The organism is Micromonospora sp. NPDC002717 (assembly GCF_040295705.1).
In the GTDB taxonomy this organism is placed as follows: domain Bacteria; phylum Actinomycetota; class Actinomycetes; order Mycobacteriales; family Micromonosporaceae; genus Micromonospora.
The window spans coordinates 109988-225330 of record NZ_JBEOVW010000008.1 but is presented as its reverse complement, the minus strand read 5'-3'; the positions used below and the strand labels follow the sequence as shown (position 1 = coordinate 225330).

Genomic DNA, 115343 nt, shown 5'->3' with positions numbered 1-115343 from the left:
CGGCGACGCCGCCGAGCACCACGGTCAGGCCCGCCACGTCCAGCGTGGACGTCCACGGGTGGGCGTACCCGCCGGTGAGCAGCTCGGCGGCGAAGCGCCACAGGCTCCGGGCGAGCACCACGTCGACGGCGAGTGGCTCGGCGGCCCGCCAGCTCGGGTCGAGCACCGCGTAGGCGTCCCCGGCCACGACGACGTTGTCCACGCTGGCCAGCCCGAACGGGCCGGCGAGCCGGCCGTCGGCGTCGACCTGCCCGGCGAGCCAGCGCGCGTACCCGCGCAGGAGCCGGCGCAGCGCGTCCGTGTCCCGCCGCAGGCAGCCGTCGAGCAGCAGGGTGCGCAGCAGGCGCCCGTCCGGCACCGGCCCGGTGAGCGCCCCCGGGTCGCGGTACGCGGCCAGCCGGCTGGCGAACGGCGCCGCCGCCGGCCCGCCCCGGGTCTCCGCCTTGGCGGCCCGCCACCGCCAGCCGTCCGGGCCGTCGACCACCTCGACCATGCCGGCCCCGGGCGGCCCGGTCTGCACCAGCGCCACGGGCAGGTCGGCGCGCCCCCGGGCGGCCGGGTCGGCAACAGCCGGGTCCGCGCCGGCCGGGCCTGTGGCGGCCGGGTCCGCGCCGGCCGGGTCCGCGCCGGCCGGGTCGTCGGACTTGTGGGCGAGCACCAGCCAGGCCGGCGCCAGCTCGCCCGCCCGGCCGGCGTGCAGCGCGTCGACCGCGAGCCGGGCCGGGTCCTGGAGCACCGTGTCCCGGGCGACGGCGCGGGAGCACGCGCCGTGCAGCGCCGCGTCGAGGAACCCGGACGTGGTCCGCCGGGCCAGCGCGCCCGTGTCGACCAGCACGGTCGGTGTCGCCGGGTGCGGGTACGCGGCGAAGCAGGCGGCCGCGCGCAGCCCCCGGGCACCCAGCCGCCCGCGCAACTGCTCCAGGTTGGCCGGGCGGTCCGCGTCGAGCACCCCGCCGATCACCCAGGCGGAGTCGTCCCGCCCGGCGTACCAGGGAGAGGTGGCGACGAGCCGGTGCAGGCCGAGCGGGTTGTCCAGGCGCAGCAGCAGCACGCCGCCGGGGCGCAGCGCCGCCGTCAGCCGGTCGAGCACGCCGGCCCAGCCGAGCCGCGTCCCCTCCACCGACTCGACCGCGTCCAAGCCGGCGCCGGCGATCACCACGTCGAACCGCTCGCCCGCCGGCAGCCCGGCCGGGCCGGCCACCACGACCTGCGCGGCGCGCTCGGCGAGGGCGACCCCGTCGGGGTGGCTGCGCAGCAGGCAGGTCACCTCGGCGTGTGCCAGCCGGTCGAGCAGCGCGGGGTCGTGCGGCCCGGCCAGCAGCACCCGCGCGCCGGCGGGCACCACGCGGGCGGCCAGCGCCGCCAGCGGCCCGCCCTCGGCCAGGCGCTCCGCCGGCAGGTCGGACCAGGCCAGCATCTCCCCGCCCGGCAGCGCGATCCGCGGCGCCGTCTCAGTCGTCACTCTTCTCCTCCTGGAGGTTCGCCCACCCGAGCAGCTCGCGCAGCTCGGCCGGCGTGCAGCGGTGGTCGGTGCCCAGCTCGGCGCGGGCGATCGAGACGGCGGTGGGCAGGTCCACCTGTTCGCCGTGCAGCTCCGGCCACTGGCGGCGGATCCGGGCGGTCCCGCCGAAGGTGGGGTCCTCGTCCGCGAGCACCATCGGGTCGCCGTACACGGCCGGCTCGCAGCCGGCGGCGATGCCGTAGAAGATGGCGCTGGTCAGCCGGTTCGACGCCACCCGCCGGTGCCGGCGCAGCTCGGTGAGCTGCTTGTCGAGGAAGAGCGGGTCGGTGTCCTTCCACCAGTGGCCGCGGTAGCCGTGGCAGATCACCCGGAAGCCGGCGTTCTCGTAGAGCCGGCGCACCCGGCGCATGCCGTACTCGTGCCAGTAGAGGCAGACGGTGACCGGGCCGGGCTCGGTGTCCCGGATGCGGGCGATCAGCTCCCGGTGGTCGCCCCGCACGTGCTGACCCTCCCAGCCGTGGAACGGGTACCAGATGGTGCCCTCCCGCTCCGACTCCGGCGGGTCCTCCGGCCGCATGGCCAGCAGGTACGCGAAGGGCGCCCCGATGACGGTCACGTTGCGCCGCCCCACCGACCAGGCCCGCCGCCGGGTCTGCTCCGACCACAGCAGGCTCGGGGTCCGCTCGGCGTACGGGTGGCCGGGGGCGAGGCCGTCGCCGATGTTCCAGCCGTGCTGGACGTACCCGTTGATCCGGGGCGGATGGCCGTCGCCCAGCCCGGCGTAGCGGGCCAGCACGTGGGCGTGGCCGTAGAAGTGGTTCGCGTGGTGCATCGGGTCCCCTCAGGCGGCGGAACGCGCCGTGGCGGCGCGCAGCGCCGTGCCGAGGGCGTCGATGACGCGGTCCTGGTCGGCCTCGGTGAGGTCCGGGAACAGCGGCAGGGACAGCTGCTGCTCGTAGAACGACTCGGCCACCGGGCAGGATCCGCGCCGGTAGCCCAGGTCGGCGAAGGCCGGGTGCCAGTGCACGGGGATGTAGTTGACCTGCACCCCGATGCCGGCGGCGCGCATCCGGTCGTACACCTCGCGGCGGCGCCCGTCGAGCACCCGGATCGGGTAGAGGTGCCACGCCGGGGCGGCCCAGGACCGCCGGCCCGGGGTCAGCACGCCGGGCAGGTCGGCCAGCGCCTCGTCGTAGCGGGCGACCAGGCGGGCCCGGCGGGCCAGGAAGTCCCCCAGCCGGCGCAACTGGCTGCGGCCCAGCGCGCAGAGCACGTCGGGCAGCCGGTAGTTCAGCCCGAACTCGTGCACCTCCTGGTGCCAGCCGCCCTCGTCCGGCCAGCGCTGCTCGTCGCGTTCCCGGACCAGGCCGATGTTGCGGAACCGGCGCGCCCGCTTGAGCAGGTGCGGGTCGGTGGCGGCGACCGCGCCGCCCTCTGCGGTGGTGAGGTTCTTCGTCGGGAAGAACGAGAACGTGGTCAGGTCGGCCAGCGAGCCGACCGGCCGCCCCCGGTAGGTGGCGCCGATGGAGTGGGCGGCGTCGGCGAGCAGCAGCGCGTCCGTGCCGGCCGTCGCGGCGCGCAGCGCGTCGTAGTCGGCCGGGTGGCCGGCGTAGTCGACCGCGGACACCACCCGGGTCCGGCTGGTCGTCGCCGCGGCGACCGCCGCCGGGTCGAGGGTGAACGTCTCGTCCTCGACGTCGGCGAAGACGATCTTCGCGCCGAGGGCGACCGCGCTGCTGGCGGTCGCCACGAACGTCATGGGCGGCACGACCACCTCGTCGCCGGGGCCGACCCCGGCCGCCGCGTACGCCACGTGCAGCGCCGCGGTGCCGTTGGAGACCGCCGCGCAGCCGGCGCCGCCGGTCCACCCCGCCAGGTCGGCCTCGAACCCGTCGACCTGCGGGCCGGTGGTGAGCCAGTCGCTGCGCAGGGCGGCGACCACGGCGGCGACGTCGTCCTCGGTCACCGACTGCCGGCCGTACGGGAGCAGCCCCGTCATGCGGCGATGCCGAGCATGTCGCGCAGGTGCTCCACGCTGAGCCACTCGTCGTTGCTGTCCGACTGGTACGCGAACCCGTCCGGCACCGGCTCGCAGCCGACCGGCGGCTGGTAGCCCCAGGTGGCGATGGTCGGCTGCACGATGTAGCGGTCCTTCGCACGCAGGGTCCGGCGGCTGTCGTCCGGCGCGATCATCTCCTCGTGCAGCTTCTCGCCGGGGCGGATGCCGACCTCGTGCGTGGTGGCCTCCGGGGCGACCGCCTCGACCAGGTCGAGGATGCGCATGCTGGGAATCCGCGGGACGAACAGCTCGCCGCCCTGCATCTGGTCGAACGAGTCCATGACGAACTGGACCGCCTGGTCGAGGGTGATCCAGAACCGGGTCATCCGCTTGTCGGTGACCGGCAGGCTCTTGCCCTCGGCGGCCAGCCGGCGGAACAGCGGGACGACCGAACCCCGGCTGCCGACCACGTTGCCGTAGCGGACGACCGCGAACCGGGTCGGGTGCTGCGCGGCGTAGTGGTTCGCCGAGACGAACAGCTTGTCGCCGACCAGCTTCGTCGCGCCGTACAGGTTGATCGGGCTGGACGCCTTGTCGGTGGAGAGGGCGATGACCTTCTTCACGCCGGCCTCGATCGCCGCGTCCACGACGTGCTGGGAGCCGGTGATGTTGGTGGCGATGAACTCCGACGGGTTGTACTCGGCGGTGTCCACCTGCTTGAGCGCGGCGGCGTGCACCACGTGGTCCACCCCGTGCATCGCGCGGGTCAGCCGGTGCCGGTCCCGGACGTCACCGATGAACCAGCGCAGCCGCGGGTCGTCGCCGAGCTGCTGGCGCAGCTCGTACTGCTTGAGTTCGTCGCGGGAGAACACCACCACCCGGGCCGGGTCGGCCTCGGTGAGGACGTGCCGGAGGAACGTCTTCCCGAAGGAGCCGGTTCCGCCGGTGATCAGAATGGAAGACCCATTCAACTCGCTCAATTGGTGCTCCCGTGGTCGTGGTTGTTTCCGCGGCGACCTTGCCCGGTCGACCGGATCGAGACGCTAGACCCGGCGGGTTAACACCCCGACGCCCCTCGGTGAACGGTCGCCGCGTCTGGAGTGAATGCGGAACACCTTGCAGGCAAACACTTTTCGCCAGTTCAGGGCCAGGTTGAGGGGCCTTCGGCCTCGGCTACACTCGGCCCGCACGTCGAGGCGTGCGGACCAGTTACGGAGGAAATCGCGGTGGAACTTCAGCGACTGAGGGTCGTCTTCCGCGCGGCGTTGGAGCTTTCCGACGACGCCGTTGTGGACAATCTCGAATATCGCGGAATCGAGAAGTGGGATTCGCTCGCGCACATGTCGTTGGTGGCCGCCATCGAGGACGAGTTCGGCGTCATGCTGGACACCGACGAAGTGATCGACCTCAGTTCCTTCGACCGCGCGCGGCAGATCCTGGAGAAGCACGGTGTCGTCCTCACCGACTGACACCGGCACGGCCGCCGCGTCCGGACCGGGCACCGGCCGGGACGCGCCCGCCCGCCGGGTCCTGGTCACCGGGTCGACCCGGGGGATCGGCCGCGCCGTCGCCCGGCGGCTAGCCGCGCAGGGCTGCGCGGTCGCGGTGCACGGCCGGCTGCCCGGCTCCGCCGACGAGGTGGCCGCCGAACTGCCCGGCGGACCGCACCTCGCGGTGCACGGCGACGTGGCGGAGCCCGACCAGATCCGGGCGGCGATGCGCACCGTATTCGCCCGGTGGCGGGGGCTGGACGCGCTGGTCGTCAACGCCGGGGTGCACGAGGCGGGGCTGCTGGGCTCGGTGCCGGACGAGACGGTGACCCGGCTGTTCGCGGTCAACGCGGCCGGTGCCGCGCACACGCTGCAACAGGGGTCGCGCCTGTTGCGCCGGGGCGACCGGCCGGCGGTGGTGCTCACCGCCTCGCTGGTCGGCTCGGCCGGAGCGGCCGGCCAGGCCGTCTACGCGGCCAGCAAGGCCGCCGTCGAGGGGCTCACCCGGGCCGCCGCGAAGGAACTCGGTCCGGCCGGGATCCGGGTGAACGCGGTCGCGCCGGGCTTCATCCGTACCGACCTGCTGGCCGACCTCGACGAGCCGGGCCGTCGGGCCCGCGTGGACGCCACGCCGTTGCGCCGGCTCGGCGAGCCGGAGGAGGTGGCCGAGGTGGTCGCGTTCCTGCTCTCCCCGGCCGCCGCCTTCGTCACCGGCCAGGTGCTCGGCGTGGACGGCGGGCTGACCCTGTGACCGGCCTGCCGCACCCCGACGCGGCCGGTCTGCCGCACCCCGACGCCCGGCTGGTGGACGCGGCGACCGGCCGGCAGGTCGGGGGCGCCGAACTCGCCGCCCGGGTCGCCGACCTCGCCGCGCTGCTCGACCGGGAACCACCGGGCGTGGTGTTCGCCGCCGCCCCCGCCGAGATCGACGCGGTGCTGCGGATCCTCGCGGCCTGGCAGGCCGGCCGCGCGGTCGCGCTGCTCGACCCGCAGATCGCGCCGGGCGCGCTGCGCGAGCTGGTCGACCGGTTCCGCCCCGCCGTGCTGCTCACCGGCCCGGAGCCGGTCGACGGCTACGAGGCGGGCCCGGTCGGCCTCGGCCCGGCCTGGCGGCGCACCGGGCCCGCCGGACCCGCGCCCCACCCCGACCTGGCACTGCTGCTGACCACCTCCGGCTCGACCGGCAACCCGAAGCTCGTGCGGCTCTCCGGCGCGGCGGTGCGGGCCAACGCGGCGGCCATCGCCACCGCGCTCGGCATCGACGGCGACGAGGTGGCCCCCACCACCCTGCCGCTGCACTACACGTACGGGCTGTCGGTGCTCACCAGCCACCTGCACGCCGGCGCCACCGTGCTGCTGGAGCGCTCCGGCCTCACCTCCCGCGAGTTCTGGACCGCCGTCGACCGGCACCGGGTCACCTCCCTGGCCGCCGTGCCCTACCAGTACGAGATGCTGCGCCGGCTGCGCTTCGCGCCCGCCCGGCACGAACGGCTGCGGACGCTCACCCAGGCCGGCGGCCGGCTGCACCCCGAGCTGGTGGCGGACTTCCACGGCCGGGTGGCCGAGGTGGCCGGCCGCCTCTTCGTCATGTACGGGCAGACCGAGGCGACCGCCCGGATGACGGTGCTGCCGCCCGACCGGCTACCGGAGAAGCTCGGCTCGGTGGGGCTGCCGGTGCCCGGCGGGGCGCTGTCGGTCCGCGCCGACGACGGCACGGAGACGACCGCACCCGACCGGACCGGCGAGATCGTCTACCGGGGACCCAACGTGATGATGGGCTACGCCGAGACGGCGGCCGACCTGGCCCGCCCCGACGAGCTGGGCGGCGTGCTCGCCACCGGCGACCTGGGCCGGCTCGACGCCGACGGGTTCCTGCACGTCACCGGCCGGATCAAGCGGATCGCCAAGGTGTTCGGGGTCCGGGTCAACCTCGACGACGTGGAACGGTCCCTCGGCCACCACGGTCCGGTCGCCGCGATCGCGGGCGCGGACCGGCTGGTGGTGGTGGCCGAGGGCGCCGACGCCGACCGGCTCGCCCGGATCCGCGCCGAGGTGGCGGAGGCGCTGGGCACCCACTCGTCCGGCGTCCAGGTGCGTGGCGTGGACGCCCTCCCACTGACCCCGACGGGCAAGCCCGACTACCGCGCGCTGGAGGCACAGTGCTGACCGACGTGTTCACGCTCACCCAGCCCGAGAAGGAACACCGGCTCCGCGACGAACTGGTCGGGCTCCTGGCCCACCACCGGCGCCACTGCCCGCCGTACGCGCGGATCCTGGACGCCCTGGGCGGCGCGGACGGCGACGTCGAGACGCTGGCCGACCTGCCCTGGCTGCCGGTGCGGCTGTTCAAGACCCGCAAGCTGGCCAGCGTGCCGGACGACGAGGTGATCCGGGTGCTCACCTCCAGCGGCACCACCGGCGAGGTCAGCCGGATCCACCTGGACCGGGAGGCGGCGGCCACCCAGTCCCGGATGCTGGCCCGCACGCTGGGCGCCGTGCTCGGCCCGCGCCGGCTGCCGATGGTGGTGGTGGACCGGGCCGGCGTGGTCGGCGACCGGCGCTCCTACTCGGCGCGCGGCGCCGGGGCGCTCGGCATGGTCAACTTCGGCCGCGACCACCTGTGGCTGCTCGACGCCGACGACCGGCCGGACGCCGCGGCGCTCAAGGACTTCCTGGCCCGGCACGGGGACGCGCCGTTCCTGGTCTTCGGCTTCACCTTCATGGTCTGGCGCTACCTCTACGAGGTGGCCCGCGACCACGGACTCGACCTGTCGAACGGGATCCTGGTGCACTCCGGCGGCTGGAAGAAGCTCGCCGACCAGGCGGTGGACAACGCCGAGTTCCGCCGCCGGCTCGGCGCGGACACCGGCCTGGAGCGGATCCACAACTTCTACGGGATGGTCGAGCAGATCGGCACGGTCTTCCTGGAGGGGCCCGACGGCGGCTCCCTCTACTGCCCGGACTTCGCCGACGTCATCGTCCGCGACCCGGTCACCTGGCGGGAGGCGCCGATCGGCACGCCCGGCGTGATCGAGGTGCTCAGCACCCTGCCCACCTCCTACCCGGGCAACGTGCTGCTCACCGAGGACCTCGGGGTGGTGCACGGCGTCGACGACGGGCACTGGCCGGGCAAGCGGTTCAGCGTGCTGGGCCGGCTGCCGCGCGCCGAGGCCCGGGGTTGCAGCGACACCTACGTCGGAGGTCAGGCATGACGGTACGGATGAGGTTCCCCGCCGGGCCGGAGGTGCCGGTGGACGACCTCCTGCCCCCGGCCGCCGACCCGCCGCTGACCGTCGGCGACGAGCGGATCGTGGGCTTCCTGACCTCGGTCTCCCGGCGGCTGCTGGCCCCGGCGCTGGCCCGCCGCCATCCGGAGCTGGGCTCGCTCGGGTTCTTCCTGCGCCGCCGGGAGTTGCTGCGCGGCGTGGAGCGGCTGCACGCCGGGCTCGACGACGGCGTGCTCGCCTTCCCCCGCGGCGTGGTGTTCCACATCCCGCCCGCCAACGTGGACACCATCTTCGTCTACTCCTGGGCGCTGTCCGCGCTGGCCGGCAACACCAACGTCGTCCGGGTGTCGCCCCGCTCGGCGGCGGCGGCCGACGCGATCCTGGACGTGCTCAACGACAGCCTCGACGCCGCCGACCCGGTCGTGGGCCGCACGCAGCGCATGGTCACGTACGGCCACGACGACGCGGTGACCGGCCGGCTCAGCGCCGGCTGCGACGTCCGGGTCATCTGGGGCGGCGACCGGGCGGTGACCGCCGTGCGCCGGCACCCGCTGGCCCCCGCGGCGCGGGACCTCACCTTCCCCGACCGCTCGTCGTTCGCGGTGCTGTCGGTGGCCGGCTGGGAGGCCACCCCGCTCGCCGCCCGGCGGGACGCCGTGGCGCGGTTCGCCAACGACGCCTACTGGTTCGACCAGGCGGCCTGCGCGTCGCCCCGGGCGGTCTTCCTGGTCGGCGACGCCCGCCGCGCCGACGCCGTCCGGGCCGAGTTCGTGGCGCTGCTCGGCGTGGCCGTACGGGAGCGGGGCTGGGACGTGGACGCGGCGATGGCCGTCGAGAAGCGGGTCGGCGCGTACGGGCTGGCCGCCGACGGGGGAGTGGCCCGGATGGTGTTCCACGACAACCTCGTCGCCACCCTGGAGCTGGACGGGCCGGCGGCGGCGCCCCGGGAGTGGCTCGGCGCGGGGACGTTCGGCTTCGTCACCCTGGGAGAACTGGCGGAGCTGGCGCCGTTCGTGCGCCGGCGGGACCAGACGCTGACCCACTTCGGGTTCACCCGGTCCGAGCTGGTCGACTTCGCCCGGCGGCTCGGCGGCCGGGGCATCGACCGGATCGTGCCGTTCGGCGCGGCGCTGACCTTCGCGCCGGTCTGGGACGGCCACGACCTGCTCCGCGAGTTCGTCCGGCTGGTCACGGTCGCCGACTGATCCCGTACCCCCGGCGCCCCGCCCGGGCGGTCGCACGAGGAAGCCGGCGCCCGTCCGGGCGGTCGCACGAGGAGGGGGCCCGGTCCGTGCGGACCGGGCCCCCTTCGCGGTGCGGGTGGCCTCAGACGAGGTCCCAGCTCAGCGGCGTCCCCTTCGGCACGTCGCGGGTGAAGGCGCGGCCGAGGACCCGGTCGAGGTCGGCCGGGGGGAGCCCGCCGGCCGGCCGGATGGAGCGCACGACCGCCGCGGTGACCGGGTCGCCGGCCCGGACGTCCTCGACCACCCAGAGGGACCGGCGGAACCGCAGCCCCTCCCGCTCGGTCGGGGTGGGCCCGATCGCGGTGCCGCCCAGCGCCGCCCACGCCCGTTCCGACTCGACGGTGAGGGCGGTCAGCTCCGCCGGCTCCAGCGAGAAGTCCGAGTCGACGCCCCCGTCGGCGCGGCGCAGCGTCACGTGCTTCTCGATCAGGCAGGCACCGAACGCCACCGAGGCGACCGGGACGCCGATGCCCGGCGTGTGGTCGGACAGGCCCACCGGCAGGCCGAACGTGTCGGCCAGCACGGGCAGCCGGCGCAGGTTGCTGTCCTGCGGCGGCGCCGGGTAGGACGCCGTGCAGGCGAGCAGCACGATGCCGCCGGCGCCGCCCTCCCGGGCTGCGCGGACGGCCGCGTCGATCTCGCCGACGGTGGCCATCCCGGTGGAGATGACCAGCGGTTTGCCGGTGGCCGCGACGAGCCGGATCAGCGGCACGTCCACCAGCTCCGACGACGCGATCTTGTACGCGGGCGCGTCCAGCTCCTCCAGCAGCTCCACCGCCGTCGCGTCGAAGGGCGAGGAGAACACCGTCAGACCGTGCCGGCGGGCCCGCTCGAAGATCGGCGCGTGCCACTCGTACGGGGTGTGGGCGCGCTCGAAGAGCTGCCAGAGGCGCTCGCCGCCCCACAGGTCGTGCCCGTCGGAGAGGCGGAACGCGGGGGCGTCCACGTCGATGGTGATGGTGTCCGGCCGGTACGTCTGGAGCTTGAGCGCGTGCGCCCCGCTGGCCGCCACCGCGTCGACGATGGCGAGCGCCCGGTCCAGGCTGCCGTTGTGGTTGCCGGACATCTCCGCGACCACGAGGGGCCGCTCGCCGGGGCCGGCCTCGTGCGGGCCGATCTTGACTGTCGCCGTCATCTTCCTCTGCTCTTCTCCGTCCACACCACCTGGTGCGGCGTGCCGTCGATGTCCCGCTCGTAGCGCCGGACCTCGCGAAATCCGAAGCGCCGGTGCAGGGCCAGCACCGGCTTGTTGGCGGCCAGCGTCTCGCCGCCCAGCGTCTCCGCCCCGAGGGTGTCGAAGGCGTACGCGATGGCGGCCCGCTCCAGCGACAGCCACGCCGGCAGCAACTGCCCCCGGGCGTCCAGGCCGTCGATGTCGAGGTAGAAGCCCCAGGTGAGGGCCCGCTCCGGTGAGGTCACCCCGGAGAACGTGACGATGCCGGACGGCACCTCGTCGTGCAGGTGCACCAGCACCCGCCGGTCCGGGTCGACCCGGACCCTCGCCCACCAGGCGGTGTGCTCGACCAGGCCGATCTCGTGGCTGGTCAGGCTCACCGCCCGCACCTGCGGGTGGTTGCGCCAGAGAAGCATCCGGTGCAGGTCGCCGTTGTCTGCCGGCCGCAGCGGCCCGGCCACCGGAGGCTCGGTCGTCGGAAGCCCGGTCGTCGGAAGCCCGGTCATCGGCGGCTCGCCATCGCGGTGGTCTGGTCCGCCGCCGTCCCGGTCGCGGGTCGCCCGGTCTCCGTGGCCTGCCCGGCCTCCGTGGCCTGCCCCGCCTGGCCGGCCTCGGGCGAGGGGAGGGCCGGCGGGACGGGCCGGCCCCGCACCCGGCCCGCCGCCCGGTGGGCCCGGCGCAGCGCCGCGTACGCGAGGTAGCTGTTCCGCCCGACCAGGCGGTGCTTGAGCCCCGCGACGCCGGCGGGGCGGGAGTAGCCCGCGTCGGGCAGGTAGCGGCGGTAGTGCTCGGCGACCCGGCGGAAGAACGCGCGGCGCAGCCGCGGGTGCAGCCGGCCGTCGTTGCCCGCCACCACCAGGTAGTGGCTGATCATCAGGGTGAACAGCTCGGCCCGCAGCCGGTCGTCCGGGGCGTGCCGGTCCAGCCAGTCGAAGAGCCGCTCGTACTGGTCGAAGGCGTCGAAGTGCCGGCGGCTGCGGGTGGAGGTGATCGCGCCGAGCCGGCCCTGCCGGTAGAGGTAGCAGACCCGGTCCAGCACGGAGATCCGCTCCGCGCCGATCAGCAGCGGGTGGCTGAACGGGATGTCCTCGTACCAGCCGGGGAAGAAGCGCAGCTCCAGCTCGGCCATGAACCCGCGGCGGACCACCTTGTTCCAGGCGGTGTGCTGCACCCTCAGCAGTTGCGGCCGGTCGGCGAGGCGGACCACGCCCGGCACCCCGCGCAGCAGGTGGCTGCTCGCGTCGACCTCCCGCCGGCCGCCCTCGTGCACCCGCAGGTGGTCCAGCATCAGCACGTCGGGCCGGTCCCGGCGCAACCGGTCCAGCACCACCGGGATCGTGCCCGGCGGCAGCCAGTCGTCGCTGTCGACGAACCAGACGTACGCGCCGGTGGCCACGTCGAGACCGGCGTTGCGGGCCAGCCCGAGGCCGACGTTGTCGGTCAGGTGGACGGTACGGATGTCGACCCGCCCGGCCGCGTACGACCGCAGCATCTCCCCGCAGCGGTCCGGGGAGGCGTCGTCCACCGCGATCAGCTCCACCGCGCCCGCCTCGCCGGCCGGGATGTCGGCGCGGATCGACTCGAGGCACTGGTACAGGTACGGCTCGACGCCGTACACGGGCACGACGATGCTCAGCAGCGGTGCTTGCGTCGGCTCAATGACCACGCCGACACCATCGACCGCGCGGATGGACGGCCCCGGAACCTCACGTTGCCGGCGAAGGTGGAGTCCCTGAACAGCCGCCCAGCACGGGGTTAACGGTTCAGGATGCGCCTCACCGGGCCGCCCACCACCCGCTTGACCCGGGTGCGCAGGCGCTGCTCCCGCAGCGTCTCCGCGTCCTGGTGCAGCTCCGCGTTGCGGTCCCGCAGCCACTGGATCCGCTCCAGCAGCACGTCCGGCGCGGTCGCGCTGGCCGGCCGCACGGCCGGCGGGAACGTGGTGGCCCGCACCCGCGCGTCGAACCGGGCGGCGCTGTCGCCGTCGGCGAAGGCATTGCCCAGGTCGTGCTTGGCGAGGAAGGCGAGCATGGTCTCGTAGCGTGCCTTGTGGCCGTCGTTGAGCGCCGTGTAGTCCGCCTCGTCGTAGAGCTGGGCGGCGTCGACGTCGGCCGGCACCTCCTTCATCACCCGGTGCGGGATGTCGAAGTACCGGGCCAGCTCCAGGGTGCGCGAGTCGTGCGCGAAGAGGTAGCCGGGCGTGCCGGCGACCAGCGCGGTGATGGTGCCGTGGATCCGGGTGCCGAAGGCGAACTCGAACCCGGAGAGGTAGTCCATCCAGGTCCAGGGGTCGACGAACATCCGCACCTTGTCCTCGGTGAACAGCGGGTGCGAGGTGTGGATCGGGATCGCGCTGGACTTGCCCCGGTCGTCGGGGGCGTCGCCGTAGAGCAGGGTGCCGAGCGTCTTGAGGTCCTGCGGCAGGTAGCGCAGGTTCGGGTACCGCTCGTGGTGCCGGGCGATGATCTTCGCCATCGACTTCACGTACGGCGAGACGGTGAGCGCGAGCCGGTCGTCGGGCGCCAGCGCCGCCTTCCGCTTCTCCACCCGCAGGCTGTCGCCGTGCAGGAACATCGACGGGCAGCCGATCACGTCGACGGCGGAGAAGCCCAGCGTGCGCAGGTAGCCCTCGGTGATCTCACCCCGTACGCCGATGCTGTGCGAGCGGTCGAGCACGGCCCGGACGAAGCGGGTGACGGCGTCGTCGATCGGGCGCAGGTACTCCCGGTCGCCCTTGACGTCGGTCTGCACGCCCACCCCGAGCACCACCACGGGGATCTTCAGCCGCTCGACGAGCTTCGTCATGAGTTCGATGCGGTGGGCGTAGCTGCGCCGGAAGGCGTTGGCGAGCGGGATGACGTAGACGTCGTACCGCTCGTTGATCATGTCGGCGTCGCGCGGGTTGACCTTGAACTCGGTCGGGGTGATCTCGGTGGTGCTGGTCTGCAGCAGCTTGTGCGCGGCGTGGCTGAAGACGAGGTTGCCGTTGTTCTCGCCGATCCAGTTCCCCTCGAAGGCCTCCTCGGGGGAGTAGACGTCGAACGGGCCCTTCTTCGCCCGCATCAGGATCCGCTGGTGCATCCGTCCCCGCCTCTCGTCACCTCCGGGTCACGGAATATTAGGCCACCGGCCGGCCCCGGCACAGACGCGCGTCACTCCGCCACGCGGAGGGACGGAACCGTCACGCGGTGGACGGGGACGCCGGGGGACATCCGGGGCGGCGGGTAGGGTGCCCGGCGGCGGCGCCGACCGGAGGCCGCCGCGGGCCGTCCTGCGCCGCCCGCCGACGGCCGAGGAGGAGACGTACGTGCTGGTGACCCTGCGGACCGCCGGGCCACCGGCATGACGGGGGCCGCGACCGTCGCGCCGGAGGCCCGGCCCGCGCCCCCGGCCGGTCGGCTGCCCTCGCTGACCGGGCTGCGCTGGGTGGCGGCCCTGCTCGTCTTCGGCTTCCACGCCGGCACGATGGGAATCATCGCCGAGCCTGACCACCGGGCAGTGGTGAACTGGGTCTTCACCCTGGGCCTCTCCGGCGTGCAGTTCTTCTTCATCCTCAGCGGTTTCGTGCTGGTCTGGTCGGCCCGGCCGACGGACTCCCGCCGGGCGTTCTGGCGTCGCCGGATCGCCAAGATCTGGCCCAGCCACGTGGCGCTGTGGGCGCTCGCCCTGCTGGTCGCGGCCTGGTTCGCCGACCCGGTGGACCGCGTCGTCGCGGTGGAGAACCTCTTCCTGCTCCAGGCGTGGGACCCCCGGCCGGGCGCGTTCTACAGCATCAACACGGTCAGTTGGTCGCTGTCCTGCGAGTTCTTCTTCTACCTCTGCCTGCCGCTGGCGCTGCCGCTGCTCCGCCGGGCCCGGCCGTGGGCACTGTGGACCGTGGTCGTCGCGGTGCCGCTGCTGATCCTGGCGCTCTGGCCGGCCCAGGCCCTGGTGCCCGAGGAGAGCCGTTGGTGGTTCACCCAGATCTTCCCGCCCGTCCGGTCCCTGGAGTTCTGGATGGGCGTGGCCGCCGCCGAGCTGATGCGGCGCGGCCGGTGGCGGGGGCCGGGCCTGCCGGTGGCGAGCCTGGTCTTCGTGGCCACCTGGGTGGTCGCCGCGCAGTGGGTACGCGCCGAGCTGTGGGCGGCGTTGCTCTCGGTGGCGTACATCCTGGTCATCACCGCGGCGGCGGACGCGGACGTGCGCGGGCGGCGGTCGCCGTGGCGGTCCCGGCCGATGGTATGGCTCGGCGAGGTCTCCTTCGCCTTCTACCTGGTGCACGTGCTGGTGATGGTGACCGTGCTCCGGCTCACCGGCGACTGGGGCGTCGGGTACCGCGGCTGGTGGGGGCTGGCCGCGGTGCTCGGTTTCCTGCTGGTCAACCTGGCCCTCGCCGGAGCGTTGCACCGCTTCGTCGAGACGCCGATGATGCGGCTGCTCGGCCCGCGCCGCCCGGCCCGGCCGACGCCGCCGGTCGAGGGTGTGGCCGACGCGCGGCAGCGACCGCCGGCCGTGCCGGGGGCGCGGGGGCGCGTCGTGCCGCGCCCCCGGCACGCCGAGCCGGAGGCGGACCACCGACCGGCGTACGTCGAGTCCCCTGCGACCGCCGGCCGGCCGCGCCCCCGGGCGTAGGACGCCCGCGTCCATCGGCCCAGGTCGACCACCTGGGCGGCCGGACCACCCGTCCACCCTGGTCCGGGGTGGACGGCCGGACGCGCCGAGCACCGGGCCGGAGGGCCGCCGAGACCGCCGCACCCGGGACACGCCCGGCGGCGATGCGGACCGGCGGCATCGGCGGTAGCGTGGTCGCGTGCTTGCCGTCGCGCTCACCTGTCCCCTGTGGTGGGTGGCGCGGTGGGCCGCGCGGCTGCTGACCGGCCTCGCCGTCGCGGTCGCGTTCGCCGTCGGCGCCGGGGCCCTTCCCGCCGTCTCGGCCCAGGCCGGAGTGCCGTCGACCGACACCTGGGCGCCCCCGGCTCACACCTGGGCGCCCCCGGCCCCGGCGCTCCCCGTCACGCTGGCACCCGCCGACCCGCCCGTGGTCGTCGCCGACCACCGCGTCGTCGCCGCCGACCGGGCCGCCACCGGCCCCGGCCACCCCGCCGCTCCGGCCGACCCGGGCGCAGCCGCCGGGGCCGTCACCGTCGGCCCGGTCCCCGCGCCGGCCGGGCACACCCCGGGGACGGTCGGCCCCCGGGGCCCGCCGCACGTGTGATCCGCACCGCCCCGCGGGGCACGCGCCCCGCGACCGCACCCGCCGCAACGGCGTAGGAAGGGCACCTTCCGCTGTCGCAGGCGTTGGCAAAGGCGCCCGTCATCCGCCCTCCACCACCCGCACCCGTCCCGGCGGCGGGACGTGGCACCGCCGCGCCCCGCCATCCGGGCGCCGGGTGCGCCCCGCTGCCGCACTCGCTCCCCGTGAGGTGCCGACCATGGAGACCGTCGTCTACCAGTTCCTGATCGAGGTGCCGCGGGCCGTCGCCATCTGGTCCGCCCTGCTCCTGCTGGCCCTGACCGTGCTCGCCGTGCTGGTCGCCCGCCCCGAGCGGGTCCGTCCCGACGGCGAGCCGGTCGCCCCGCCCGCGGTCGACCCCGAGGCGGAGGCGGCCGACCTGCGCCGCTACGCCGAGGAGGTGGCCGTCGCGGCGGGCCGGGCCGCCCGCACCGCCCGGCGGCGGCGGGCCGACTGGCTCGCCGCGCAGGAGGAGGCCGGCCGGGCCTGGCGGGCGTACGACGAGGCGGAGACCGCCGCCCGCCGCTTCACCGGGGCCGCCGCCCTGCCCGCCCCGCGCACCCCGCGCACCCCCGCCGAGTACGCCGCCCGCGAGCGCTGGCTGCACCAGGCGGCGGTGGCGGCCCACTGGCGCGGCGACCTCTCCACCCGCCAACTCCGCGAGGTGTTCGGCCGCCGGGCCGGCTGGGATCCCCGCCGACACCCGGTCGAGCAGGAGATCGCGCTGGCCCGGGCGGTACGCGCCGCGAGGCGGGCCGACCACCGGGCCGCCGCCGAGCGGGAACGGTTGGCGTGGCGGGACGCCGACCTGGCCGCCGAGGCGGCGCGGGCGCTGGCCGGGGAGGCGTACGCGGCGGCGGTCCGGCTCCGGCCGGGCCGGCTCCCGGCGGCCCGGCCGGTGTCCGCCGGGCGTCGGCCCGCGCTCGCCGCGCGCTGGCGGCCCGCGCGGGTGGGCTGAACCGCCGGGGCAATTTCGTGACGCCGGTCATAGCGGTGCCGAACCGGTCATCCGGCGCGGCCCGGCCGATTCCCGCCGACGATTCCGCGCCGATGTCCGTCGCTCGTCCGGTTGTCGACGCAAGGTGCGTCGGGAAACGGTCGTCCCATTGAGTCACGTCAGTGCCGAACTGACCGCAAAAAAAGTCCCTCGATCAAGGTTTAAGCAGGTGGGAGCGGGTTGGCAGGGTGCGGGCCGACCAGTAGTGTCGGCCCGTCCGGTGCGGTACCCGATCGCAAGAGGCGACGCCGCGCCGACCCGCCTAATCGTGAACAGGCGAGCCGGGGACCCAGTGCAACATCGGGGTGAATCCGCGGGCCACGGCCCACGGTAGGGCGTTCTTCCCGCCCGAATCCGTCAGCTAACCCGGTCGGCGGCGTCGGAAGGAGTTCCATCCCCGTGCAGCACCCACCCGCCCCTCGGTCGTTCCGGCGCCTCCACGGCGCCGCGGTGCCCGCGCTCGCCCGACCGCACGCCGCGAGCTGACCCACCGGTCACCGCCCGTCGCCCGGCATCCCGGGCGCATCCCCTGAGTGGTCCACCACCGCCGGACGCCGTCCGCGCGGTCGGTCCCCCCTGCGCGGACCGGCGGCCGCTCACCCCCCGAGCCCGTGGAGGAAACCGTGAAGCACCACCTCAAGCGACAGCTCCGTCGCCTCACGTCCGAGCGTCCGTACCAGGTGGCCGCCGCGTCGGCCGCGGCGCTCGTGCTCGCGTCGGGCACCGGCGCGCTGCTGGCCGGCACCGACGAGGCACCCGCCGCCGCACAGGCCCCGGTGGCCGTGAGCGAGCTGCGGGACGGCACCGTCGCCTCGCGCGGCGACGCCCGCGTCGCGGCGGCCCCGTCGACCGGCGCCCCGGCCGCGTCCAGCGCCGCTCCGTCGGCCAGCGCCACCAGCGCCGCCCCGAACCCGGACCTGACCCGCAAGCCGGAGCCGCCGAAGCCGCCGAAGGCGAAGTCCCTGGACTACGACTACCAGGCCCAGACCACCTTCTACAACTGCGGTCCGGCCGCCGTCCGGCACGCCCTCAGCGCCGCCGGCATCGCGCGCAGCCAGGACGCCCTCGGTGCCCAGCTGGGCACCGACGAGATGGGCACCGACTCGGCCGAGGACACCACCCGGGTGCTGAACGCGACGGTGAAGGGTGACCCGTACCGGACCCGGATGATCCCGGGCGGTGCCGCGACCCCGGCGCAGATGGACCAGCTCCAGGCCGACGTCGTCGCCGCCATCACGGACGGGCGGGGCGTCGTGGTGAACGTCGCCGGCAGCGCCACGGACACCGACGGCGGCTGGCACTCGTTCCCCGGCGGCCACTACATCGCCGTCGTGGGCTACCAGGACGAGGGCCGGCTGGTGAAGATCGCCGACTCGGCGAACCCGGCGACCGCGTCGTACTGGATGTCCACCATCGCCCTGGCGAACTGGGCCGCCACCCGCGGCTACTCCGCCTGAGAAAGACACCCGTCGGGCGTCGGCTCCCCACCCCGGGAGCCGGCGCCCGATGTCGTCTCCGGGTCACGGCCCTCGCCGGGGCGTACGGCGGGTGGCACACTGCGGCCTATGGTCGATGAATCGGGTGACCGGGACGGCCGGCGCGTCCTGCTGCTGCTGCACGGCATGGGCGCGACCGGGGACGTGTGGCTGCCCTGGGCGCCGCTGCTGGAGCGCCGGTGGGCGGGGCGGTGGCTGGCGCCGGACCTCGCCGGCCACGGCTGGTCGCCGCCGCTGCCGGCGTACTCGTTCGCCGGGCTGGCCGACCGGATCGCCGCGGGGCTCGCGGCGGGGGACCGGCTCGTCGTGCTGGGGCACTCCCTCGGCGGCGTGGTCGGGCTGGCGCTGGCCGCCCGCCGCGCCGGGCTGCCGGTCGACGCCGTGGTCGGGCTCGGCATCAAGGCCGTCTGGTCCCCGGCCGAGCTGGCGAAGGCCGGGGAGTTGGCCGCCCGACCGGTGACCTGGTTCGCCAGCCGGGACGAGGCGGCCCGCCGGTACCTGCGGGTGGCCGGCCTGACCGGGCTCCTCGCGCCGGACCACCCCGTGGTCGAGGCCGGGCTGCGGCAGGTCGACGGCCGCTGGCGGCTGGCGATGGACCCCGCCGCGTTCGGGGTGGGGGAGCCGGACCTGCCGACCCTGCTGGCGGCGACGGACGTGCCGGTGCTGCTGGCCCGCGGCGAGCACGACCCGATGGTCACCGACGCCCAGCTCAAGGAGCTGGGCGTGCCGGTCGCCACCCTGCCCGGCCTGGGCCACAACGCCCACGTCGAGGCCCCCGAGGCCGTCCTGGAGCTGGTCGACCCGTACCGCTGACCCGCGAGGCGGCGGCCGGTCAGGCGGTGGCGGACAGGGTCGCCCCGTCCGGCTCGACCGGCAGGCCGGGCCCGCCGACGGCGCGCGGCGTCGGCGGGTTCCAGTCCGCGTCGAGCTGCCGCCGCGCGGCGTCCAGGAACGCCTCGGCGTACGACTCGGCCGGGAAGTCGCCCAGGTAGCGGCTCCGGGTGGCCCAGCGGGCGGTGGCGAGCGGGTCGGTGTCGAGCAGCGCGGCCAGCACCTCGTCCACGTTGGACATGTCGCGGCGCAGCACGTAGCCCGAGCCGGCCAGCGGGAACCGCTCGGCGAACCGGTCGCCCTCGTCGCCCATGTCCGTGACCGCGTACGGCTTGCCGGAGTAGAGGTAGTCGGAGATCACCCCGGACACGTCGGAGACGAGCGCGTCCGAACGGTTCACGCACTCCGTCAGGGTCAGCTCGCGGGTGGCGGCGGCGCCGAAGACGTGCTGCCGGCCGGTACGGGCCCGGTCGGCGGCCAGCAGCTCGGTGAGCCGGCCCAGCTGCCGCGCCGAGGCCGGGTTCTGCGAGGTGTACGGGTGGGCCCGCAGGATCACCGTCGCGCCCCGGTCGAGCAGCCGGCGCAGCAGCGTCTCGGCCACCGGCAGCGAGCAGTAGTTGGCGTCCGCGTGGTGGCCCGTCCAGGTCGGCGTGTAGAGCACCGTGGGGTTCGGCAGGCCGCGCACCGGCTCCGGGCGGACCTCGATCGACTCGACCTGCGGCCGGCCGACCACCACGAACTTCTCCGCCGGGATGTCCACGCCCGCGCGGGCGTACCGGTCGACGGCGGCCTGACCGGCGACGAAGATCCGGTCGAAGATGGCCGAGACCGGGTTGGCGCTGGGGGCCTTGTCGCTGTCGCCGTGGTGCAGCTGGACGTGGGTGAGCTGGGTGAAGCGGATGCAGTGGCTGTTCTTCGCGCCGTGGTTGACGTAGAACGCCACCCGCAGGCTCGGCACCAGCGCCTCGTCCATCGCCTTCGTCGTCGGGCAGTAGACCACCGGCGCGGTGGTGGCCGCCGCGACGGTGGACAGGAACTCCGGCTCCCGCACCATGACCAGGAACGGCCGGCCGATCCGCTCCAGGTACGGCAGCCACATGGTGACCTGGTATTCCGAGCCGGGCGGGGCGGAGAAGTGGAGCAGGAACTCGGGCTGGTGCCGGCGCAGCGCGCGGGAGACCGCCGACCCGCCGGCCCCCGGCCGGAACCGCCGCCGGGCCAGGTCCAGCCCGACGGCCCCGGCGCCGGCGGCGACCAGCGCGACGGCGGCCAGCGCCACACCGGCCGGCAGGGTCGCCGCGGCGGCCGCCGCCACCACGGCGAGCAGCCCCAGCAGGGCGTCGCCGAGGCGCGCGGCGACCAGGGGCGTCCAGGTGCGCACCGGCAGGTTCGCGGCGCGCACCTCCAGGCCGCCGGCGTCCCGCAGCGGCCCGACGAGCAGCACCAGCCCCAGCAGGACCAGCGCCGTCGCGGCCAGCGCGGGGTCGAAACCGGCGTCGAGGCGCCGGGCGTACCCGACCAGGACCGCCGCCGCGACCAGCGCGGTCTCGGCGACGCTGTCGGCGCCCGGGCGGACCCGCCGTTCCCAGGCGGCCGCCGCGAGGGCGGCCACCGCCAGCCCCAGCCCCCAGCCGGTCGCGCCGGTCAGCGCGACGACGAGGAACGCCAGCACCGCCAGGCCGGTGGCCAGGGCGCGGGCGATCAGCTTCCGGACCAGGTCACCACGCATGTCGGCTCCGTTCCCCGCCGTGGCCCGAGACCCGCGTCAGCCGGCGCTGGCCGGGCTTGCGGCCCGCTCGGCCTGCCCCGGCACCGGCTGGGCCGGCACCTCGCCCGGCGTGCGGCGCACGTCGATGACCTGGCCGGTCAGCTCCGAGATCAGCACGTCCAGCGAGGCCTGGGCGACGGTCTCGGCGGCGAGCAGGGTGTGCTCCGGCTCCTCGCCGAACGCCTTCGTGCGCATGGGGGTCGCGGTGCGTTCGGGGTTGATGCAGTTGACCCGTACGCCGAACTCGGCCCACTCGTCGGAGAGCGCCTGGGTGAGGTTGACCAGGGCCGCCTTGGTGGAGGAGTAGAGGGCGTACTGGGCGCGGCCCCGGGTGTAGGAGCTGGACGTGTAGAGCAGCAGCTGGCCCTTGGTCTGCTGGAGGTAGGGCAGCGACTGGCGGGCGGCGATGACCGGCCCGACGAAGTTGACCTGGAGCACCCGGTCCATGGTCTCCTCGTCCATCTCGACGAGGGCGCCCTTCTCCAGGATGCCGGCGGTGACCACCACGTGGTCGATCCGGCCCGTGGCCTCGAAGGCGGTCTTCAGCGCCGCCTCGACGTCCGCGGCGCGCTCCACGTGGGTGCCGGTGCTGGAGCGGCTGAACGGGAAGACCTGCGCGCCGTAGCGGCGGGCCAGCTCGGCCAGGTCGTGGCCGATGCCGTAGCTGCCGCCGAAGATGACGATGGTCCGGCCGGTCAGCTCCTCGGTGTAGCTGCGGTGGTCGGTGACCCGGGGGGCCTGCGCGGCGGCGAGCTGGAACAGCTTGTCCGCGAGGTGCACGTCGACCGGGTGGGTGACCTTGATGTTCTCGTCGGAGCCGTCGATGACCTTGATCGGCGTGCCCGGCAGGTAGCGCAGCACCACGCCGCAGTCGTCGGTGGCGGCGAAGTGGGCGTCGCCCTCGGCGATCCGGTACGCCTCGCGGATCGTGCCCGAGCGGAACGCCTGCGGGGTCTGGCCGCGGCGCAGCGACGAGCGCACCGGGATGTCGGTGATGCAGTCGTCCTCGTCGACCTGGATGATCGTGTCGGCCGACGGGATGGCCACGTCGACCGCGGCGTACGTCCAGAGCGCGTTCACGCACTCCCGGACGATCCGGCCGCTGACCAGGGGCCGCACCGCGTCGTGGAAGAGGATGTTGCAGTCGCCCTCGCCGACCGCGTCCAGCGCGATCCGGGTGGTGGCGTTACGGGTGTCGCCGCCCTCGATGACCTTGGTGACCTTGCGGAAGCCGGCCTTGTCGACGATCTGCTGGGCCTCGGCGACGTGGCCGGTGGCCATCAGCACGATGATCTCGTCGATCTCGGGGGCGGCCTCGAAGACCGCCAGGGTGTGCTCGATGATCGGCTTGCCGGCGATCTTCAGCAGCTGCTTCGGGATGCCGAGACCCAGCCGCGTCCCGGTGCCGCCGGCCAGCACCACCGCCACTGTCCGCGAGGGCCGCCAAGGCGCCGGGGTCTCCGGTGCGGCGTCCGGGCCAGTGGTGTGGTCCTGCGTCATTGCCGAATCCTCACTCTCAGGGGTGCGTGAACAGACGGTTCCGCCCGCGCGGCGACCGGATGAACCTTAACGCGCCGACCGCGCCGCCCCAACGGGACGACGCGGTCCGGCGGCATCTCCGTCGATGCCGTCCGGCGCGCTACTTGCCGTTGGCGAACGCCTCGTACGCCCGCAGGACCTCGTCGGTCGGGCCGTCCATGCGCAGGACGCCCGATTCCAGCCAGATCGTCCGCTCGCAGGTGTCCCTGATCGAGGAGAGCTGGTGGCTGACGAGGAACACCGTGCCGGCGCTCTCCCGCAGCTCCCGCACCCGCTGCTCGCTGCGCTTGCGGAAGCCCTTGTCGCCGGTGGCGAGCGCCTCGTCGATGAGCAGCACGTCGTGCTTCTTGGCCGCGGCGATGGAGAAGCGCAGCCGGGCCGCCATGCCGGAGGAGTAGGTGCGCATCGGCAGCGAGGCGAAGTCGCCCCGCTGGTTGATCCCGGAGAACTCGATGATCTCCGGGGTCTGCCGCTGCACCTCCGCCGGCGGCATCCCCATGGCCAGGCAGCCCAGCACCACGTTGCGCTCGCCGGAGAGGTCGTTGAGCAGGGCCGCGTTCACGCCGAGCAGCGAGGGCTGCCCCTGGGTGTAGACCGCGCCGCGGTTGACCGGCAGCAGGCCGGCGATCGCCCGCAGCATGGTCGACTTGCCCGAGCCGTTGCTGCCGATCAGCCCGATCGCCTCGCCCCGGTACGCGGTGAAGCTGACCCCCTTGACCGCGTGCACCTCCCGGATGTTCGGCGCCGAGGTGCGGCTGACCATCCGCTTGAGCGCGCCGACCGGCCCGCCGCCCCCGCCGCCGCCCTTGTGCACCCGGTAGATCACGTGCGCGTCGTCGACCACCACGGTCGGCACCCGGTCCTGGACCCGGGGCAGCGTCACCGTTACGTCGTTGGACGACTCGAACTGCTCAACCACGGCCGTACTCCTGTTCGCCCCGCCAGAAGTAGATGAAACCCCCGACGCCCATCACGATCGCCCAGCCCGCCGCGGCCAGCCAGAGCTGGAGCACGGAGGAGCTGAGCAGCGGCGCCTGCTCCAGCAGCGCGACGCGGGCCAGCTCGATGTAGACCAACGCCGGGTTGAACTCGACCAGCTTGCTGGCCCAGGCGGGCAACTGCTCGTCGAAGAGCGTCACGCTGTAGAGCACGCCGGAGCCGTACATCCAGGTGCGCAGGACGAAGGGCATGACCTGCTTGAGGTCGGCCAGCTTCGCGCCCATCCGGGCCACGGTCATGGTGAGACCGGCGTTGAAGACCGCCTGGAGGATGATCGCCGGGACCAGCAGCAGCCAGGCGAAGGTGATCGGCTCGCCGGTCACCAGCACGATGGCGACGAGCACCACCATCGAACCGAGGAGCTGCTGGAACTGGGTGACCGTGACGGCCAGCGGCAGGCAGGCCCGGGGGAAGTGCAGCGCCCGGATCAGGCCCAGGTTGCCGGTGATCGACTGGGTGCCGTTCTGCACGGCGGTCTGGGTGAAGTTGAAGATGAACAGACCGGTGCAGAGGTAGGCGATGAAGTTCGGGATGCTGTCCTGCTTCAGCACCACGCCGAAGATCAGGTAGTAGACCGCCGCGTTGGTCAGCGGGGTGAGCACCTGCCACAGCTGCCCGAGCCGGGCGTTGCTGAACGACGCGACGAGCTTCGCGTTGGCGTACGCGGCGATGAAGTGCCGGTAGCGCCAGAGCCGCCGGGCGTACTCGCCCAGGGGCGGCCGCTCGCCGGCGACCCGGAGCCCGTGGCGGGCGGCCAGCTGCGCCTGGGTGAGGCCGGAGTCGGGGTCGGCCAGCGCGGTGTTGGCCATGGGATGGGCGCTCCGATCTTTCGTGACGACGGATGAGGCGCGACGATGGAACCAAGCGGGGAGCGCCGCCTCGCCGCTGCGTGGACAGTAGTCCGAAACACGTCGGGACGCAACCGTACCGTCGTTGCGCTACATTGTTCCTCGTGACAGCCGAGACGAGCTCCAGGTGACGACCGGGAAGAGGCGGGCGCCGGCCGGCGCGGCGGTGCTGCGGGACGACATCACCACGGCGATCCGCCGCGCGCTGATGCAGGAGCTCGCCGCGGTCGGCTACGGCCGGCTCTCCATCGAGGCGGTGGCCCGTCGGGCCGGGGTGAGCAAGACCGCGATCTACCGGCGCTGGAGCTCCAAGCTCGAACTGGTGCTGGAGATCGTCGCCGCGGCGGCCACCGGCAAGCTGCCGGCGCTGGACACCGGCACCCTGCGCGGCGACCTCCAACTGCTCTTCCAGGTCGTGGCGCACGCGCTGCGGCACCCGCTGGCCTCGCAGATCATCCCCGACCTGCTCGCCGAGGCGGCCCGCAACCCGACCATCGACCAGACCCTCCAGCAGCTGCTGCGGGCGCGGCAGCAGGAGATCGGCGGCCGGCTGATCGGCCGCGCCGTGCAGCGCGGCGAGCTGCCGCCCGACACCGACCCCGAGGCGGCCGTCGACCTGATCGTCGGCCCGCTCTACTGGCGGCTGGCGATCGCGCGGACCCCGCTCACCGACGCGTACCTGGACACGCTGGTCGAGGCGGTGGCCACCGGGCTCGGCGCCGGCGCCGGCGTGCCCCGGCCCCGCGCGGCGGCCACCGACGCCACGCCCGCCTGACCGGCCACCCCGCGCCCGCCCCGGCGCGCGTCCTGGACCGGTGCCGCCCGTTCTGTGCGGGCCCGGGGCTCGCCGCCCCGAACCCTCCGGGCCGGAGGTCGCCGTCCGACCCGGCGCGCATCCAGGACCGGTGCCGCCCGCCCTGGTGCCGTCGGGTCAGCGCGGCGCGTCGACCGGCAGCCGGGAGACGATGTGCCGGGCGATCTCCAGCGAGCTGGTCGCGGCGGGGGAGGGCGCGTTCAGCACGTGCACCTGCCGGTCCGCCTCGACGATGAGGAAGTCGTCCACCAGCCCGCCGTCGGGCAGGATCGCCTGGGCGCGGACGCCGGCGCCGGCCCGGACGATGTCCGCCGGGGTCAGCTCCGGCACCAGCCGGGCCAGGCTCGCCGCGAACCGCTTCTTCGACAGCGACCGGGCCACCTCGGTCAGCCCGTAGCGGTAGTGCCGGCGGCCCAGTGCCCACAGGCCCCGGTAGGTCAGCTCGTCCCAGATGTCGCGCGGGCTGATCCGGCCCCAGGAGTAGCCCTCGCGGGCGGTCGCCAGCACGGCGTTCGGGCCGGCGTGCACGCTGCCGTCGATCATCTTGGTCAGGTGCACCCCGAGGAACGGGAACTGCGGGTCCGGCACCGGGTAGATCAGCCCCCGCACCAGGCCCTGGCGCTGCGGCACCAACTCGTAGTACTCGCCCCGGAACGGCACGATCCGCACCGGCGTGGGCACCCCGGCCAGCCGGGAGATGCGGTCGGCGTGCAGACCGGCGCAGTTGACCAGGACGTCCGCGACGACCTCGCCCCTGGTGGTGCTGACCACCACGCCCTCGGGTCGGGTGGCCACGCCGGTGACCTCGGTCTCGGTGCGCAGCTCCGCCCCGCCCGCCGCGAGTAGCTCGGCGAGCTTGCGGCAGACCGCCCCGAAGTCGACGATGCCGGTCGAGGCGACGTGCAGCGCGGCGACGGCCGCGACGTGCGGCTCGTACTCGGCCGCCTCGGCGGCCTCGATCAGCCGCACCGGCAGGCCGTTGGCCGTGGCCCGCTCGTGCAGGGCGTGCAGCCGGGGCAGCTCCTCCGGGTCGGTGGCGACGATCAGCTTGCCGCAGATGTCGTACGCGAGCCCGTGCCGCTCACAGAACTCGACCATCGACGCGCTGCCGGCCTTGCACATGGTGGCCTTCAGGCTGCCCGGCTTGTAGTAGACGCCGGCGTGGATGACGCCCGAGTTGTGCCCCGTCTGGTGGGCCGCCCAGCCGGCCTCCTTCTCCAGCACGGTGACTTGGTCCCCGGGCCGGTCGGTCATCAGCCGGTGTGCCACGGCGAGCCCGACGATGCCGCCACCCACCACCACGAACCTGGTCATCTCATCTCCCCTGCCGACGCCGCGACCGATGGTAACCAAGCCGTCCCGCGTGCCCGACTCGCGGACGACCCGCCCGGTTGGCCTAGACTGCTCCGGGTCCATCACTCTGGGGGTCACATGTCTGAGGTCATCGCGCTCGGCCAGCCCACGGTCGGCGAGGCGGAGCTCGCGGCCATCGCCGAGGTCTTCGCCTCCGGCTGGCTCGCCGGCTCCGGGCCCACCTGCCGCCGCTTCGAGGAGCGCTTCGCCGCCACCGTCGGCACCCGGCACGCCCTCGCCACCAGCAACTGCGGCTCGGCGCTGCACCTGGCGCTGCTCACGCTCGGTGTCAAGCCGGGCGACGAGGTGATCGTCGGCGACTACACCTTCCCGGCCACCGGGCACTCGGTGATGTGGACCGGCGCCACGCCGGTCTTCGCCGACGTGCGGCCCGACACCTGGACGGTCGACCCGGCCGCCGTCGAGGCCGCGATCACCCCGCGCACCGTCGGCATCATCGCCGTCGACGCGTTCGGGCAGCCGGCCGACTACGACGAGCTGCGCGCCATCGCCGACAAGCACGGCCTGTTCCTGGTCGAGGACGCCGCCTGCTCCGCCGGCGCCACCTACAAGGGCCGGCCGGCCGGCAGCCTGGCCGACGTCGCCACCTTCAGCTTCCACGGCCGCAAGGGCATCACCGCCGGCGAGGGCGGGGCCTACGTCACCGACCGGGAAGACCTCGCCGCCCACGCCCGCAAGCTGCACACGTACGGGGTGGAGGGGGCCCTCACCCGCGCCGAGCTGTCGCACCTGCCGATCCCGACCTTCACCGAGCTGGGCTACAACTACCGGCTCTCCGACATCTCCGCGGCGATCATGCTCGCCCAGCTCGACCGGCTGCCGGACCTGCTGGCCGCGAAGCGCCGCACCGCGGCCCGCTACGGCGAGCTGCTCAAGGACCACGAGCTGATCACCACCCCGTACGAGGCGCCCGACCGCGAGCACCCCTGGCAGTCGTACGTCGTCACGCTGGCGCCCTCGGTCGACCGGGGCGCGGTGGCGCTGGCGCTGCGGCAGCGCGGCGTGCAGTGCACCTTCGGCACGTACGCCTCGCACGTCCAGCCGCTCTACGGCCAGACCACGCCCTGCCCGGTCTCGGCGGACCTGTTCGCCCGGCACCTGGCCATCCCGATGCACGCCAACCTCACCGACGCCCAGGTCGAGACCGTCGCGGCCACGCTGGTGGACGTCGTCAACACCGCGGCCACCAGCCGCTGACTCCCCAAGGAAGGACACGCTCCGCCATGTCGAAGCAGACCGTCTTCATCACCGGAGGCGCGGGTTTCATCGGCCTGCACGTGGTGCCGATGCTGTTGGAGAAGGGCTACAAGGTCCGCATCTTCGACAACATGTTCCGCGGTGACCGGGACCGCGTCGCGGAGCTGGTGGCCACCGGCGACGTCGAGCTGATCGACCAGGACGTCCGCTACGGCGGCGCCGTGCACGCGGCCATGAAGGGCTGCGACTACGTGATCCACCTGGCCGCGGTCTCGATCAACAAGAGCCAGGCCGACCCGTACGAGTCGATCGACATCAACATGGTCGGCAACCACAACGTGTTCGCCGCCGCCGCCGACCACGGCGTCAAGCGGCTGGTCTTCGCGTCGTCGGCCTCGGTCTACGGCGACCCGAAGAAGCTGCCGATGCACGAGGACGACCGGCTCGACCCGCTCACCCCGTACTGCATCTCCAAGCGGGCCGGCGAGGACCTGCTCGGCTTCTACCAGCGCAGCAAGGGCCTGAACTGGATCGCCCTGCGGTTCTTCAACGTCTACGGCCCGGGCCAGAAGCCGACCGCCTACTACACCTCGGTGATCAACCACTTCGTGAAGCGGCTCAAGAACGGCGAGCCGCCGGTCATCGACGGCAAGGGTGAGCAGTCGATGGACTTCATCCACGTCCACGACATCGCCCGCTCGGTGGTCGCCGCGATGGAGGCCGAGCAGGGCAACGTGCCGGTCAACATCGGCACCGGCATCGACACCTCGATCGCGACCCTCGCCGAGATCCTGATCAAGGCTGTCGGCGTCGACGTGCAGCCGCAGTTCAACCCGCGCGAGGTGCTGGTCAGCCGGCGCGCCGCCGACATCACCCGGGCCCGCGAGGTGCTCGGCTGGGAGCCCACCATCGCCGTCGAGGACGGGATGACCGACCTCATCAAGACCGAGGTCGCGTGACCCAGTCGCCGTCCGCCGGGGGCCCGTCGTCGCACGGGCTCCCGGCGAACCCGTACAACCCGCACGCGTGGGTGATCGGCGAGCCGGTGATCGGCGCGGGCACGTGGATCGGCGCGTTCACCGTCATCGACGGCTCCGGCGGGCTGACCATCGGCGCCGGCTGCGACATCAGCTGCGGCGCGCAGATCTACACCCACTCCACCGCCCGGCGTTGCGTGTCGGGGCGTGCCCATGCTTCCGTTGACCGGGCGCCGGTGGTGATCGGCGACCGGGTGTTCATCGGGGCGAACGCGACCGTGATGATGGGCGTCACCATCGGTGACGGCGCGGTCGTCGGCGCGGGGGCCGTGGTCACCAGAGACGTGCCACCGGGGGCGGTCGTGACGGGGGTCCCCGCCCGGGTGGTCTCCACAGTCGAGTTGGACGGCGGCGATGTCCGGTTCGTCCCTGTAGCGGAGAGCTAGGAGCACCCCTCCCGTGCGTATCGCAGTGGTCAACAACTTCTTCCCGCCGCGCGCGGGCGGAAGCTCGCACCTGTCCGAGTCGCTCGCCAAGGGCTACGCCGCCGAGGGGCACGACGTGCTGGTGCTCACGGCCGCCTACCAGGACGCCCCGGCGGTCGAGGAGCGCGACGGGCTGCGGATCGTCCGGCTGCCGGCGTGGATGCTGCCGCAGACCCGGCTGGCCGTGAGCTTCGACATCTCGTTCACCACCCGGCCCAGCCTGCTGCGCCGGGTCCGCAAGCTGCTCGACGAGTTCCGGCCGGACGTCATCCACCAGCACGGCCAGTTCTTCGACCTGACCTGGGCGACCGCGCTCTACGCGCGCAAGCGCGGGGTGCCGGCGCTGCTGTCCATCCACACCCGGCTGGAGAACCCGCAGGCCCGCTACGCGAAGGTGTTCCGCGGGCTGGACGCGACCATGGTCAAGCCGTTCATGTGGCGGTCCAAGCCGCGGCTCGTGGTGATGGACGTGCTCATGCAGGAGTACATCGAGGCCCGCTACCGGGGCGCGCACTCCGGCCTGGTGCCGATCCCGGTCGGGGTGGACCCGGACTGGGTGGTCGGCGGCAACGCCCAGCGGGTCCGTGAGCGGCACGACCTGGGCACCTCGCCGGTGATCCTGTCGGTGGGGCACGTGATCCCGCTGCGGGACCGCATCGCGCTGGTCGAGGCGCTGCCCGAGGTGCTGGCCAAGGTGCCGGACGCGAAGCTGCTCATCTGCGGCCAGGTCTACTACGGGGTGTTCGCGGAGCGGGCCCGGGCGCTCGGCGTCGAGCACGCCGTCATCGCGGCCGGCAAGGTGGCCAAGAGCGAGATCCCGGACTACCTGGCCGCCGCGACGGTGGAGTCGCACGAGCAGGGGCTCGGCCTCGGCACGGCGACCCTGGAGGCGATGGCGGCGGGCGTGCCCGTGGTGGCGCCCGCACGGGCGGACAACTTCCCCGGCATCTCGCTGCGCGACGGCGAGAACGTCCTGCTCTGCCGGCCCGGCGACGTGTCGGGCCTGGCCGAGCGACTGATCGCCGCGCTGACCGACCCGGCCCTGGCCAAGCAGATCGGCGTCAACGGCCAGTCCCTCATCCGGGAGCGCTTCAGCCTCGACCGGGTGCTGCACCGGCACCTGGAGGTGCTCGGCGAGATGGCGGCGGCCCGCCGCCGCTGACCGTACGACGAGAAGGTGCCCCCGACCACGAGCGTGGTCGGGGGCACCGGCGTTTCGCGGGACGGTGTCCGCCGGGCACGGGCCGGCGGACAGGCGTCAGGGGGTGGTGACCGGCGCGGCGGCCTGGTCGGCGGCGGAGCGGGGCGCCGGAACCTGCTCGACGGGGACCGCCTCGTCGGGGGCGGCCTCGTCGGGCGTCCCCCGGCGGAGCTGCCGCACCCCGGACAGGGCGGCGATGCCGGCGGCGAGGAGGTCGGCCACCGTGAAGATCAGCCGGGAGGCGAGGGCGATACCCGTCGCCGCCCCGATGCCCCCGGCACCGGCGAGGAAGGGCGCCATGGTGGCGACCAGCACGGCCTCCCGGACGCCGAGCCCGGAGGGGGAGAGGAAGGCGAACATCCCGACGGTCATCGCGATGGCGAACGAGCCGATGCTGCGCAGCAGGCCGCCGACGCCGGGAGCGGCCTGGGCGTTGGCCAGCAGCCACAGGTGCACGCCGAACAGCGTGTAGCCCAGGGCGCTCCAGCCGACCACCCGCAGCACGCCGGGCAGCGTCAGCCGGTGCTGCAGCGGCGGTCGGCGCAGCACCTTGAGGACGATCTGGATCAGCCGGGTGAGCACCGCCGGGATCGCGCAGATCAGGGCGATCGGGAACAGCACGGCGACGATGTAGAGCGCCACCCGGACCGGCTCGGCGTACTCGGCCCCGGTCTCGGCGGTCGCGTCCAGCAGCGAGGGCAGGCTCAGCAGGCCGACGCCGAGCGCGGCGACCACGCCGAGCCCCAGCGCGACCAGCGTGGCCAGGAAGGCCCGCGCGCGTGGCAGCCCGGCCCGCCGGCCCAACTCCATCTGCAGGACGTACGCCCACACGCTGCCCGGGATGTACTTGCCGAGCTGCCCGACCATGCAGATCCGCAGGGCGGCGGGAACGGACACCCGGTGCTCCAGGTCCTCCGCCGCGGCCCGCCACGCCATCGAGTTGGCGAACATCCCGGCGAGCACCGCCAGCACGGCGAGCACCACCGAGGGCCACGCCAGGTCGAGCCAGGTCTGCCGGACGTCCGGCCACTGGCTGACGACGCTCCAGGTCATGCCCGCCGCGATCGCCGCGATCACCACGACCCGTACGCCCAGCGAGAGCCAGCGGGACGCACCCTTCGCCGTGCCGGCCTCCTCGGCCGGTGCGGTCACCGTTTCGACCTGCGTCGCGGTCTCTGCCACGGCCGTCCTGCCTCCGCGTCGCCCTGACCCGTTGGGGTCGCCTGCACAATTCGCCGAGACTAGCGCAGCGCGGGGCGTACCACGAACCCAGCCCGGTCGGCGAGTCGGGCCCTCGCCGGGCGTGCGCGGATTCTCGCAGGGGCGGTCCAGATGTGCCGGGGTCCTCCCGCGCTGCTACGGTCTGCACGCTGCCCCACACCCCAAGGAGAGCTCCTGTGATCCCGATTTCCGTCGTCAAGCTGGACGAGGCGGCCGAGCGGTTGGCGGTCGAGGTGATCCGTTCGGGCGTCATCGCGCAGGGACCGATGGTGGCCCGCCTGGAGCGCGAGTTCGCCGACCTGGTCGGCGTCGAGCACGCGGTGGCCGTCAACAACGGCACCACCGCGCTCGTGGCCGCGCTCCAGGTGCTCGACCTCCAGCCTGGCGACGAGGTCGTCACCAGCCCCTTCACCTTCGTCGCGACCCTCAACGCGATCCTCGAGGCGGGCGCCACCGCCCGGTTCGCCGACATCCGCGAGGACGACTTCTGCGTCGACCCGGAGGCCCTCGCCGCCGCCGTCGGCCCGCGCACCAAGGTGCTCATGCCGGTCCACCTGTACGGCCAGCCCGCCGACATGGACGCGATCGCCCCGCTGGCGCGGCAGCACGGCCTCGGCCTCGTCGAGGACACCGCCCAGTCGCTCGGTGCCACGATCTCCGGGCGCGGCGCCGGCAGCTTCGGGCTCGGCACCTTCTCGCTGTACGCCACCAAGAACCTCACCACGGGTGAGGGCGGCATGATCACCACCGACGACGCCGGCCTCGCCGACCGGCTGCGGGTGCTGCGCAACCAGGGCATGCGGCAGCGCTACCAGTACGAGGTGGCCGGGCACAACTACCGTCTCACCGACCTGCAGGCCGCGCTGGGCATCCCGCAGATCGCCGCGTACGGCGAGAACGTCAAGCGCCGCAAGGACAACGCCGCCCGGCTCTCCGCCGGCCTGGCCGACGTCCCCGGGCTGCGCCTGCCGACGGAGCTGCCCGGCCGCTCGCACGTCTGGCACCAGTACACGGTGCTGGTCACCGACGAGGCCCCGGTGAGCCGCGACGAGGTGATCACCCGGCTGAGCGAGCGCGGCGTGGGCTGCGGCATCTACTACCCGAAGACCGTCTACGACTACGACTGCTACCGGGACCACCCCCGCGTGGTCGCCGACCCGGCGCCGGTGACCGACCGGGTCGTGCGCCAGTGCGTCTCGCTGCCGGTGCACCACCACCTCTCCGACAGCGACGTCGACCAGGTCGTCGAGGCCGTCCGCGCGGCGGTGGGCGCATGACCGCCAAGCTGCGTTTCGCCCTGGTCGGCACCGGGATGATGGGCTCGCTGCACGCCCGGGTGATCGCCCAGTCCGACCGGGCCGAGCTGGCCCGGGTGATCGAGCCCCGGCGCTCCGTCGGCCAGCAGATCGCCGAGCGGTACGGGGCCGGCTGGACCCCGAACGCCGACGACCTCTCCGACGTCGACGCCGTGGTGATCGCAGCGCCGACCGAGTTCCACCACGGCCTCGCCGATCAGGTGCTCGCCGCCGACAAGCCGCTGCTGATCGAGAAGCCGGTCTGCGGCAGCCTCGCCGAGACCGAGGAGATCGTGGCCACCGCCGGCAAGCGCGGCGTGCCGCTGCTGTGCGGCCTGCTGGAGCGGTTCAACCCGGCGGTGCTGACCGCCCTCGCCCTGGTCGACCGCCCGGTGCACCTGACCGCCACCCGGCACTCGCCGTACGCGCCGCGGATCCGCACCGGGGTCGCCTGGGACCTGCTCATCCACGACGTCGACCTGGCGATCCAGGCGTTCGGCGGCGAGGAGCCGGTGGGGGTCCGGGGCACCTTCGGCCACTTCCACCCGGACTCGCTCGCCGAGGCGGAGGACGTGGCGGAGACGGTGTTGAACTTCGGCAGCGGCGCCCTGGCCAACGTCTCGGCCAGCCGGATCGGGCAGCGCAAGGTCCGGACGCTGGTGATCAGCGAGGTCGACCGGCTGATCGAGGCGGACCTGATCCGCAAGGACGTGACCATCTACCGGCACGTCTCGTCGGACGCGGCCACGCCGGACGGGCGCGGCTACCGGCAGCAGAGCATCATAGAGGTGCCGGAGCTGCTCACCAACCGGGAGCCGCTCGCCGCCCAGCTCGACCACTTCCTGGACATCGTCGCCGGTACGGCCGACGCCGACGTGGAGCGGCAGCGCATCCTGCCCGCGCACCGGGTGGTCGGCCGGCTCTTCGCCGACAACGGGCGCTGACGGGCTGACACGCGAGGGGCGGGGCGACCACGGTCGCCCCGCCCCTTCGTCGTCGTCCGGCCCGGCGGCGGGCACGCACGGCCGTGCCGCCGACGTGAACCCGCCCCGCCGGCCTGCCGGGCGTCTCCCGCCAGGCCGTCTGCCCGGAGGGGCCGGGGCACCGGCGTGCCCCGGCCCGTCGCGCTCAGCTCCCGGTGGCGCAGCTCCGGCCGGCCTCGGTGACCCGGTAGATGCTGATCCGCCCGATCGTGTGGGCCAGCTCCAGCCGGTCGCTGGCCTCCAGCCGCTCGCGCTCGTAGTGCTTGTCCCAGGCGCCGGGCATGTTCCGCTTTCCGACCACCACGTACGAGATGTTGAACTGGCGCACCTCGCACCCGGCGGGCCGGGCGTCGGCGTTGTCCACCAGCCAGTTCCACGCGTCCCACCGCCGCTCGTAGTTCTCCGTCGGCAGGCCGGGCAGCGGCGGGATGCCGAACAGCAGCGGCACCTCGTAGTCGGCGTAGGCCCAGGTGATGAACTCGTGGTGCCGGTCGTAGGCGACGGTGGCGCCGGGCGGGTTGTTCTCCGCCAGCCACTCGAACGTCTTCTCGTAGGAGGAGCCCACCGGCGCCCGGCCCTTGAACGCGCCGCGCAGCGGCTGCCAGCTCGCCGGTACCGCGGCGAGGCCGAGCAGCACGGCCACCAGCACCCCCGCGGCGATCGCCGTCGGCGCCTCCGACCCGCGCAGCGCCCCGGCCTTCGCGGCGACGCGGGTCAGCAGCCACTGCACGGCCAGCCCCAGCACCACCGCGCCGGCGACCGCCAGCAGCCCGTACACCGGGAAGATCATCGAGCGGACCCGCTCCCGGACGCCGTACCACAGGCTGGAGAGCGTCATCGCGGCCGTCGAGTCGGACGCGGCGGTCCACACCCCGATCGCCGTCCAGACCACGCCGGCGGCGAACCACGGCCGGGCCCACCGCAGCCGCGGCAGCACCAGGCAGAGCGGGGAGAGCAGCAGGCACGGGATGACCAGCCAGAGGCCGACCTGGATCGTCGGCTCGCTGAGCTGGAAGTCCTTCCCGCCGACGCCCGGGTAGGCGAACAGCACGTAGCGCTGCGGGTCGGTGACCCAGTACTCGAACGAGTCGCCGTACCTGCCGAGCAGGGCGGGCGGGTTGGACAGCCGCTCGCCGTTGGCGCCGGCCAGCACCCCGAGCAGCGGGAGCAGCGGCACCAGCGCGGCCAGCACCATCGCGCCGGCCGACGCGGCGACCCGGCGCAGCACCCACCGGCCGCGTACGGCCAGCAGCATGCCGACCGCCAGGACGGCGATGAACAGCACGTCGTACGTGTGCGTCATGACGATCCCGGCGCCGCACAGGCCGGCGAGCAGGCCCAGCCGGACCGGGTGGGCGCCACGCGCGGCGAGCGCGATTAGCAGCGCGATCGCCCCGGCCATGCAGGGGGCGGTCTGCTCGGTGATCCGACCCGTGATCACCGACATCCACATCGGGCCGAGCACGGCCGGCGCGGCGGCGGCGCTGGCGGCCACCACCGGCCTGCCGCCGAGGGCCCGGACGCAGGCGTAGACGGCCGCCACCAGCGCGAGCGGCCCGACGAGGATCGACCAGGCGCTCAGCACCGTGCTGATCCGCCCGCCGGAGATCTCCGCCGCCTGGGCCCAGGCCACGTTGGCCGCGAGCGGGTAGAAGGAGCAGGACAACGCCGGATCGGTGGAACCGGTGGTGCAGGCCGAGGAGATCAGCACGCTGTCGGTGTCCATGATCCGCCGGGTGAGGAAGCCGTGGTTCATGGCGTCCCACCCGGGCGGGGCGACGAGCCGGCCCAGCATCAGCCAGCCGAAGGCGACGCTGACCACGGCGGGCACGGCGATCCCGAGGACGTCGGCGCGGCCGGGGCGTACCGCCGGGAGCCGCAGCCGGGTGATCCGCGCCCGCCACCCGGCGTCGGTCGGCCGCCCGGCGGCGTCGCCGTCGACGGTGGCGGTGCGGTCGGCGGCGTCCGGGTCGACCAGGCCGCGGGTCACCAGCCGGGACGCGAGCACCGCGAGGCCGGCGAGCAGCACCTCGGCGGCGAGCACCGCCAGCGGGCCGTCCGGCAGCCCGAGTTTCGGCAGCCATGTCATGGCGAGGGTGACCAGGCCCAGGGTCAACGCCGGGGCGGCGGCCCAGGTGGCCCACCGGTAGCGGCCCGGGGGCAGCGCGAATCCGAGCAGCGCGCCGGGCACGATGGCGACGGCGAGCGCGATGAGGCTGGTCAAACCGTGGATCCTTTCCAACGGAACTCGCGGTTGCCCCGCGGCGGCTGGTGCGCGGAGCCGAGGTGCGGCCGCCCGTGCGGCCACCCGGTCGGCGAGCGGCCGGACCAGTATAGGAACGGGAGCCGGCCGCGCTGACCCGGCGAACCCGGCGTCGGCGACGCGTCGTCACCGGCGTCGTTTTTGCGGTGGATCATCCCGGCCCGGTGGCGACTGTGGCCCGGAGGGACCAAATCGTCCCGGTGTGGCGGTACCCGAGCGATACCGGCGCGTTCCTTCGCGTTAAGGTCACACCGGCGTGGTGGCGGGTGGCCGCGGGCGCCGGTGCCGTCGCTGGTCAGCGACGATGGACGGACAGGCAGGTCGCCGCGACCGCTGTCCCGTCCCGTCGCGTTCCGTCGGGGCGCGCCGGTGGCGTCCGGGCGCCGACGGTCGCCGAAGCGGGGAACGCTGCCGTCACGGCGCCAGTGACGGTCGGTGAGCCAGTCGTCGATCTCGTAGGGAGCTAGTCCTTGTTCGGCAAGTTGATGGGACCGGCGGGAGTCGCCGCCCGCGGCGCGCTGCTGCTGCTGGCCTACCTGGTGATGCTCGCCGCCGGCGCGCTCGGTTGGATCGGCGCCTTCGCCGTCGCCGGGCTGGCCGCGCTCGCCGGCGAGTACGCGCTCGCCCGCTGGTCGCCCGCCACACACACGCTGCTCGATAAGGTCGGCCTGCGGGGCGACTACCGGCAGCTCGCCCGCGACCTCGCGGTCGTCCTGCTGGTGGTCGCCGAGGTCCGGCCGAGCGCGTGGGAACTCAGCCTGGTCCTGGTGCTGCCGTCGACAGTCTGGCTGATCTCGGTCTTCGCCGGCGCGCTCGCCACGATGATCGACCGGCGCAACCCCCTGTCGGCGCTGGTGCGCAACATCGAGCTCGGCCCGATGCGGGCCGCGCCCCGCCCGCCGGACTGGGCGGCCTGGCTCGCCGGCGACCGGCTGGCCCTGGTCAACGTGGTGCTGGCGCCGGCCGCCGTGTTCGCGGCGGTGCTCGACAACGCCGCCCCGGTGATTGGCGCGGGAGTGGTGGCGGTGTTCGCCGCCGCGCTGGTGGGCGGGATCGTCGCGCTGACCTGGCTGCGCGGGCGCGGGATGGGCCAGAGCCCGCTGCTGCCCGCCGTCCAGCGCTGGCTGGACAGCTACCGGCCGGAGGTGGCCCTCTACTTCGCGGGGCCGGCGAAGGACGTCTACCAGGCCAACATGTGGCTCGCCCCGACCGAGGCGCTCGACCAGCGCGGCGTGGTGCTGCTGCGCAACAAGGAGGCGTTCCTCGAGCTGGCCGACACCCGGCTGCCGGTGATCTGCGTGCCGGCCGGCGTGGACTTCATGAACCTCGAACTGGGCAGTGTGCGCGCCGCGCTCTACGCCGCGAACGTCGGCGCGAACATCCACATGCTCCGCGAGCCCGGCATGAAGCACGTCTTCGTCGGGCACGGCGACAGCGACAAGCAGGCCAGCGTCAACCCGTACAGCAAGGTGTACGACGAGGTGTGGGTCGCCGGCCTCGCCGGGCGCGAGCGGTACGCCCGCGCCGGGGTGGGCGTGCTCGACTCCGACATCGTCGAGATCGGACGGCCGCAGCTCGCCGGGGTGCACACGTTCGGCGCGGAGTCGGTCGACCGGCCGTTCACGGTGCTCTACGCCCCGACCTGGGAGGGGTGGCTGGACGACGACCCGTACCACACCTCGCTGGTGCTGATGGGGGAGCGGATCGTCAAGGGGCTGCTGGCCACCGTGCCGGCGGTCCGGCTCATCTACAAGCCGCACCCGCTGACCGGCTCCCGCGCCAAGGAGGCGAAGACGGTGCACGAGCGGATCGTGCAGCGGATCCGCGCGGCGGGTGGTGACCCGGACGCGACCTCCCTGGACGGCACGCGGCACCTCGTGGTCACCGGCCGGACGCCGGCGCTGTTCGACTGCTTCAACCAGACCGACCTGCTGATCAGCGACGTGTCCAGTGTGGTCTCGGACTTCGTCCAGAGCCAGCGGCCGTACGTGGTGGCGAACCCGGGCGGCCTGCCGGAGGACGAGTTCCGCCGGGAGTACCCGACGTCGCGGGCGGCGTACCTGCTCTCCCGGGACTGCGGCGAGCTGGAGAAGATCGTGTCCGTCACCCGGGCCGGCGACGACCCGATGACCGACGCCCGGCGGGAGCTGAAGACCTACCTGCTCGGCCCGGCCGAGGCGAACCCCATGGAGCGGTTCCGGGAGGAGATCGCGCGGCTCTGCCGCTGAGCACCGGCGCGTACGCGCGACGGCGGTGGACGGGAGCGCCCGTCCACCGCCGTTTCTCGTCGGTGGGTCAGCCCTGCCGCTGCGGCGGGGTGTCCACGTCCCGGGAGACGACCTCGCCCCGCTCGTCGACCCAGCCCTTCGGCCGCGCCGGGTTGCCCGCCACGAGCTGGTACGGCGCCACGTCCTTGGTCACCACGGAACCCGCCGCGATCATCGCGTACTCGCCCACCTCGATGCCGCAGACGAGGGTGGCGTTCGCGCCGATCGAGGCGCCCCGGCGGACCATCGTCGGGGTGATCTTCCAGTCCGGGTTCTGCGCGCGGGGCCGGAAGTCGTTGGTGAAGACGGCGCACGGCCCGACGAACACCTCGTCCTCCAGGGTCACCCCCTGGTAGACGGAGACGTTGTTCTGGATCTTGACCAGGTCGCCGACCGTGACGCCGGCGTCGACGTACACGTTGCGGCCGATGACGCAGCCGGCGCCCACCTGGGCGGAGGACCGGATGTGGGCCAGGTGCCAGACCTTGGTGCCGTCGCCGACCCGGGCACCCTCCTCGACGTCGGCCGTCGGGTGGACGAAGACCGAGGGGGACGGGGAACTGCTGTCAGTCATCCTTCAACTCGCATGGGTCGCAGGGCGCGCCGGGCGCCGTCGGTGACCCGCGTTCGGCGTACGCCGGGAGGGGCGGCCGCCCGCGCGGGTCCGGGCTGCCGCGCCGGCCCCGGGCACGGAGAGTGAGGCCGGGGCGCGCGGACTCGGCGTAGCATATCGACCCGCTAGCCCAGCAGCGCCGCCACGGCGTCGGCGACCGGCACGTCCGCCGGCAGGGCATCGGCGGCCACCACCGCCGGCACCGGCAGCGGCCCGTAGATGTGGGGGAAGAGCGCGCCGCCGCGCGACGGTTCCCAGCGCAGCGCGTCGCCGAGCCGGGCCGGGTCCACGGTGAGCAGGGTCAGCCCGGTGGCGCCGGTGAAGTGCCGGCGGGCCGTCTCGACCACCTGGTCGGGCCCGGAGAGGTGGATGAACCCGGACTGCGCGTCCGTGGCGGTGCCGGCGAAGTGGCCCGCGGCCAGGGCGTCGTCCCACTCGACGGTGGTCAGCAGCTTGTAGATCACCCCGGCAGCCTACGCAGAACCGGCCCGGTTCTCGGCGGTACCGCCCGCGCCGCCGCTCTCGGTGGGGGTCTCCGGGCTCCGACCCGGGGCCCGCCGCCCGCTCCCGGCGGGGCCGGAGAGGTCCGGGCCGCCGTCCGCACGGCGGTCGCCGCGGGGCCTACCCTCCCGCTCCCGGCCGGCTTCTGCCACCATTCGGGGTCGACACACCGACGAATGGGGGCCCCGGGTGCGCATCCTGCTGGTCGAGGACGACCGTCGGGTGGCCGCCGCGCTCTCCTCCGCCCTCACCCGCCGGGGGTACGAGGTCGAGCACGCCGCGACCGTCGCCGCCGCCCTCTCCGCCGCCCCCTGCGACCTGGTGCTGCTCGACCTGACCCTGCCGGACGGGGACGGCACCGACCTGTGCCGTGAGCTGCGCCGGCGCAGCAGCCAGCTCGGCATCATCGCGGTGACCGCCCGGGGCGAGGAGCGGGACCGGGTGCTCGGCCTGCGGCTGGGCGCGGACGACTACGTGGTCAAGCCCTTCTCCATGACCGAGCTCCAGGCGCGCATCGAGGCGGTACTGCGCCGGGCCGCGCACACGGTGCCCGAGCGCAACCTGATCGAGGCCGGGCCCGTCCGCATCGACGTGGCCGCGCGGACGGTCGCCGTGGCCGGCCGGCCGGTGGCGCTGACCCGCAAGGAGTTCGACGTCCTGCTCTCCCTGGCCCGGCAGCCCGGGGTGGCGGTGCCCCGCGAGCGGATCCTGCTCGACGCCTGGGGCACCACCTGGGGCGACGGGCACACCGTCGAGGTGCACGTCGGCTCGCTGCGGGGCAAGCTGGGCGACCCCCGCCTGGTGGAGACCGTCCGTGGGGTCGGCTACCGGCTGCGCGGCGAGTGAGGCGCCGTGCGACGTCGGCTGGTGATCAGCTACCTGCTGCTGATGGTGCTGGTGCTGATCGCGCTGGAGACCCCGCTGGCGGCCACCCTGGCCACCCGGGAGACCGACCGGGTGCGTGCCGACCGGCTCGCCGACGCCACCCGGTTCGCCTCGCTGGCCGGCCCGGCGCTGCGCGGCGGGACCCCCGGCCCGCTCGACAACGAGCTGCGCAGCTACGACGACCTGTACGGGATCGGCGCGGCGGTGGTCGACCGGGACCGCCGGACGGTGGCGGCCTCCGAGAGTTGGCGGCCGGCGGCGGGGACCCGCGAGGCGCTGGACACCGCGCTCTCGGGCCAGCAGGCCAGTGGGCCGGAGTCGGTCTGGCCGTGGGTCGACCGGCCGATCGTGGTGGCGGTGCCGATCAACGACGGCGGTGAGGTGCTCGGGGCGGTGGTCACCGCCACCCCGACCGACTCGGTCCGGCGCGCGGTCACCGTCTGGTGGCTGGTGCTGGCCGGGACGGGGCTGCTCGCCGTCCTGGCCTGCGTGCTCACCGCGTTCGGGCTGGCCGGCTGGGTGCTGCGCCCGGTCACCGAGCTGGACGCGGTCACCCACGAGATCGCCGAGGGGGACCGCGGCGCCCGCGTGCAGCACCGGCTCGGCCCGCCGGAGCTGCGCCGGCTGGCGACCAGCTTCAACCACATGGCCGACGTCGTCTCCGACGTGATGGACCGGCAGCGCGCCTTCGTCGCGCACGCCAGCCACCAGCTGCGCAACCCGCTGACCGCGCTGCGCCTGCGGGTGGAGGAGCTGGGGCTGGGCCTGACCGACCCGGACGGCCAGGCCGAGCACCGGCTGGCCCTGGAGGAGACCGACCGGCTCGCCCTGGTGCTGGACGCGCTGCTGACCCTGGCCCGCGCCGAGCGGCGGGAGAACCAGCGGGTCACCGTTGACGCGGCGGCCGTGGCCGCGTCCCGGGTCGCCGCGTGGGAGCCACTCGCCCGGCACCGGTCGGTCACCCTCCGGCTCGCGGCGGAGGACGCCCCGGCGTACGCCCGGACCGTGCCGACCGCCATCGACCAGGCCCTGGACGCGCTGATCGACAACGCCGTGAAGTTCAGCGGCGCCGGCGGGGCGGTGACGGTGACCGTGCGGCACCACGAGGGCGGGACGGCGCTGGAGGTCCGGGATACCGGCCCGGGCATGACGGAGAGCCAGCTCGGCCAGGCGACCGAGCGGTTCTGGCGGGCGCCGGAGGTGCAGAACGTCGACGGCGCCGGGCTGGGCCTCACCATCGTCGCCGTGCTGGTCGACGCCTCGGACGGGCGGCTCACCATGCGCCGGGGCGAGCCGCGCGGCCTGGTCGCCGGCCTCTGGTTCCCGGCCCCGACCCGGCCGGCGGCCCCGGCGGACCCGAGGGACCCGGCGGATCAGGCCGAGCCGGTCCCCGCCGGTGCTCCCGCACCGCCCGTCGGCGCGCCCGCCGCACCGGTCGGGCCGGGGCACGCCGTGACCGGGTGACGCCCCGCCCGGGCGACGTCGCCGCCGTCCGACCGAGGTCCTCCTGATCGCCCGCCGGCCGGGCGTCCCGTGACCGCCGCCGGCCGGCGGTCGACCGCCAGGGTCAGGGCTTGGCGGCGCGGTACCAGCCGGCGGCGCCGGGGTGCAGCGGCAGCGGGGAGGTGGCGATGGCCGAGCGCGGGCTCATCCGGCCGGCGGCCGGATGAGCCGCGGCCAGCTCCTGCCGGCGTTCCATCAGCAGCCGGGTCACCTCCCGGACCAGCGCATCCGGCAGGTCGGCCCGGACGATCAGGAAGTTCGGGTTGGCCACGGTGGTGACCGGATCGGTGCCGTACACCGAGCGGGGGACGTCCCGGGAGACGTAGACCTGGGGGTTGCTGCCGCGCAGCAGCTCGGTCCACTCGCCGAGGTCGACGATCCGGGTCGCGCTGTCGTCGGCGAGCTGCTTCACCGCGCTGACCGGCAGCCCGCCGGAGAAGAAGAACGCGTCGATCGTGCCGGCCCGCAGCGCCGCCACCGAGTCGTCGAGGCCGAGCCGCTCCCGGTGCACCCGGTCGCCGCCCAGGCGCGCCACCTCCAGCAGCCGGGAGGCGGTGATCTCGGTGCCGGACCCGGGGGCGCCCACGGAGACCCGCCGCCCACCCAGGTCGGCCAGCGTGCGGACCGGCCCGCCGGCGGTGGTGACCAGGTGCAGCAGGTCGTCGTAGACCCGGGCGACCGCGACGACCGACGGGTGCGTCGCCGGCGCGGCCGGCAGCACGTCGGCCTGGGTGAAACCCAGCTCGGCCTCGCCCGAGCCGACCAGCCGGACGTTCTCCGCCGAGGCGGCGGTCACCACCACGCTGGCCTCGACGTTCGGCATCTCCCGGTTGAGGATGTCGGCCAGCGACCGGCCGAAGGCGTGGTAGACCGCCGTCGGGCTGCCGGTCGCGATCCGGATCCGCACCGGCGGCTCGGGGGAGTCCTGGCAGCCGGCGAGGCCGGGCAGCGTCACCACCAGCAGCAGCGACAGCAGCGCCGCCGGACGACCGGGGCGCGGGCGGCCATGTCGGAACCAGGACGACGGGCGCACGGCGCGGGCGCGGCAGGACCGGGTTCGGCTCACGGGCTGCACTCTGCGCCGCGCGGGCCGTCACCGCAACCCGAGGCCCACCGGTCGGACTACGACCCCGGCGCCGGGTCGACGGCGAGGCTCAGTTGGCTGCGGTACGCGACCGAGGTCGGAACGGCGGTCCCGGGCGGTCCGCCGGTGCCCCACCCGACGCGGTCCGCGCGGTGGTCGCGGTCATCCGGCCGTCATGCCGGCTCGGCCGCCCGGGCGGGCTCCAGCGCGGCGCTGTGCAGGATCCGCTCGCGGTCCGGGCCGTCGGCGACGCAGACCAGGAAGCACCCGGTGCCGGGGCGCAGCAGCGCCGGCACGTCCAGCAGAGCGGCCCCGCGCACCAGGACGGCGGCCAGTTCCCGGTCGGTGAGCCGGACGCCGAGGATGTGCCGGCGCACGTGCCGCCCCCCGGCGAGCAGGGCGGCCCGCCAGGCCGCCGCCGCCAGCCGGGGCCGCCACACCCGCCGCGCCGTCGACGCGCCGGGGACCAGGCCGCCCAGCAGCTCGCGCCGGCCCTGCCGCCAGCCGGCCTCCAGCGTCCGCGCGTACGCCGGCCGGTCCGCCGGGGGCACCGAGAGCCGGTGCAGCTCGTACCGGCGGCGTAGCCCGCCGACGGTCACCTCGTGCCCGATCGGGACGTCCAACCGGCCGAGCAGTTGCCGGAACCGTAGGGCGGCCTCCTCCCGGTTGAACTCGACGGTCGCCGGACGGTGGTGCGGCACCGGGCGGCGGGCGCCGGCGACGGCCGGCGGGGGCATGCAGCGCAGCAGGCAGGCGGCCTCGAACGCGTCGGCCAGGGTCAGCCAGTCCAGCGGCGGCGGGGTCGACGGGAGGCGCGGCCGGTCGAGCAAAATCGGTTCGGGAGCCAACTCAGGCACTCCTTGTCGGCGTCGGGGTCCCCCTACCGTGGCCCGAAGACGCCGACGGGGAAACCGATCCGCCCCAGCCTTGAGGAAATCTTGCGGCAGCCCTACAGCTCGGTGACGACCAGGTCGACCTGGCGTGGCCGGTGGGACGGCCCGGGCTGCTCCAGCACCGTGTACTTCAGGTCGCGCAGCGCCGCCACCAGCCCGTCGGCCGAGCGCGGCCGGGCGCCCGCGGTCAGCAGGTCCCGCACCAGCCGACCCTTGGTCGCCTTGTTGAAGTGGCTCACCACCGACCGGACGGGCACGCCGTCGACCTCCCGCTCGTGCAGCACCCGGACCGTCACGGTGCGGGTGGCCACCTCGCCGCGGGGCGCCCAGGTGGCCGCGTACGCGCCGGAGCGCAGGTCGAGCACCGGCCCGGCGCCGGCCGCGGCGTCCATCGCCGGCGCGAGGGCCCGCCGCCAGTACGCCGACAGCGCGCCCACCCCCGGCAGCCGCGCCCCGATCGGGCAGCGGTAGGGCGGGATGCGGTCGGTGAGGCGCACCGCGCCCCAGAGGCCCGAGCTGATCAGCACCGACCGGCGGGCCACCCGCTGCGCGGCCGGCGGGAGCGAGGCGAGGTCGAGCGCCTCGTAGAGCACGCCGGTGTAGAGCCGGTCGGCGGGGGCGGTGGCCGCCACCCGCAGCCGGGCGTTGCGCCGCAGCTCGCCGCGCTGGCCCTCGCTGAGCCCCAACGCCGCCCGGGCCGCCTCCTCGTCGCCGCCGTCACTGAGCGCCACCAGCGCGGCCAGCACCTCCTCCCGGGCGCCGGTCAGCTCCGGCAGGGAGAGGCGGGCGAGGTCCAGCCGCCGGCCGGTGCCGGCATCGGCCTTCCCCTCGGAGGGCGGCAGCAGGATGAGCATGGGTGACTCCTCGCCTCGGCGCGGCGCCCGCGCGCCGGCCCGGCCAGCGTACGGCCCGTCCCTACCGCCACGGCCGCACCGGAGTCTCCGGGTGGTACACGCGATAGCCGCCCACCTCGGCGAGCAGCGCCGCGTCGGCCCGGTCGCCGAGCAGCCGGCGCAGCCGCCGCTCCGCCGCCGAGTCGGCCGCCAGCACGTACCCGGGCCGGTCGGCCCGCCCCACCTGCCGCCAGTACGCGCGATAGCGGTTCTGCCCCGGGGTGAGTTCGCCGTCGAGCACCGCGCACACCACCGACTCGTCGGTGTTGAAGATCAGCCGGTTGCAGGTCCAGTAGTCCCCGTACACCTCGTGGGGGCCGCCCGCGCGGAGCCGGTCGGCCAGCTCGCGGGCCTGCCGCTCCTCGACCCGGGACGCCTCGGTGCCGGTGGCGGCGAACTGCACGGTGACCACCAGCATGGTCGCGGTCAGCGCGGCGAGCACGGCGGTGGCGAGCGCCCCGGCCAACCGGCCGAGCGCCCCGACCGTGCCCCGCCAACAGGCGACCGATGCCAGCCAGAGCGGCCACAGCACCGCCGGCAGGGAGAGCTGGAGGACCGACAGGTACCGGGCGTTGTCCAGCGGGCTGGTGGCGGCCAGCGGGCTGCGCACGTACGACAGCAGGGTCAGCGCCGCGCCCACGACCAGCGCGAGGTGCACCACCGGGCCGACCCGGCGGCCGGGCGGGGCACCCGCGGCCCGGCGGTACGCGACCACGGCGAGCGCGGCGGCGACCACCAGCAGCAGCGGGTAGAGCAGGCCGAACCACCCCTGCCAGCGGGAGCAGCCGTCCACCGGGCAGAGTCCGGCGGCGAGCGGCACCCCCTCCAGCAGCCCGCCGTCGAGCCGCCGGCTCCACGGCGGCGTCGGCCCGGCCCGGGTGCTGACCTCGCGCAACACCGACAGCGAGTCCTCGCCGGGCGGGGCGACCAGGTTGTCCCGGATCATCGGCGCGATCCCGACGGCGAACCCGGCCAGCAGCAGCGCCCCGGCCCAGCCGAGCAGCTCCCGGCGGGCCACCCAGAGCAGCGCCAGCGCGGCCACCCCCAGGTAGGGCAGGATCAGCCAGTCCGACCAGGCGGCCACCCCGGCGAGCAGGCCGAAGAGCCCGACGGCCAGCCGGCGGTGCCGCACGGTACCCCGGGCGAGTCCCACCACGACCAGCAGCATCAGCAGCACGGCGACCTTGACCTCCGGCCGGCCGCCGACCACGGTCAACTGGTCCCGGACCACCCGCTCCCCGCCGAGGGCGAGCAGCCCGACGACGAAGGCGGCGAACCAGGGCGAGCAGATCCGTCGGGTCAGCCGGTGGATCAGCCAGAGGAAGACGGCGTAGAGCAACAGCAACGGCAGGCGCAGCAGCGGCCAACTCGGCCCGGCGACCGCGATCAGCGGCGCCGCCAGGTAGGACTCCAGCACGCCCATGTAGCGCTGGCCGTAGAGGAAGACGGGCAGCTCGCGGCCCTGCGCGATGTGCATCGCGGCCAGCCCGAAGGTGGCCTCGTCGCTGTTGGAGACGGGCACCGTGTGCAGGGTCAGCACCAGCCGGTAGCCGACCCCGGCGAGCCCGAACAGCAGCGCGACGAGCGCCGGCCGGTCGAGCTGCGGACGCCACCGCCCACGCCTGTGTACTGGTTGCGACACGACCAACGCCCCCGTCGTCGTCCCGACCGGAGTGTTACACGCCGCCGGGGCCGGGCGGGGCGGTTCGGCGCAGCCGGCGGCCGGCGAAGATCGCCTCGCGTGGCCGAGGTCGTCGGGTTGTGGCAGGGTTGCTGACGTGCCACCCACTCCCGCCGGCCAGTTGGCCGTACCGAACCTGCACCGGGCCGCGCGGATCGAGGACGCCGTGCACGCGCTGGTCGAGCGTCGGCTGCGGCGCACCGGCTGGCGGACCAACATCATCGCGTACGCCGGCTACGGCGCGCCCGGTTGGGTACGGGTGATGTGCCGGGTGCTGCTGGGGCGGCCGGACACCCGCCAGCGGGGCCGGCTGGAGAAGGTCCGCGGCTGGCGCAGCTTCACCACCCTGCCGGCCAAGCACGTGACGGTGACCGTCGAGGCCGGCGGGGTGCGCCACGAGGCGCCGGCCGACCGCAGCGGCTTCGTCGACACCGTGGTCGAGGCGGACCTGCCGCCGGGGTGGGGCGCGGTGCGGATCAGCCTGCCGGACGCCGAGCCGGTCGAGGCGCCCGTGCGCATCCTCGACCCGGAGGTGCGCTTCGGCATCCTCTCCGACATCGACGACACGGTCATGGTGACCGCGCTGCCCCGCCCGCTGCTCGCGGCCTGGAACACCTTCGTCCTCGACGAGCACGCCCGGACGGCGGTGCCCGGCATGGCGGTGCTCTACGAGCGGCTGGCCACCGCGCACCCCGGCGCGCCGGTCTTCTACCTGTCGACCGGCGCCTGGAACGTCGCGCCGACGCTGACCCGGTTCCTGTCCCGGCACCTCTACCCGGCCGGGCCGCTGCTGCTGACCGACTGGGGGCCGACCGCGGACCGCTGGTTCCGCAGCGGCCGGGAGCACAAGCGGGTCACCCTGGCCCGGCTGGCCAAGGAGTTCCCCGACGTGAAGTGGCTGCTGGTCGGCGACGACGGGCAGCACGACCCGGAGATCTACCGCGAGTTCGCGGCCGCCCACCCGCAGAACGTGGCGGGGGTGGCGATCCGCCGGCTCTCGCCCACCCAGGCGGTGCTGGCCGGTAGCCTGCCCGCCCCGGCCGGCAGCTCCTCGGCGGGGCCGGTGGGGCAGAAGTGGCTCTCCGCGCCCGACGGCGCCGGCCTGTGGAAGCTGCTGCGCGACGCCGGCCTGGTCTGATTCCCGGTCGGCGACCCGCGCCGGGGCCGGGCGCTCAGTCGTGGCGGAGCCAGAGCACGCCGAGCGGCGGCACCTGGAGCGCGGCGGACGCCGGCAGGCCGTGCCACGGCACGTCCTCGGCGTGCACCTCGCCCAGGTTGCCGACCCCCGACCCGCCGTAGTGGTGGGAGTCGGTGTTGAGCACCTCCGCCCAGGTACCGCCGGCGGGCAGCCCGATGCGGTAGTCCGTCAGCGGCCGGGCGGAGAAGTTCGCCACGCAGACCAGGGTCGCGCCGTCGGGGGCGATCCGCACGAACGAGACGGTGTTGTTGGCGACGTCGTCCGCGGCGATCCACCGGAACCCGGCCGGGTCCGTGTCCTGCGCCCACAGTGCGGGGGTGTCCCGGTAGACGCGGTTCAGGTCGCCGACGAGGCGCTGCACGCCGGCGCGGGCCGGGTCGTGCAGCAGGTGCCAGTCGAGCCCGCGCTCCTCGCTCCACTCCCGGTCGTCGGCCAGCTCGCAGCCCATGAAGAGCAGTTGCTTGCCCGGGTGCGCCCACATGTACGCCAGCAGCGCGCGCACGGTGGCCAGCCGCTGCCAGGTGTCACCCGGCATCTTGCCCGCGAGGGAACCCTTGCCGTGCACCACCTCGTCGTGGCTGATCGGCAGCACGTAGTTCTCGCTCCAGGCGTACGCCAGGGAGAACGTGAGCTGGTGGTGGTGATGCTGCCGGTAGATCGGGTCCTTCGAGGTGTAGAGCAGGGTGTCGTGCATCCAGCCCATGTTCCACTTGAAACCGAAGCCGAGCCCGCCGGCGTCGGTGGAGCGGGTGACCCCCGGCCAGGCGGTGGACTCCTCGGCGATCATCACCACCCCGGCGTGGTGCTTGTAGACCGTCGCGTTCACCTCCTGCATGAACGCGATCGCCTCCAGGTTCTCCCGCCCGCCGTACCGGTTCGGGACCCACTGCCCCTCGGGGCGGGAGTAGTCCAGGTAGAGCATCGAGGCCACGGCGTCCACCCGCAGCCCGTCGACGTGGAACTGGTCGCACCAGTAGAGCGCGTTGGCGACCAGGAAGTTGCGCACCTCGCGGCGGCCGAAGTCGAAGACGTACGTGCCCCAGTCGGGGTGCTCGCCCCGGCGCGGGTCGGGGTGCTCGTAGAGGGGGGTGCCGTCGAAGCGGGCGAGGGCCCACTCGTCCTTGGGGAAGTGCGCCGGCACCCAGTCCAGGAGCACGCCGACGCCGGCGGCGTGCAGCCGGTCCACCAGGTAGCGGAAGTCGTCCGGGTCGCCGAACCGGGACGTCGGCGCGAAGTAGCCGGTGACCTGGTAGCCCCAGGAGCCGCCGAACGGGTGCTCCATCACGGGCAGGAACTCCACGTGCGTGAAGCCCAGCCCGGTGACGTACGCGGTCAGCTCCTCGGCCAGCTCCCGGTAGCCCAGCCCGGGCCGCCAGGAGCCCAGGTGCACCTCGTAGACGCTCATCGGCTCCTGGTACGGCTGCCGGCGGGCCCGCCGCTCCAGCCAGGCGGCGTCGCCCCACTCGTACGTCGAGTGGTGCACCACCGAGGCGGTGGCCGGCGGCACCTCGGCGTACGCCGCCAGGGGGTCGGCCTTGTCCCGCCAGTGCCCGTCGGCGCCGAGGACGCGGTACTTGTAGCGGGCGCCGGCCGAGGCGCCCGGGACGAAGACCTCCCACACGCCGCTGGCGCCGAGCGAGCGCATCGGCCAGCCGTCGTCCGGGGCCCAGCCGGTGAAGTCGCCGACGACCCGCACACCGCGCGCGTTCGGCGCCCAGACGGCGAACGCGACGCCCTCGTCGAGGACCCGCGCGCCGAGCGCCTCCCAGAGCCGCTCGTGCCGGCCCTCGCCGATCAGGTGCAGGTCCAGTTCGCCGACGGTGGGCGGGTGGCGGTACGGGTCGTCGTGCACCCGGCCGTCGACCTCGATCCGGTAGTCGAGCACCTCGCCCGGCACCGTGGCCTCGAACACGCCGACGTCGTGCACCCGACGCATCGGGTGCCGCCGGCCGTCGACGAGGACGGCGGCGTCGGCGGCGCCACGGCGCATCGTGCGGACGACCGTCCGCCCGTCGGCCGGGTGCGCGCCGAGGACGGCGTGCGGGTCGTGCGTCGCGCCGGCGATCAACTCGTCCATCGGGGGTCGTCCTCCTGCCCGGGAACGGTGGGGGCGGTGCCGCCCGAGAGGTCGTCGGGAACGTTCTCGACGGTCAGGCCCTGCGCCGCCGGCGCCTGTGCCGCCGGGCCGGCCGGCGGAGCGGGCCGTCGCACGGTCAGCACGTGCGCGGGTTGCAGGTACGGGTCGAGCCGCACCGCGTTGTGCTGCCCCCAGTCGTAACTGGCGCCGGTCAGCTCGTCGTGCACCGTGAACCGGTCGTGCCAGTCGAAGCCGAGCGCCGGCATGTCCAGCGTGGTGTTGCCCCACTGCACGCCCTGCGCGTCGAACGAGCAGACCACGACGACCGTGTTGCCGGTGTCCGGGTCGTGTTTGGACCAGCAGAGCAGCGCCGGGTTGTCGATCTCGTGGAAGACGAGGTTGCGGAGCTGGTGCAGGGCCGGGTTCTCCCGGCGTACCCGGTTGAGGGTGGCGACGAACGGCGCCAGGGAGCGGCCCTGCGCCTGCGCGCCCGTCCAGTCCCTCGGGCGCAGCTCGTACTTCTCGCTGTCGAGGTACTCCTCGGCGCCGGGGCGGGCCACGTGCTCGAACAGCTCGTAGCCGGCGTACATGCCCCAGGAGGGGGAGAGCAGCGCGGCCAGCACGGCCCGGATCTTGAACATGGGCGGGCCGCCGTGCTGCAACGAGGAGTGCAGGATGTCCGGCGTGTTCGGCCAGAAGTTGGGTCGCATGTGGTCGGCCGCCGCGACCAGCTCCTCGCAGTACGCCCGCATCTCGGCCGCCGAGGTGCGCCACGTGAAGTACGTGTACGACTGGGTGAAGCCGATCTTGCCCAGGCCGTGCATGATCGCCGGCCGGGCGAACGCCTCGGCGAGGAAGAGCACGTCCGGGTCGACCTTCTTCACCTCGGCGATCAGCCAGTGCCAGAAGTCGACCGGCTTCGTGTGCGGGTTGTCCACCCGGAAGATCCGGATGCCCTCGCCCACCCAGTGCAGCACCACCCGCAGGATCTCCGCCCGGATGCCCTCCGGGTCGTTGTCGAAGTTCAGCGGGTAGATGTCCTGGTACTTCTTCGGCGGGTTCTCCGCGTACGCGATGCTGCCGTCTGCCCGTGCGGTGAACCACTCCGGGTGCTCCGTCACCCACGGATGGTCCGGCGCGCACTGCAACGCCAGGTCCATCGCCACCTCCAGGCCCTGCTCGGCGGCGGCGGCGACGAAGTCCCGGAAGTCCTCCGGCGTACCCAGGTCGGGGTGGATGGCGTCGTGGCCGCCCTCGGCGGCGCCGATCGCCCACGGCGAGCCGACGTCGTCCGGGCCCGCGGTGAGCGAGTTGTTGCGGCCCTTGCGGTTGACCCGGCCGATCGGGTGGATCGGCGGCAGGTAGAGCACGTCGAAGCCCATCGCGGCGACGCCGGGCAGGCGCTCGGTGGCGGTGGCGAACGTGCCGGAGCGGGCCGGCGCGTCGACGGTGGCCGGGACGGCCCCCTCGGAGCGGGGGAAGAACTCGTACCAGGCGGAGAAGAGCGCGCGGGGGCGGTCCACCCAGAGCCGGTGCTCCTCGCCGGTGGTGACCAGCTCCCGGACCGGGTGCTCCCAGAGCAGGCCGGCCAGCTCCAGCGCCGGGGCGACCCGCCGGGGCAACGGCAGCCGGTCGTCGCGCAGCGCCGCCACCGCCGCCGACACCCGGTCGACGTCGCCCGCCGGCACCAGCGCGGCGGCGGCCGTCAGCACCCGGGCGCCCTCGGCGAGGTCGTTGGCCAGCTCCGCCGACCCCTGGCCGGCGGCGAGCTTCTTGGTGACCGCGTTCTGCCAGGTCAGGTAGGGATCGTGGAACGCCTCGACGGTGAACACCCACTCGCCGACCGCGTCCGGGCGGATGACCGCGTGCCAGCGGTCCTGGCCGGGCTCGCCGGGGCGCATCCGGGTGAACGGCCGGGCCCGCCCGTCGGGGCCCAGCCACACCACGTTGCAGCCGAGCGCGTCGTGCCCCTCTCGGTAGGCGCGGGCCGACACCGGCACGGGCTCGCCCACCACCGCCTTGGCCGGGTAGCGACCGCAGGAGACGACGGGGGAGACGTCTTCGATCGGAAACCGTCCAGTCACCCCGCCAACCTACTGCGCGAGATCGATTCCCGCGCGGCTCAGCCGGCGGCGCCCACCGACCGGTACACCTCCAGCGTCCGCCGCGCCACGGCGTCCCAGGAGAACTGCTCGACGGCCCGGCGCCGGCCGGCGAGCCCGAACTCCGTGGCGCGTCCCGGGTCGGCCAGCACCTCGTTGACCCTGGTCGCGAGGTCGGCGACGAAGCGGCCCGGGTCCAGCGGCCGGCCGGAGCCGTCGGCGGCCTGCTCGATCGGCACCAGCAGCCCGGTCCCGCCGTCGGCGACCACCTCCGGGATGCCGCCGGTCGCGGTGGCCACCACCGCCGTCTCGCAGGCCATCGCCTCCAGGTTCACGATGCCCATCGGCTCGTAGACCGACGGGCAGACGAAGACCGTGGCGTGCGTGAGCACCTGGATCACCTCGTGCTTGGGCAGCATCTCGGCGATCCAGACGACGCCCGAGCGGCCCGCCCGCAGCTCGGCCACCAGGCCCTCCACCTCGGCGGCGATCTCCGGGGTGTCCGGCGCCCCGGCGAGCAGCACCAGCTGGGCGTCGGCGGGCAGGTCGCGCGCCGCGCGCAGCAGGTAGGGCAGCCCCTTCTGCCGGGTGATCCGCCCGACGTACACCACGCTCGGGCGGGCCGGGTCGATGCCGAGCCGGTCCACCACGTCGGTGCCGTGGTCCGGGGAGTACTCGTCGGTGTCGATGCCGTTGTAGACCACCCGGACCCGGTCCGGGTCCACCGCCGGGTAGGCGGTCAGCACGTCGCGCCGCATCCCCTCGCTGACCGCGATGACCGCGTCGGCGGCCTCGAAGGCCGTGCGCTCGCACCAGGACGAGAGCGCGTAGCCGCCGCCGAGCTGCTCGGCCTTCCACGGCCGCAGCGGCTCCAGGCTGTGCGCGGTCACCACGTGCGGCACGCCGTGCAGCAGCTTCGCGGTGTGCCCGGCCAGGTTGGCGTACCAGGTGTGGCTGTGCACCACGTCGGTGCCGGCGCACGCCGCCGCCATCTCCAGATCCACGCCCATCGTCCGCAGCGCGGCGTTCGCGCCGCCCAGGCCCGCCGGTTCGGCGTACGCGGTGACGCCCGGCTCGGTGCGCGGCGCGCCGAAGCAGTGCACCCGCACGTCGGCGAGCCGGCGCAGCTCCCGGGCCAGGTACTCCACGTGCACCCCGGCGCCGCCGTACACCTCGGGCGGGTACTCCCGGGTCAGCAGGTCGACGCGAAGGTGCGCGGATTCCGTCATCCACCGCACCCTAGTGCAGAAGTGTGCCCGTACGAGTGGTGAAGTCCGCGGCGGATGGTTAGCGTCTGAACATGGCTGCCAAGGTGCTCGCGATCGTCCTGGCCGGCGGAGAGGGCAAGCGCCTGATGCCGCTCACCACGGACCGGGCCAAGCCGGCCGTCCCGTTCGGCGGGATGTACCGCATGGTCGACTTCGTCCTCTCCAACCTGGCGAACGCCGGCTATCTCAAGATCGTCGTGCTGACCCAGTACAAGTCGCACTCGCTGGACCGGCACATCACGAAGACGTGGCGGATGTCGACGCTGCTCGGCAACTACGTCACCCCCGTGCCGGCGCAGCAGCGGCGCGGCCCCTGGTGGTTCGCCGGCTCCGCCGACGCGATCTACCAGAGCTTCAACCTGATCAACGACGAGCAGCCGGACCACGTGATCGTCTTCGGCGCCGACCACATCTACCGGATGGACCCGCGGCAGATGGTGGAGGACCACATCGCCTCCGGCGCCGGGGTCACCGTGGCCGGCATCCGGCAGCCGCTGTCGACGGCCGACCAGTTCGGCGTGATCGAGGTCGGCGAGGACGGCCGGCGGATCCGGGCGTTCCGCGAGAAGCCCACCGACGCGGTCGGCCTGCCCGACGCCCCCGACCAGATCTACGCCTCGATGGGCAACTACGTCTTCAGCACGAAGGCGCTCTGCGAGGCGGTCGAGCGCGACGCGGAGGACAAGACCAGCAAGCACGACATGGGCGGCAGCATCATCCCGATGCTGGTCGAGCGGGGCGAGGCCAACGTCTACGACTTCCGCGACAACGAGGTGCCGGGCAGCACCGACCGGGACCGCGGCTACTGGCGCGACGTGGGGACGCTCGACTCCTTCTACGACGCCCACATGGATCTGATCAACGTGCACCCGGTGTTCAACCTCTACAACTTCGAGTGGCCGATCTACACGGAGCAGCCGCCGTACCCGCCGGCGAAGTTCGTGCACCAGTGGGGCGAGCGGGTCGGCCGGGCGGTCGGCTCGATGGTCTCGCCCGGCGCGGTGATCTCCGGCTCGCTCGTGGAGAACTCGGTCGTGTCGCCGAAGGTGAAGGTGCACTCCTGGGCCCACGTGGACGGCGCGGTGCTGATGGAGGGGGTGGACATCGGCCGCCACGCGGTGGTCCGCCGGGCGATCCTCGACAAGAACGTGGTCGTGCCCGAGGGAGCCGAGATCGGCGTCGACCTGGAGAAGGACCGGCAGCGCTACACCGTCTCCGACAACGGCATCGTGGTGATCGGCAAGGGACAGAAGGTGGAACCGTGAGCAGTCATCCCCGGGCCGGCAAGCCCGCCCAGCCCGCCGACCTGGTCGACGTGCCGCGGCTGGTGACCGCCTACTACGCCGAGCACCCCGACCCGCAGGACCCGGCGCAGCAGGTCTCCTTCGGCACGTCCGGGCACCGCGGGTCGAGCCTGCGCAACGCGTTCAACTCCGACCACATCCTCGCGGTCACCCAGGCGCTCTGCGACTACCGCCGGGAGCGGGGCCTGGACGGCCCGCTGTTCGTCGGCCGCGACACCCACGCCCTCTCCGCCCCGGCCGCGGTGGACGCGCTGGAGGTGCTCGCCGCCAACGAGGTCACCGTGCTGCTGGACAGCCGGGACGGCTACACGCCCACCCCGGCGGTGTCGCACGCCATCCTCACCCACAACCGGGGGCGCACCAGCGGGCTGGCCGACGGCATCGTGATCACCCCGTCGCACAACCCGCCCGACGACGGCGGCTTCAAGTACAACCCGACCCACGGCGGGCCGGCGGACACCGACGTCACGAAGTGGATCCAGGACCGGGCCAACGCCATCCTGGCCGACGGGCTGAAGGAGGTCCGCCGGATCCCCCACGCGCGGGCCCGCGCCGCCGACACCACCGGGTCGTACGACTTCCTCGCCGGCTACGTCGACGACCTGCCGGCGGCGATCGACGTCGACGCGATCCGCGACGCCGGGGTGCGCATCGGCGCGGACCCGCTCGGCGGGGCGAGCGTCGCCTACTGGGGCGAGATCGCCGAGCGGCACCGGCTGGACCTGACCGTGGTCAACCCGGCCGTCGACCCCACCTGGCGGTTCATGACCCTGGACGGGGACGGCAAGATCCGGATGGACTGCTCGTCGCCGAACGCGATGGCCTCGCTGATCGCGGCCCGCGCCGACTACCAGGTCTCCACCGGCAACGACGCCGACGCCGACCGGCACGGCATCGTCACCCCCGACGGCGGCCTGATGAACCCCAACCACTACCTCGCGGTGGCGATCGCCCACCTGTTCCGCACCCGGACGAACTGGGGTCCGGCCGCCGCGGTCGGCAAGACCCTGGTCTCCTCCTCGATGATCGACCGGGTCGCCGCCGACCTGGGCCGCCCGCTGCTGGAGGTGCCGGTCGGCTTCAAGTGGTTCGTCCCCGGGCTGCTCGACGGCGCGGTCGGCTTCGGCGGCGAGGAGAGCGCCGGCGCGTCGTTCCTGCGTCGCGACGGGGGCACCTGGACCACCGACAAGGACGGCATCCTGCTCTGCCTCCTCGCCGCCGAGATCATCGCCACCACCGGCCGTACGCCGAGCCAGCACTGGACGGAGCTGGCCGAGCGCTTCGGCGCGCCCGCGTACGCCCGGATCGACGCGCCGGCGAGCCGGGAGCAGAAGGCCGTGCTCGGCAAGCTCTCGCCGGAGCAGGTGACCGCCACCGAGCTGGCCGGCGAGCCGATCACCGCGACCCTCACCGCCGCGCCGGGCAACGGCGCGCCGATCGGTGGGCTCAAGGTCACCACCGACTCCGGCTGGTTCGCCGCCCGGCCGTCGGGTACGGAGGACGTCTACAAGATCTACGCCGAGTCCTTCCAGGGGCCGAAGCACCTGGAACGCATCCAGCAGGAGGCGAAGGACCTGGTGTCCGAGGTGCTCAAGCAGGCGTGAGCGCGGGGCAATCCGCAGCCGGGTCACGAGAGACCACGAAGATCTACGGCGTTACCGCCGGTGACGGAACGGAGGATCCTGGCGGAGAGCCACCCCGTGAGGGGCCCATCCATCCCGGTTCCTCCGGCACCCGGCGCCGGTTCAGCGCGGTGGGAGGAGTTCGCGGCGGTTGAGCTGCTCGCGCAGCCCCTCGGGCAGTAGCTCGCGAAGCTGCTCGGGCAGCAGCGGCAGGTCCAGCAGGCTGAGCTTCAGCTGGTTGCGCTCCTGGTAGCGGCGGGGGTCCAGCCGTACCACCAGCCCAGCCTCCCGGCGGTAGCTGATGTCGATCGCCCCCTTGGTGGCCGCCTCCCGGATCACCAGCCCGTCCATCTCCACCGCCACCGGCGCGGAGCCCGGCGTCAGCTCCAACCGGATCTCCTCCTCCGGGGAAAGGATCACCGAGCGGGAGATGCCGGCCATCGGCGCCGACGGGGTGACCACCACCGCCTGTGTGGCCGGGGAGACCAGCGGGCCGCCCGCCGCGTAGCTGTACGCGGTCGAGCCGGTCGGGGTGCTCACCACCAGCGCGTCGCAGCGGTAGTAGCCGTAGCGCTGGCCGTCCACGGCGAGGGTCGCCGTCACGAACCCGGAGCCGGGCCGGCGAACCAGCGCGACGTCGTTGAAGGCGACGATGCCGTCCCCGCAGACGTCGCAGGCCAGACAGCTGTGCGCCTCCACCGTGAAGTCCTTGTTGGCGAGCCGGTCCAGCGCCTCCGGCAGCTCCGGCGGCTCCACCTCCACCAGGAAGCCGAGCTTGCCCAGGTGCACCCCGAGCACCGGCTTCGGGTTGCGCCACACGGACCGGAGCGCCCCGAGCATCGTGCCGTCTCCGCCGATGCTGATCAGTGCGCTCACACGCTCGGCCAGTTCCTCGGCGGGCATCGCCTCCACCGTCGCCGGCACCCGGTGCCGGTCCTCGGTGCGCACGACGAGGCCCGTGTGGTGCCGGGCCGCCCAGTCGGCGATGATCGAGACGATCCCGGTGGCGTCCCGCGTCGGGTGCAGCGCCAGCCCGAGCAGGGTGCGGTCCATGGCTACAGCTCACCACATCCGGCCGGGCGCTGCCGGTCACCGGGCAGATGCCGCGCGATCGCCCCGCTGAAGTCCGCCTCGATGTCGCGTCGTTCCTGGACCTGCCGCCAGCCGCCGCTGTCGCGCAGGTGGTAGTGGGTCGACTCCTCGGCGGTCACGGTCCCGATCCGGCTACGCTGGCCGGTCGAGATGATCGCCGCCGACGAGCGCGCCCTCTGCCCTCCGAATCAGCGGCTGACGGGGGCCGAGTCGGCTTCGCTGAGTGGGCTCGCCGTGCCGGAGCCGCGCCCCGCGCCGGCGACGAAGTCGCTCACGGCCGGCGTCCAGGAGCGGTAGTCGAAGTCCCTCGCCCGATCCCGGGCGGCTTGGCTCATCCGCCGCCAGTCGTCGTCGTCCAAGGCGAGAGCCCGCATCAGCCCCTCGCTGACGTCGTCCGGTGTCGCTCCGCTCAGCACCAGCCCTTCCCGGCCGTCCGTGATGTACCGGTCGAGATCACTGGTGTGGTTCAACAGCACCGGGCATCCCGCGGCCAGGCTCTCCGGCACCTTCGACGGGAAGCCCGCACGGGAGTAGCCGGCGACCGGGCGGACCAGGACCGAGAAGTGCGCGCGGGCCAGCTCGGCCAGGACCTCCTCACGCGGCACCCGACCCAGGAAAATCACCTGATCGCCGAGGCCGTCCAGGTTCCCCGCGTCCAGGTCGGACAGCCTAACCGCCTGGTCGCGGGTCATGCCGGCGATCGTCAGACGGACCCGGTCGCGCTCCGCCGCAGGTAACCGTCGGATCCCCTCCGCCACGACGGCCAGCAGATCCTTGGTCCCGGCGGTGCCGGCATAGAGCAGGCGCAGACCGTCGGTCAGCGAGGGCGGCGCAGGTGGCTGATACGCGGCGCGGTCGACTTGCGGCGGCACCATCAGCGTGGGCCGCCGACGAGCGAAGTCGTCGTGGAGCGCGGTGGAGATCGTGATGATCCGGTCGGCCAGCCGGGGCGCGAGGAAGAAGCCCCAGCGATGCCGGATGAAGTAGGGGGCGAGCCGGCCCAGGGCGAACTGCTCGGGATCGTGCCGCTCCAGCACGTCGACGGTGATCGGACGGCGCACCGCGACTCGAAGAACCACCCAGGTGGTCAGATTCCACAGCCCCAGCGGCAGGAGGACACCGTTCAGGTCGGCCCGTCGAACGCCGGCCCGGCGCAGTGCGGCGAGCACCCGAAACGGGCGGCGCTGGCGGTGCCACCAGCGGGCCACCTTGCCTCCCCTGCTCGGCGGGAGAGTCAGGAGCTTGACCTCCGCCGGCAGCGGCGGATCCACGGGTGGCCGGGTCCCGTCTGCGGGCCAGTCGTTGACCACCACGACGGTGGCACCGGGTGGAGTCGCCGAACGGGCCAGGTGCAGCAGCCGGTTGGACATGGCATCGCCGTGCGGAAACCGGTACGCCGCCAGCGCGAGGAGGCGGGGGGTGCCGGGACCGACCGGATCGAGCAGGTCCGCCACCGATGGCTGGAACATGAGCTTCCCCGATTCGACGGAATTATTCCTGTTAATCCGATATCGCCCGATAGTCTAGGTCACCGATGTCGCCCCGTCGTCGCTTTCCACGCCGGAACGCGTCGGATTGGAGTTCCTGTGCGCCCGAGCATCGCCGTCGCCGGTCTCGACCCTTCGTCACCCGCCGCTCGCGCCCGCCCGGTCGTGGTGCAGCACTCCGCCGGACGGCCGGGAGCGAACGGCCCCCTGACCGTCGTCGAGCGGGTGCTCGCCTCCCGGCTCGGCGACGAGTACGACTTCGTGCGGATGCACCAGGACCGGGGCAATGGCGGCCTCGACGTGTCGCTGCTCCGCGAGTGGGTGGCGCTGCTGCGCCGCCTCCGGCCGGACCTGGTGCACGTCCGTGGGCTGCAGAACGAAGGCTTTCTCGGCGTCCTCGCCGCACGTCTGGCCCGCTGCCCGCGGATCCTGGTCACGGTGCACGGCACCGTCCGCGATCTGCGTCAGGGCGGCCGGCCGCTGCGGCGTGGGCTGCTGGTGCACGGCGCGGAGCCGTTCACCCTGCGGGCGGCCACCCACGTCGCGACCGTCTGCGAGTACGCCGCGGGACGGGACTTCCTGCGCGGTTGCCGGGACCGGTTCGTCGGGGTGATCCCGAACGGGGTGCTGGTGCCGGAAAAGCCCGGCCCCCGCTCCCGGATTCGCGGCGAACTCGGCCTACGGCCCGACGACGTCGTGATGATCGCGGTCGCCAGGCTGACCTGGGAGAAGGGCTACGGAGTGCTCGCCGACGCGCTGCGCCGGATGCCGGCCGCCGCCGGTCGCCGGGTGCTGCTCGTGGCCGGGGACGGTCCGGACCGCCCCGCGATCGCCGAGGCGCTGGGCGCCGCCGCGGCAGGCCCCGAAGCGCTCGACGTGCGCATGCTCGGCTCCCGAGCCGACGTCCCGGATCTGCTGGCCGCCGCCGACCTGTTCGTCTTCCCGACGCTGCACGAGAACCTGTCCAACGCGCTGCTGGAGGCGATGGCCCACGGGCTGCCGGTGGTGGCGAGCGCGGTCGGAGGCAACGTGGAGGTGCTGCGCGACAAAGCTGGGGTGCTCGTGCCCGCCGGCGATCCGCAGGCTCTCGCCGACGCCCTGGCTCCCCTGGTGGCCAGCCCGACCGCCCGGGTCGAACTCGGTGTCCGGGCGCGCGGCAGGGTCCGCGAGCGGTACAGCCTCGACCGCATGCTTGACAACCTCGACGGGGTCTACCGCCGGATCCTGGCGGTGGGCCGGTGACGGCCCCGCACGGCACCCGTGTGACGCTGCTCGGCTTCACCGTGCCGGACGACGTGCTCGCGGACGTCACCGCACGCGACGCCGTGCACGCCACCCAGACGCACACCCTCGCCTGGGGGCTGGTGGCCGCGATGCGTTCCGCGGGTTGCCGCGTGAGCCTCCTCTCCGCCGCGCCCGTCTCCACCTGGCCGCGCAACCGCCGGCTGGTGTTCCGTGGCGGGCGGTTCCACCACGACGGGGTCGAGGGCCGGCTGCTGGGCTTCGTCAACGTGCTCGGCGTCAAGCACCTGACGCGCTATCTCGCCGCCCGCCGGCGGCTGGCCGCTTCGCCGGGCGCGGGAGAGGTGTTGCTCGTGCACGGCGTGCACGCCCCGTTCCTGTGGGCCGGTGCGCTGGCCTCGCGGCGGCGCGGGGTGCGGGTCGTACCCGTGCTCACCGACCCGCCGGGCGTCGCCCTTCCCACCGACGGGCGGTTGGTGCGGCTGCTGCGCCGGCTCGACGTCGCCCTGGTCCGGGCCGCGTTGCGTCGCTGCGCCGGGGTGATCGCGCTGACCGGGCCACTCGCCGAGGACTTCGCGCCCGGGCGTCCCCACCTGGTCATGGAGGGGATCTTCCACCCGCCCGCCGGGGTCCACCCCCGTGTCGAGGCCGCCTCGGACGTCCGTGAGGTGGTGTACGCGGGAGGGCTCAGTCGCGCGTACGGCGTGGACCGCCTGGTGGAGGCGTTCCGCGCGCTGCCCGACCCGGATCTGCGGCTGCTGCTGTTCGGCCGCGGAGAGTTGACGCCCTGGCTGCGCGAGCAGGCCGCCGCCGACCCGCGGATCGCGCCTCCGGACCTGCTCGACCGGGACGTGCTGGCCGGCCGCCTCGCGCGAGCGGCGGTGCTGGTCAACCCCCGTCCGGTCGCGCAGGGTTTCGTGCGCTACTCGTTCCCGTCCAAGACCATCGAGTACCTGTCGGCCGGGGTGCCGGTGGTCAGTACCCGGCTCCCCGGCATACCCGCCGACTACCTGCCGCACCTCGTGCTCGCCGAGCCGGACACGGTCGACGGTCTCCGTGCGGCGCTGGTCCGCGCCTTGGCGCTTCCGCCCGGGGAGGTGACCCGGCGTGGGGCGGCCGGCCGGGAGTTCCTCCGCCTGACCCGCAGCCCCGTGGCGCAGGGGCGGCGGGTGCACGACTTCCTGACCTCCCTGGCCGCGTCGCCGGACGCCTCCCCGACGGGCCGCTCGGCCGTGGCGCCCGCCGCGTCCGGGCGCTGACGTCATGGATGAGCAGCGGACGTACGTCCCTGTTTGCGTGACTCATCACCTGTCGTGCTCGTTGTCCCTTTGGTGATCGCGCCGGCGTCGGGCTGGGGCACCGGTGAAACGGGGGACGACCGTGAAGGTAGTGGTGACGGGCGGTGCCGGCTTCATCGGGGCCAACCTGGTCCGGGCACTGCTGGACACGCCGGAGGTCGCCTCGGTCGTCGCGGTGGACGACCTCTCCACCGGTCTCCTGGAAAACCTGGACGGCCTGCCGGTGCCGCTCCTCCGCGGCACCGTTCTCGACCCCGACCTGCTGGACGAGGCGTTCGCCGGCGCCGCCAGCGTGGTGCACCTCGGCGCACTGGGCTCGGTGCCCCGTTCCATCGACCGCCCGCTGCCGAGCCACCACGCGAACGCCACCGGCACCCTGACGGTGCTCGAGGCGGCGCGCCGGCACGACGTCGGGCAGGTGATCGTGGCCTCGTCCTCCTCCGTCTACGGCGCGAACCCCGTGCTACCCCGGCAGGAAGGGCTGCGCCCGATGCCGGTCAGCCCGTACGCCGTCTCCAAGCTCGCCGCCGAGGCCTACGCCGTCGCCTACGCGAGTTGCTACGGCTTGCTGGTGCTGCCCTTCCGCTTCTTCAACGTCTTCGGCCCCCGGCAGGCGGCCCACCACGCCTACGCGGCAGTGGTGCCCCGGTTCGTCACCGCGGCCCTGGCCGGGCGGCCGCTGCGGGTCCACGGCGACGGGCGGCAGACCCGCGACTTCACCTACGTCGGCACCGTCACCTCGGTGATCGTCGACGCGGTCGTCCGCCGGGTGTCCGCACCGGACGTGGTCAACCTCGCCTTCGGCGCACGAATCTCGCTGCTCGAGGTGATCGGTGAGCTGGAGCAGTTGCTCGGCCGTCCTTTGGAGCGGATCCACGAGCCGCCACGGCCCGGGGACGTCCGGGACTCCCAGGCCGATTCCAGCCGACTGCACGAACTGTTTCCGGCGGTGCGCCCGATTTCGTTGCGTGAGGGCCTTCGGGAGACGGTGTCCTGGATGGCCGGTCACGTGTTCGCCGGCCACTAGGGGCACGCGTGTCCTGGAGGGTCACCGAACGGGCCGGGCACGCGCGGACGGCCCACCGCCGCCCGCATGATCGCACGCGCCAGCTGCTGTCCGGCGTGGCCACCGCGCTGGCCAGCCGGGCGGCGGGTTTCGTCGCGCCGATCGTGCTCGTCCCGGTGACGCTGCCGTACTTCGGCACCGATCTGTACGGGCTGTGGATGGCGGTCGCCGCGCTGGTCGGCATGGCGTCGTTCGCTGATCTCGGACTGGGTAGCGGGCTGATGACCAAGCTGGCCCCGTGCCATGCCCACGGGGACGACGACCGTGCCAGAGGCTACATCTCCAGCGCCTATCTGACGTTGTCACTACTGGCCGCTGCCATGATCACCCTGCTGTGGCTGTTCGCAGGCGGCATCCCGTGGACGTCGCTCTTCAACGTCAGTGGCGAAGTCACGTCCGGCCAGACCCGGCTCATCGCGCTCATGTGCCTCACCGCGTTCGTGGTGAACGTGCCACTCTCCCTGATCACTCGGGTGCAGTACGCCTATCAGCAGGTGGGACGCAGCAACATCTGGCAGGCCGCCGCCAGTCTCACCGGGCTGGTCCTGGTGCTCGCCGTCGTGGCCGCCGGCCTGTCCCCGATGCTCGTGATCGCGACGTCGGTCGCCGTGCCGCCGTTGGTCAACCTCGTCAACACGATCTGGTTCTTCCGCCGGGGTCACCGCCGGATCCGGCCCCGGCTGGGCGCCGTCGACGCCCGCACGGCGTGGGAACTGACCCGGCTGAGCGGGCTGTTCTTCGTGTTGACGGTGGTCATGTCACTGGCCACCAACGCCGACACCCTCGTCATCGCGCACGCGCTCGGGCTGTCCGCCGTCGCCGGCTTCGTGATTCCGGCGAAGCTGCTGGCCCAGCTCGGGCAACTCGTCGTCCTGGTCAACGTGCCGCTCTGGCCGGCCAACGGTGACGCCCTCGCCCAGGGGCAGCTTTCCTGGGTGCGGCACACCACCCGCCGGATGACCGTCCTGTCCGTGCTCGCCGCCGCGGTCCCGTCGGTAGTGCTGGTGTCCTTCGGGGACTGGCTCTTCGCCGCGTGGCTCCCGGTGTCAATCGGAGGAGACCGATGGCTGTTGGCCGGACTGGCGGTGTGGTGGGTGCTACAGGCGGCGCTCTCGCCGCGCTTCATGGTGCAGAACGCGGCTGGTGTGGTCGTTCCGCAACTGGTGGGCTGGGTGGCCTTTCTGGCTCTCTCGATCCTCGGCAAGTGGTATGGCGCCCGGTGGTTCGGCGTCACCGCTGTGCCCTGGGTCGGGGCGGCGGGCTACGCCTTGACCGTCCTGCCGGCCGCACTCTACGGATACCGCCGGACGCTGCGGAGGCACCGCGCGCCGGCGGCGCAGGAGAGGAAGGGTGAGCCGATTGCTGCCTGAGGAGTATCCGCGCGTGCTGGTGGTGGGAGGGGCTGCTTTCAGCCGTACTTCCGGCACCGGCATCACGCTGTCGAACCTGTTCGCCGGCTGGCCCCGCGACCGGCTCGCCCAGCTGTACACAGAGGATCGGGAGCCCACGACAGATGTCTGCGCCAGCTTCGCGCACGTCGGTCAGGAAATCGCCCCGGTCGAGCATCACCTGATCCGGCTGCGGAGGTGGACGCAGCGCTCGGAGCGTGTGACAGCGACGGGCGGCGCGCGAGCGAACGGGACGGTCCGCATGGATCAGGATCCCGGGCCGGTTCGGGCGTGGCTGCGGAAGGAGTTGACCGCCTTCTTCGATCTGACTCCGATTCGGCCGCCTGCCCACCTGCGGGACTGGGTACGGGCGCAACAGCCGCAGGTGGTGTACGCGACGCTGGGAAGTATCCGGATGATGCGGCTGGCACTGATGGCCGCCCGTGAGTGCGACGTCCCGCTCGTGCCGCACTTCATGGACGACTGGGCGACCACGCTGTACGCCCAGGGACAGGTGCTCGGCCTGCCCCGGCAGGCGGTGCGCCGCGAGCTGCGCGCTGTGCTGCGGCAATCCTCGTACGGGCTGGGCATCAGCGGCCCGATGGCCAGGGAGTACGAGCGCCGCTACCGGCTGCCATTCGCCGCCTTCGGCAACTGCGTGGACGCGGAGGACTTCGCCGACCCTGGGCACCCCGTGCCACCACGTCCCGACGGCGCGGCGATCGAGCTGGTCTATGTGGGCGGCCTGCACCTGGGGCGCTGGCGGTCGCTGCGGCGCATCGGCGAGGCGTTGGACCAGCTTGCCGGCGAGGGGATGGCGGCGCGGCTGACCGTGCACATGCCGCAGCAGGACGTCGCCCGGTACGGCGGCCACCTGGCCGACCTGGCCGCTGTACGCCTGGGGCGACCGCTCATCAGCACGGAGGTGGCCGCGGTCCTGCGTGGCGCGGATGTTCTCGTGCACGTGGAGTCGTTCGCCGAGGACAACCGGGCCTACACCCGCTACTCGCTCTCCACGAAGATCCCGCAGTACCTCGCCGCCGGCCGGCCGGTGCTCGGGTTCGGCCCGGTCGAGCTGGCCTCGATGGCACACCTCAGGGAGGCCGACGCTGGCGTCGTCGTCGGCGTCGACGACCCGGTGGCCCTGAGCCGGGAGCTGGCCCGGCTGTGCCAGGAGGCGGGCCTGCGGGAGCGCCTCGGCCGGCAGGGACTGGACTTCGCGGTACGCCATCACCGATCCGACCAGGTGGCCCTGCGCCTGGCGGAGGTCCTGGGCGAGGCCGCCCGCCGGTCCGTCGGTCCCACGTCGGCGCCTCGGGCGGAACCACCGACCCGTTCCCTGACTCACGTCGTTCGGTGACGAGTCGAAAGACTCACGGGGCGCGACGGTTCTCGACCGTCGCGCCCCGTCCGGTTTGTCGACCCGCTATCGGGCATTCCGTCCGGAAAGCTGGGGAAGGACCGGACGCTTGCCCCAGGACAGCTCCCCGGGCAGCGCGCGGTGTGCCGCCCGGGGTGATGCCGGCAGCTCCGACAGGGCGGTGACCAGTGCGAGCGCGAGCCACATCGCGAGCGCCGCCTCCCACTGGCCGCTCAGCCAGATCGGCAGCAGCACGGCGGTGAAGACGGACGTCAGGATGAGTCCCTGCCGCGAGACGCGGGCCGCGGTCCAGCAGGCGGCAAGAATGACGCCGAGGTAGAGAACCGCGCCGACCAGACCGAGGTCGTTACCGAGTATCAGCAGCAGGTTGTGGGGACCGATCTGGAACGGATTCGTGCCGATGAAGACACCTGGACCGGAACCGGTCAGGGGGGCCTCGCTCCAGGTCGACAACGCGTACGGCCACAGCTCCAGGCGTCCGGAGATGTCCCCCGTGGGACGGCCGTAGAGCTCGTCGAGCCAGAGCGCCACCCGGTGGGGGGCGAAGCCGAGCGGCACGATGAGGATCAGGAGCCCGGCGATGGCGCCGATCCCGATGACGGTGGCCCGGGGAAGCAGCCAGGCCAGCCCCAACACGACGACGCCGAGCAGCGCACCGATGGCCGCCCCCCGGGAGCCGGTGAGGAGCATTCCCCAGACCACCGGAAGCGCGAGCAGGGGCGGGGCGACCCGCAAGATCGGCCGACGGTGTACGGCGGCGGTCAGCAGCATCGCCACGACCACTCCGACGGCAAGGGTGTACGCGGTGGCGTTGATCTCCCGGCCCTCGACGCCGTACCGGGTGGCGACGTCAAGAAGCTCCCCCTGCTGGCGTAGCTCGCTGCCCGCGCCCGCAACCAGCTCCAAAGCCACGACCACGCAGCCTGCGAGATACGTCGAACCGAGCAGGAGGAGATCCCGCCGGCGGCGCACCACGTGCCGGCAGACCACGAACAGCAGGCAGACCGTGGCGTACCGGTAGCCAGCCGGGACGGTCAGCTCCGGGTGATCCGTCCAGAGGGCAGCGGCCAGCGCCCATGCGCCGGTCGCGATCGCCAGCATGTCAGGCAGTCGCAGTCGGGGCACGCGTCCACTGAGGCCCAGGGCGAGCAGGGCCAGTGGCGCCGCGTAGTTGAACGACCACCACGGCGGGCGGGCGGCCATGAAGGCGACCAGAGCCAGCACCAGCACCGGCGGCAGGCTCAACGGGGGTCGGACACGGTCGTGGTCGTCTCGGGAGCCCAACGGCTTCCGGGCTTCCTGCTGGCGTGCAGGTGCGGCGGCGCGTCTCGCCCCCTGATCGCGTGACTGATCGGAGCTGACGGACTGCGGGCGGCGCTGGCGAGTCAAGGAGGCGGTCACCCCTGGCCTTTCCCTCGGGCATTTCCCCCCGGGACGCCGGTTTGCGCTGCGGGCGGTGGTGTCGAAGCCTCAGGCGTGGCGCGGGCGACACCGGATCGTTTGTACCAGGCAGAGCGCGACAAGAGGCCTGATTCATGGCATAAAGTAGGCGATCTGAACGACCCGTACAGGGTTTTCGGGCGTTTTGACTGGTTTGGGATGAAATGCGTATCTCGACCGGCCACGTGTCGTTGTCCCGGGTGCCCCATGCAAGTCACGGCCCTGCTGCCGGATGGTTTGCCGAGGCGTCACCCGGCGGCCCCGTCTGCTGAGGCAGCCGGTGGCGGCCCGCCGAGCAACGACACGGGAGAAATCCATGAGCTTCATGACCGCCGGACGCCGAGTGCTCATCACTGGCGGCACCGGCTCCTTCGGACAGACCATGACCCGCCGCTTGCTGGACCGCGACGTCGCCGAGGTGCGGATCCTCAGCCGTGACGAGGCCAAGCAGGACGCGATGCGCCGCACCCTGGGTGACGAGCGCGTGCGCTACCACGTGGGGGATGTCCGGGACCGCGACAGTGTGGAGCGGGCGACCCGCGACGTCGATTTCATCTTCCACGCGGCAGCGCTCAAGCAGGTTCCGTCCTGCGAGTTCTTCCCGCTCGAAGCGGTCCGGACGAACATCCTGGGCAGCGCCAACGTGGTAGAGGCCGCGGCGCAGAACGCCGTCGGGTCTGTCGTGTTGCTCAGCACGGACAAGGCCGTCTACCCCGTGAACGCCATGGGGATGAGCAAGGCTCTGATGGAGAAGGTCGCCCAGGCGCACGCCCGGAACAACCCGAACAGCGCCACCACCGTCTCCTGTGTCCGCTACGGCAACGTCATGTACTCGCGTGGGTCGGTGATCCCGCTCTTCATCGAGCAGATCAAGGCCGGACGCACGCTCACCGTCACCGATCCGACCATGACCCGCTTCCTCATGTCCCTGGCCGACTCTGTGGACCTCGTCGAGCACGCCTTCCACAACGCGCGTCCCGGTGACGTCTTCATCCGCAAGGCGCCGGCCTGCACGATCGGCGACCTCGCCGAGGCCGTCTGCCAGCTCTTCGACGTGCCGTTCAAGCTCGACGTGATCGGTGTGCGCCACAGCGAGAAGTGGCACGAAACGCTCGCCAGCCGCGAAGAGCTCACTCAGGCCGACGACTTCGGAAACTTCTACCGCGTGCCGCTGGACGCCCGCGACCTGAACTACGCGCTCTACGTCTCCGAGGGTGAGCTGGGCGACGGGCCGACCGAGGACTTCAACTCGGCGAACGCCCCGCGGCTCGGCGTACCGGAGATCATGGAGCTGCTGATGACGCTGCCCGAGGTGCGCGCGGAGCTCGCCCTGCGGGACCCGGTGCTGGCATGCTGAGGCTCGCGGTCACCGGAGCCGGCGGCTTCCTCGGCTGGCACGTACGGGTGCTGCTGCGCGTCCTCGGCTGGCCGGACCCGGTCGTCGTCACCCGGGCGGAACTCGCCGACCCCGAGCGGGTCGCGGCGAAGGTCGGCGGGGTCGACCGGGTGCTGCACCTGGCCGGGGTCAACCGGGGCGAGCCGGCGGACGTGTCCGCCGGCAACGTGCAGCTCGCGGCCCAGCTCGCGCAGGGTCTCAAGCACTGCCCGACGCCGCCCGGGACGGTGGTCTTCGCCAACTCGGTGCAGGCCGGCAACGGCACGCCCTACGGCGACGCGAAGGCTGCCGCCGCCGGCATCCTTGCCGACACGGGCCTGCCGGTCGACGACGTCCTGCTGCCGAACCTGTACGGGGAACACGGTCGGCCGTTCTACAACTCCGCGGTCGCGACCTTCTGTCGGCTGCTCGCCGAGGGCGGCCGGCCGGAGGTGCACGCCGACCGGGAGCTGAGCCTGGTGCACGTCACCGACGCGGCGGCCCGGCTCGTCGGCGTTCCGGCCGGGGGATCGTGGGATCCGGCCATGCCAGCGCTGCGGATCGGCGTGCGGGCCCTCGCCGACCGGCTCGCCGACGTGGCCGCCACCTACCGGACGGGGGAGATCCCGGCTCTGCTGGACCGGCACGACGTCCGGCTGTTCAACACGTACCGGTCGCACTGCTTCCCCGCGCACTATCCGCTGGCGCTGCCGCGCCGGGCCGACACCCGGGGCGAGTTGGTCGAGACGGTCAAGGCGCACGGGGGAGGCGGCCAGACCTTCTGCTCCACGACCCGTCCCGGCATCACCCGGGGCGAGCACTTCCACCTGGCCAAGATGGAGCGGTTCGTCGTGCTGCACGGCACGGCCGAGATCAGCCTGCGCAGGGTCGGCGACACCGAGGTGGTGCGGTTTCCCGTCTCCGGCGACGAGCCGGTGCTGGTGGACATGCCCACCATGTGGGTGCACAAGCTGGTCAACACCGGATCGGACGAGCTGGTCACCATGTTCTGGACGAACGAGGTGTTCGACCCGGACCGGCCGGACACCTGGCCCGAACCGGTGGAGGCCCCCCGGGCGGAGCAGCCGGTGGTCGACGCGTGAGGATCGGCCTGGTCAGCCAGTGGTATCCGCCGGAAGAGGTGTTCATCCCCGGCAACCTGGCGCGCCAGTTGGCGGATCGGGGCCACGAGGTGCGGGTGCTCACCACCTTTCCGAGCTACCCGCACGGCCGCGTCTTCCCGGGCTGGCGGCAACGCTGGCGGCACACCGAGGCTGACGGCCCGGTCACCGTCCGGCGGGTGCCCGCCTACCCCAGCCACGACACGTCCGCCGCCCGGCGCGCGCTGAGCCACCTCTCCTTCGGGGCCAGCAGCGCGCTGGGCGGCGTCCGTTGGTTGGCCGGCGCCGACGTCACCTACGTCTACCACCCGCCACCCACCTCGTTCGCCGCGGCGGCGATCGTCCGCGCGGCCCGGCGTACGCCGGTCGTGCTCCACGTGCAGGACCTGTGGCCGGAGTCCGTGCTCGGGTCGGGCATGGCGCCGACCGGCCGGGCCGGCCGGGCGTTGCAGCGGGGGATCGCCGCGCTGATGCGCGCGACGTACCGCCTGGCCAGCGCCGTCGTGGTGATCTCGCCGGCGATGGCCGATCTGGTGGTGGCCCGTGGCGCGGACCCGGCCCGGGTCCGGGTGGTGTGGAACTGGACCGACGACGCGCTGTTCCGGCCGGTGCCGGCCACCGACGCGGCCCGCGCGGCGCTCGGCCACCGTGGACGCTGCACGGTGATGTTCGCCGGCAACATCGGCCTGTTGCAGGGCATCGAGACCGCGATCCGGGCGGCGGCCGCTGCCCGCGACCGGATCGACCTGGTGCTGGTCGGCTCCGGCGCGGACGAGGACGCCGCCCGGCGGCTCGCCGCAGACCTCGGTGCCGACAACGTCCGCTTCGTCGGCCGGCGCCCGGCCGAGCAGATGGCCGAGCTGTACGCCGCCGCGGACTGGCAGCTCGTCTGCCTGCGCCCCCTGCCCGCGTTGCGTGGCAGCATCCCGTCGAAGCTGCAGGCCGCCCTGGCCTGCGGCGCCCCGGTGATCGCCTCCGTGGGCGGCGACGCCGCGGCCCTGGTCCGCTCGACCGGCGTCGGGCTGGTCTCCCCGCCGGGAGACTGGCAGGCGCTCGCCGCGCGGTTCTCCGTCGCGGCGGCCGAGTCCCCGGCGGCGCGGGCGGAGCTGGGTCTCCGGGCCCGGCGCGTCTATCAGGAGCGCATGTCGCTGCGGGTGGGCGTAGACCAGTTCGAGGACATCATGAGCAAGCTGGCAGCAGAGAGAGGACGGGCATGACCCGGATCATGACGGTGGTCGGCACCCGACCCGAGATCATCCGGTTGTCCCGGGTGATCGCCCGGCTCGACGACACGGTGGACCACCTGCTGGTGCACACGGGGCAGAACTGGGACAGCACGCTCTCCGACGTCTTCTTCAAGGAGCTGCGGCTGCGCGAGCCGGACCGGTTCCTGCGGGTGGACACCTCGTCGCTCGGTCGCGTGCTGGGCGGCGTGCTGGTCGGCATGGAGGCGGTCGTCGCCGAGACGCGGCCGGACGCGCTGCTCGTGCTCGGCGACACCAACAGCTGCATCGCCGCACTGATGGCCCGGCGGATGCGGGTGCCGGTCTACCACATGGAGGCCGGCAACCGCTGCTTCGACCTGAACGTCCCGGAGGAGACGAACCGGCGGCTGGTCGACCACGTCGCCGACTTCAACCTGGTCTACACCGAGCACGCCCGGCGCAACCTGCTGGCCGAGGGGCTGCACCCGCGCCGGATCCTGCACACCGGCTCGCCCATGCGGGAGGTTCTGGAGCACTACCGGTCGGACATCGCCGCGTCGGCGGTCCTGCGACAGCTCGACCTCGCGCCCGGTCGGTACTTCGTGGTCAGCGCGCACCGCGAGGAGAACGTCGACCAGCCGGCCCGCCTCCAGCGTCTGCTCGACTGCCTCAGGGCGGTCCGTGACCGCTGGGGGCATCCGGTGCTGGTCTCCACGCACCCGCGTACCCGCAAGCGGTTGGAGGCGTTGGCGCCGGACACGACCGCCCTGGAGGGGATCGCGTTCCACGAGCCGTTCGGCCTCTTCGACTACGTGCACCTCCAGACCAGGGCCTACTGCACGCTCTCCGACAGCGGCACGATCAGCGAGGAGGCCGCGATCCTCGGCTTCCCTGCCGTGACGCTGCGCGAGTCGATCGAGCGTCCCGAGGCGTTGGACGCCGGCGGGATCATCATGACCGGGCTCGACCCGCAGGGCGTGGTCGAGGCGGTCGAGGTGACCGTGGACCAGGTCGCCGCCCAGGGGGTGCCGTGCCCGGTCGACTACCGGGTCCCGGACACCTCCCGTCGGGTGGTCGACTTCATCCTCTCGACCGTTCGGCGGCACCACGACTGGGCGGGCATCCGCCGCTGAGGTGCGTACGACAGGGCCGGCGACCGGAGCTTCGGTCGCCGGCCTTCTCGTGCCCCGTGCCGACAGGACCCGCCGCGGGCCCCGTACCCGGCCCGATCGGGCCCGTATCCGGCCTGATCGGGCGTGCCCCGGGCCCCAGCGGCGGGTCGACCGGGCCGGGCGGAGGACACCGGCCGCGCCGGGGCGAGGGGGACGCCGGCCGGGCTGGCGTTCCCCCTGGCGCGTAGACGTGGACGTGTGGACGCCGCCGACGTGGCGGGCCGGCGGCGTCCACGGGGAGACCTCAGCGCGACAACGGAACCTGCACCGGGGCGGCGTGGACAGGACCGGTCGGGTGGGCACAGAGCTGGGCGAGCTGGGCGACGACCTTCTCGGGGGCGTCGTACGGGTCGAGGCCGCTGACCTCCATCGGGTCCAGCGCGGGCACCGCCACGTGCGAGACCAGCGGGTGCAGCGGCCGGGTGTCGACCTCCCCGGTACCGAAGAGGTCCTCGTGCAGCTTCTCGCCGGGCCGCAGCCCCGTGTAGACGATCGGCACGCTGCTGTCCGCCTGCTCGGCCATCTGCCGCGCCAGGTCGGCGATGCGGACCGGCTCGCCCATGTCCAGCACCAGCGCCTCCCCGTCCCGGCCGATCTCGGCGGCCTGCAGCACCAGGTGCACCGCCTCCTGCACCGTCATCAGGTAGCGGGTCACCTCGGGGTGCGTGACGGTGAGCGGTCGGCCCAGCTCGATCTGCCGTTGGAACGCCGTCACCACCGAACCGCGGCTGCTCAACACGTTGCCGAAGCGGACGCTGAGGAAGGTGCCGGGGAAGCGGGAGGCGGCGTGCGCGGTCAGCCGTTCGGTGATCCGCTTCGAGTAGCCGAGGACGCTGATCGGGTCGGCCGCCTTGTCGGTGGAGATGTTGACGAACCGGGCGACGTCGCGGCAGGCGTCGAGCACGGAGAGGGTGCCCCAGACGTTCGTCTTCACCGCCTCGCCGGGGTGCCGCTGGAGCAGCGTGAGGTGCTTGAGCGCGGCGGCGTGGAAGATGACCTCCGGCCGACGCTCGCGGATGATCCGTCGGATCCCCTCGTCGTCGCGAAGGTCGGCGAGGATCAGCTCGGGGCCGTCCAGCAGGGCCCGGCCGGCCAGCGACATCTGGAGGGCGTGCAGGGCCGACTCGTCGCGGTCGAGCATCATCAGCTCGCCCGGTTCCGCCTTCATCAACTGCCGGCACAGCTCCGAACCGATGGAGCCGCCGGCGCCGGTGACCAGGATCCGTCGACCGCTGAGCCCGTTGGTCTCCAACGCCATGTCGGCGACCACCTGCCGGCGCCCGAGCAGGTCGCCGATCTGCACGTCGCGGACGTCGGTGACGGTGATCCGGTGGTCGACGAGGTCCCGGACGGGAGGCAGCACCTTGAACGCCGCCCCGGTCCGCAGCGTGGCCTCCCGGATCTGCCGGATCAGCGCGGCGTCGGCGTTCGCGACGGAGAAGATCACGGTCGTCGCGCCGGTACGCCGGACGGCCGCCGTGACGTCCCGCCGGCCGCCGAGCACGCGTACTCCGCCGATGCGCAGGTCCCGCTTGTCGGGGTCGTCGTCGAGGGCGCCCACGGGCCGGTACCGCCCGCGCGGGTCGCTGAGCATGGCCCGCAGCAGCCCCTGCCCGGCGTCGCCGAGCCCGAACAGCAGCACCGGGTTCGAGGACCGGACGTCCGGTCGCATGGCGAGGTCGCGGCGGTGCCGGTAGGTGAACCTGGCGGCGAGCATGAACAGCAGCGCCAGGGCGCCCCCGACCAGCGGGGCGCTCGCCGGCACCGGCCGCACGCCGGCCGGGAGCAGCCCGACCAGCAGGATCGCGGCGGTGGTGGCCGCGGTGCCGGCGACCCCCTGCACCTCCTGGAGGCTGCCCAGCGGGTGGCGTCCGGAGTAGATCCGGCGCACCGCCGCGACGGCCACGTGCACGACGGCGGCGAGGGCGCCGCAGGCGACGGCGCGCGCGAGCTGGTCGGGCGTCAGGTCGAACTCGTAACGGAACCAGACCGCGGCGAGGAACCCGCAAACCCAGGCGGTGCTGTCGGTGGCGAGAAATCCGATGGTCCGGCGGCGCGCCCTGGACCGGTGTGACCCCTGCTCGCTGAGTCGGATGGTCTCTGTTTCCGGCGGCATCTGTGCTCCCTGTCCGTCTCCGACCGCTTCCGCCATGGGGCGGAAGGAGCTTTAGGCTCTTTTAGTTGATACATGCCTAAAAGCGATGATTGGGAGTTTTCGGGTTTGATGACCGAATTTTGGCCGAGGGGTCGAGACCGTGTCGGGTCAACGGGCGGGTACCCCCTTGACGACCACGCCGTCCGGCACGTCCCGCACGACGCAGGCACCCGCCCCGACCGTGCTGTTCCGCCCCACCCGCAGGCCCTGCAACACGGCCGCCGTCGTGCCGACGAGCACCCCCTCCGCCAGGTGGCAGTCGCCGGAGACGGCGGCGAGTGGGTTGACCGACACGAAGTCGGCGAGGGTGCAGTCGTGGCCCACGGTGGTGTTCTGGTTGAGGTGCACGTGCCGGCCGACGGTGACGTTCGTGGTGACGCGGGCCCCGGCGAAGGCGACGAAACCGGGGCCGTGCACGGTGTCCGGCCCGATCGTCGCCGCCGGGTGCACGAGGCTCGCCGCCGGCACGCCGTACGCGTCGACGCGCCCCGCGACGGCCCGCCGGACGTGCGGGTCGCCGATGCCGATCACGTGGTGCGTTTCCGGGGGCGCGTCGCGCAGCCAGGCGACTCCGCCGAGGTAGGGGACGTCGAGCCGCTGCACCCGCTTCAGGTTCTCCTCGGACGGGCGGTCGTCGACGAACCCGAGGAGGCGCCAGCGCCGCCGGCCGGCCGCGGCGTCCGCCGCCCGGGCGATCGTCAGGACCTCCCGGCCGTGGCCACCGCAGCCGACGACCACCAGGGGAGTCGTCACGCCGTCGACGCCCCCGCCCGCACCGCCAGGAACTCGTCCACGGCGGCGAGGACGTGGCCGATCTGCGCCTCGTCGAGGACGCTGCCACTCGGCAGGGCCAGCCCGTCGGCGAACAACCGCTCCGCCGCGCCGGTGACGAGACGCTCGGCGGTGGCGTACGCCGGTTGCAGGTGCATCGGCTTCCAGACCGGTCGGGTCTCGATGTCCCGCAGGGCCAGGTGGGCCGCCAGGTCGGCGGCCCGCCACCCGGACCGCTCCGGATCGACCGCGATGGTCGTCAGCCAGCAGTTGGAGCCCGCGTCCTCCGCGCCGAGCAGGCGTACGCCGGGGACTGGGGCGAAGAGCTTGGCGTACCGGTCGCGAAGCTGCCGGCGCCGGGCGATCATCCCGTCCAGCCTGACGAGCTGGGCTCGGCCGAGCGCGGCGAGCAGGTTGCTCAGCCGGTAGTTGTAGCCCGTCTCGCGGTGCTCGTAGTGCGGCGTCGGTTCGCGGGCCTGGGTTGCGAGGTACCGGGCCCGGGCCAGCAGGGCCGTGTCGTCGGAGACGAGCATGCCGCCGCCCGACGTGGTCATGATCTTGTTGCCGTTGAAGGAGAGGATGCCCGCCTGGCCGAAGGAGCCGGCGGGCCGGCCGCGATGGGTGGCGCCGAGGGCCTCGGCGGCGTCTTCGACGATCGGGACGCCCACCGCGTCGCAGACCGGCAGCAGCGCGGTGTAGTCGACGCAGCTGCCGAAGAGGTCCACCGGAACGACCGCCCCGACCCGCTGGCCCCGGAAGATCAGGTTTCGGATCAGCTCGGCGACGAGAGCGACGTCGACGTTGCCGGTGTGCGGGTCGCAGTCGACGAAGACCGGTCGGGCGCCGGCGTACCGGACCGCGTTCGCGGTCGCCACGAACGTCAGCGTCGGCACGATGACGGCATCCCCGGGCCCGACCCCCACCCCGAGCAACGCCAGGTGCAGCGCGGCCGTGCCGGAACTTACGGCAACGGCCCCACGGGCGCCCACCCTCGCAGCGACCTCGCACTCGAACGCGTCGAGGTCCGGCCCGACGGGCGCGACCCAACCGGACCGCAGGGCGGCGACGACGTACGACTCCTCCAGCGGCCCGACGTCGGGCGGGGACAGATGGATGGTGCGGCTCATCGGCCACCTCCGGCGGGAACGGTCAGGGTGGTCTCCCGGCCCGGCGCGGCGGGAACGAGCGAGGGCGTGCCGAGGAACTCCGGCGCGGTGGCCGAGCCCGCCGCGGAGATCCCCTCGCGGCGCAGCACGGTGCGGACGGTCGCGGCGAGGATCGACAGGTCCAGCCGCAGGCTGCGATGGTCGACGTACCAGACGTCAAGGTCCAGCTTCTCCTCCCAGCCCAGGCTGTTGCGTCCACGTATCTGGGCCAGCCCGGTGACGCCCGGCCTGACCTCGTGCCGCCGGGCCTGGGTGGGGGAGTAGCGCGGCAGGTACTGGGTGAGCAGGGGACGGGGGCCGACCAGGCTCATGTGGCCGCGCAGCACGTTCCACAGCGTCGGCAGCTCGTCCAGGCTGGTGGAGCGCAGGAACCGCCCCAGCGGCGTCAGCCGGTCCCCGTCGCACACCCGTCCCCGCCGCGGATCGGGCGGGAGCATGGTGCGGAACTTGACCAGCTCGAACACCTGGCCGTGCCGGCCGGCGCGCGGCTGCCGGAACAGCACCGGCCGGCCGAGCCCCGCGGCCACCAGCGCCGCCACCACGAGGACGAGCGGCGCGGTCAGCACCAGCAGCACCACGGCTGCCGTCAGGTCGATGGCCCGCTTGAGGCCCTCCGGTCGGGCCCGCTCCGCCAGATCCCCCGGCGCGTTCACGGAACCATGCACGGTGTCGACCTCCAAGCCAATCGAGTCATTATGGACCAGACAGGTTGTATCAGGCATGAAAGCGTCAAGCGGGCAGAATCGCCCCACTAGGTTCTGATCCCGACAGGTCAACCGCCCAACCGTCCGCCAGGACTCGGTCGGCTACCAAGACGTGACCTTCGATCCGGCCCGACCGGCAGTAGAGTCCTCGACCGTCGACAGGGCGAGGGGGAGGACCGTGCTGCACCTGAGGGTGATCGCTCCACCGGACCAGTCCGCCGCGGTGGCCGAGCTGCTGGCCGCCGACCCCGGGGTGACCCATCTGGCCGTGCTCGCCGGCGCCGCCCGCCAGCCCGAGGGCGACCTCATCCTCTGCGACGTGGTCCGGGAGAGCGCCGACGGCGTGCTGCGCGACCTGCGGCAGCTCGGCGTGGAGGCACGCGGGGCCATCGCGGCCGACGACGTGGAGCTGGCCATCTCCGCGGCGGCCGACCGGGCGGCCCGGACGGCGCCCGGCAGCGGCGCGGACGCGGTGGTCTGGGACGAGATCGCCGCCAAGACCGGCGAGCAGACGGAACTGTCCGCCACCTACCTCGTGCTGATCACCGTCGCCACCATGCTCGCCGGCATCGGTGTCCTGCTCGACCAGCCGATCCTCATCGTCGGCGCGATGGTCGTCGGCCCCGAGTTCGGCCCCCTGGCCGCGCTCTGTGTGGCGCTGCTGCGCCGCAGGCTGCCGGTCATCGTCCGGTCGGTGCAGGCGCTGGTGGTCGGTTTCCTCGTCGCCATGGTGGTCACCGTGCTCAGCACCTGGGCGCTGACCGCCGCCGGTCTGGTCGACCGCGGGATGCTGTTGGCCGATCGCCCGCTCACGGACTTCATCTGGCGGCCGGACGCGCTCTCCTGGGTGGTCGGCCTGCTCGCCGGTGTGGCCGGCATGCTCTCGCTGACCTCGAAGAAGTCCGGCAGCCTGGTCGGGGTGCTGATCTCGGTGACCACGGTGCCGGCCGCCGCGAACGTGGCCGTCGCCGCCGCGTACGGCGTCTGGCACGAGGCGGCCGGCTCGGCCCTCCAGTTGGTGATCAACCTCTGCGCGATCGTGCTCGCCGGCCTGGTCACGCTGGTGGTGCAGCAGTCGTGGTGGTGGTACCTGGCCCGGCGCGGCCCCGGGCCCGGCCGGGCCCGTCCCTGACCCCCGTCAGGGCCCCTCGTCACCGCCGTCCAGCCGGCGGGTGAGCAGCGTGCGCAGCGGGATGGACTCGCCGTCCCGGCCACCCGCGCCGACGACCAGCGGCGGCGGGCTGGGCTGCGGCTCGGCCCCGAGCAACCGGGCGCGCAGGCCGCCCGACACGGTCAGCAGGTGGAACCGCCCGTCCACGTCGACCGCCCGGGTCCGGGCCCGGTCGACGTACCAGCCGCGCAGCCGCGTCCGGTAACGGCCGCGACCGTCGTAGGCCCGGGCCGTGAGCCGTTCCGTGGGCAGCCCGCGCCGGATCGCCTCGGCGACGAACCAGGCCACGAGCTCCGCCGCCTGCGCCTGCTCGGCCGCCCGGCGCCGCTCGTCGGCCGCCGCGTGCGCCCGCACCGCCCGTCGCTGCCGCTCCCGCCACTCCAGGCCGTCGCCCTCGTCCACGACCGCGACGGTACGCCGCGCCGCCCGCCCCCGGTACCTGTGGCTCCCGCGCCGCCCGCTTCGGTACCGGTTGCTTCCGCGCCGCCCGCTGATCTCGGGCAGCGGTCGCCACCGGCCGCACCCGCCGACCTCGGGCCCGCCGGGCGGTGCGCGTTCGCGCCCGCCCGGCGGGATGACCTCAGGCCAGGCCGGCCCGGCGCAGCGCGTCGGCCATGGCGCTGTTGGCCGCGGCCGGCGCGGCGCCGCCCCGGCCGCCCTGCCGCTGCGGCGACCCGCCGCGCCCGCCCCGGCCGCCCTGCCCACCGCCGTCCCGGCCACCCCGGTCGCCGCGCGGCCCGCCCTGCCCGGGCTGCCCGGCGCGCTCGCGGCGACCGCCCTCCGGACCGCCGCGACCGGCGCCGGCCTCCGCGTCGTCCTCCAGCCGCAGGGTGAGCGAGATCCGCTTGCGGGGCACGTCGACGTCGAGCACCTTGACCCGGACCACGTCGCCGGACTTGACCACCTCGCGCGGGTCCTTCACGAACGTCCGGGACATGGCCGAGACGTGCACGAGGCCGTCCTGGTGGACCCCGACGTCCACGAACGCGCCGAACGCGGCCACGTTGGTGACCACGCCCTCCAGCACCATCCCGGGCGTCAGGTCGCTGATCTTCTCCACGCCCTCCACGAAGGTGGCGGTGCGGAACTCCGGCCGGGGGTCGCGGCCCGGCTTCTCCAGCTCGGCGAGGATGTCCGTGACGGTGGGCAGGCCGAAGGTGTCGTCGACGAAGTCGGTGGCCCGCAGCCCGCGCAGGATGGCGCTCCTGCCGATCAGGGACCGCACGTCCTGCCCGGTGCTGGCCAGGATCCGGCGCACCACCGGGTACGCCTCCGGGTGCACGCTGGACGAGTCCAGCGGGTCGTCGCCGCCCGGGATGCGCAGGAAGCCCGCGCACTGTTCGAACGCCTTCGGCCCGAGCCGCGGGACCTTCTTCAGCTCGGCCCGGGTGCGGAACGGCCCGTTGGCGTCGCGGTGCAGCACGATGTTCTCCGCCAGCCCGGCGCCGATGCCCGACACCCGGGTCAGCAGCGGCGCGGAGGCGGTGTTGACGTCGACCCCGACCGCGTTGACACAGTCCTCGACCACCGCGTCCAGCGACCGGGAGAGCTTCACCTCGGACAGGTCGTGCTGGTACTGGCCGACACCGATCGAACGCGGGTCGATCTTGACCAGCTCGGCGAGCGGGTCCTGCAGGCGGCGCGCGATGGAGACCGCGCCGCGCAGCGAGACGTCCAGCCCGGGCAGCTCCTGGGCGGCGTACGCGGACGCGGAGTAGACCGACGCCCCTGCCTCGGAGACCACCACCTTGGTCAGGTTGAGCTGCGGGTACCGCTTGATCAGCTCCCCGGCCAGCTTGTCCGTCTCCCGGCTGGCGGTGCCGTTGCCGATGGCGACCAGCTCGACGCCGTGCGCGCCGGCGAGCCGGGCGAGGGTCTCGATCGAGGCGTCCCACTGCCGGCGCGGCTCGTGCGGGTAGATCGTGTCGGTGGCGACCACCTTGCCGGTGGCGTCCACCACGGCGACCTTCACGCCGGTGCGCAGGCCCGGGTCCAGCCCCATCGTGGGCCGGGTGCCGGCGGGCGCGGCGAGCAGCAGGTCGCGCAGGTTGGTGGCGAAGACCCGCACCGCCTCCTCCTCGGCCGCCTGCCACAGCCGCATCCGCAGGTCGGCGCCGAGGTGGATGAGGATCCGGGTGCGCCAGGCCCAGCGCACCGTGTCGGCCAGCCACCGGTCGGCCGGCCGGCCCTTGTCGGTGACGCCGAACCGGCCGGCGATCGCCGCCTCGTAGCGGCTCGGCCCGGTGGGCGCCGCGTCGGCCTCGCCGGCCTCCTCGGGCTCCATGGTCAGGTCGAGCACGCCCTCCTTCTCGCCCCGGAACATGGCGAGGATCCGGTGCGAGGGCAGCTTCGGGTACGGCTCGGCGAAGTCGAAGTAGTCGGCGAACTTCGCGCCGGCCGACTCCTGCCCGTCGCGTACCCGCGAGACGAGCCGGCCCCGCGACCACATCTGCTCGCGCAGCGTGCCGATCAGGTCGGCGTCCTCGGCGAACCGCTCGATGAGGATGGCCCGGGCGCCCTCCAGGGCGGCGGCGGGGTCCGCGACCCCCCTGTCCGCGTCGACGTAGCCGGCGGCGGCCTCGCGGGGATCCCGGGACGGGTCGGCCAGCAGCGACTCGGCGAGCGGCTCCAGCCCCGCCTCGCGGGCGATCTGCGCCCGGGTCCGCCGCTTGGGCTTGTAGGGCAGGTAGATGTCCTCCAGGCGGGACTTCGAGTCGGCCGCCATGATCTGCGCTTCCAGGGCCTCGTCGAGCTTGCCCTGGCCGCGGATCGACTCCAGCACCGCCGCGCGCCGCTCGTCCAGCTCGCGCAGGTAGCGCAGCCGCTCCTCCAGGGTGCGCAGCTGGGTGTCGTCGAGCAGGCCGGTGGCCTCCTTGCGGTAGCGGGCGATGAACGGCACGGTGGCGCCGCCGTCGAGCAGCTCCACGGCCGCCCGTACCTGGCGCTCGGCGACGCCGAGCTCCTCGGCGATCCGCTGATGAACAGAGAGGGTCACGATCTCGATCCGCCTTCGGTGTGGGTTCCGCTGAGCATTGTGCCGGCCCCCACCGACTGCCGTCGCCGCCCCCGCCCCGGCGCGTCGCCGCCCTGCCCGAGCGCGCCACCGCCCTGCCCCGGCGAGCCCGTCCCGGCACGTCGCCGCTCCGCCCGGTGCCGCCTCCTCGGTCCGGCGCCCGTCGCCGCCCTCCCGGCGGGCGTGCCGGCGGCGACCGGTCGCCGGTCCGGCCCGCCCTGCGCTAGCGTGGCGATCATGGAACCTCCCGCGGACCCGCGGGCCCGGCGGCTCTTCGGCGGCAGCGCCCGGGCCCTCGGTGACCTCGCCGCCAGCCCGTTCCGGGCCGACCGGGACCGGATCGTGGCCTCGCCGTTCTTCGCCCGGCTGAACGGTGTCACCCAGGTGGTCAGCCCCGGCGGCTCCGGCCTGCTGGTGCACAACCGGCTGACCCACAGCCTCAAGGTCGCCCAGGTGGCACGCGCGATCGCCGAGCGGCTCACGGCCGACGGCGAGCACCGTGACCTGCTGGAGAAGTTGGGCGGCTGCGACCCGGACGTGGTGGAGGCCGCCGCCCTCGCGCACGACCTCGGCCACCCGCCGTTCGGGCACCTGGGTGAGCGGGTGCTGGACCGGCTGGCCCGGCAGCGGCTCGGGCTCACCGACGGCTTCGAGGGCAACGCCCAGTCGTACCGGATCGTCACCAGCACCGAGATCCGCGGCGCGGCGACCACCGGCCTGGACCTCACGGCGGCGGTGCGGGCGGCCATGCTGAAGTACCCGTGGACGCGCCTGGACCATCCGGACCCGCACCCCCGCCTGCTGGACCCGCCGCCGCGCGGCGCCACCCCGCCGCCCGACGACCCCGGCAGCGGCTCCTCGAAGTTCGGCGCGTACCGGACGGAGGTCGACGACCTGCGGCAGGCTCGGGAGCCGTTCGTCGGCCGGATTCCGGACTGGCAGCAGACCGTCGAGGCGTCGGTGATGGACACGGCGGACGACATCGCGTACGCGATCCACGACGTGGAGGACTTCTACCGCGTCGGGGTGCTCCAGCAGGGCGCGGTCTCCGCCGAGCTGATGGCCTGGCAGCGCGAGAGCGGGCACTTCCGGGCCATCACCGACGCGGCCCTGACCGCCGCGGCCCGCCGGCCCGGCTCGGCGATCGAGCGGCTGCGCCGGCAACTGCACCGCAAGGACGCCTGGATCGCCGACGACGAGGCGTTCGCCGCCGCCGTCGAGCACGTCCGCGAGGAGCTGGTGGAGGGGCTGCTGGCGATGCCCTTCGACGGCTCCATCGAGGCGGAGCAGTACGTGGCCCGCTTCTCCGCCCGCTGGACCACCCGCTTCGTCGACGCGATCACGGTGGTCGAGCAGCCCTCGGTCCGCTCCGGCCACGTGCTGCTCGCCCCGGCGCAGTGGCACGAGGTGCAGGTGCTCAAGTTCGTCCACCACCGGTTCGTGCTGGCCCGGCCCGACCTGGCCCTGCACCAGCGCGGGCAGGCCCGGCTGCTGGGCACCCTGGTGGAGGCGCTGCTGGACTGGCTGCTCGACCCCGAGGAGGAGTCCCGGCTGCCGCGCCGCCTGCACGACCTGGTGGAGCTGGCCGAGGCGGAGCTGCACCCGCGTACGCCGGACCGGCTCGGCAAGGCCCGCGGCCGGGCGATCGTTGACTTCGTCGCCCAGCTCACCGACGGGCAGGCGGTCGCCATGCTGGACTCCCTGTCGGGCCGCTCCGGCGCGCTCTGGACCGACGCGTTCGTCCTCTGAGGACGGTCAGGCGACGGCCTGCCACCAGCCGTCGACGGCCGGCGGGTCGTCCACCACCACCCGCTCGCCGGGGCGGGGCACGGCGAGCCGCACGTCGCGGGCCTTCGCTTCGGCCCAGATCCGGTCCACCGGCTCCGACCAGTCGTGCAGGGCGAGGTTGAACGTCGCCCAGTGCACGGGGAGGAGCAGCCCGCCGCGCAGGTCGAGGTGGGCGGCGACGGCCTCCTCGGGGAACATGTGGATGCTCGGCCAGGCCCGGTCGTACGCGCCGATCTGCATCAGCGTGACGTCGAACGGCCCGTGCTCGGCGCCGATCGCCGCGTAGCCGTCGAAGTAGCCGGAGTCGCCGGTGTAGAAGACGTTCCGGTGCGCGCCGGCCACCACCCAGGAGCCCCACAGCGTGCCGTCGCGGCGCAGCCCCCGGCCGGAGAAGTGCTGGGCGGCGGTGGCGGTGATCTCCAGCCCGGCGACCCGGTGGCTCTCGGACCAGTCCAGCTCGACGATCCGCGCCGCCGGGACGCCCCAGCGGTCCAGGTGCGCGCCCACCCCGAGCGGCACCAGGAACGGCGCCGACTGGAGGTCGGTCAGCGCCCGGACGGTCGCCAGGTCGAGGTGGTCGTAGTGGTCGTGCGAGATCAGGATCGCGTCGACCGGGGGCAGCTCGTCGAGGCGGACCGGCATCTCGTGCAGGCGGCGGGGGCCGACCAGGGCCGACGGCGAGCACCGCTCGCTCCACACCGGGTCGAGCAGCACCTTGCGGCCCTCGATCTCGATCAGCGCGGAGGCGTGGCCGTACCAGACGACGTTCAGCTCGCGTGCGACGTCGGTGGCCGGGGCGGCGCCCGGGCGCAGCAGCGGCACCGGGGCGCTCGGGCGGCGCTTCTGCTTGCCGAAGATCAACTCGCGGATCAGGCCCCGGTCGGGCGTGCCGGCCATCGAGCGGGCGCCGCCGGGGTTGTGGAAGGTGCCGTCGCGGAACTGCGGCGAGCGCGCCGCCCGCTCCGCCCGCGCGCCGGTGAGCCGGCCGCCGAGCGCCGCCGGCACGTCCCGGGCCACCCACGCCAGCCCGGCCAGCGCGGCCAGCCCGGCCGCCCCGCGCAGCTGGCGCCCCAACGCCCGGTCGAGTCCCGCGCGTTCCGCTGGTGCGCCCATCGCCGTCCCTCCGCCGTGTCCCGTCGTACACGGTAGCCGGGTCTCCGGCGGGTCTGCGGGCGGTCAGGGTGGCCCCGGCCGCCCGCCCGCCGGGACCACCCGCGCCGCGCGGCGGTTCAGCCGCCGTTGCTGGGCCGCTGCACGGCCGGACGGTGGGTGGCGCCGGTGCCGGTGAGGCGGTCGACCGCGGCGAGGAAACGCCGGCCCATCCGGGCCCGGGCCTCGACGGCGGGATGGGTGGCGCCGTAGTCGTCGGCGCCGGCCTGCCCGTCGGCGAAGAGGGCGTACGTCAGCAGGGGCGCGCCGGCCGCGTCGAAGATCACCCCGGCCTCGTGCCGGGCGTCGGCGAACCAGCCGGCCTTGGTGGCGATCCGGGCCCGCTCGGCCGAGGACATGACGCGCCGGACCCCGTCCGTGTACGCGACGGGGGCGCGCAGCAGCCGCAGCACGAAGGCCGTGGCGGCCGGCGAGAGCAGGGTGCCGCCCACCAGGGCGCGCAGCAGGTCGTGGGTTTCCCGGGGGGTGCTGGTGCCGAGGAAGAACCGGTTCGGGTTGGCCACCGGCTGCACCTGCGTGTTCGGGAAGCCCTTGTCCCGCAGGATCTGGTTGAGTTCGGCGGCGGGGCAGACCAGGCCGCACAGCCGCACCGCCGTGTCGTCGGAGACGGTCAACAGGTTGGCCAGCGCGTGGCCGAGCGTCACCGAGCTGGGGTAGGCGCCGTCCAGGCTGAACATGCCGTCCCCGCCGGGCACCACGATCGCGGCGGTGACCTCGACCCGCTGGTCGAGCGCCAGCAGCCCCCGGTCGACCTTGTCCAGCACCGCCGTCGCCACCGCGATCTTGTTGACGCTGTACGCCTCGATCCGCCGGTCCGGTTCGTCGGCCACCGCCACCGCCGGCTCGCCGGCCGGGTCGGCGACGCTGACGTACGCCTGCCAGTTGCCGCCGGCGCGGTCGGTCTCCCGCGCGTAACTCGCGGCGACCCGACGGGCGGCCTGCCGGGGTGTGGCCGGAGCCGGTTCGGTGACGTCGGTGGCGGCGGACGCCGGCGCGGCGGCGCCGAGCACCGTCCCGGCGGTGGCCACCGTGCCGAGTCCCAGCGCGGTCCTGCGGTTCACCGGATTACCGCCAGGATGCCCCGTCCTTCAGGGCGGAGGGGAATGGCGGACGCGTTGTCAACCATGAATGTCCTTTCTGGTAAGACTGGTCCTGTGCGGACGGCGTACAGGTGTCGGGCATACCCGACCTCGGAGCAGGCGGCGGTGCTGAACCGCACATTCGGCTGCATCCGGGTGGTGTGGAATCGCACTCTCGCCGCCCGTCATGCTCGTTTCCACGCTGAGGGCAGATCGACCTCGTACGCGGAGACGGATCGGGCGTTGACGGAGATGAAGAAGCAGCCCGATTTGGCGTTTCTGGGTGAGGTGTCGTCGGTGCCGTTGCAGCAGACCCTGCGGCACCAGCACACCGCCATGACCGCGTTCTTCGCCAAGCGGGCCCGGTACCCGCGTTACAAGTCGCGGCATGGCCGCCAGTCCGCCAGTTTCACCCGGTCGGCGTTCCGCATGCGTGGCGGGAACCTGATGCTGGGAAAGACTCCGGGTGTGCTGCGTTCGTGTGGTCGTGGCCGAACATCGACCCGGCGGGGCTGGACCCGACGATGGTGACGGTGTGCCGTCACCCGGACGGCCGTTGGTTCGTGACCTTCGCCGTCGACGTCGCCACACCCACCGCACCCCAACCAACGGGCGAGGTGGTCGGCGTGGACCTCGGCCTGACCGACTTCGCGGTGCTGTCCACCGGCGAGCGCATCCCCCACCCGCGGCACATGGAGCGTCGGGAGCGCCGGTTGAAGCGGTATCAGCGGATGCTGGCCCGCCGGCAGAAGGGTTCCGCCAACCGCGCCAAAGCCAAACAGAGGGTGGCCCGGGCGCATTCGCGGGTCCGCGACGCCCGCCGGGACTTCCTCCACCAGCAGTCCACCGACCTGGTGCGCCGGTTCGCCGCCATCGCCGTGGAGGACCTGGCGGTGGCGAACATGGTCCGCAACCGCTCCCTGGCCAGATCCATTTCCCGTACCGGCTGGGCTGAGTTCCGCACCCTGCTCACCTACAAGGCGCACCGCGACGGCCGCACCCTCGCTATCGTGGACCGCTGGTACCCGTCGAGTAAGACGTGTTCGGCGTGCGGGCACCTGCTCGCCCAGCTTTCCCTCGGCACACGCCACTGGACGTGTCCGAGTTGCGGCACCCGGCATGACCGGGACGTCAACGCCGCCGAGAACATCGCCGTCGCGGCCGGGCTGGTCGAGACGCAAAACGCCTGCGGAGCGGACGTCAGACACGAGGGGCAACCTTCCGTGCGGTCTGCGGTGAACCAGGAACCCCAACCCGCGAGGGTGGGAATCCCCCGCCTTTAGGCGGGGAAGGATGTCAACCGGATGGTCAATCGTCTCTCTCTCCCGTCGTAGTGGTCGGGCGTGTTCTCCGGCCCACCACCCTAGGCGAAACTATCGACGCCGGTGATCCCGCGAGGCGCTCACCGCAGGTGTTTCCGCACCACCGCGAACGCCCCGGCCGATCCCGCTGGTCGCGCCGGTGACGACCACCGTCCGGCTCACGGCGCGAGCACGACCTTGACGCAGCCGTCCCGCTTCTTCTGGAACATCTCGTACGCCTGCGGCGCCCGCGCCAGCGGCACCCGGTGGGTGCGCAGGTCCTCCACGCCCAGCGGGTCGTCGTCGGAGAGCAGCGGGATGATCTCGTCGGTCCACCGACGCACGTGGCACTGGCCCATCCGCACCTGGATGCCCCGGTCGAACATCTCCATCAGCGGCATCGGGTCCACCTCGCCGCCGTACACGCCGGAGATGGAGACGGTGCCACCGCGCCGGACCGCCTTGAGCGCCGCCTTGAGCACGACGAGCCGGTCGACGCCGACCTTGTCGGTCATGGTCTGGCCGAGCTTGTCGGGCAGCAGCCCGGCGGCGGTCTGGGCGAGCTTGCCGAGGGGAGCGCCGTGCGCCTCCATGCCGACGGCGTCGATCACCGCGTCGGGGCCGCGCCCGTCCACCAGGTCGATCAGCGCACCGGGCACGTCGTCCAGCTCGCTGACGTCGAGCACCTCGATGCCGTGCCGGCGCGCCATCGCCAGCCGCTCCGGAACCAGGTCCAGCCCGATCACCCGGTCGGCGCCGAGGTGCCGGCCGACGCGCGCGCAGAACTGGCCGACCGGGCCGAGCCCGAAGACGGCGAGGGTGCCACCGCGCCGGGTGTCCGCGTACTTCACCGCCTGCCACGCCGTCGGCAGGATGTCGGACAGGTAGAGCCACCGCTCGTCGGGCCCGGTCTCCGGCACCTTGATCGGGCCGAACTGGGCGTGCGGTACCCGCAGGTACTCCGCCTGCCCGCCGGGCACCGAGCCGTAGAGCGAGGTGTAGCCGAACAGCGCGCCGCCCTTGCCCTCGGACGTCACCTGGGTGGTCTCGCACTGGGCGTAGAGCTGCCGCTGGCACATCCAGCAGGTGCCGCAGGAGATGTTGAACGGCACCACCACCCGGTCGCCCGGCTTGAGCCGGGTCACCCCCGGGCCGACCTCCTCGACGATGCCCATCGGCTCGTGGCCGAGGACGTCGCCGGGCTTGAGGTACGGCCCGAGCACCTCGTAGAGGTGCAGGTCGGAGCCGCAGATGGCGGTCGAGGTGATCCGGACGATCGCATCGGTCGGCTCCTCGATCCGCGGATCCGGCACCTCCTCGACCCGTACGTCCCGCTTGCCCTGCCAGGTCAGTGCCTTCATGTCCCGATGTCCCCTCTCGCGTCCTCCGGTGGACTGCTACCCGTCCACGCCGGCTTGAACCGGGCGTGAACCGGACCCGCCGGCCGGCTGCCCGACGGCCCGGTCGGTTGCCTGGTTGCCTGGCTGTCCGGCCCGTGAGTGCCGGCGTCAGACAGTGGGCGTCGGGGCGCGGCTGGGCGGCTGGCCGTCCAAGGTGACGGCGGCGAGTTGGTGAGGTGGGTCGGGTGGGGGCACGTGGTGGCTGTCGAGCTGCCCCGTGGGGCGGGGCAGGGTGGTTGGTGACGTGCTGCGGGCGTGACGGCGGCGGGCGGGCGAGTGCCGGAAGCGGGCGGGCCGCCGCACCCGCAGGGGTGCGACGGCCCGCCGTCGGCGTGCTGCCGGAAGGGGTCAGGCGCCGGGGGTGTTGTCGCCCCGCTTCGAGGTGGCCATCAGGTAGTCGCGGTTGAGTCGGCCGATCGTGTTCAGCGGGATGCCCTTCGGGCAGACCACGGTGCACTCACCGGCGTTGGTGCAGCCGCCGAAGCCGGCCTCGTCGTGCGCGTCGACCATGCCGATCACCCGGGTGTAGCGCTCCGGCTGACCCTGCGGCAGCAGCGAGAGCTGGGTGATCTTGGCGGCGGTGAAGAGCATGCCGGAGCCGTTGGGGCAGGCGGCCACGCAGGCGCCGCAGCCGATGCACTCGGCCGCCTCGAAGGCGGCGTCGGCGTTGGCCTTGGCGACCGGGGTGGAGTGTGCCTCGGGGGCGCTGCCGGTCGGCGCGGTGATGTAGCCGCCGGCCGCGATGATCTTGTCGAACGCGCCCCGGTTGACCACCAGGTCCTTGATGACCGGGAACGCCCGGGCCCGCCACGGCTCGATGTCGATCGTGTCGCCGTCGGAGAACTGCCGCATGTGCAGCTGGCAGGCGGTGGTGCCGCGCTGCGGCCCGTGCGCGTTGCCGTTGATCATCAGGCCGCACATGCCGCAGATGCCCTCGCGGCAGTCGTGGTCGAACGCCACCGGCTCCTCGCCGGCGAGGATCAGCCGCTCGTTGAGCACGTCGAGCATCTCCAGGAACGACATGTCCGGGGAGACGTCGTCGACCTTGTAGGTCACCATCCGACCCTTGTCCTCGGGGCCGGACTGGCGCCAGATGCGCAGGGTCAGGTTCACTTGTAGCTCCGCTGCGTGGGGTGGACGTATTCGAACTTCAGGTCTTCCTTGTGCAGCACCGAGGGCTCGCCGGTGGCGGTGAACTCCCAGGCCGCGACGTACGCGAACCGCTCGTCGTCGCGTTCCGCCTCGCCGTCGGGCGTCTGGTGCTCGGCCCGGAAGTGGCCGCCGCAGGACTCCTCGCGGTGCAGGGCGTCGATGCACATCAGCTCGGCCAGCTCGAAGAAGTCGGCCACCCGGCCGGCCTTCTCCAGCGACTGGTTGAGCCCCTCGCCGGTGCCCGGCACCCGGACCCGCTGCCAGAACTGGTCGCGCAGGGCGCGGATCTCGTCGATCGCCTTGCGCAGCCCGGTCGCGCTGCGCTCCATGCCGCAGTGCTCCCACATGATCTGGCCCAGCTCGCGGTGGAACGAGTCGACGGTCCGGTCGCCGTCGACCGCCAGCAGCCGCTGGATGCGGTCCTCGACGTCGGCTCGTGCCTGCACGGCCGCCGGGTGGCTGGCGTCGACCTTGTCGAACGGCCCGGCCGCCAGGTAGTTGGCGATGGTGTTCGGCAGCACGAAGTAGCCGTCGGCCAGGCCCTGCATCAGAGCCGAGGCGCCGAGCCGGTTCGCGCCGTGGTCGGAGAAGTTCGCCTCGCCGACCACGAACAGGCCCGGGATGGTCGACTGGAGGTCGTAGTCGACCCAGAGGCCGCCCATCGTGTAGTGCACGGCGGGGTAGATCCGCATCGGGACCTCGTACGGGTCCTCGCCGGTGATCCGCTCGTACATCTCGAAGAGGTTGCCGTACTTGGCCTCGATGGCCTTGCGGCCGAGCCGGTTGATCGCGTCGGCGAAGTCCAGGTAGACGCCGAGCCCCGTCTGGCCGACGCCGCGTCCCTCGTCGCACACGTTCTTGGCGGCGCGGGAGGCGATGTCCCGGGGGACCAGGTTGCCGAAGGAGGGGTAGATCCGCTCCAGGTAGTAGTCCCGCTCGTCCTCGGGGATGTCCTTCGGGCTGCGGGTGTCGCCCTTGGCCTTGGGCACCCAGACCCGGCCGTCGTTGCGCAGCGACTCGCTCATCAGGGTCAGCTTCGACTGGTGGTCGCCGGAGACCGGGATGCAGGTCGGGTGGATCTGCGTGTAGCAGGGGTTGGCGAAGTACGCGCCCTTGCGGTGCGCCCGCCAGGTGGCGGTGACGTTGCAGCCCTTGGCGTTGGTGGAGAGGTAGAAGACGTTGCCGTAGCCGCCGGAGGCGAGCACGACCGCGTCCGCGAACTCCGTGGTGATCTCGCCGGTGACCATGTCCCGGACGACGATGCCCCGGGCCTTGCCGCCGACGACGATCAGCTCCAGCATCTCGTGCCGGGCGTTCATCTCGACGTTGCCGAGGCCGATCTGCCGCTCCAGCGCCTGGTACGCGCCGAGCAGCAGCTGCTGACCCGTCTGGCCCCGGGCGTAGAAGGTGCGCTGCACCTGCGCCCCGCCGAAGGAGCGGGTGTCCAGCAGGCCGCCGTACTCGCGGGCGAACGGGACGCCCTGGGCGACGCACTGGTCGATGATGTTGACCGAGACCTCGGCCAGCCGGTGGACGTTCGACTCCCGGGACCGGAAGTCGCCGCCCTTGACGGTGTCGTAGAAGAGCCGGTGCACCGAGTCGCCGTCGTTGCGGTAGTTCTTGGCGGCGTTGATGCCGCCCTGCGCGGCGATGGAGTGCGCCCGGCGCGGGCTGTCCTGGTAGCAGTAGGACTTGACCCGGTAGCCCTGCTCGGCGAGCGTGGCGGCGGCCGAGCCGCCGGCCAGGCCGGTGCCGACCACGATCACGGTCATCTTCCGGCGGTTGGCCGGGTTGACCAGCTTGGCCTCGAAGCGGCGGCGGTCCCAGCGGGTCTCGATCGGGCCCTCGGGTGCCTTGGTGTCGGCGATCGGGTCGCCCTCGGTGTAGAGATCCATGTCAGGACACCAATCCGGTGAGTACGGCGAACGGGACCACCAGGAAGCCGGCGCAGAGCGCGACGGCGAAGACCAGCGCGGCGGTGCGCGCCCGGCGCTCGCCCTTCGGGGTCTGCTGCCCCAGGCTGCGGAACGCGCTGAACGCCCCGTGCCGCAGGTGGAAGCCCAGCGCGACGATCGCCAGGGTGTAGAAGAGCGTGACGTACCAGCGCTCCGGCGCGAAGTCGGCGACGACGTTGGCGTACGGCTTCGTCGGGTCGCCGACCGGGTTCAGGTGACCGGTGGTCAGGTCCAGCAGGTGGTAGATCACGAAGAGCAGGATGATCACCCCGCCCCAGCGCATGGTGCGGGCCGCGTAGCTGCCCTGGACCTTCGGGCGGTGTGCGTACCGGACCGGGCGGGCGGCGCGGGAGCGCCGGGCCAGGGCGGTGGCGGCGGCGATGTGCGCCACGACGGCGACGGTCAGCGCGCCGCGCTGGATCCAAAGGAACCAGACGCCCGGCAGCAGCGGCTTGCCGATGTCGCGCAGCCAGTGCGCGTAGTGGTCGAACGAGGTCTCCCCCGTGAACACCTTCAGGTTGCCGAGCATGTGCAGGAGGAGGAACAGCACCAGGATGATGCCCGTCACCGCCATGACGGCCTTGAGGCCGACGTTGGAGCGGATGGGCGACCGTGTTCTCGTGACTACCACGCGAACGACGCTAGGAGCACATGGATCAGTCGTCCAATGCATCGACCTCGCAGTCTTGATAGCTATAGGCTATGTAGATGCAGCTCCATCAGCTGAAGTACTTCGTGGCGGTCGCCGAAGTCCGACATTTCACCCAAGCCGCCGATCTGGTGGGCATCACGCAACCATCCTTGAGTAAGCAAATTCACGCCCTGGAGGACGCCCTCGGCGCCCCCCTCTTCGAGCGGGTAAGGGGCAACATCACGCTGACCGCGGCGGGGGAGGTGCTGCTTCCGCTGGCCAAGCGGATCCTCGCCGACGTGGACACGGCGACCCGCGAGGTGCAGGAGCTGGTCGGGCTGCGGCGCGGCCGGGTCCGGCTCGGCGCCACCCCCAGCCTGGCCACCTCGCTCGCCCCGCCGGTGCTGCGCCGGTTCCGCGACGCCCACCCCACCGTCGACCTGCGGGTGGAGGAGAGCGGCTCGCAGGACCTGGTCCGCGACCTGCTCCGCGGCGACCTCGACCTGGCGCTGATCATCATGCCGGCACAGGGCAGCGATCCCGGGCTGCGCGCGGACCCGATCCTGCGGGAGAGCCTGGTGGTCGCCTCGGTGGAGGAGCTGCCGGTCGCCCCCGGCGCCGGCCAGCTGCGCGTCGGCGACCTGCGCGACCAGCCGATGGTGATGTTCCGGGAGGGCTACGACCTGCGCGACGCCACCATCCAGGCCTGCCGGGAGGCCGGCTTCGAGCCCACCATCGCGGTCGACGGCGGCGAGATGGACGCCGTGCTGAGCTTCGTCGAGGCCGGGCTGGGCGTCGCGCTGGTGCCCGGGATCGTGGTGGCCCGCCGGGCGGGCGTCCGGGTCACCCGGCTGGCCCCGCCCGGCGTCCGGCGGACCATCGCGGTCGCCCGACGCCGCGACGTGGTGCCCACCCACGCCGGCCGGGAGCTGCGCCGGATACTGCTGGAGTACGTCCGCGACGCCACCACCAACGGCGACCTGCCGCCCGGCGTCGAGCCGCTCTGACCCGCCGGGACAACCCGTCGGCAAGGTGACCTCGGGTGCGCAAGGCGGAAGGCGAATCCCGGCCGGCGGTCGACCTACGCTGCCCGCATGGCAACCGGCAGCGCCGTGGTGATCGGCGCCAGCATGGGCGGCCTGCTGGTCGCCTGTGCACTCACCGAGGCGTACGACCGGGTCACCCTCGTCGACCGCGACGTGCTGCCCGAGCGGGCGGCCAGCCGCCGGGGCGTGCCGCAGGGGCGGCAGTTGCACGTCCTGCTGGCCCGGGGCCGGCAGGCGTTCGAGGAACTGCTCCCCGGCATCACCGCCGAGCTGACCGCGAACGGCGTGCCGACGGTCGACCTGCACGAGCAGGTCCACTGGTACAACGACGGCCACCGGATGCGGCGCGCGCCGTCGCCGCTGCTCGGCTTCGGGGTCAGCCGGCCGCTGCTGGAGCAGGTGGTCCGGCGGCGGGTCGCCGCCCTGCCCGGAGTCCGGATCGTGTCGGGCTGCGAGGCGGAGGGGCTCACGACCACCGCCGACCGGCGCCGGGTCACCGGCGTGCGGCTGCGCCCCCGCGACGGGGAGCCGCACACCGTCGAGGCTGACCTGGTGGTGGACGCCGGCGGCCGGGGCAGCCGCAGCCCCGTGTGGCTGGCCGAGCTGGGCTACCGGCCGGCGCCCGAGGACCGGGTCCGGATCGGGGTCACCTACGTCACCCGCACCTACCGCCGCGAGCCGCACCACCTGGAGGGGCTGCTCGGCGCGCTCACCAACGCCGTGCCCGGCCAGCCGTGGGGCGGCATCGTCGCCGTGCAGGAACAGGACCGGTTCGCGGTGGCGCTCAGCGGCGTGCTCGGCGAGGAGCCGCCGGCCGACGACGAGGGGATGGCCGCCTTCGCCGACCGCCTCGCCGCCCCGCAGATCGCCGAGCTGCTGCGTACGGCGCGGCCGGCGAGCCCACCGGTGACGATGCGGTACCCGGCCAGCGTGCGGCGCCGCTACGAGCGGCTGCGCCGCTTCCCGGCCGGCTATCTCGTGGTGGCCGACGCGTTGTGCAGCTTCAACCCGGTCTACGGGCAGGGCATGACCGTGGCCGCGCTGGAGGCGCTGTTGCTGCGCCGGCTGGTCCGGCGGCGGCCGGACCGGCTCGCCCGGAGCTTCTTCCGGGGCGCGCGTCGCCTGATCGACGGGCCGTGGTCCATCGCGGTCGGCACCGACCTGCGCTTCCCCGAGGTACCCGGTCGGCGTTCGCCGCGGGTGCGCCTGGTCAACGCGTACGTCGGCCGGCTGCACGCCGCGGCGGCCCGGGACGCGGCGCTGGGCGCGGCGTTCCTGCGGGTGCTCAACCTCGTCGACCCGCCGGCGCGGCTGCTCTCCCCGGCGGTGCTGCTGCGGGTGCTGCGCGGCGCGTCCGCGTCGGCGCGCTGACCCGCCCGGCTCAGCCGCGCCCGGCGTCCCGCCCGCGTCGGCGCGCTGCCCCCGCCGGGCTGACCCGGCGGCCGTCCCGGAGACGAATGCCGGCGTAGCCCGGCCGCACCGGGACTGGACTACCTGCCCTCGGCGTCGTCCATCGCGCGGTAGATCCGCTGCTCCGACACCGGGTACGGGGTGCCCAGGGCCTGGGCGAAGACGTTCACCCGCAGCTCCTCGATCATCCAGCGGATCTGCCGGACCGCCGCCGACTGCCGGCGGCTCGGCGGCAGCGCGGCGAGCATGTCCTGGTATTCCTTCTGCACCACCGCGATCCGGTCCTGCTGCTGCTTGTCGCGCTGCGGGTTGCCGGGCAGCCGGTCCAGCCGCCGCTCGATCGCCGTGAGGTAGCGCAGCACGTCGGGCAGGCGCGCGTACCCGGTCTCGGTGACGAAGCCGGCGTGCACCAGACCGGTGAGCTGGGCCCGGATGTCGGCCAGCGCCGCCACCACGGCCAGGTTCTGGGTCTTGCCGAGCCGCTGCTCCACCGCGTACGCGGCGGCGAGCACCCGGCGCACCCGGTCCATCACCTCGACCACGGTGTCCACCAGGTCGGCGCGGACCTTCTCGCGCAGGGCGGCGAAGCCCTCGGCGTCCCAGGCCGGGCCGCCGGCGTCGCCGATCAGCTTGTCGATCGCCGCCCCGGCGGCATCCTCGATGAGCTGCTGCACACCCCCGTGCGGGTTGCGGCTCAGGGCCAGCTTCGCCTCGTTGCTCAGCCGCCCCTGGAGGAACCTCGCCGGCGACGGCACGGTCAGCCGGAGCAGCCGCCGGGTACCCGCCCAGTGCGCGGCCTCCTGCTCGGCCGGCGAGTCGAACACCTTCACCCCGACCGTGGCGCCCTCGTCCACCAGCGCCGGGTACGCCGTCACCGCGTACCCGGCCCGGACCTGCTCGATGGTGCGCGGCAGCGTGCCGATGCCCCAGTCGGTCAGCCCGGTGCGGGCCACGTCCGGCGCGGCGGCGGCCACCACCTGGCGTACCTCCGCCTTGAGTTGGCGTTGCAGGGCCGGCAGGTCCTTGCCCTCGGCGACCGGCTTGTTCTCCTCGTCGAGCACCCGGAAGCTCACCCGCAGGTGCGCGGGGAGCCGGTCGAGGTCCCAGGCGTCGCGGGGCACGGTGACGCCGGTCATCCGGCGCAGCTGCCGGGTCAGCGCGTCCAGCAGCGGCTCCTCGCCGGCCGGCATCGCGGCGAGCGCCGCGCGGGCGTAGTCCGGCACCGGGACGAAGTTGCGGCGCACCGCCTTGGGCAGCGAGCGGATCAGCGCGACCACCAGTTCCTCGCGCAGCCCGGGGACCTGCCAGTCGAAGCTCTCCGCCGGCACCTGGTTGAGCAGCGGCAGCGGGATGTCGACGGTCACGCCGTCGGTCGCGGTGCCCGGCTCGAACCGGTAGGTCAGCGGCAGGGTCACCCCGTCGGCCGACCACTCGTCGGGGTAGTCGGCCTCGTCCACCCCGCCGCGGCCGGCGTTGACCAGCAACTCCCGGGTGAAGGTGAGCAGGTCCGGCTGCTCGCGGCGGGTCTTCTTCCACCAGGCGTCGAAGTGCCGCCCGGAGACCACGTCCGCCGGGACGCGGGCGTCGTAGAAGTCGAAGACGGTCTGGTCGTCGACGAGGATGTCGCGGCGGCGGGCCCGGTTCTCCAGCTCCTCGATCTCCGCCAGCAGCCGCTGGTTGTCCCGCCAGAAGTGGTGGTGGGTCTGCCAGTCGCCCTCCACCAGGGCGTGCCGGATGAACAGCTCGCGGGACAGCGCCGGGTCGATCCGGCCGAAGTTGACCTTGCGAGAGGTGACCAGCGGGACGCCGTAGAGCGTCACCTTCTCGTACGCCATCACGGCCGCCTGCTTCTTCTCCCAGTGCGGCTCGCTGTAGCTGCGCTTGACCAGGTGCTGGGCGAGGGGCTCGACCCACTCCGGCTCGACCCGGCCGTTCACCCGGCCCCAGAGCCGGGAGGTCTCCACCAGCTCGGCGGCCATCACCCACCGCGGCGGCTTCTTGAACAGCGCCGAGCCCGGGAAGAGCGCGAACTTGGCGCCCCGCGCGCCCAGGTACTCGTGCTTCTGGGCGTCCTTGAGCCCGATGTGCGACAGCAGGCCGGCGAGCAGCGACTGGTGCACCTTGGGGGTGTCGATCTCCTCCGGCAGGTCCGCGCCGCCCCGGCGCCGACCGCCGCCGTCGGCGTCGCGCGCCGGTCGCCCCTCATCGGGGGTACGCAGCACCTGGCGCAACTGGCTGACGATGTCCTGCCATTCGCGTACCCGCAGGTAGTTGAGGAACTCCGCCTTGCACATCCGGCGGAACGCGCTGGAGGACAGCTCGCGCTGCTGCTCGCGCAGGTGCCGCCACAGGTTGAGCAGCGTCACGAAGTCCGACTCGCGGTCGGTGAACCGGGCGTGCGCCTGGTCGGCCTGGGCCTGCCGGTCCGCGGGCCGTTCGCGGGGATCCTGGATCGACAGCGCGGCGGCGATCACCATCACCTCGGTGGCGCAGCCGTTGCGCTCACCCTCGACGACCATCCGGGCCAGCCGCGGGTCGACGGGGAGCTGGGCGAGCCGCCGGCCGAGCGGGGTGAGCCGCTTCGCCGGGTCGGTCTCGGCCGGGTCCAGCGCGCCCAGCTCGTGCAGCAGGTTGACGCCGTCGGCGATGTTGCGTCGGTCCGGCGGGTCGATGAACGGGAACGCGGCGATGTCGCCGAGCCCGATCGAGGTCATCTGGAGGATGACCGAGGCGAGGTTGGTGCGCAGGATCTCGGGGTCGGTGAACTCGGGGCGGGACAGGAAGTCCTGCTCGTCGTAGAGGCGGATGCAGATGCCGTCCGAGGTGCGCCCGCAGCGCCCCTTGCGCTGGTTGGCCGACGCCTGCGAGACCGGCTCGATCGGCAGCCGCTGCACCTTGAGCCGGCTGCTGTATCGGGAGATGCGGGCCGTGCCCGGGTCCACCACGTACTTGATGCCGGGCACGGTGAGCGAGGTCTCCGCGACGTTGGTCGCGAGCACCACCCGGCGCCCGGCGTGCGGGGCGAAGACCCGGTGCTGCTCGGCGGTGGAGAGCCGGGCGTAGAGCGGCAGGATCTCCGTGCCGCGCAGCGCCGGCTTCTTCTCCACCAGCTTGCCCAGCGCGTCGGCGGTGTCCCGGATCTCCCGCTCGCCGCTGAGGAAGACCAGGACGTCGCCGGGCCCCTCGGCGGCCAGCTCCTCGACGGCGTCACCGATGGCCTGGATCTGGTCCCGGACGTTCTCCTCGTCGTCCCCGTCGTCCTCGCCCTCGGCGACCTCGACCAGCGGCCGGTAGCGCACCTCGACCGGGTACGTGCGCCCGGACACCTCGACCACCGGCGCCGGGACGCCGTCCGGCGCGTCGTCGGTGGGCGGCCCGGCGAAGTGCCGGGCGAACCGCTCGGTCTCGATGGTCGCCGAGGTGATGATCACCTTGAGGTCGGGGCGGCGGGGGAGGAGCTGCCGGAGGTAGCCGAGGATGAAGTCGATGTTGAGGCTGCGCTCGTGCGCCTCGTCGATGATCAGGGTGTCGTACTGGCGCAGCATCCGGTCGGTCTGCAACTCGGCGAGCAGGATGCCGTCGGTCATCAGCTTGACCAGGCTCCGGTCGCTCACCTGGTCGGTGAAGCGCACCTTGTAGCCGACCACGTCGCCCAGCTCGGTGCCGAGCTCCTCGGCGATCCGGTCCGCCACCGTACGCGCGGCCAGCCGGCGCGGCTGGGTGTGCCCGATCAGCCCGTTGATCCCGCGCCCCAGCTCCAGGCAGATCTTGGGCAGCTGGGTGGTCTTGCCGGAGCCGGTCTCGCCGGCCACGATCACCACCTGGTGGTCGCGGATCGCGGCGGCGATGTCGTCCTTGCGCTCGCTGACCGGCAGCTGGGCCGGGTAGGTGACCACCGGCACGGCGGCGCGCCGGCTCTCCAGCCGCGCCTCGGCCCGCGCGACGTCGGCGGCGATCTCGGCGAGCGCCTCGTCGCGCCGCTGCGGGTCCCTGAGCCTGCGCACCCCGTCCAGCCGCCGTTGCAGACGACGCTGGTCGCGGAACATCAGGGGGCGGAGGCGGCGGTGCAGCTCGCGGACGGGATCGGTCGCGGCGGGTGCGGCTGGATTCTGCATGTCGTCGCCAAGGATAGGCAGCCGGCGGCCGGACCGCTCCCGGGTTACCGCTCCGCCCGCGCGCGTCCGCCCGCGCGGGCGCCGGCGGGTCTAGAGTTGACCGCCGACCGACGTCGAACCACGGGGATGCGCGATGACGATGCGGGACACCGACCGGGCCCTGGTGCAGGCCGCCACAGCGGTCGCCAAGCTGCGTTGCCGCAGCGAGAACCACACGGTCGCCGCCGCCGCGCGGACCACCGACGGTCGGGTCTTCACCGGGGTGAACGTCTACCACTTCACCGGCGGCCCCTGCGCGGAGGTGGTCGCGGTCGGCGCCGCCGCCACCCAGGGCGTCACCGAGCTGGAGACGATCGTCGCGGTGGGCGACCGGGGGCGCGGGGTGATCGCGCCCTGCGGGCGCTGCCGGCAGGTGCTGCGCGACTACTTCCCCACCATCCGGGTCATCGTCGGGCCGATGGACGCGCTGCGCGTGGTGCCGGTCGCCGAGCTGCTGCCCGAGACCTACGTCTGGGCCGACCACCAGCTCGACGGCCCGTCGCTGCCGGCGGCCCGCGCCGGGGACTGACGGCTCAGTCGCCGGCCGCCGCCTCCAGCATCGACCGGGGGACCGGCACGCTCTCGAACCGCACGTTGCCCTCCGGCACCATCCAGCTCATCACCTGCACCGCCAGCTGCCCGGCCCGCACGGCCGGGTCGTTGTGATACAGCTCGCGGGCCTCCTCCGGGCTGATCGGGAGCACGACGAACCCGCGCAGCCGGTCGTCGTCGGCCCCCACGAAGGGCCCCGCCGCCAGGACGAGACCCTGGTCCACCAGCCCCGCCTGGTGGGCCAGGTGGGCGTCCTGCAACCGGTCGGCCGCGTCCAGCGGCAGCTCCGGGGCGTCCGGCGGGCGCACCAGGAGCACCACCGTGTGCTGGTCGAATCGCATCCCCCCAGCGTAGGGCCGGGACGTGCCGCCGGGCGGCGGCGCGGCGGATCGACCACCGCTGGTTAGGCGGCCCTAACCGGGTGGTCTAAGGTAAGGCGAACCTAAGCACAGCTTGCGGGAGACTCGTGACCACCCTCGCCACCCCACCGGCCCCGGCCGGCGCCCGGCCCCGCGCGCATGGCGGTCGCCGGGCGGCGGTCGCCGTCGCCGCCGCGCTGGCGCTGCTGTTGGCCGTGCTGGCGAGCTTCGCGCTCGGCAGCCGGTCGCTCGCCGTCGACGAGGTGTGGCGCGCCCTGGTCGCCCCGGACGGCGGCGAGGCCACCACCATCGTCCGGGAGCTGCGGATGCCGCGCACCGCCCTCGGCCTCGCCGTCGGGCTGGCGCTCGCCGTCGCCGGGGTGCTCTTCCAGGCGCTGACCCGCAACCCGCTCGCGGAGCCGCGCATCCTCGGGATCAGCGCCGGCGCGTCGTTCGGCGTGGTACTCGCCATCTCCGTCTTCGGCGTCGGCAGCCTCGCCGGCTACGTCTGGTTCGGCATCGGCGGCGCGCTCCTCGCCGGCCTGCTGGTCTTCGCCGTCGCCACCCGCGCCCGCGAGGGCGCCAGCCCGGTCACCCTCGCGCTGGTCGGCGCGGCCCTCGACGCCAGTCTGGCCTCCGTGGTGTACGCGCTGCTCAGCATCGACGCCCGCACGTTCGAGGACTACCGGTTCTGGGTGGTCGGCGGGCTCACCGGGCGGGATCTCTCGGTGGCCGCCCAGGTGCTGCCGTTCGTGCTCGCCGGGCTGACGCTGGCCGCCCTCGTCGCCCGCGGCCTGGACGCCCTCGCCCTCGGCGACGACGTGGCCCGGGGCCTCGGGCACCGGATCGGGCTGGTCCGCCTCGGCGGCGGCGTCGCCGCCGTGCTCCTCACCGGGGCGGCCGTCGCCGCCGCCGGCCCGATCGCCTTCGTCGGGCTCGCCGTGCCGCACCTGGCCCGTGCCCTGGTCGGCGCCGACCACCGCTGGACCCTGGCGGTCTCCGCGCTGCTCGGGCCCGCGCTGCTGCTCGGCGCCGACGTCGTCGGCCGGCTGGTCGCCCCGCCCGGGGAGGTGCCGGCGGGCATCGTCACCGCACTCGTCGGCGCCCCGCTGCTGGCCTGGCTGGTCCGCCGCGCGAAGGTGGTGACGGCGTGATCGGCCTCGCCCTGGTCGGCGCTCTGCCGCCCGCCCTGCTCGTTCCCCGCGCGAAGGTGGTGACGGCGTGACCGCCCCCGCCCGCCCCGCCGCCCGCAAGCCGGCCGACCGGTCGACGGGCCGCCCCCGTGCCGGAGTCGTCGCGCTGCCCGGGCGCTCGCTGGTGCGCGTCGGCCCGGTCAGCGTGCAGATCCGCCGCCGCTCGGTGCTGGTCGCCGCCACGCTGGTCGTGCTGCTGCTGGGCGCCGGGGTGCTCAGCCTCTCCCTCGGCACCCCGTACGTCGCCCCGGTCGACGTGCTGCGCGCCCTCTCCGGCGCCGGCACCCCGTACGACCTGGTCGTCTTCGACCTGCGGCTGCCCCGGCTGGTGCTGGCCGCGGTGGCCGGCGCGGCCTTCGGGGTCGCCGGCACGCTGATCCAGAGCGTGGCCCGCAACCCGCTCGCCAGCCCGGACGTCGTCGGCATCACCCAGGGCGCCGGCCTCGCCGCCACGGTGGCCCTGACCGGCGGGGCCGCCGCGGTGATCGTGGCGCCGGCGGCGCTGGCCGGCGGCCTGGCCGCCGCCGCGCTGCTGTTCGTCCTCGGCGCCCGGCACGGGCTGGCCGCCCAGCGGTTCGTGCTCGCCGGCGTGGCGGTCGCCTTCGCGCTGCGGGCCCTGACCGAGGTGGTCATGCTCACCGCCGACCCGATCGACGGGCTGCGCGCGCAGATCTGGCTGATCGGCACGCTCGCCGGCAAGGGCTGGACCGAGGCCATCTGGATCGCCGCCACCCTCGGCGCGCTCCTGCCGGTGCTCGCCTGGGCCGGTTGGGCGCTGAACAGCACCGCGCTGGACGACGACACCGCCCGGGGGATCGGCCTGCGCCCGGTGGCCCGCCGGGTCGGCCTCGCCGGCACCGGGGTGCTGGCCGCCGCGATGGTCACCGCTCAGGTGGGCGCGGTCGACTTCGTCGCCCTGGTCGCCCCGCAACTGGCCCGGCGGCTGGTCCGCGCGGAGCGCCCCCCGCTGGTCTGCGCCGCCCTGCTCGGGGCGCTGCTGCTGGTGCTGGCCGACCTGGCCGGCCGGCGGCTCTTCGCCCCCACCCAGCTGCCCGCAGGGGTGCTGACCGCCGCCATCGGCGGCCCGTACCTGATCTTCCTGCTGGTCCGCGGCCGCCGGCGGCCCTCGTGATGTCCCACCCTGGCAAGGAGGCATGATGCTCTCCACCCGCGACCTGGTCGCCGGCTACGACGAGCGGACGGTGCTGGACGGGCTCGACCTGGAGCTGCCCGCCGACGCGTTCACCGTGATCGTCGGGCCCAACGCCTGCGGCAAGTCCACCCTGCTGCGCACCATGGCCCGCCTGCTCACACCCCGGCGGGGCGCGGTGCTGCTCGACGGCGCCGCCATCCGGGACCTGCCGACCCGCGACGTCGCCCGCCGGCTCGGCGTGCTGCCGCAGAGTCCGCTGGTGCCGGAGGGGGTCACCGTCGCCGACCTGGTCGGCCGGGGTCGGCAGCCGTACCAGCGGTGGTGGCGGCAGTGGTCGGAGGAGGACAGCGCCGCCGTCGACCGGGCCATGGCGCTCGCCGACGTGGCCGGGCTGGCCGGCCGGCCCGTGGACACCCTCTCCGGCGGTCAGCGGCAGCGCGTCTGGATCGCCATGACCCTCGCCCAGGACACCGAGGCGCTGCTGCTCGACGAGCCGACCACCTTCCTCGACCTCGCCCACCAGGTGGAGGTGCTGGACCTGCTGCACCGGCTGCGCGCCGAGCGGGGCCGGACGGTGGTGGCCGTGCTGCACGACCTCAACCAGGCCGCCCGGTACGCCGACCACCTGGTCGCGATGCGGTCCGGCGCCGTGGTGGCCGCCGGGCCGCCCCGGGAGATCCTCACCGCCGACCTGGTCCGGGACGTCTTCGGGCTCGACTGCGTGGTCGTGCCCTGCCCGGTGACCGGGGCGCCCCTCGTGGTGCCCGCGCTCACCAGCCCCTCGCTCACCCGGCCGTCCGACGTGGCCGACCTGGTCGGCTCAGCTCCGGCGGGACCGCCGGCCCCGGCGGCCCGCCCCCCGGCCGAGGACGCGCTCACCCCGCGCACCGGCTCGTAACCCTCGAAAGGAATCTGATGCGTCGTCTCGCCGCCGCCCTCACCGCGGCGCTGGTCCTCGGCGTCGGCCTCACCGCCTGCGGTGAGAGCGACCCGGTCGCCGGCACCACCACCGGGGAGACCCGGGAGATCACCCACGCCATGGGCACCACCAAGGTGCCGGCCGACCCGAAGCGGGTCGTCGTGCTCGACACCGACAAGATCGACACCGCGCTGTCCCTCGGCGTCACGCCGGTCGGCGCCGCCACCGCGGGCGAGGCGAAGAGCTGGCCGACCTACTTCGGCGAGGAGAAGCTCGCCGGCATCAAGGAGGTCGGGGTGCTCACCGAGCCCGACCTGGAGGCCATCAACGCCCTCAAGCCGGACCTGATCCTGGGCAGCAAGTTCCGCCAGGAGAAGTTCTACGACGAGCTGAAGGCCATCGCGCCGACCGTGTTCACCGAGAAGGTCGGCATCACCTGGAAGGAGAACTTCCTCCTCGACGGCAAGGCGCTCGGCAAGGAGCAGCAGGCCAAGGACCTGCTCACCGCGTACGAGACCCGGGCCAAGGAGTTCGGCGCCAAGCTGGGCGACGCCGCCGACCGCAAGGTGTCCATCGTCCGCTTCATGCCGACCGAGATCCGCGTGTACGGGCCGGACTCGTTCTCCGGCATCGTGATCGGCGACACCGGCCTGGGCCGCCCCGAGCGGCAGCTGCTGACCGGCAAGGAGGACCGGCGGATGGACCGGGTGAGCCCGGAGCGCATCGGCGAGGTCGACGGTGACGTCATCTTCGTGACCGCGTACGGCGAGAAGGCCGCCGCCGAGCAGGCGAAGGTCACCGGCGGGACGCTGTGGAAGGCCCTGCCGGCGGTCAAGGCGGGCAAGGCGCACGTCGTCTCCGACCAGATCTGGATGACCGGCATCGGCGTCGGCGCCGCCAGCCGGATCCTCGACGACCTGGCGAAGTACCTCACCGCCTGACCGACGTCCGCCCGGGTTCGCCGGGCAACCGCCTGTGGTGGCCGCACCGTCCCCGGTGCGGCCACCACTGCGTTGTGCGGGTCAGGCCCGGCCGGCGGGGGCCGGTTCGGCGGCCCGGCGGCCGGTCAGCAGGTGGTCGACGCTGAGCCGGCCGGCTCCGACCGCCGCCAGCAGCAGGCTCGCCGCGCCGAGGACGAGGACGAGCTCGTAGCCGCCCTTGTCCACGAACAGGCCGTTGCCGGCGTGCACGAAGATGAACGCGCCGAGCATGTCCAGCGCGAGCAGGACGCCGGCGATCGGGACGACCGCGCCGAGGATCAGCGCCGCGCCACCGAGCAGCTCGACGCCCGTGGCGAACCACGCGGACACGGTTGGCAGGGGTACGCCGGCCTTGTCGAAGAAGGCGGCGGTCCCGTCGACGCCGTTGGTGACCAGCTTCTGCCAGCCGTGGGCGAAGAAGACGATGCCGACGCCGATCCGGGCGAGCAGCATCGCGACGTCACGGACGGTGGTGGGCAGGGTCATGGTTCTGCTCCTCATGCTGGTGGACTGCCGAACGGCCGGTCGGGTCGACGCGCGCCGTGTAGCGGACGGCCGGGCGCGACGCGACCGGCGGGCGGAACGCCTCGCGGCCCGGATCTCGGTCCGCCGGGCCTGTCGGATGCCGCCGGGGACCACCGTACCCGGAGATGGTTGAAGGCTCAACCATCGACGGGGAAAGTGATTGTCGCCGCGCCGCCGTTCTGCCCCGACCTGGGCGAATTGCGCCCGAAGAGCGTGGCCTCCGGGTGGTCGCCAGGGCGCGGTGGGCCGCCGCAACGGCGACGCGCCACCTCCCGGGGCCGCGGTGTCGGGCGGCTCCGGAAGGTGGCGCGCGTCGGGCCCCGGGTAGGCCCGTCGAGGGGGCGGGTGGTGGGTGGGGTCAGGCGGCCGTGGCCCAGATCGCCTGGAAGGCGGCCGCCTCGCCGGCCAGCCAACGCTCGATCTGCTCGGGCCGGGCGTCGGCGGGCATGCGGTGGTCCTCGCCCCGGCGGACGTCCACGAGGACCGGCTCGGCGTGCGGGAGCACCGCGTCCATGTGCCGGGCCATCAGGTGCAGGGTGGCGAGCACCGCCTCCGGGCTGGGCGGGGCCTCGTCGAAATGCAGGCGGACGGCCTCGACGCGACCGTCGGCGTGGCGTACGCCGAACTGGGGGTTGATCTTGACGGGCAGGTCGCCGAGCATGGCGAGCGCGTCGCGGGTCTGGGCGAGGTCGACGGCCCTCGGCTCGCCGAGGGAGTGCAGCCAGGCCCGCGCGCCGGGGACGAGGGCCTCGTAGAGGGGGCGCCAGCGGGGCTTGACCACGTCGGCCACCTGGTCGAGGTGGGTGCCGCCGGTGTGGAAGGCGATGTCGGCCTTGAGCGCCTTGACGAACTGGCCGTGCGGGTTGAAGCCGGAGCGGCTGACCCGCTGCTTGCGCAGGCCCCCGACGAAGGTGGCCTTGGTGGGGCCGGTGCGGTCGACGTAGCGGGTGAAGCCGAGCAGGGTGGCGTAGGGGGTGGGTGGGGCGGAGGCGGGCGTGGTCACGGGCGTCCTCCCAGGTCAGGAACTCGATTAGTACATACATTCTAATCGACCGGTGTGACATCGCCCAGGCGGCGAACGAGGTTGCCTGTGACCAAGCGACTTGCGACGAGATGACCGCCGAGCGGCACGAGGAGCTGGGTGTGTGACGCGGGACGGGGCGGCAGAACGCCGCCCCGTCCCCGCAGACCGATGCTCAGGTGAGCATGTCGTAGACGTCGTCGGACGCCTCGACGATCTTGTCCGCCGGTGGCTTCTGTACCGGGGTGGCGGTTCCGTAGTCGGCGTAGGTGACGGTGATTTCCTGCGCCTTGCTCGTGGCCGACGCGGGCATCTGAAGGGTCATCTTGCTCAGCCGCCCCTGGCCGTCGAGCTGCGCGGTGAAGGGAATCGCTCCAGCCTTGCCGCCGAGTTCCTTCAGCGTGGCGGCGTCGAACCAATCCGAGTCGGTGGCCTTGGACCCGTCAACCGTTCCCGCGTACGCGCCCTCGCCGGTCTTCTCGACCTTGGTGATCGCCTCGATGAGTGGCTTGGTGCCGGCCGGGTCGACATCGACGAAGTCGAACTGGAGATCCTTGACGTCCTTGATCTTCGACCGGTCGAGATGCTGGTACTTGCCCTTGAGGGCGTTGACCTCGGGGATCATTTCGGCCATCGCGCCACCGAACTCGAGCAGGGCCCAGGTGTCGGCGTCGATGTGGACGAAATGCGTCTGCATGGTGAGGTCTTCGGTGGCCTGGCCACCCATCTTCATCTCGGCGCTCTTCGACGGCAGGTGCACCGTGCCACTTACGGCGAAGTCCCCGTCACTGGTCACGACGAAGGTGAAGTTGCCCTTCTCGATCTCCTTCATGGAGGCGAGCAGCGCCTCCTTCGGATCGGAGGGGACGGCCGACGTGGCCGGGCCGCCGGCAGCCGGCGCCGGGTCGTCCGACTTGCAAGCGGCCAGACCGGGCACGAACAGGGTGGCGGCGAGCACGCCGACGCCCCACCGTCGAATGTTCACGTCGTCTCTCTTCACAGGAGGGTGGAACCCGGCCGACCATGATCGCCGGGCAGTGAGCCAGCGCAGCGTCGCCGACCCGGCCGACGCCCAGAGTTGCCCCAAAAGCCGTGGTCACGCCGCCGACCTATCTGCCGGCCTGGACGACGCGATCTCGCTCGTCCACTTCGGATCAGGAGGATACGGTGACCGCGTGGCTGACCCGATCTTCGCGGAGCGCCGTCTGGCCGAGGTCTACGACCCCCTGGACCCCGACCGCAGTGACCTGGACGTATACGCGGCCATGGCCCGTGAGTTCGGCGCGCACAGCGTCCTCGACATCGGCTGCGGCACCGGCGCCTTCGCGTGTCTGCTCGCCCACCAGGGCCTGGACGTGACAGCGGTGGACCCGGCGGCGGCGTCGTTGGAGGTCGCACGGACCAAGCCCGGTGCCGATCGGGTGCGGTGGCTGCACGGTTGTGCGGTGGACCTGCCCCCGCTCCAGGTGGATCTGGCGACGATGACCGCGAACGTCGCCCAGGTCTTCCTGACCGACGAGGACTGGGCCTCGACTCTGCTGGCGGCGCACGCGGCGCTGCGCCCAGGAGGACGCCTGGTCTTCGAGACCCGCGATCCGACGGCGAAAGCGTGGTTGGAGTGGAACCACGAACGATCGCACAAGCACACGATGATCCCAGGCGTTGGCGAGGTCGAGACGTGGGTCGACCTGATCGACGTCAGCGGCGACCTGGTCTCCTTCCGCTGGACGTTTGTCTTCACGTCGGATGGCACGCGGCTGACGTCCGACTCCACCCTGCGGTTTCGTCGCCGCGACGAGGTGGCCGCATCCCTCGCCGGCGCGGGCTATCTCGTCAGCGAGGTACGGCAGGCACCGGATCGGCCAGGTCGCGAGATGGTCTTCATCGCACAGCGCCCCGAATGACCATCGGCACCGTGCCCGCGCAAGATCCGCTGAGCCAGCCAACCAGACCTGGACGTGTCCGGTCGCCCATGGCTACGTGGCGGACTTCAGCTCCGCACCGGCGTGACTCGTCATCCTCGATCGGACGGGACCGCCCGGGGCATCCCGGGCGGTCCCATGGAACGACCTAGAGTTGGCCGACGGAGGTGATCCGGACCACCGCGGCGCCCGCCTCGTCGGAGGCGGCGAGGTCGACCTCGGCGCTGATGCCCCAGTCGTGGTCGCCCTCGGGGTCGTCCAGGATCTGCCGTACGCTCCACCGTTCCCGGCCCTGCTCGATCATGAGCAGCGCCGGCCCGCGCGCGTCCGGCCCCACCCCGATCGAGTCGTACGCCTCGAAGTACGGCTCCAGCGCGTCGGCCCAGGCGTCGGCGTCCCAGCCCGACGCGGCGTCCAGTTCGCCGAGGTCGTGCCAGCGGCGCAGCGCGGCCAGCTCGACCCGGCGGAACAGGGCGTTGCGCACCAGCACCCGGAAGGCGCGGGCGTTGCGGGTGACCGCCGGGACGCGGTCGTCCAGCGCCTCGGCCGCCTCGGCGGCGTCGGTGGGGTTGCGCAGCCGCTCCCACTCGTCGATCAGGCTGGAGTCGACCTGGCGGACCAGCTCGCCGAGCCACTCGATGAGGTCGACCAGCTCCTCGGTCTTCGCGTCCTCGGGCACGGTCTGCCGCAGCGTCTTGTACGCGTCCGCGAGGTAGCGCAGCACGAGGCCCTCGGAGCGGGACAGCCCGTAGAACTGGACGTACTCCGTGAAGGTCATCGCCCGCTCGTACATGTCCCGCACGACCGACTTGGGGGAGAGCTGGTGGTCGGCCACCCACGGGTGGCCCTGCCGGTACATCTCGTACGCCGACTCCAGCAGCTCCGCGAGGGGCTTGGGCCAGGTCACCTCGTCGAGCAGTTCGAGTCGGGCCTCGTACTCGATCCCCTCGGCCTTCATCGCGGCGACCGCCTCGCCGCGGGCCTTGAACTGCTGCGCGGAGAGCACCTGGCGCGGGTCGTCGAGGATCGACTCGATCACCGAGAGGACGTCGAGGGCGTACGAGGGGGACTCGACGTCGAGCAGCTCGATCGCCGCGAGGGCCAGCGGTGACAGCGGCTGGTTGAGGGCGAAGTCGAGCTGGAGGTCGACGGTGAGCCGGACCCGCCGTCCGGTCTCGTCCGGCTCGTCGAGCTGCTCGACCACCCCGCCGGCGCGCAGCGCCCGGTAGATGGCGATGGCGCGCCGGATGTGCCGGCGCTGGGCGGCCCGGTCCTCGTGGTTGTCGGTGAGCAGGTGCCGCATCGCCGCGAACGCGTCGCCGGGGCGGCCGATCACGTTGAGCAGCATCGAGTGGCTGACCTGGAAGCTGGACGTCAGCGGCTCGGGCTCGGCCTCGACCAGGCGCTCGAAGGTGGGCTTGCCCCAGCCGATCGACCCCTCCGGCGGCTTCTTGCGTACCACCTTGCGCCGCTTCTTCGGGTCGTCGCCGGCCTTGGCCAGGGCCTTCTCGTTGTCGATGACGTGCTCCGGGGCCTGCACCACCACCCGGCCGATGGTGTCGAAGCCGGCCCGACCGGCCCGCCCGGCGATCTGGTGGAACTCGCGGGCCTTGAGCAGCCGGGTGCGCACGCCGTCGTACTTGGACAGGCCGGTGAACAGCACGGTGCGGATCGGCACGTTGATCCCGACGCCGAGGGTGTCCGTGCCGCAGATGACCTTGAGCAGGCCGGCCTGGGCGAGGGTCTCCACCAGCCGGCGGTACTTGGGCAGCATGCCGGCGTGGTGCACGCCGATGCCGTGCCGGACCAGCCGGGACAGGGTCTTGCCGAAGCCGGAGGTGAACCGGAAGTTCCCGATGGCCTGGGCGATCATGTCCTTCTCGGCCCGGGTGCAGACGTTCACGCTCATCAGGGCCTGGGCGCGTTCCAGGGCGGCGGCCTGGGTGAAGTGCACGACGTAGACCGGCGCCTGCTTCGTCTCCAGCAACTCCTCGAGGGTCTCGTGCAGCGGCGTCATCGCGTACGAGAAGAGGAGCGGGACCGGCCGCTCGGCCGAGCGGACGACGGCGGTGGGCCGGCCGGTGCGCCGGGTCAGGTCGTCGACGAAGCGGGTGGTGTCGCCGAGCGTGGCCGACATGAGGACGAACTGGGCCTGCGGCAACTCGATCAGCGGCACCTGCCACGCCCAGCCGCGGTCCGGCTCGGCGTAGAAGTGGAACTCGTCCATGATCACCTGGCCGACGTCGGCCCGGTCGCCCTCGCGCAGCGCCAGGTTGGCCAGGATCTCGGCCGTGCAGCAGATGATCGGGGCGTCGGCGTTGACGCTGGCGTCGCCGGTCAGCATGCCGACGTTGTCGGCGCCGAAGACCTCGCAGAGGGCGAAGAACTTCTCCGACACCAGGGCCTTGATCGGGGCGGTGTAGAAGGTCGTCCGATCGTCGGCCAGGGCCGCGAAGTGCGCCGCGATCGCCACCAGGCTCTTGCCGGAGCCGGTCGGCGTATTCATGATCACGTTGGCGCCGGAGACGATCTCGATGACCGCCTCCTCCTGATGGGGGTAGAGGTCGAGGCCGCGCTCCTTCGCCCAGCCGGCGAACGCGTCGAAGAGGGTGTCGGGGTCGGCGCTGGTCGGCAGCGCGGCGGTGAGCGTCATAGCGGGTCCCATGGTGCCTGGATCATGCCCCCGCGCGCCAACCGGCCCCGGGCCGTCGGGCGTGGGGAAGGAGACCCTGCACGATGGAATACGGTGACCGGCCCTTCTGTCACGCCCGCCGGTAGATCAGGTCGAAGACCGGGCGGCCGGCCGTCAGGGCTCGGCGCTCGAACTTGGTGACCGGGCGGTGGGGCGGGCGGGGGGCGTAGCCGTCGTGCGCGTTGACCAGCCCCGGGTCGGCGTCCAGGGTCTCCCGCATCGCCTCGGCGTACTCGGCCCAGTCGGTGGCGCAGTGCAGGGTGCCGCCGGGCGCCAGCCGGGAGCGCAGCAGCGCGACGTGGGCCGGCTGGATGATCCGCCGCTTGTGGTGCCGCGACTTGGGCCACGGGTCCGGGAAGAAGACGTGCACCGCGTCCAGCGACGCCGCCGGCAGGCCCGCCACCAGGTCCAGCGCGTCGCCCTGCGCCACCCGCACGTTGTGCAGGCCGTGCCGGTCCACCAGGTCCAGCAGGTTGGCGATTCCGGGCGTGTGCACCTCGACCGCCAGATAGTCTCGATCCGGGTCGGCGGCGGCCATCGCGGCGGTGGTGTCGCCCATCCCGGACCCGATCTCCACCACCACCGGGGCCCGACGGCCGAACAGGCCGGCCAGGTCCACCGTCGTGCCGGGCTCGTCCGGGACGAGCAGGCCGTGGACCGGCCAGAGCCGGTCCAACGCCTCCGTCTGGCGGCTGCTCATCCGGCCGCGGCGCGGATGGAAGGTGCGGATCGTCCGGGCGGCGGGCGGCGCGGGCGCGGCGGCGGGAGAGTCGATGGAGGTCACAACGACCCGAGCGTACGCGACGACCGCGCCGGATCGGATGTGATGTTCGCCCGGGGATGAGAGGATCCATCCCGTACGGCAGACCGGGCTCCTGGTGTTGCCCGGCACTGCCTCAACGCGCCGGGAGGTGGCGTCGTGTCAGTGCACCGCGGCGGTCTGGCGCTGGCGATCGCGACCGCGCTCGCCGGCCCGCTGCTCGCGGCCTTGCCGGCCGGGGCCGCCCCGCCGACCACCGGCCTCCCCGCTGCCACCGGCCTCTCCGTCGCCGTCGGCCTCCCCGTTGCCGGATTGCGGGCGGAGCCCGCGCCGGGGGGCCCGCCGCAGCCGAAGCCGCCGGAGCCCACCGTCTTCGTCGAGGTCAGCCCGAGCACCGTGCAGCCGGGCTTCCTCGTCGGCATCCGGGCCAGTTGCCGGGACAACTCGATCCCCGCGATCGTGGTCTCGGACGCCTTCGGCCGGGTGCAGGTGCAGCCGCAGCGCGGGCTGCTGACCGCCGCGCCGATGGTGCGCGAGCGCACCCGGCCCGGCAACTACCGGGTCAAGCTGGAGTGCCCCGACGGGGAGACCGCCTCGACCATGCTCCAGGTGGTCAAGGCGGTGAAGCCCAGTCGCGGCCCGGCGACGGGCTTCGGCGGAGGCGACGGCGGGTTCACCGGCGGGCTGCTGCTTCCCGGTGGTCTCGCGCTGACCGTGGCCGGCATCGTCCTCGCGGTGGTCGCGGCGCGCCGCCCGCGCGCCGCGCGGGACGCCGCCCGACGGTGAGCCCGCTCATGGCCACCTCGCCCGCCCCCCAGCCGCCCGCCGCAGCGGCCCGCCGGCGTCCGCCGCCCGGACGCCGCCCCTGGTCGGTGCCGCTGGCCGTGGTGCTGGTGCTGGTCGGGGTCTTCGCCACCGGGGCGGGGTTGGGGCGGACGGCCGGGCCGTTCGACTGGGCCGCCGGCGCGGGGGAGTCGCGTCCGGCCCGCAGCGAGAGCGGCGCCCTGTCGGCCAGCCGGCCCGTACGCCTGTCGATCCCCTCGATCGAGTTGGCCGCGCCGGTGGCGCCCGTGGGCGAGGCCCGGGACGGCTCGATCGCCGTCCCGCCGCTGGACCGGGCCGACGAGACCGGCTGGTACGACCGGGGCCCGACCCCCGGCGAGCCGGGCCCGGCGGTCATCGTGGGGCACGTGGACACCAAGAGCGGCCCGTCGGTCTTCTACGACCTGCACAGGCTGCGCCCGGGCGACACGGTCGAGGTGACCCGGGCGGACCGCTCGGTCGTGGTGTTCCGGGTCGACTCGGTGGAGCACTTCCCGAAGGAGCGGCTGCCGGCGGAGCGGGTCTACGGCGACGAGGGCCCGCCGGGTCTGCGCCTCATCACCTGCGGCGGCGACTGGCTCGGCGGCCGGACGGGCTACGCCGACAACATCATCGCCTTCGCCACCCTGATCTCCTCCCGCCCCGCCTGACCCACCAGGGACGGGGTCAGGGGCGGGGCGGGACCTGCTGGACGACCTCGAACTCCAGGAGGTTGGCGCCCGAGGCGACCGGGGGGCGCCGTTCGCCCGTGCCGGCGTGGGCGGCGCGGGAGGGGCCGGCGGCCCACGCCTGGTAGGCCTCCTCGCTCTCCCACCTCGTGTAGACGAAGTAGCGGTTCTCCCCGGCGACCGGGCGGAGCAGCTCGAAGCCGAGGAACCCGGGGGAGTTCTCCACGGCGCCGGCCCGGGCGGCGAACCGCTTCTCCAGTTCCTCGCCCGCGCCGGGAGGGACGTCGATCGCGTTGATCTTCACGACTGCCATGGCTCCACCCTAGTCACGCCGTCGGGGCTCAGAACGACTCGACCGCCGGAACCAGGTCGGCGTCCACCACGATCGGGGCATGGTCGGACGGGCCCTTGCCCTTGCGGGCCTCCCGGTCCACGTACGCCGAGCGGACCGCCCGCGTGAACGGCGCCGAGGCGTACACGAGGTCGATCCGCATGCCCTTGTTCTGGTGGAACATCCCCGCCCGGTAGTCCCAGTAGGTGAACGGGTGGGGGCCCTTCATCGGGGTGGGCACCACGTCGGAGAGCCCGAGGTCGCGCAGCGCCGCGAGGGCAGCCCGCTCGGCCGGGGTGACGTGCGTGGAGTGGGCGAACACCGCCGGGTCCCAGACGTCGGCGTCGGTCGGGGCGACGTTGAAGTCACCGCAGACGGCCAGCGGCACCCCGCTCGCCAACTCCGTCTCCAAGGCGTCCCGCAGCGCCGCGAACCAGGACAACTTGTACGCGTAGTGCGGGTCGTCCGGCGTGCGGCCGTTCGGCACGTACACCGACCAGACCCGCACCCCGTCGCAGGTCGCGGAGATGGCCCGGGCCTCCGGCTCGGGGAACCCCGGCTCGCCCGGGAACCCCACCACCACGTCGGCCAGGCCGACCCGGGACAGGATCGCCACCCCGTTCCACCGGCCGTCGCTGTGGCTGGCCACGTGGTAGCCCAGCTCGCCGACCTCGGCCACCGGGAAGGCCCCGTCCGGGCACTTCGTCTCCTGCAGGCAGACGACGTCCGGCCCGGTGCCGGCCAGCCACTCCAGCAGCCGGGGCAGGCGGGCCTTCACCGAGTTCACGTTCCAGGTCGCCAGGCGCATGGGTCCAGCCTGCCCCATCCGCGCCCGCGCCGCCGCGTCAGCTCCCGGGGTGTCGCGCCGGCGGCCCGTCAGGTGGTCGGGGTGTCGCCCGGGCGGGTCTGCTCGGCCAGGAACCGCTCCAGCTCTGCGCCCAGCTCGTCGGCGGTCGGCAGCGGCCCCGTCTCCTTGGCGAGCAGGCTCCGCTCGCCCCGGCCGCGCGCGAACGCGTCGTACTGCTCCTCGAGGGCCTGCACCAGCTGGGCGGCCTCGTCGGTCTGCGCGACCTGCCGGTCGATCTCCAGCCGGACCACCTCGGCGGCCGAGCGCAGCCCGTCGCGGGGCAGCAGCAACCCGGTGCTGCGGGACACGGAGGCGAGCAGCACCTCGGCGGCGGCCGGGTACTCGGTCTGCGCCACGTAGTGCGGCACGTGGGCGGCGAAGCCCAGGGCGTCGCGGCCCAGCTCGCCGAGGCGGAACTCCAGCAGGTGCCCGACGCTGCCCGGCACCTGCACCCGCTGCAACCACGGCTCGTAGCCGGCGATCAGCTCGCGTCGGGTGGCGTGTGCGGTCACCCCGGCGGGGCGGGTGTGCGGAACGGCCATCGGGATCGCGTTGAGCCCCACGGTGAGCCGGACGTCCAGCCGCGCGGTGAGCGCGCCGACGGCGGCCACGAAGCGCTCCCACTGCAGGTCCGGCTCCGGGCCGGTGAGCAGCAGGAAGGGCGTCTCGTCGTCGTCGCGCAGCACGTGCAGCTCCAACGCCGGGGCGTCGTACGACTCCCAGTGGTCCTCGACGAAGGTCATCACCGGCCGGCGCGAGCGGTAGTCGAAGAGCTGGTCGACGTCGAACCGGGCGATCGGGCGGGCGTCCAGCGAGGTGAGCAGCTGCTCCCTGGCCAGTCGGGTGGCGCTGCCGGCGTCGACGAACCCGGTGAGGGCCTGGATCAGGACGGGCTGACCGAGGTCGGGCAGCTCGTCGATGAGTTCGTAGAGCTCGTGTGGGTCGAGCACCGGTGCGGACCTCCCTGGGTCGTGCGTACGGGTCGCCGCGCGGGGACGGCACCCGTTCGGGGAACGTACCCGCCATCCTCATGCATTCCTGCCGGCGGCTTTCGGGGGGCCACCGCGTGATCAGCAATCAGGGCGTATCCCCGCAACTCCACCGTCGGACGCCGAGCGATGACCGTGAGGTGGACCAGCCTATCGGCCGAAAGGGTGACCTCGGGGATCATGCACTCGGGGTCGGCGCTTCGTCCCCCTTCCGTGCGGCCAGGGGGCGCCCGGGCGCCGCCGCGAGGTATGCCCGGTACGCGAGATGCGTTCCCGGTCGCCCCGGAACGCTCGGGGCGTCCTGCGGGTGGGGGCGCTTTCGTGAAAAATGCCACGAGATCACCCGGGGTGATCGGAGTTTGGGTCTGCCTAGCCTCGGCTGATGCGTGACGACCGCACCCTCGACAACCAGATCACCCCTGGTGACCCGATCGACCGTTCGGACGATACCCCCTCGCGCGATCGGCCTGCCGGCCTCCGCTCCGTCGGGGCGTACGCCCGGATGCTGCTGCCCGCGCCGGCCCGGGCCCGGGTCGCCCTCGCCGCCGGCGTGCTGTGCTGCCTCGGCCTGACCGCCGTCGCCCAGGGCGCCCGGGACGACTCCGCCGCCGACCCGGCCCCCGTCGCCGCCCCCTCCGCGCTCGCGGAGCGCGCCGAGCCGGACGCTGCCTCCCGCAGCCTGGAACGTGCCCCCGCCTCCACCCCCGCCAGCCCCACCCCCGCCGCCGACCCGGACACCGCCACCCCCGCCCCGAAGAAGACCAAGCGCAAGCCCGTCGACCCCGCCCCCGTGGCCGGACTCGACAACGCCCAGATGGAGAACGCCGAGGTGATCGTGCGGACGGGGCGGAAGATGGACATGCCCCGGCGCGCGTTCGTCATCGCGGTCGCCACCGCGATGCAGGAGAGCAACCTCTACAACATCGCCAGCGGGGTGCTTCCCGAGTCCCAGAACTACCCCCACCAGGGCATCGGTTGGGACCACGACTCGGTCGGGCTGTTCCAGCAGCGCTCCAGCAGCGGGTGGGGCGAGGTGGGGCAGCTGATGGATCCGGAGTTCGCCACCCGGCAGTTCCTTGCCGCGCTGGCGCAGGTGCCCGGCTGGCAGCAGATGCGGCTGACCGACGCCGCCCAGGCGGTGCAGATCTCGGCCTACCCGGAGCACTACGCCAAGCACGAGTGGCGGGCCACGGAGGTCGTCGAGGCGATCCTGGAGGCCGGCCAGTAGTCTTCCGCCGACCACAGTGGACGGTTGCGGTTCGGGTGTCCGGGGTACGGATGTTGTCGCTCCGGGGTACACATGGAAGAGGCGCCACCGACAGGAGGACGACATGTCTCTGATGCAGCGGATCAGCACCTTTCTGCGCTCGCCGAAGGGCCAGCAACTGATCGACCGTGGCCGGCGCGAGCTGGCCAAGCCCGGCACCCAGCAGAAGCTGAAGGGCCTCGCCGCCAAGCTCCAGAACCGCCGCTGACCCCCGACGACCTCTCCGACCCCCGGGAGAACCAGTGACCGATTCCGCGCCCGCCGACGGCCAGCCCACCCAGCCCGCCGCGGGAGCGCCCCAGCCGCCGGCGGTGGTGCCGGCGCCTCCGCAGGAGGTCCCGGAGGCGCCGCCGCTCAAGCTCTGGGACCGGATGCGGGAGGATCCGCAGTACGCCCCGGAGCACCTCGCCCTGGAGGCCGTGCGCCGGCTGGGGCCGGAGGCGGCGCAGTGGGCCGCGCGGGCCCGGGCCGAGCAGCCCGGGGCCTCCGTCGAGGCCCTGGCGGAGCAGGCCGTACGCAAGTTCGTCAACCACGCGCGGCTCTCCGGCGCCGTCTCCGGGGCGGCCGGGCTGCCCGGTGCCGTGATCGACGTGGGCGTGCTGGCCTGGACCCAGGCCCGGATGGTGCTGCACGTCGCCGCCGCGTACGGCGTCGACCCGCTGCACCCCGACCGGGCCACCGACCTGCTCGTGCTGCAGAAGGTGCACAAGGTGGCCGAGAGCGCCCGGCTCGCGCTCGGGGTGGCCGCCGGGCGGGAGCGCGCCGGTGCCCTGTTCGGCAGCGGCGGGCAGAACCCGCTCGGCAGGGTGATGCTGCGCCTGGGCGTACGCCTGGCCCAGATGGCCGGGGTGCGCGCGGCGAAGCGGCTCTTCGCCAAGGTGGTGCCCGGGGCGGCGATCATCCTCGGCACCTGGGCGAACTCGTCGGCCACCAAGGACCTGGCCGTCCGTTCCCGCGCCCTCTACCGCCACTACGGTGCCCTCGCCGTCCCCGGACCCCGCCGACCCTGATCCCTCGGGCCGG

99 protein-coding genes and 1 riboswitch (1 of these 100 cut by a window edge) are annotated in these 115343 nt (G+C 73.7%); of the genes, 49 read left to right on the top strand and 50 right to left on the bottom strand.

All coding sequences use genetic code 11. From position 1 onward, the window contains the following. The 4 genes in view from ABT006_RS14855 to pseB are tightly spaced (at most 9 nt apart) and all read right to left on the bottom strand, a layout consistent with a single transcriptional unit that may run on beyond the window. A protein-coding gene (locus tag ABT006_RS14855; RefSeq protein WP_350706549.1) for a class I SAM-dependent methyltransferase crosses the window boundary here: on the bottom strand, positions 1-1462 show its 5' portion. 422 nt of this gene lie to the left of the window's left edge; the window shows 1462 of its 1884 coding nt (coding positions 1-1462); the start codon lies at positions 1460-1462; its stop codon lies beyond the left edge, outside the window. Continuing rightward, a complete protein-coding gene (locus ABT006_RS14850) occupies positions 1452-2294 on the bottom strand; it encodes a hypothetical protein (RefSeq protein WP_350685080.1) in 843 nt (280 codons plus the stop codon). Before ABT006_RS14850 ends, ABT006_RS14855 begins: the two co-directional genes overlap by 11 nt. 9 nt (positions 2295-2303) lie before the next feature. Then, on the bottom strand, positions 2304-3461 hold the full coding sequence (locus ABT006_RS14845) for a DegT/DnrJ/EryC1/StrS family aminotransferase (protein ID WP_350706547.1): 1158 nt from the start codon (positions 3459-3461) through the stop codon (positions 2304-2306). Next, positions 3458-4441, bottom strand: coding sequence for a UDP-N-acetylglucosamine 4,6-dehydratase (inverting) (gene pseB / locus ABT006_RS14840; RefSeq protein ID WP_350706545.1), 984 nt, complete (start codon positions 4439-4441; stop codon positions 3458-3460). Before pseB ends, ABT006_RS14845 begins: the two co-directional genes overlap by 4 nt. Before the next feature lie 246 nt (positions 4442-4687). Between pseB and ABT006_RS14835 the strand changes: the two genes are divergently transcribed. From ABT006_RS14835 to ABT006_RS14815, 5 genes are read left to right on the top strand one after another with little or no spacing between them, the layout of a single operon-like run. Next, positions 4688-4930 (top strand): acyl carrier protein, encoded by a 243-nt coding sequence (locus tag ABT006_RS14835; RefSeq protein WP_350706543.1) that lies wholly within the window; start codon positions 4688-4690, stop codon positions 4928-4930. Beyond that, a complete protein-coding gene (locus tag ABT006_RS14830) occupies positions 4911-5702 on the top strand; it encodes an SDR family NAD(P)-dependent oxidoreductase (RefSeq protein ID WP_502890954.1) in 792 nt (263 codons plus the stop codon). Before ABT006_RS14835 ends, ABT006_RS14830 begins: the two co-directional genes overlap by 20 nt. Positions 5703-5707: 5 nt before the next feature. Beyond that, on the top strand, positions 5708-7117 hold the full coding sequence (locus ABT006_RS14825; RefSeq protein WP_350706695.1) for an AMP-binding protein: 1410 nt from the start codon (positions 5708-5710) through the stop codon (positions 7115-7117). After that, the gene (locus ABT006_RS14820) at positions 7111-8163 is read left to right on the top strand and encodes a LuxE/PaaK family acyltransferase (RefSeq protein WP_350706541.1); all 1053 of its coding nucleotides are present in this window, start codon (positions 7111-7113) and stop codon (positions 8161-8163) included. The genes ABT006_RS14825 and ABT006_RS14820 overlap by 7 nt, the downstream gene beginning before the upstream one ends. After that, positions 8160-9383, top strand: a complete 1224-nt coding sequence (locus ABT006_RS14815) for an acyl-CoA reductase (RefSeq protein WP_350706539.1) — start codon at positions 8160-8162, stop codon at positions 9381-9383. Before ABT006_RS14820 ends, ABT006_RS14815 begins: the two co-directional genes overlap by 4 nt. A 121-nt stretch (positions 9384-9504) precedes the next feature. On the opposite strand, the gene pseI is transcribed toward ABT006_RS14815, so the two are convergent. The 4 genes from pseI to ABT006_RS14795 all read right to left on the bottom strand — a co-directional run bounded on the left by pseI (position 9505) and on the right by ABT006_RS14795 (position 13677). Then, positions 9505-10557 carry a pseudaminic acid synthase gene (gene pseI / locus ABT006_RS14810; RefSeq protein WP_350706537.1) on the bottom strand — a complete coding sequence of 351 codons (1053 nt, stop codon included), beginning with the start codon at positions 10555-10557 and terminating at the stop codon, positions 9505-9507. Next, positions 10554-11057, bottom strand: coding sequence for a GNAT family N-acetyltransferase (locus tag ABT006_RS14805; protein ID WP_350706693.1), 504 nt, complete (start codon positions 11055-11057; stop codon positions 10554-10556). The genes pseI and ABT006_RS14805 overlap by 4 nt, the downstream gene beginning before the upstream one ends. Before the next feature lie 41 nt (positions 11058-11098). After that, complete coding sequence (locus ABT006_RS14800) at positions 11099-12262, bottom strand: glycosyltransferase family 2 protein (protein ID WP_350706536.1); 1164 nt, start codon at positions 12260-12262, stop codon at positions 11099-11101. A gap of 89 nt (positions 12263-12351) precedes the next feature. Beyond that, positions 12352-13677: a polysaccharide pyruvyl transferase family protein gene (locus ABT006_RS14795; protein ID WP_350706534.1), complete on the bottom strand. Its 1326-nt coding sequence runs from the start codon at positions 13675-13677 to the stop codon at positions 12352-12354. 261 nt (positions 13678-13938) lie between these two features. Here ABT006_RS14795 and ABT006_RS14790 point away from each other — a divergent pair, with 261 nt between their 5' ends. The 5 genes from ABT006_RS14790 to ABT006_RS14770 all read left to right on the top strand — a co-directional run bounded on the left by ABT006_RS14790 (position 13939) and on the right by ABT006_RS14770 (position 19114). Further along, positions 13939-15207 (top strand): acyltransferase family protein, encoded by a 1269-nt coding sequence (locus ABT006_RS14790; protein WP_350706532.1) that lies wholly within the window; start codon positions 13939-13941, stop codon positions 15205-15207. A 178-nt stretch (positions 15208-15385) separates the two neighbouring features. Beyond that, positions 15386-15790: a hypothetical protein gene (locus ABT006_RS14785; RefSeq protein ID WP_350706530.1), complete on the top strand. Its 405-nt coding sequence runs from the start codon at positions 15386-15388 to the stop codon at positions 15788-15790. A 217-nt stretch (positions 15791-16007) separates the two neighbouring features. Then, positions 16008-16766 carry a hypothetical protein gene (locus ABT006_RS14780; protein ID WP_350706528.1) on the top strand — a complete coding sequence of 253 codons (759 nt, stop codon included), beginning with the start codon at positions 16008-16010 and terminating at the stop codon, positions 16764-16766. Positions 16767-17054: 288 nt separating this feature from the next. Next, positions 17055-17196, top strand: a riboswitch (cyclic di-AMP (ydaO/yuaA leader). Between the two features lie 220 nt (positions 17197-17416). Then, positions 17417-18262, top strand: coding sequence for a C39 family peptidase (locus ABT006_RS14775; RefSeq protein WP_350706526.1), 846 nt, complete (start codon positions 17417-17419; stop codon positions 18260-18262). Between the two features lie 108 nt (positions 18263-18370). Beyond that, positions 18371-19114 carry an alpha/beta fold hydrolase gene (locus ABT006_RS14770; RefSeq protein ID WP_350706525.1) on the top strand — a complete coding sequence of 248 codons (744 nt, stop codon included), beginning with the start codon at positions 18371-18373 and terminating at the stop codon, positions 19112-19114. A 19-nt stretch (positions 19115-19133) separates the two neighbouring features. Here ABT006_RS14770 and ABT006_RS14765 read toward each other — a convergent pair whose 3' ends face one another. From ABT006_RS14765 to ABT006_RS14750, 4 genes are all read right to left on the bottom strand, one after another. Further along, positions 19134-20861: a CDP-glycerol glycerophosphotransferase family protein gene (locus tag ABT006_RS14765; RefSeq protein ID WP_350706523.1), complete on the bottom strand. Its 1728-nt coding sequence runs from the start codon at positions 20859-20861 to the stop codon at positions 19134-19136. A gap of 36 nt (positions 20862-20897) precedes the next feature. Continuing rightward, the gene (locus ABT006_RS14760; protein ID WP_350706521.1) at positions 20898-22400 is read right to left on the bottom strand and encodes a D-ribitol-5-phosphate cytidylyltransferase; all 1503 of its coding nucleotides are present in this window, start codon (positions 22398-22400) and stop codon (positions 20898-20900) included. Positions 22401-22539: 139 nt separating this feature from the next. Continuing rightward, complete coding sequence (locus tag ABT006_RS14755) at positions 22540-23358, bottom strand: ABC transporter ATP-binding protein (RefSeq protein ID WP_350706519.1); 819 nt, start codon at positions 23356-23358, stop codon at positions 22540-22542. After that, positions 23351-24247, bottom strand: coding sequence for an ABC transporter permease (locus ABT006_RS14750; RefSeq protein ID WP_350706517.1), 897 nt, complete (start codon positions 24245-24247; stop codon positions 23351-23353). The genes ABT006_RS14755 and ABT006_RS14750 overlap by 8 nt, the downstream gene beginning before the upstream one ends. Before the next feature lie 205 nt (positions 24248-24452). Between ABT006_RS14750 and ABT006_RS14745 the strand changes: the two genes are divergently transcribed. After that, positions 24453-25061 (top strand): TetR/AcrR family transcriptional regulator, encoded by a 609-nt coding sequence (locus ABT006_RS14745; RefSeq protein ID WP_466023279.1) that lies wholly within the window; start codon positions 24453-24455, stop codon positions 25059-25061. Between the two features lie 156 nt (positions 25062-25217). On the opposite strand, the gene lhgD is transcribed toward ABT006_RS14745, so the two are convergent. Further along, on the bottom strand, positions 25218-26414 hold the full coding sequence (gene lhgD / locus ABT006_RS14740) for an L-2-hydroxyglutarate dehydrogenase (RefSeq protein WP_350706515.1): 1197 nt from the start codon (positions 26412-26414) through the stop codon (positions 25218-25220). Between the two features lie 117 nt (positions 26415-26531). Here lhgD and ABT006_RS14735 point away from each other — a divergent pair, with 117 nt between their 5' ends. From ABT006_RS14735 to ABT006_RS14720, 4 genes are read left to right on the top strand one after another with little or no spacing between them, the layout of a single operon-like run. Then, entirely contained in the window at positions 26532-27671 is a 1140-nt protein-coding gene (locus ABT006_RS14735) for a DegT/DnrJ/EryC1/StrS family aminotransferase (RefSeq protein ID WP_350706513.1), read from the top strand. Positions 27672-27697: 26 nt separating this feature from the next. After that, positions 27698-28630 carry an NAD-dependent epimerase/dehydratase family protein gene (locus ABT006_RS14730; protein WP_350677830.1) on the top strand — a complete coding sequence of 311 codons (933 nt, stop codon included), beginning with the start codon at positions 27698-27700 and terminating at the stop codon, positions 28628-28630. Next, a complete protein-coding gene (locus ABT006_RS35110) occupies positions 28627-29094 on the top strand; it encodes an acyltransferase (protein WP_393303558.1) in 468 nt (155 codons plus the stop codon). Before ABT006_RS14730 ends, ABT006_RS35110 begins: the two co-directional genes overlap by 4 nt. A gap of 13 nt (positions 29095-29107) precedes the next feature. Then, positions 29108-30295: a glycosyltransferase family 4 protein gene (locus tag ABT006_RS14720; RefSeq protein ID WP_350706511.1), complete on the top strand. Its 1188-nt coding sequence runs from the start codon at positions 29108-29110 to the stop codon at positions 30293-30295. A gap of 96 nt (positions 30296-30391) precedes the next feature. On the opposite strand, the gene ABT006_RS14715 is transcribed toward ABT006_RS14720, so the two are convergent. Next, positions 30392-31516, bottom strand: a complete 1125-nt coding sequence (locus tag ABT006_RS14715) for a lysylphosphatidylglycerol synthase domain-containing protein (protein ID WP_350706510.1) — start codon at positions 31514-31516, stop codon at positions 30392-30394. Between the two features lie 215 nt (positions 31517-31731). Here ABT006_RS14715 and ABT006_RS14710 point away from each other — a divergent pair, with 215 nt between their 5' ends. Then, complete coding sequence (locus tag ABT006_RS14710) at positions 31732-32832, top strand: DegT/DnrJ/EryC1/StrS family aminotransferase (RefSeq protein WP_350706508.1); 1101 nt, start codon at positions 31732-31734, stop codon at positions 32830-32832. Then, complete coding sequence (locus ABT006_RS14705; protein WP_350706506.1) at positions 32829-33794, top strand: Gfo/Idh/MocA family protein; 966 nt, start codon at positions 32829-32831, stop codon at positions 33792-33794. The genes ABT006_RS14710 and ABT006_RS14705 overlap by 4 nt, the downstream gene beginning before the upstream one ends. Before the next feature lie 184 nt (positions 33795-33978). Here the strand turns inward: ABT006_RS14705 and ABT006_RS14700 are convergent, their stop codons facing one another. Then, positions 33979-36057 (bottom strand): DUF6541 family protein, encoded by a 2079-nt coding sequence (locus ABT006_RS14700; RefSeq protein ID WP_350706504.1) that lies wholly within the window; start codon positions 36055-36057, stop codon positions 33979-33981. Between the two features lie 509 nt (positions 36058-36566). Between ABT006_RS14700 and ABT006_RS14695 the strand changes: the two genes are divergently transcribed. Then, the gene (locus ABT006_RS14695; protein ID WP_350706502.1) at positions 36567-38324 is read left to right on the top strand and encodes a CDP-glycerol glycerophosphotransferase family protein; all 1758 of its coding nucleotides are present in this window, start codon (positions 36567-36569) and stop codon (positions 38322-38324) included. Between the two features lie 67 nt (positions 38325-38391). On the opposite strand, the gene ABT006_RS14690 is transcribed toward ABT006_RS14695, so the two are convergent. Then, complete coding sequence (locus ABT006_RS14690) at positions 38392-38937, bottom strand: acyltransferase (RefSeq protein ID WP_350706500.1); 546 nt, start codon at positions 38935-38937, stop codon at positions 38392-38394. A gap of 164 nt (positions 38938-39101) precedes the next feature. Beyond that, positions 39102-39440 (bottom strand): DUF952 domain-containing protein, encoded by a 339-nt coding sequence (locus ABT006_RS14685; protein WP_350706498.1) that lies wholly within the window; start codon positions 39438-39440, stop codon positions 39102-39104. Positions 39441-39666: 226 nt separating this feature from the next. On the opposite strand from ABT006_RS14685, the gene ABT006_RS14680 reads away from it, so the two are divergent. Both ABT006_RS14680 and ABT006_RS14675 read left to right on the top strand, forming a co-directional pair. Further along, positions 39667-40323 carry a response regulator transcription factor gene (locus tag ABT006_RS14680; RefSeq protein WP_350706496.1) on the top strand — a complete coding sequence of 219 codons (657 nt, stop codon included), beginning with the start codon at positions 39667-39669 and terminating at the stop codon, positions 40321-40323. 6 nt (positions 40324-40329) lie between these two features. Continuing rightward, complete coding sequence (locus ABT006_RS14675; protein WP_350706494.1) at positions 40330-41826, top strand: sensor histidine kinase; 1497 nt, start codon at positions 40330-40332, stop codon at positions 41824-41826. A 103-nt stretch (positions 41827-41929) separates the two neighbouring features. Here ABT006_RS14675 and ABT006_RS14670 read toward each other — a convergent pair whose 3' ends face one another. The 4 genes from ABT006_RS14670 to ABT006_RS14655 all read right to left on the bottom strand — a co-directional run bounded on the left by ABT006_RS14670 (position 41930) and on the right by ABT006_RS14655 (position 46377). Continuing rightward, a complete protein-coding gene (locus ABT006_RS14670; protein ID WP_466023280.1) occupies positions 41930-42898 on the bottom strand; it encodes a TAXI family TRAP transporter solute-binding subunit in 969 nt (322 codons plus the stop codon). Positions 42899-43122: 224 nt separating this feature from the next. Further along, positions 43123-43797 carry a hypothetical protein gene (locus tag ABT006_RS14665; protein WP_350706492.1) on the bottom strand — a complete coding sequence of 225 codons (675 nt, stop codon included), beginning with the start codon at positions 43795-43797 and terminating at the stop codon, positions 43123-43125. Between the two features lie 101 nt (positions 43798-43898). Beyond that, positions 43899-44696 carry a peroxide stress protein YaaA gene (gene yaaA, locus ABT006_RS14660; RefSeq protein WP_350706490.1) on the bottom strand — a complete coding sequence of 266 codons (798 nt, stop codon included), beginning with the start codon at positions 44694-44696 and terminating at the stop codon, positions 43899-43901. A gap of 61 nt (positions 44697-44757) precedes the next feature. Then, positions 44758-46377, bottom strand: coding sequence for a hypothetical protein (locus tag ABT006_RS14655; RefSeq protein ID WP_350706488.1), 1620 nt, complete (start codon positions 46375-46377; stop codon positions 44758-44760). Positions 46378-46513: 136 nt separating this feature from the next. Between ABT006_RS14655 and ABT006_RS14650 the strand changes: the two genes are divergently transcribed. Beyond that, entirely contained in the window at positions 46514-47554 is a 1041-nt protein-coding gene (locus tag ABT006_RS14650) for an App1 family protein phosphatidate phosphatase (RefSeq protein ID WP_350706486.1), read from the top strand. A 34-nt stretch (positions 47555-47588) separates the two neighbouring features. Here the strand turns inward: ABT006_RS14650 and glgB are convergent, their stop codons facing one another. Genes glgB through glgA form a run of 3 tightly spaced genes read right to left on the bottom strand, consistent with a single transcriptional unit; the run spans position 47589 to position 53022 of the window. Further along, entirely contained in the window at positions 47589-49691 is a 2103-nt protein-coding gene (glgB, locus tag ABT006_RS14645; protein ID WP_350706485.1) for a 1,4-alpha-glucan branching protein GlgB, read from the bottom strand. Beyond that, positions 49679-51775, bottom strand: coding sequence for an alpha-1,4-glucan--maltose-1-phosphate maltosyltransferase (locus ABT006_RS14640; protein WP_350706483.1), 2097 nt, complete (start codon positions 51773-51775; stop codon positions 49679-49681). Before ABT006_RS14640 ends, glgB begins: the two co-directional genes overlap by 13 nt. Before the next feature lie 38 nt (positions 51776-51813). Then, complete coding sequence (gene glgA, locus ABT006_RS14635; protein WP_350706481.1) at positions 51814-53022, bottom strand: glycogen synthase; 1209 nt, start codon at positions 53020-53022, stop codon at positions 51814-51816. 71 nt (positions 53023-53093) lie between these two features. On the opposite strand from glgA, the gene glgC reads away from it, so the two are divergent. Next, on the top strand, positions 53094-54326 hold the full coding sequence (glgC, locus tag ABT006_RS14630) for a glucose-1-phosphate adenylyltransferase (protein ID WP_350706479.1): 1233 nt from the start codon (positions 53094-53096) through the stop codon (positions 54324-54326). Further along, the gene (pgm, locus tag ABT006_RS14625; protein ID WP_350706477.1) at positions 54323-55969 is read left to right on the top strand and encodes a phosphoglucomutase (alpha-D-glucose-1,6-bisphosphate-dependent); all 1647 of its coding nucleotides are present in this window, start codon (positions 54323-54325) and stop codon (positions 55967-55969) included. Before glgC ends, pgm begins: the two co-directional genes overlap by 4 nt. Positions 55970-56110: 141 nt before the next feature. Here pgm and ABT006_RS14620 read toward each other — a convergent pair whose 3' ends face one another. The 3 genes from ABT006_RS14620 to ABT006_RS14610 all read right to left on the bottom strand — a co-directional run bounded on the left by ABT006_RS14620 (position 56111) and on the right by ABT006_RS14610 (position 58548). Further along, positions 56111-57040 (bottom strand): NAD(+)/NADH kinase, encoded by a 930-nt coding sequence (locus ABT006_RS14620; protein WP_350706475.1) that lies wholly within the window; start codon positions 57038-57040, stop codon positions 56111-56113. A 2-nt stretch (positions 57041-57042) separates the two neighbouring features. Beyond that, complete coding sequence (locus tag ABT006_RS14615; RefSeq protein ID WP_350706473.1) at positions 57043-57198, bottom strand: hypothetical protein; 156 nt, start codon at positions 57196-57198, stop codon at positions 57043-57045. Between the two features lie 69 nt (positions 57199-57267). Further along, positions 57268-58548 carry a glycosyltransferase gene (locus ABT006_RS14610; RefSeq protein WP_350706471.1) on the bottom strand — a complete coding sequence of 427 codons (1281 nt, stop codon included), beginning with the start codon at positions 58546-58548 and terminating at the stop codon, positions 57268-57270. Positions 58549-58665: 117 nt separating this feature from the next. On the opposite strand from ABT006_RS14610, the gene ABT006_RS14605 reads away from it, so the two are divergent. The 5 genes from ABT006_RS14605 (at position 58666) to ABT006_RS14585 (ending at position 64920) form a co-directional block, all read left to right on the top strand. After that, positions 58666-59808, top strand: coding sequence for a glycosyltransferase (locus ABT006_RS14605; RefSeq protein WP_350706469.1), 1143 nt, complete (start codon positions 58666-58668; stop codon positions 59806-59808). Next, positions 59805-61067 (top strand): glycosyltransferase, encoded by a 1263-nt coding sequence (locus tag ABT006_RS14600; protein WP_350706468.1) that lies wholly within the window; start codon positions 59805-59807, stop codon positions 61065-61067. The genes ABT006_RS14605 and ABT006_RS14600 overlap by 4 nt, the downstream gene beginning before the upstream one ends. A gap of 130 nt (positions 61068-61197) precedes the next feature. Beyond that, complete coding sequence (locus ABT006_RS14595) at positions 61198-62133, top strand: NAD-dependent epimerase/dehydratase family protein (RefSeq protein ID WP_350706466.1); 936 nt, start codon at positions 61198-61200, stop codon at positions 62131-62133. An 8-nt stretch (positions 62134-62141) separates the two neighbouring features. After that, positions 62142-63542 carry a lipopolysaccharide biosynthesis protein gene (locus tag ABT006_RS14590; protein WP_350706464.1) on the top strand — a complete coding sequence of 467 codons (1401 nt, stop codon included), beginning with the start codon at positions 62142-62144 and terminating at the stop codon, positions 63540-63542. 280 nt (positions 63543-63822) lie between these two features. Then, positions 63823-64920, top strand: coding sequence for a glycosyltransferase family protein (locus tag ABT006_RS14585; protein ID WP_350706462.1), 1098 nt, complete (start codon positions 63823-63825; stop codon positions 64918-64920). Between the two features lie 66 nt (positions 64921-64986). Here the strand turns inward: ABT006_RS14585 and ABT006_RS14580 are convergent, their stop codons facing one another. Beyond that, positions 64987-66171 carry an O-antigen ligase family protein gene (locus ABT006_RS14580; RefSeq protein ID WP_350706460.1) on the bottom strand — a complete coding sequence of 395 codons (1185 nt, stop codon included), beginning with the start codon at positions 66169-66171 and terminating at the stop codon, positions 64987-64989. Positions 66172-66661: 490 nt separating this feature from the next. Between ABT006_RS14580 and ABT006_RS14575 the strand changes: the two genes are divergently transcribed. The 4 genes from ABT006_RS14575 to wecB are packed head-to-tail and all read left to right on the top strand — an operon-like array spanning position 66662 to position 71215. Further along, entirely contained in the window at positions 66662-67738 is a 1077-nt protein-coding gene (locus tag ABT006_RS14575; protein ID WP_350706458.1) for an SDR family NAD(P)-dependent oxidoreductase, read from the top strand. Next, positions 67732-68859 (top strand): polysaccharide biosynthesis C-terminal domain-containing protein, encoded by a 1128-nt coding sequence (locus ABT006_RS14570; RefSeq protein WP_350706456.1) that lies wholly within the window; start codon positions 67732-67734, stop codon positions 68857-68859. The genes ABT006_RS14575 and ABT006_RS14570 overlap by 7 nt, the downstream gene beginning before the upstream one ends. Then, positions 68856-70094, top strand: coding sequence for a glycosyltransferase family 4 protein (locus ABT006_RS14565; protein ID WP_350706455.1), 1239 nt, complete (start codon positions 68856-68858; stop codon positions 70092-70094). Before ABT006_RS14570 ends, ABT006_RS14565 begins: the two co-directional genes overlap by 4 nt. Continuing rightward, the gene (wecB, locus tag ABT006_RS14560) at positions 70091-71215 is read left to right on the top strand and encodes a non-hydrolyzing UDP-N-acetylglucosamine 2-epimerase (RefSeq protein WP_350706453.1); all 1125 of its coding nucleotides are present in this window, start codon (positions 70091-70093) and stop codon (positions 71213-71215) included. Before ABT006_RS14565 ends, wecB begins: the two co-directional genes overlap by 4 nt. 283 nt (positions 71216-71498) lie before the next feature. Here the strand turns inward: wecB and ABT006_RS14555 are convergent, their stop codons facing one another. From ABT006_RS14555 to ABT006_RS14540, 4 genes are all read right to left on the bottom strand, one after another. After that, positions 71499-73370, bottom strand: coding sequence for a polysaccharide biosynthesis protein (locus ABT006_RS14555; RefSeq protein ID WP_350706451.1), 1872 nt, complete (start codon positions 73368-73370; stop codon positions 71499-71501). Positions 73371-73517: 147 nt separating this feature from the next. Then, on the bottom strand, positions 73518-74162 hold the full coding sequence (locus tag ABT006_RS14550) for an acetyltransferase (protein WP_350706450.1): 645 nt from the start codon (positions 74160-74162) through the stop codon (positions 73518-73520). After that, positions 74159-75307 (bottom strand): DegT/DnrJ/EryC1/StrS family aminotransferase, encoded by a 1149-nt coding sequence (locus ABT006_RS14545; protein ID WP_350706448.1) that lies wholly within the window; start codon positions 75305-75307, stop codon positions 74159-74161. The genes ABT006_RS14550 and ABT006_RS14545 overlap by 4 nt, the downstream gene beginning before the upstream one ends. Further along, the gene (locus ABT006_RS14540) at positions 75304-76011 is read right to left on the bottom strand and encodes a sugar transferase (RefSeq protein WP_350706446.1); all 708 of its coding nucleotides are present in this window, start codon (positions 76009-76011) and stop codon (positions 75304-75306) included. Before ABT006_RS14540 ends, ABT006_RS14545 begins: the two co-directional genes overlap by 4 nt. 217 nt (positions 76012-76228) lie before the next feature. Between ABT006_RS14540 and ABT006_RS14535 the strand changes: the two genes are divergently transcribed. After that, positions 76229-77182 (top strand): DUF389 domain-containing protein, encoded by a 954-nt coding sequence (locus ABT006_RS14535; RefSeq protein WP_350706444.1) that lies wholly within the window; start codon positions 76229-76231, stop codon positions 77180-77182. Positions 77183-77188: 6 nt separating this feature from the next. Here the strand turns inward: ABT006_RS14535 and ABT006_RS14530 are convergent, their stop codons facing one another. Beyond that, a complete protein-coding gene (locus ABT006_RS14530; RefSeq protein ID WP_350706442.1) occupies positions 77189-77623 on the bottom strand; it encodes a hypothetical protein in 435 nt (144 codons plus the stop codon). A gap of 178 nt (positions 77624-77801) precedes the next feature. Further along, positions 77802-80216: a Tex family protein gene (locus ABT006_RS14525; protein WP_350706440.1), complete on the bottom strand. Its 2415-nt coding sequence runs from the start codon at positions 80214-80216 to the stop codon at positions 77802-77804. 255 nt (positions 80217-80471) lie between these two features. On the opposite strand from ABT006_RS14525, the gene ABT006_RS14520 reads away from it, so the two are divergent. Next, positions 80472-81983, top strand: coding sequence for a deoxyguanosinetriphosphate triphosphohydrolase family protein (locus ABT006_RS14520; protein ID WP_350706438.1), 1512 nt, complete (start codon positions 80472-80474; stop codon positions 81981-81983). Positions 81984-81989: 6 nt separating this feature from the next. On the opposite strand, the gene ABT006_RS14515 is transcribed toward ABT006_RS14520, so the two are convergent. Together ABT006_RS14515 and ABT006_RS14510 are read right to left on the bottom strand one after the other, a co-directional pair. Further along, a complete protein-coding gene (locus ABT006_RS14515; protein WP_350706436.1) occupies positions 81990-83135 on the bottom strand; it encodes an MBL fold metallo-hydrolase in 1146 nt (381 codons plus the stop codon). A 116-nt stretch (positions 83136-83251) separates the two neighbouring features. Further along, on the bottom strand, positions 83252-84253 hold the full coding sequence (locus ABT006_RS14510) for a serine hydrolase (protein WP_350706434.1): 1002 nt from the start codon (positions 84251-84253) through the stop codon (positions 83252-83254). 15 nt (positions 84254-84268) lie between these two features. Here ABT006_RS14510 and ABT006_RS14505 point away from each other — a divergent pair, with 15 nt between their 5' ends. Then, a complete protein-coding gene (locus tag ABT006_RS14505) occupies positions 84269-84802 on the top strand; it encodes an RNA-guided endonuclease InsQ/TnpB family protein (protein WP_350706432.1) in 534 nt (177 codons plus the stop codon). Beyond that, a complete protein-coding gene (locus ABT006_RS14500) occupies positions 84751-85554 on the top strand; it encodes an RNA-guided endonuclease InsQ/TnpB family protein (protein WP_350706430.1) in 804 nt (267 codons plus the stop codon). Before ABT006_RS14505 ends, ABT006_RS14500 begins: the two co-directional genes overlap by 52 nt. A 197-nt stretch (positions 85555-85751) precedes the next feature. Here the strand turns inward: ABT006_RS14500 and ABT006_RS14495 are convergent, their stop codons facing one another. From ABT006_RS14495 to ABT006_RS14480, 4 genes are all read right to left on the bottom strand, one after another. Continuing rightward, positions 85752-86933, bottom strand: a complete 1182-nt coding sequence (locus ABT006_RS14495; RefSeq protein ID WP_350706428.1) for a zinc-dependent alcohol dehydrogenase — start codon at positions 86931-86933, stop codon at positions 85752-85754. Between the two features lie 387 nt (positions 86934-87320). After that, entirely contained in the window at positions 87321-88085 is a 765-nt protein-coding gene (locus tag ABT006_RS14490) for a succinate dehydrogenase/fumarate reductase iron-sulfur subunit (RefSeq protein WP_350706426.1), read from the bottom strand. Next, complete coding sequence (locus ABT006_RS14485; protein ID WP_350706424.1) at positions 88082-90019, bottom strand: fumarate reductase/succinate dehydrogenase flavoprotein subunit; 1938 nt, start codon at positions 90017-90019, stop codon at positions 88082-88084. The genes ABT006_RS14490 and ABT006_RS14485 overlap by 4 nt, the downstream gene beginning before the upstream one ends. Position 90020: 1 nt before the next feature. Beyond that, positions 90021-90752 carry a succinate dehydrogenase cytochrome b subunit gene (locus ABT006_RS14480; RefSeq protein ID WP_350706423.1) on the bottom strand — a complete coding sequence of 244 codons (732 nt, stop codon included), beginning with the start codon at positions 90750-90752 and terminating at the stop codon, positions 90021-90023. Between the two features lie 35 nt (positions 90753-90787). Between ABT006_RS14480 and ABT006_RS14475 the strand changes: the two genes are divergently transcribed. Together ABT006_RS14475 and ABT006_RS14470 are read left to right on the top strand one after the other, a co-directional pair. After that, positions 90788-91717, top strand: coding sequence for a LysR family transcriptional regulator (locus tag ABT006_RS14475; RefSeq protein WP_350706421.1), 930 nt, complete (start codon positions 90788-90790; stop codon positions 91715-91717). 87 nt (positions 91718-91804) lie between these two features. Beyond that, the gene (locus ABT006_RS14470; protein ID WP_350706419.1) at positions 91805-93127 is read left to right on the top strand and encodes an FAD-dependent oxidoreductase; all 1323 of its coding nucleotides are present in this window, start codon (positions 91805-91807) and stop codon (positions 93125-93127) included. 119 nt (positions 93128-93246) lie between these two features. On the opposite strand, the gene hrpA is transcribed toward ABT006_RS14470, so the two are convergent. Beyond that, the gene (gene hrpA / locus ABT006_RS14465) at positions 93247-97281 is read right to left on the bottom strand and encodes an ATP-dependent RNA helicase HrpA (RefSeq protein WP_350706417.1); all 4035 of its coding nucleotides are present in this window, start codon (positions 97279-97281) and stop codon (positions 93247-93249) included. Between the two features lie 133 nt (positions 97282-97414). Here hrpA and ABT006_RS14460 point away from each other — a divergent pair, with 133 nt between their 5' ends. Beyond that, the gene (locus ABT006_RS14460; protein ID WP_350706415.1) at positions 97415-97849 is read left to right on the top strand and encodes a cytidine/deoxycytidylate deaminase family protein; all 435 of its coding nucleotides are present in this window, start codon (positions 97415-97417) and stop codon (positions 97847-97849) included. Between the two features lie 4 nt (positions 97850-97853). Here the strand turns inward: ABT006_RS14460 and ABT006_RS14455 are convergent, their stop codons facing one another. Continuing rightward, positions 97854-98213, bottom strand: coding sequence for a YciI family protein (locus ABT006_RS14455; protein WP_350706413.1), 360 nt, complete (start codon positions 98211-98213; stop codon positions 97854-97856). A 125-nt stretch (positions 98214-98338) separates the two neighbouring features. Here ABT006_RS14455 and ABT006_RS14450 point away from each other — a divergent pair, with 125 nt between their 5' ends. The 4 genes from ABT006_RS14450 (at position 98339) to ABT006_RS14435 (ending at position 102437) form a co-directional block, all read left to right on the top strand. Continuing rightward, on the top strand, positions 98339-99385 hold the full coding sequence (locus ABT006_RS14450) for a FecCD family ABC transporter permease (RefSeq protein ID WP_350706411.1): 1047 nt from the start codon (positions 98339-98341) through the stop codon (positions 99383-99385). Positions 99386-99452: 67 nt separating this feature from the next. Further along, complete coding sequence (locus ABT006_RS14445; RefSeq protein ID WP_350706409.1) at positions 99453-100556, top strand: FecCD family ABC transporter permease; 1104 nt, start codon at positions 99453-99455, stop codon at positions 100554-100556. Between the two features lie 25 nt (positions 100557-100581). Further along, positions 100582-101475 (top strand): ABC transporter ATP-binding protein, encoded by an 894-nt coding sequence (locus ABT006_RS14440; protein ID WP_350706408.1) that lies wholly within the window; start codon positions 100582-100584, stop codon positions 101473-101475. A 17-nt stretch (positions 101476-101492) separates the two neighbouring features. Continuing rightward, entirely contained in the window at positions 101493-102437 is a 945-nt protein-coding gene (locus ABT006_RS14435; protein ID WP_350706406.1) for an ABC transporter substrate-binding protein, read from the top strand. 81 nt (positions 102438-102518) lie between these two features. Here the strand turns inward: ABT006_RS14435 and ABT006_RS14430 are convergent, their stop codons facing one another. The 3 genes from ABT006_RS14430 to ABT006_RS14420 form a co-directional block, all read right to left on the bottom strand. Then, the gene (locus tag ABT006_RS14430; RefSeq protein WP_350706405.1) at positions 102519-102962 is read right to left on the bottom strand and encodes a DoxX family protein; all 444 of its coding nucleotides are present in this window, start codon (positions 102960-102962) and stop codon (positions 102519-102521) included. Between the two features lie 397 nt (positions 102963-103359). After that, positions 103360-104004 (bottom strand): hypothetical protein, encoded by a 645-nt coding sequence (locus ABT006_RS14425; RefSeq protein ID WP_350706403.1) that lies wholly within the window; start codon positions 104002-104004, stop codon positions 103360-103362. 193 nt (positions 104005-104197) lie between these two features. Continuing rightward, positions 104198-105007 (bottom strand): hypothetical protein, encoded by an 810-nt coding sequence (locus tag ABT006_RS14420; protein WP_350706401.1) that lies wholly within the window; start codon positions 105005-105007, stop codon positions 104198-104200. Here ABT006_RS14420 and ABT006_RS14415 point away from each other — a divergent pair. Next, a complete protein-coding gene (locus ABT006_RS14415) occupies positions 104967-105926 on the top strand; it encodes a class I SAM-dependent methyltransferase (RefSeq protein ID WP_350706400.1) in 960 nt (319 codons plus the stop codon). The two genes, ABT006_RS14420 and ABT006_RS14415, sit on opposite strands and share 41 nt — an antisense overlap. A 166-nt stretch (positions 105927-106092) precedes the next feature. Here the strand turns inward: ABT006_RS14415 and ABT006_RS14410 are convergent, their stop codons facing one another. Then, positions 106093-108597: a DEAD/DEAH box helicase gene (locus ABT006_RS14410; protein ID WP_350706398.1), complete on the bottom strand. Its 2505-nt coding sequence runs from the start codon at positions 108595-108597 to the stop codon at positions 106093-106095. A gap of 109 nt (positions 108598-108706) precedes the next feature. After that, a complete protein-coding gene (gene trmB / locus ABT006_RS14405; protein WP_350706689.1) occupies positions 108707-109336 on the bottom strand; it encodes a tRNA (guanosine(46)-N7)-methyltransferase TrmB in 630 nt (209 codons plus the stop codon). A gap of 225 nt (positions 109337-109561) precedes the next feature. On the opposite strand from trmB, the gene ABT006_RS14400 reads away from it, so the two are divergent. Both ABT006_RS14400 and ABT006_RS14395 read left to right on the top strand, forming a co-directional pair. After that, positions 109562-110182, top strand: coding sequence for a hypothetical protein (locus ABT006_RS14400; RefSeq protein ID WP_350706687.1), 621 nt, complete (start codon positions 109562-109564; stop codon positions 110180-110182). An 8-nt stretch (positions 110183-110190) separates the two neighbouring features. Next, a complete protein-coding gene (locus ABT006_RS14395; RefSeq protein ID WP_350706396.1) occupies positions 110191-110868 on the top strand; it encodes a class F sortase in 678 nt (225 codons plus the stop codon). 16 nt (positions 110869-110884) lie between these two features. On the opposite strand, the gene ABT006_RS14390 is transcribed toward ABT006_RS14395, so the two are convergent. The 3 genes from ABT006_RS14390 to ABT006_RS14380 form a co-directional block, all read right to left on the bottom strand. Then, positions 110885-111199: an antibiotic biosynthesis monooxygenase family protein gene (locus ABT006_RS14390; RefSeq protein WP_350706394.1), complete on the bottom strand. Its 315-nt coding sequence runs from the start codon at positions 111197-111199 to the stop codon at positions 110885-110887. A gap of 28 nt (positions 111200-111227) precedes the next feature. Next, positions 111228-112025 (bottom strand): exodeoxyribonuclease III, encoded by a 798-nt coding sequence (locus ABT006_RS14385; RefSeq protein ID WP_350706393.1) that lies wholly within the window; start codon positions 112023-112025, stop codon positions 111228-111230. 68 nt (positions 112026-112093) lie between these two features. After that, positions 112094-113014 carry a proteasome assembly chaperone family protein gene (locus ABT006_RS14380; RefSeq protein WP_350706391.1) on the bottom strand — a complete coding sequence of 307 codons (921 nt, stop codon included), beginning with the start codon at positions 113012-113014 and terminating at the stop codon, positions 112094-112096. Positions 113015-113435: 421 nt separating this feature from the next. On the opposite strand from ABT006_RS14380, the gene ABT006_RS14375 reads away from it, so the two are divergent. The 3 genes from ABT006_RS14375 to ABT006_RS14365 all read left to right on the top strand — a co-directional run bounded on the left by ABT006_RS14375 (position 113436) and on the right by ABT006_RS14365 (position 115330). Then, positions 113436-114281: a peptidase M23 gene (locus tag ABT006_RS14375; protein WP_350706389.1), complete on the top strand. Its 846-nt coding sequence runs from the start codon at positions 113436-113438 to the stop codon at positions 114279-114281. A 103-nt stretch (positions 114282-114384) separates the two neighbouring features. Further along, positions 114385-114528, top strand: a complete 144-nt coding sequence (locus ABT006_RS14370) for a hypothetical protein (protein WP_350706387.1) — start codon at positions 114385-114387, stop codon at positions 114526-114528. A gap of 34 nt (positions 114529-114562) precedes the next feature. After that, positions 114563-115330: an EcsC family protein gene (locus ABT006_RS14365; protein ID WP_350706386.1), complete on the top strand. Its 768-nt coding sequence runs from the start codon at positions 114563-114565 to the stop codon at positions 115328-115330. Positions 115331-115343 lie beyond the last annotated feature (13 nt).

Bases quoted from the DNA above. Each gene is read 5' to 3' on its own strand.
- ABT006_RS14850 (WP_350685080.1), bottom strand. From the start codon at position 2,294: ATGCACCACGCGAACCACTTCTACGGCCACGCCCACGTGCTGGCCCGC.
- ABT006_RS14845 (WP_350706547.1), bottom strand. From the start codon at position 3,461: ATGACGGGGCTGCTCCCGTACGGCCGGCAGTCGGTGACCGAGGACGAC.
- ABT006_RS14815 (WP_350706539.1), top strand. From the start codon at position 8,160: ATGACGGTACGGATGAGGTTCCCCGCCGGGCCGGAGGTGCCGGTGGAC.
- pseI (WP_350706537.1), bottom strand. From the start codon at position 10,557: ATGACGGCGACAGTCAAGATCGGCCCGCACGAGGCCGGCCCCGGCGAG.
- ABT006_RS14795 (WP_350706534.1), bottom strand. From the start codon at position 13,677: ATGCACCAGCGGATCCTGATGCGGGCGAAGAAGGGCCCGTTCGACGTC.
- ABT006_RS14790 (WP_350706532.1), top strand. From the start codon at position 13,939: ATGACGGGGGCCGCGACCGTCGCGCCGGAGGCCCGGCCCGCGCCCCCG.
- ABT006_RS14780 (WP_350706528.1), top strand. From the start codon at position 16,008: ATGGAGACCGTCGTCTACCAGTTCCTGATCGAGGTGCCGCGGGCCGTC.
- ABT006_RS14770 (WP_350706525.1), top strand. From the start codon at position 18,371: ATGGTCGATGAATCGGGTGACCGGGACGGCCGGCGCGTCCTGCTGCTG.
- ABT006_RS14765 (WP_350706523.1), bottom strand. From the start codon at position 20,861: ATGCGTGGTGACCTGGTCCGGAAGCTGATCGCCCGCGCCCTGGCCACC.
- ABT006_RS14760 (WP_350706521.1), bottom strand. From the start codon at position 22,400: ATGACGCAGGACCACACCACTGGCCCGGACGCCGCACCGGAGACCCCG.
- ABT006_RS14750 (WP_350706517.1), bottom strand. From the start codon at position 24,247: ATGGCCAACACCGCGCTGGCCGACCCCGACTCCGGCCTCACCCAGGCG.
- lhgD (WP_350706515.1), bottom strand. From the start codon at position 26,414: ATGACCAGGTTCGTGGTGGTGGGTGGCGGCATCGTCGGGCTCGCCGTG.
- ABT006_RS14735 (WP_350706513.1), top strand. From the start codon at position 26,532: ATGTCTGAGGTCATCGCGCTCGGCCAGCCCACGGTCGGCGAGGCGGAG.
- ABT006_RS14730 (WP_350677830.1), top strand. From the start codon at position 27,698: ATGTCGAAGCAGACCGTCTTCATCACCGGAGGCGCGGGTTTCATCGGC.
- ABT006_RS14705 (WP_350706506.1), top strand. From the start codon at position 32,829: ATGACCGCCAAGCTGCGTTTCGCCCTGGTCGGCACCGGGATGATGGGC.
- ABT006_RS14690 (WP_350706500.1), bottom strand. From the start codon at position 38,937: ATGACTGACAGCAGTTCCCCGTCCCCCTCGGTCTTCGTCCACCCGACG.
- yaaA (WP_350706490.1), bottom strand. From the start codon at position 44,696: ATGCTCATCCTGCTGCCGCCCTCCGAGGGGAAGGCCGATGCCGGCACC.
- glgB (WP_350706485.1), bottom strand. From the start codon at position 49,691: ATGGACGAGTTGATCGCCGGCGCGACGCACGACCCGCACGCCGTCCTC.
- glgA (WP_350706481.1), bottom strand. From the start codon at position 53,022: ATGACGGAATCCGCGCACCTTCGCGTCGACCTGCTGACCCGGGAGTAC.
- glgC (WP_350706479.1), top strand. From the start codon at position 53,094: ATGGCTGCCAAGGTGCTCGCGATCGTCCTGGCCGGCGGAGAGGGCAAG.
- ABT006_RS14620 (WP_350706475.1), bottom strand. From the start codon at position 57,040: ATGGACCGCACCCTGCTCGGGCTGGCGCTGCACCCGACGCGGGACGCC.
- ABT006_RS14610 (WP_350706471.1), bottom strand. From the start codon at position 58,548: ATGTTCCAGCCATCGGTGGCGGACCTGCTCGATCCGGTCGGTCCCGGC.
- ABT006_RS14585 (WP_350706462.1), top strand. From the start codon at position 63,823: ATGGATCAGGATCCCGGGCCGGTTCGGGCGTGGCTGCGGAAGGAGTTG.
- ABT006_RS14570 (WP_350706456.1), top strand. From the start codon at position 67,732: ATGCTGAGGCTCGCGGTCACCGGAGCCGGCGGCTTCCTCGGCTGGCAC.
- wecB (WP_350706453.1), top strand. From the start codon at position 70,091: ATGACCCGGATCATGACGGTGGTCGGCACCCGACCCGAGATCATCCGG.
- ABT006_RS14555 (WP_350706451.1), bottom strand. From the start codon at position 73,370: ATGCCGCCGGAAACAGAGACCATCCGACTCAGCGAGCAGGGGTCACAC.
- ABT006_RS14545 (WP_350706448.1), bottom strand. From the start codon at position 75,307: ATGAGCCGCACCATCCATCTGTCCCCGCCCGACGTCGGGCCGCTGGAG.
- ABT006_RS14520 (WP_350706438.1), top strand. From the start codon at position 80,472: ATGGAACCTCCCGCGGACCCGCGGGCCCGGCGGCTCTTCGGCGGCAGC.
- ABT006_RS14515 (WP_350706436.1), bottom strand. From the start codon at position 83,135: ATGGGCGCACCAGCGGAACGCGCGGGACTCGACCGGGCGTTGGGGCGC.
- ABT006_RS14505 (WP_350706432.1), top strand. From the start codon at position 84,269: ATGCCCCGTCCTTCAGGGCGGAGGGGAATGGCGGACGCGTTGTCAACC.
- ABT006_RS14495 (WP_350706428.1), bottom strand. From the start codon at position 86,933: ATGAAGGCACTGACCTGGCAGGGCAAGCGGGACGTACGGGTCGAGGAG.
- ABT006_RS14485 (WP_350706424.1), bottom strand. From the start codon at position 90,019: ATGGATCTCTACACCGAGGGCGACCCGATCGCCGACACCAAGGCACCC.
- ABT006_RS14480 (WP_350706423.1), bottom strand. From the start codon at position 90,752: ATGCATTGGACGACTGATCCATGTGCTCCTAGCGTCGTTCGCGTGGTA.
- ABT006_RS14475 (WP_350706421.1), top strand. From the start codon at position 90,788: ATGCAGCTCCATCAGCTGAAGTACTTCGTGGCGGTCGCCGAAGTCCGA.
- ABT006_RS14470 (WP_350706419.1), top strand. From the start codon at position 91,805: ATGGCAACCGGCAGCGCCGTGGTGATCGGCGCCAGCATGGGCGGCCTG.
- hrpA (WP_350706417.1), bottom strand. From the start codon at position 97,281: ATGCAGAATCCAGCCGCACCCGCCGCGACCGATCCCGTCCGCGAGCTG.
- ABT006_RS14460 (WP_350706415.1), top strand. From the start codon at position 97,415: ATGACGATGCGGGACACCGACCGGGCCCTGGTGCAGGCCGCCACAGCG.
- ABT006_RS14455 (WP_350706413.1), bottom strand. From the start codon at position 98,213: ATGCGATTCGACCAGCACACGGTGGTGCTCCTGGTGCGCCCGCCGGAC.
- ABT006_RS14440 (WP_350706408.1), top strand. From the start codon at position 100,582: ATGCTCTCCACCCGCGACCTGGTCGCCGGCTACGACGAGCGGACGGTG.
- ABT006_RS14435 (WP_350706406.1), top strand. From the start codon at position 101,493: ATGCGTCGTCTCGCCGCCGCCCTCACCGCGGCGCTGGTCCTCGGCGTC.
- ABT006_RS14430 (WP_350706405.1), bottom strand. From the start codon at position 102,962: ATGACCCTGCCCACCACCGTCCGTGACGTCGCGATGCTGCTCGCCCGG.
- ABT006_RS14410 (WP_350706398.1), bottom strand. From the start codon at position 108,597: ATGACGCTCACCGCCGCGCTGCCGACCAGCGCCGACCCCGACACCCTC.
- trmB (WP_350706689.1), bottom strand. From the start codon at position 109,336: ATGAGCAGCCGCCAGACGGAGGCGTTGGACCGGCTCTGGCCGGTCCAC.
- ABT006_RS14395 (WP_350706396.1), top strand. From the start codon at position 110,191: ATGGCCACCTCGCCCGCCCCCCAGCCGCCCGCCGCAGCGGCCCGCCGG.
- ABT006_RS14390 (WP_350706394.1), bottom strand. From the start codon at position 111,199: ATGGCAGTCGTGAAGATCAACGCGATCGACGTCCCTCCCGGCGCGGGC.
- ABT006_RS14385 (WP_350706393.1), bottom strand. From the start codon at position 112,025: ATGCGCCTGGCGACCTGGAACGTGAACTCGGTGAAGGCCCGCCTGCCC.
- ABT006_RS14375 (WP_350706389.1), top strand. From the start codon at position 113,436: ATGCGTGACGACCGCACCCTCGACAACCAGATCACCCCTGGTGACCCG.
- ABT006_RS14370 (WP_350706387.1), top strand. From the start codon at position 114,385: ATGTCTCTGATGCAGCGGATCAGCACCTTTCTGCGCTCGCCGAAGGGC.